We start from the raw sequence: 115,343 nt of genomic DNA on the forward strand, positions 1-115,343 counted from the left end.
CTCTTTTTCACCGCTGTTAGCGCCATCCTTTGTTCCGCTGCAAGCGCTTAACACCATGGACATACTAAGTACCAAACAGAAAGACGATGCAAGTACTTTTTTCCTTTTCATCGGTAATACCCCCTCTTGAAATCATTATCTTGGTTTGATATCTATTATTATCAGCGAATGCCGACTAGCTCACAACAAGGCAATAGGATTAAAACCATAGTGATTTTTAGATGATTCCCTTCTTAACCGAAACTAAAAAATCGGGAGTACTCCCGATTTATCAAGTGTTCCCTGCGAGTATGTTTATTCCACATTCAGCTCGACTAAGCGCCTGTACTCTTTAGGTGTAACTCCAAAATATTCTTTGAACAGCTTAGAGAAATGCTCGCTATTTTCATAACCGACGAGATTGGCAACTTGGTAAATTTTAAGCTGTTGGTCGAGCAGCATAAGCTTGGCTTGGTTCATCCTAACCTCAACCAGATAACTCCATATCGTTATCCCTGTGCTTTGCTTAAATAATACGGTCAAGTAAGATCTGCTCATTGGAATCAGATCCGCGAGCTCCTCCAAATTGATTTTTCTGCATAATGCTCATTAATATATTGTTTAACGGAGCCTACAACCTTTGCATTCTCTTGAACGGAGCTACCCTTAACCATTTCGAACAAATCCAATATGCCTCGCTCCAAACACATGACCGCACTCAACCGAAAATAAAATCGGGCATTCTCATGATGAAGCACCTTCGAATCGAAGCCAAGCTCGCTGTCCTTGATGGCTGTCAAGCCCGGCTGCCCCAGCTTCACTTCCGTTGCCACCATCTGAATCCATGTGAAAGACAGAGCTTCCAACAAATACATGGCTCCTCCGCTCCACTCCTCCATACTATGGAGCGTATCAGCTACAAGCAATGGGTATTTATTAAACTGGCGCGTTAAGATCAAATCTTTCCAACGGCTCATGAGAGCTTGTGATTCGTGAATTCGCTTAGCCATCACATGGTAAGCTCTATCCTTACGCCGTTGATCAACCTGTTGGCACGCGTGAACCAGCGATTGGCTCAGAGCCTCACGTTCAATCGGCTTTAGGATATAATCAGTGACTCCCAGTTGGATAGCTCGTTGAGCATATTGAAAATCGTCATAGCTGGAAATAATAATACATTGCATCCACGGGTATTTTTGCTCGAGCACCGGAATCATCGTCAAGCCGTCCATAATGGGCATACGAATGTCCGTTATGCAAATATCCGCATAGTTACTTTCCAGCCACTTAAGCCCTTCCGTCCCATTGGGGGCCTCACCGCAAACCAGCATAGTTTCATCCCCCAGCTGCTCTACCTTTGCAATAATGCCAGCGCGAATATGCTGCTCATCGTCAATAACTAATATACGCTTCATAGATGATCTCCCTTACTTCTGATGATCGCTTTTAATATATGGAAATACGATTTGTACATAAGCTCCACCCGAACTGTTATTACCTATCGTCAGCCCTGAATCTGCTGGATCATACAGGGTCGATAAGCGGTATTGAATATTCAGCAGACCTATTCTTTGAAAATCACTTAATTGAAAATTTTTTCTCCGCAGTTCTCCGGTTAAAGCCTCTAATCGATCCTCATCAAATCCTTTGCCATTATCGGATACGACCACTTCAACATAGCGATTTTCCACGTTACGAATTGAAATGGAAAGGCTAAGCGGCTGGCCTGTTGTTTCAAGCCCATGCTTAAGAGCATTTTCTGCCAAGGGTTGAAGAATTACCTTCAGGCATTCCGCATCTCGACAGGATTCATCCATCTCCAGATCATAAGTAAATTGTCCCCGGTAGCGGATGCGTATAATATGGAGGTACCGCCGCAAATGCCCGACCTCGTCACTTAGGGTAATCCCCACTTGCTTATTGTTGGCAATATATCGGAACATATGGGCAAGTGAAACGGTGATTTCCTCGATATCGTGGTGCTGGATCTGGGAAGCCATCGAGTTAATGATTTCAAGCGTGTTGTACAAGAAATGAGCATCTATCTGTGACTGCAGGGAAAATAAGACAGATTGCTGCTCGGCTAGTTTTGATTCCGCAAGACGTTTGATCTGATATTGCAAATCCTCCAGCATCGTATTATACGATTGCGCCAAATGGGTAATTTCGTCCTGCCCCTCAACAGGTACCGGTACATTAAACTTACCTAGACTGGTTTGTTTCATCGTCTGCTTTATTTTGGTCAGCCTGCGTGTGATAGAGAACGAGGCGATGACGATTAGAGTTACGGAGAGAATTAAACAGATAATCGTCGTAACCAGCATCATATTGCGAATCTTAAAGATACTTTGAGCAATCTCGTCATAATGTAAAATAATAACCGATTTCCAATCCGTATTGGCAACCGGATCATAGATAACAATTTCCTTGGTGTCGTCCAACACAAAAGCACCTTCAGAAGAATCCTTTATTTGCTCCGTCATATCCTGCTTGAGCGTTGATAAGAACAGGTCTCTGTTCGGATGAGCGACAATGGTTCCATTCGAATCCACGATAAGTCCCGTTCCGTTATCGCCCAAATGCATTTCATTCAATATGCTTTGGAGCAAATCGGGACGAATATCGATTTTTACATAGGTGGCACCTTTAAACCCAAACCGTTTAACGAGTGAAACGACCGGAATCGTAATAGGATTAAGTCTGGAATCCATGTAGCTTTGGCTTTCTTCTACACGATAGCTTGTATTTCCGACACTTGGAATTTCCTCAAACCATGGTTCGTTTTTCATTGAATAACCGATACGCTGTGCCCATTCAGGAGAAAAAAACGTTTGATTTTCATTTATATTATAGAGACTGATCGATACGATCTCCGGATGGACATTGGCGAAGGGCTGGAGGTGATCCTTCTGAATGATAGAGTAAGGCACGAGTGACTCCACTTTCTTGTTAATGCTTAGGTTCGTCCAAGTAGTCATCTCCTGGCTTGTTCCCAGCGTCATAAGGAATCGCTCATATTCTTGCAGGTAGCGGCCCAAATTCAAGTTAGCCTGCTTCAACACAAGCCCGCTCAGCCGGACTTCATCCCGTTCGATAACTGTCGTCACCTCTTTATTGACGAAGAAGCCTATCACTGCCGAATTGCACAGAATGATGGCAGCGAACACAGAAACCAGCTTCCATTTCAAGCTAGACCTCCAATTAGCTGTCCATCGTTGATATAACTGCAAGACATCTACCTCCTCCTGTCCAACGAATAGTTTAAATTATCATCGTTTCTTAGAAGTTTAGCAATAGCCGGCCTTGCAAAAGCTTGTCCTTTAAGCGTTCTCATGAGACAATTAGAAGAAGTCATCAGGTGTCGATTAGGAGGGGTATTATGGTACATGGTTATCAAGAGAAACGAGATCTGGAGCGTACGGCGGTAAAAATTTTCATCCAGATATATAACCAAAACCATGATAAAAAGCTTAGATTGCTATACCAGCGCGAGCGTCCGGATGCCGTGCTACAGGACTCCTACCACAGAAAAATGGGTGTGGAGATCACCCATTTATTTTATGATTCGGAAGAAGCCAAGATGCTGCTAGGCCGATCCAAGGAACGCGTCCACAGCCTTGAGGTCATTGAAATGTTAATCGAGGAATTAAACAAAAGGATCCAAACGAAGGAAATCAAAATAGATAAGTACTCCACCACTTACCCGATTGCGCTAATCATCCGAAATGCTTCCCGAGCCTTTGGAATGTCTGATATATTGCGTGCCAAGGAATTGATCTATAAACCGCAAGGAAAGTTCACCCATATATGGTTTATTTCTCGGGATGGAACGGATGAATGGTTGATGAAGGATTTGCATGAGCTTTAAGAGTTGGAGCGAATTTATTTTTGACTACGTAAATAAGCTCGTAAATAATGGGCACGATTACCAACGTGAGAAGTGTGGAGGTCGTAAGCCCTCCAATGACCACCACTGCCAGTCCTTTGGAAATTAACGTCCCTTTGGAAAAACCAAGCGCAAGCGGCATCAACGCTAAAACGGTCGCACCTGCCGTCATAATAATCGGCCTTAGTCTCGTTATTCCTGCTTCCACCAACGAATCATGAACATTATGCCCCTGCTCTATAAGCTGCTGAACACGGTCGATTAGCACAATGGCATTGGTAACGACGATACCAATCAACATTAGGAACCCTATCATCGATGTCACATTGAGTGATTCTCCAGTGACGAGAAGGCCTAACAAGCCCCCGATTGCTGCCAGTGGCAGGGAAAATAATATAGCAAACGGCGCGCTGGCATTGCCGAAAGCAAGCACCATAACCAGGTAGACAATAAAGATAGATGCTGCCATGGCTGCATACATTTGTGAGAAGCTGTTGTCGATATCATCGGCGACCCCCTTCACCTCGCGTCCTACACCAGGGGGAAGCTCCAGCTTGCCTAGCTCGACGGAAACTTTATTGCTTACGCCGCCTTTATCCTTGCTGTCGATTTTGGCAGTTACCTTCAACACCTGCTTTTGCGCTTCGCGACTTATCACAACCGGAGCATCGATTAGTTTGACCTTGGCGATTTCATTCAGTTGAATGGTTTGGCCTGTCTGTGATTTCATTAGCAGCGTTCCCAGCTTATCGACGGAATTTTTATACCTCGGGTCAAGCATGACCTTTGTCGTATAGGTTACATTATCAAATTTCAAGTCCCCCAGCTTTTCTTCATTGATCCAGTTATGCACATTTTCCAGCACTCCGGCGGTTGTAAATCCATAGATTCCGGCTTTGTTTTCATCGACTGTAACCTCTACTTCAGATTTGGACTTACTTAGACTGTCTGTAATATCATAAAGCTCAGGAAACTCTTTCATTTTCTCTCTGACCATTAACACGGCTTGCTGCAGGTAAAGCTGATCCTCTCCTTGCAGAGAGTAGGAGAAATCGACTCCACCGCCGCTACTGCCCCCGCTTAATAATTTACCTTTGACAGTAGCTCCTTTCGGAAGCAAATTGAGAATTTCGGCTTCGTATTTTTTAACGGCTTCATTAGCATTGGTTGTCTTGGCAACCTTGGTAAACATCGAAGTTCTATAAGCCGTTCGTTCACTGCTGAAGCTGTAGCCGACAAGCGCCTCATTGTAGATGAATAGAGGGCTGCCCTCTGCGTCCTTGGCCTCTCTGAGCATCGCTTCGATTTCCTTCGATTTGGCATTCATCGTCTCAATCGATGTTTCTCTCGGCATCTCAATTTGATAAAAAATTTGCCCGTCCGACTCGCCTTCCGGCATAAAGTCCATAGCAAGCTGCGGAACGATCAACACCATGGAAAGAACAAATACAAGAGCAGCCATGAGTAAAGTTTTGATTCGGTGCTTCAGCGACCAAATCAATGCTTTTTTGTATCGGCTCCCCATCCAGTCAGTCTTACTCTCATCATGCTGCGGTATTGCTCGGCTGTTCATTACCATGAGCTTCGCCAGCATCGGTATAACCGTCAATGCAACCAAGAGTGAGGACATCAAAGCACAAGCAAGCGTCAGCGCGAAGGGGCGAAATACTTCTCCGATCTCCCCACTGACGAAAGCGATCGGAGCGAAAACCCCGACTGTGGTTATGGTTGAAGAGGTAATGGCCGCAGAAACCTGCTGAGTTGCCAGCTTGATCACAGATTCATTGCGTTCATGTGCTTTTTGCAATTGGCTGTATATGTTTTCAATAACTACGATACTATCATCGACAACACGTCCGACCGCTATAGCTAAACCGCCTAATGTCATAATGTTAAGTGAAATACCCAACGGGTTCATGAACAACAAGGTGATGAGGATAGAGAGCGGAATCGAAACCAATACAATCAAGGTCATCCGCACATTTCGTAGAAACAGGAAAATCATGAGTGAGGCTAACAAGGCTCCCAGAATTCCTTCCTGGACCATGCCATGAACCGACTCTTTAATTAAGGTTGCACCATTGAGAACGATATGAAATTCCACTCCGGGCAGCTTCTGCTCCCATTCAGCGATCATACGGTCTACGGTGTTGGCGAACTCAACTTCATTCGCTCCTTTGGTTTTGTATAAAATCACGCCAATGGCCGGCTGGTCATTCACCCGGGCGATGAAGGTTGACTCGCTGATCGCTTCCACCTTGGCGAGCTGCTTGAGTAAAAGCGTCCCCCCTTGAGGTATCGATATTTTGAGATTATCGAGATTATACAGGGAGTTGAGCTGCCCTCGAACCCGGACCATATGCGTATTGCCATTAAAATCAACCAAGCCTGCAGGGGTGGAAACTAGAGCTGACTGAATCAAGCCTGTAACCTGAGACAGTGTGAGCCCGTAATTGTTGATGGCCCCAGCATCCAATTTGATAGTTAGCACGCTTTCTTGATTGCCAGCAGAATCCACATGATCCATCCCGTTAATGGATTCAAAGCCGGGAAGGATGATATCCTTATACATCTTATCCAGCTCATTCTGATTCATCCCATCGTTTCCGTATACGGCCATGTAATATACAGGGCTGGAGGCGAAGCCATCCGTGAGCACCTTAGGCTTTTCTGCGCTTTGAGGAAGACGGACGTTAGCAACAATGCTTTCCGCTTCTCTTTTAGCATCCTCCACTTTCTTACCTTGCTCAAATTCCAAAACAATGGTTGAGCTATTGTCCTGCGAGGTCGATGTCAGGCTTTTCAGACCTTGCAAGCCTGAAACAGCTTTCTCAATTGGCTTGGTGATTTGCTCCATAATATCCTTAGGCGGAGCCGTATATTGGGCAGTGATGTAAACTCGCGTAGATGAAATATCCGGCATCATCTCAACCTTCAATGTTGTTGCAGAATAACTGCCTCCCGCAAGCAGCAGCAGCATAATGATGATTATGCCTGCAATGTTTTTCATCGAAAAATTAGTTAACTTGCTCATCCTTTTTACTCCTCCGCAACCTGCTTTTTACTCCAGACACATGATGCAACTTATCATATCTGAAAAATCTGAGGATAAAGTGATGGAACCTCTTAATTTTTTCTGAAGATATGGCTACTTTTTTTTGTGCAGAAACATGAAGATGCCTATACCTATCAACACAAAGGCTCCTAGATAGGAATTCATTAAATGAAGTAGCTCGGAAAACCACTGCGGCTTTATGCTGAAAAGAAAGATCATTATGCCTCCGGCAATGAGCAGCAGCCCCGTTTTTTTCGAAGTGAATATTTGGCCCACTGGCTCGTCAAACCCATTATGGATATGCCCGTTATACGAGTCCCCTTGATAAAGGAACGCATTTCTGGCGTTAACTTTCTCCGTTGAATGCATGGTGTCAAAAAGGTTATAGAAATAAATAACGGGAAGCATCAATCCAAAAAAAGTTTGCACCGGATTCTCCGTATTTCTCTCGGAATTGAATGCAATAATCAAGCAAATATCTATAACAATAAGCATCATGATCTGCAGCCCTTTTTGCATCATACCCAAATACAAATGACCTGTACCAGGGATGAAAAATGCCAACAACCCGGCCATCAGCTTGCTTTTATACGCATAGGGAACAAAGGGTGGCGGGGGTAACGGGATGTTCATCTGGTTGAGGCGTTCTTCAATAAAAGGATCTGTATCGTGTATTTCTTGTCTTGTACTGGAATTGGGGTTACTAGTCTGGTGTTCATCCATGGCGATTTCCTCCTAAGGTTGGATTCATGATAAATAACTAAGTAATGAAGATAAATGAGCAAGCAGCTTACTGCTGATGGTCATTGACTTGATTACCGTTTCCTGCACACTAAAGCTAAATTGTCCAGCCCACTGACTGACGATCCGATGCAAGGTTCCGGAAGCAAAGATCATGTAGGTACCCGCGAATGCGATCATCCCGTGCATAATCTCCACCTTCCATGTGGAATAGCCTTTATGTTCTGTTGAAGTGGCTGGTGAAGACTGAATCGGTTCCATGCCGGCTGCTGCTGAGGAGATCGAGTGCATAACACGATCGGTGAAATCATCGGCGGGCTGCAGAATAGGCAGAATACCCAACAGTTCGTTGATCGTCCGTTCCAGCTCAAGCTTCTCAAGGCAAGCTGCACAGCAAGCCAAATGAGAATCCATCCATTGAAGCTCAAGCACCGTACAGCTGTTATTAAGGTAGCTAGTCAGCATCTCTTGGCTTGGGTGTTTTTTACGATTACTCATCTCTGTTCACCTCCAACCATTTTTCCTTTAGCATAATTTTTCCACGGTACAGCCGATTCTCCACTGCTTTTAGCGACAAGTTTGTAACCGTGGCGATTTCCTGATAAGACATTTGCTTATAGTGATACAGATACAGAATCAATCGATATTTCTCCGGCATACTCGAGAGCAAAGATTGTACAAGATACCTCTTCTCTTTCAATTCTGCCTGCTCTTCTGGCCCCTCCGAACGTTTGGCAAACCAACCCTTGACTTTATCCAGTACCGTTTCATTGATTTTCTGTCCCTTTGACCGCTGATAATCTTTCACCAGATTCACAGTTAGGCGATATAGCCACGTAGTAAATTTGGCATTGCCCTGGTAGCCGTCCAGAAATCGGTACAGCTTAATAAAAGCCTCCTGAGATAGATCCTCTGAGGTTTCGCGATGCTTCAACATGCGGTATATCAATGAAAAAATATAATTTTTATGCCGGTTCACAAGTATTCGATATGCATCCTGATTGCCTTGACGGACTTGTTCAACCAGCTGCTCATCCGTCCATTGCTCCATCGCTTCACCACCCAAATAATATCCAGGAAAACCGTACATACGCAAGCCTGAATGGTATAAATAAAGGGTCCCGTTTCCATACGAAGATCAGTCCGCTGCACCAGTTCCGCTTTTCTTAAAAGCAAGTTTTTTCCTACATGTTATATAAGACGAGAAACGGCGCTGGCCCCCTCAGAAAATGTAAAAGCATTTTTGGCTCAACCTCAAAATCGTTGCTTGACCCTCCTCCGAACATCAGCTTGCACAAAATCCTGCGAGCATGCAGTTATTTTCTACTGAAATTGCTGCTAAGAGGAAAAAAATGCGAAAGTACAGCAATTTTCATGCGAAACGATCCGCTTTCAACTAAGAATGAAAAAAAGATGCACATTAGCATGAATTCACGAAGACTGCGATAAAACGGTCAAAAGCCTGTATAGATGCAGGTTTTGGGAGCTGATCATGACTTTGAATCATGTCTTTTGCTCTGCCATTATCGTTCGTAAGGTCTTGTCAGCGCTGAGCTGATTACGAAGCCGAAATCGAATGACGACATGACCTCTTCAAGGGCAGATTTCAGTTTTAGCCACATCTTTAAGAAAAAAGTGTGCTCCATATCCCGGGAAACACGAAAAACCCGGCCAATGGCCAGGTCCTGGAATTTATATATTAAGCTTCAACCTCAACTCGATGGAGAACGTCCTTCCGTTATCCGTCTCATCCCACTGGGAAATTCTGAGTCAAATCAAGTTCAAAGGACTGATTACGATCACATTGCAATACTCCGTACCTCACCTCTAATTGAGCAACCTGGATAGAGGAACGGCGATCGGCATAGGTGCGAGACTGATCATTGTGATGTACCCGATCCGGATGAGTGAAGTAGAAAATGTAGGCGTTATCTCCCTGAACAACTACATCCGCATGCAGACCAATCGTTCGGTCATCCTCGCGGGTACCCGCTTCGCTTAAGATAGAGCCATTGCGCTCCCACTTCTCACCATCCTGCGAACGATAAACACCTTGCCCTCTCCACTCGTCGATGATCATCCAGTAGCTTCCCTTGAATTCAAACACATTCGGTCCTTCATGGGGATGGCTCGTTATGATGGGCCCAACCACACTCCATTCGTACAAATCATCGCTATCCGCAGCATAGGTGTGCGACTGATTATCCTCATCCTTGTACCACATCCGAAATCGTCCGTCAGGCAGCTTGTGAATACAAGCGTCAATCACCCGCTCCGAGCTTAGTCGGATCTCCGATTGGAAGGTCCACTGCAGCAAATCTGGACTCGTATAATGAAGCATCCGGCGCTTATGTCCATCCCAATCATAAGGAACTCCCTGTATATAGCTCACATACATGTGATACGTGCCAGCTTCGCAAATGATTTCCGGCGCCCAGAATGTATTGCGTCCCCATTCTATGTCCAGACCGGAAAGTGTCCCTCGGTACACCCAATTTCGGCCTCCGTCTGACGAAGAAGCTACACCCAAATCAGTCCCATGAACCCATGCGAACTTGGGGCCTTCTGCTGTTGCTCTACGATTGGTATAAATCATCCACCACTCTTGGGCCTGATGGTTCCATATTACAACAGGATCAGCGGCCCCATCGTATACAGGATCTCTAAATAATGGCGCATTCATTGGTTACACTCTCCTTGTTAACATCATCGTCTACCGTATAATGCCTTGTCGTCAGAATATGTAAGGCTCAATTCGTCCTCATTGTACATGTATTGCTCAAACGTCCGCAAGTATCTAATTCATCCCCGTTAGAGTCATGCCTCTTTCAGTATTTGGAGCTCCACCCAACAACAAAAAGTCCCCCACCCAGGAATCTCCCAGGTGAAGGACTTTGCTGATTCAACTCCTAGCTTCTTTAGTCGTTACTTTCCGTTGTCCCCCAAAACGGGCTGGCGCAGGCTCAATAATTGGAGCTTTCTCCCCCGTCTCCTGCATGCGTCGGATAAGACGCTGCTTCATAATATCAGCTGCCTCGCGATGCGAATCCAGGCCAATGAGATTCGTCAGCTCATAGGGATCGGACTTCAGATCATACAGATAAGTCTCCTGATAGCTGTCCGACCCTGCATCGGTGAAGCCGTCCTTCTCCGGTGCTGTTACGCCGTATTTCCACCGCTTCGTCCTAACCGCACGTCCTACCTGTGACTCGCTAATCTGCACGAATACCTCCTCCGGCCAAGGAGGCTTGTCCACGGTTAACAGCGATCGTCCCTGCATATCCGTAGGCACTGGAATTCCCGCCGCGTCCAGCAAAGTCGGCGGCAAATCAATCAAGCTCACGAGATTCTGCAGCTGGCGGCCTCCCTCGAAGCCGGGACCTGTAATCGCGGTCGGCACACGAATAGAAGCATCATGGCCCGAACGTTTATATTCCTCGTTCCTCGTCTTAAAGTGGCAGCCATGATCAGAGGTGAACAGCACGATTGTGTTTTCATCCAAATCGAGTGACTTCAAAGCATCCATCAATCGTCCCAATGCTTCATCCAGTCGCTTCACCATGCCGTAGTAGCCTGCTATGTGCTGATGGACCGTTCCTCCAAGAGCTGCCAAATCAGGAGGAAGCCAAGCTCCGGTATATTTTTCCCTATAGCCGTCAGGCGCAGGGTAGTCATCAAGATGGTTCTGATGATGCGGCTCCAAATAAGAAAGAAACAAATAAAACGGTTCTTCCTGATGCCCATCGATATATCGGATCGCAGCATCTGTAATTGCATCCACCCGGTATCCGGGGAGCTTCACAGGCTCATTGTCATTGTTATACATGACCGTACGATATGAATCGGAAGTGAACTCCAATACATCGGACGCCAGCCAATACTGATAGCCTCCGCGTTTCCCCTCAGGAACAGGCTCTTCCCCTGCCAAATGCCATTTGCCGATATAGCCGGTGCTGTAACCCTCTTCGTTAAAATAGTCCGCTATCGTCTTCGACTCTGCCGGAAGCGGAATTCCATTGACAAAACAACCCGTCGTTGTCGCATATTTGCCTGTCTGCAAGCAAGATCTCGCAGGCCCACACACGGGCTGGCATGTAAAGGAATGCGTAATATGCGTTCCATTAAGCGCCATTCGCTCAAAGTTAGGCATTAATTGCATTGGATTTCCGTGCAGACTGGATGTGTCCCAGCGCTGCTGATCCGTAAAAAATACAATCACATTAGGCCGTTTCTGCTGTTGCTGTTGAGTCTCCATAATCTAATATTGCTCCTCTCATCATCGCTTTTCTATACTATTTCTTCTAAACTTCTATAATCATCCTTCTAATCTTCTATAATCATGCTGCTATTCCTTAACGCCTCCAGCCGTCAGCCCCTCAACCATATACCGCTGCAAAAACATAAAAGCAATTAATAGCGGAAGGGTTGCGGTTACCGCAGCTGCAGTTGCACCGGACCAATTGTACGAATATTCACCTAAGTAGGTAAGCGATAATCCCGGACTCAATGTTCTTTTATCAATATCGCTAACCAAGGTCAGGCCGAATAAAAAGTCATCCCAAGCAATTAGAAACGTGTAGATGGCAACCGCCATAATGCCCGGCTTCGCTAGGGGCACGATAATCATAAAAAGCGTCTTAAAGCGCGATGCTCCATCAATCTCCGCAGCCTCCTCAAGCTCCTTCGAGATACCGTTGAAGAACGTTCGCATCAGCATGATGCAGAAGGGCAGCGCCGTCATGGTCGAAGCCAATACAAGCACGAACAAGGTGTTCAATAAATGCAGCGCTTGATATTGTGAATACAAGCCTATTACTAATGTGACTGTCGGAAACATCTGGGCGGACAAAAAGATCAGTGTAATCAAATTGCTCCCCCGAAATCGAAACCGCGATAAAGCATAACCTGCGAAAATCGCAACAAAGATGCATAAAACAGTTGCTCCTGACGCAACAATGAACGTATTTTTATAAAAGGTCAGAAACACGGAAGACTGTAAAATTTCCATATAACTGGACAAATTAAGATGAACAGGTACCCATTTAGGCGGAAGCTGCATCAAATCGCTGTTATTTTGCACAGAAGTAACAACAACCCAATAGATGGGGAATAAGAAAAAGAACAGTAGGACGAGAAGCAGAAGGTAGGTTAATCCTTCTCTTTTGAACAATAGATGTTTAACCGAATTCATTATGCGTTCCCTCCTAGTGGTCCGTGTTTCTATTCATAAAACGGGTATAAACAATGGAGAAGGTAAAGAGCATGATGAGCCAAATGACACCAATTGCCGAACCTTTTCCCAGCTCATATCTGGAGAATGCAGTTTCATAGGTGAGAATGGCTAAGGAAGAAGTGGCTCCTGCCGGTCCCCCTCCAGTCAGAGTAAAAAACAAAGTAAACATTTGGAAATTATTTACAATCATGATTAATGAAACACTTGTAATCACCGGCTTCAACAGCGGAAGCGTTACATGGAGAAACAGCTTCCATCCGCCTGCTCCATCGATTCTCGCTGCTTCATATAAGCTCGCCGAAATACTCTGTAAACCAGCCAGCAGCATGACAGCAACCAGCGGCATTTGTCGGAATACGGCCACTATAATGATGGAGGTTAAGGCCCAATCCATACTGCGCAGCCAGTTAATATTTTCATGAATAATCCCAAGCTTCGTGAGGCTATAGTTCAAAACCCCATAGTCTGACTGATAAATCCACATGAATATTAAAGCGGTTACGATCGTAGGTATAGCCCAAGGAATCATAACAATACTGCGGAAAAAAGCTCGCATTCGGATGTTTCTATTCAACAGCAGCGCCATAACAAGGCCTAACAGCAAATCAGAAATAACGGCTATAACCACATAGCTTAAAGTAATTTTGAGCGAGTGATAGAATTCAGCGGATTTCAGTACCGTTAAATAATTCCCAAAATCATTCCATTTCGGATCACTGCTAAGTAAGGAATAATCCGTAAAGCTCATATAGATGGATTTAACAAGCGGGCTGATAATCGTCAAGCCCAATAGAAGAATTGCAGGTAATAGCAGCAAAAAAGCAAATACAAGGTTTCGCTGTTCACGAGTAAGTCTAGCGTTCAAGTTCCTCACCCCATCTGTCGGATAGTGTAATGTCTCGGTATGAATAAGGAAAGGGACAGCAGACTGTCACTGTCCCTACGATTACAATGTTCATTTGTTGTCTCGGAGACGGTTACTTGTAAAGATCCTTGATTTTAGACATAACCGTAGTAATCGCTTCCTCTGGGCTCTTATTTCCCTCAGTTACAAGCACAATCATATCCGACGATTCTTTCATTGCATTATCAAATTTAGGATTTGCAGCTGGAAGCGGCGATGCTGTTTTCATCTGTTCATTAAATACTTTGGCATAATCATCCTCGTTCATTTCCGGTAAAGCGGCAATCGACTTGCGTGAAGACATGACGCCATTCGTTTTATGATAGATCTGCATAGCGTCTTTCGAAACGAGGTACTTAACCAATTCAGCCGCGGCTGTCTTCTGCTTACCTGCTTTAGTTATAATTAATTGATGCTCGGTAAATACCGTTTCACTGCGACCTGTCTTACCGATCGGTACAATTGAAACTCCCCATTCTTTATCAAAAGCTTCACCTTTTCCACTCATCGTGCGGAAGCTGCTGCGGCCGAAGTCCCCATCAATCAGGATTCCAAGCGTACCGTTCGCGAACATGCCGCGAAGATCCTTCATAGCCGCACCTTTGGGAGACACCTTGTTATTGATCATGTCTTTATAATAGGCCAGCGTATCCTTCAATGCCGAGCCTTGGTCATACACAACGGCTCCTTTATCATCAACAAACTTGCCGCCATAGGAAAGCGTCGTTCTTAGCAGCATGTTGCCTGTATAAGACTCTGTAGATGAGTTCTCGCCAATTCCATAAATCGGATTGCCCTTCTCATCCTTGCCTAATGCTGCGATTTTCTTGGCGTAGCTAATCAACTCATCATAGGTTTTGGGTGGCTTCTCAGGGTCCAAGCCGGCTTTCTTAAATAACGTTTTATTCCAAAACAAGGCATTCGGATGCGGCGCCCACGGCATTGCCATTACTTTACCGCTGTAAGTAACGCCTGCTTTACTTCCCGCTACAATGTCATCGACATACTCTTTGCCCAGCGCTTCCTCAAGCGATTCTGTAATATTCGCTCCTGCGAAGGCAGCCGTGAAATTCTGATTCGCCATAGTCACATCGGGCGGGGTACCACCTGCTGAATTTACGAGGACCTGGTCCTTGAATTGGGCAAAAGGAATTCCCAGCGACTTGACCTTAATCGTAGGATGCTTTTGTTCGAAATCAGCGATCAGCTTCGTATAAGCATCCTTGGTCGCATCCTCTACTGAGATCCAGTTCGCGAACGTAATCTCGACCGGTTTACCGTCTTTACTGCCTCCAGCATCTTTAACCGGTGCCGTATTCCCGCCTGTGCTGCAGCCTGTCATTGTAGCCATTAAGCTAACGGCCGCAGTCCCGATTATAATCTTGTTCATTTTTTTCATGTATCAACCCGCCTTTTCGTATCATATCTTCGGCAATTTTCTTTGCCCTTGGTTTTATTATAAAATCAATGAAAAACTATTTTTGGTCATTTGTTCAGATGTTTTGGTCTTTTATTCGTGAGAAAAACGCCTTGCGGCGTCCTTGGTGTACCATTTACGTTTGTGCGTTGTAGAGGGCATGGATGTGGGATTCCGGCCGCTGTTGAAATCGTGTTCCTTTGTCGAAAATTTATCCTTTTAATCCACCACCAGATTGCTTGAACTCCATCGGCGTCATTCCTGTAACCTTCTTGAAGACTTTGGTGAAATAGCTTCCGTCCGGATAACCTACCTGCTCAGCCATAGCCCCCATCTTAACCTCTCCTGCCCGAATAAGCTCCTTGGCTTTTTCTATACGGACTTGCGTCAGGAAGTCGTTAAAGCTGGTGCCCGTTTCCTTCTTAAACAATTCGCTTAAATAGGTCTTATTCAGATGGACCAGATCAGCCATATGCTGGAGTGAAAGCTCCTCAGAGAATGAGGCATAGATATAATCACAGGTTTTGCGAATCGCTTCGCTATATGTATGACGGTAAGCGCCTGCTTCCTCCAGCAGCTTCCCAATGCGCAGCAATAACCATTCTTTAACCTCATGGAAAGAAATCAGCTGGCTAATTTCCTGATGGGGTAAGCCGGTATCGAATGCAGCTTGTGCTTCATTCATCCCTTGGCTAAGCTTCCGCCGCAAATTTTGAAGCAGCAGAAACACGACTTCCAGGCAAAACATTTTTAATTCCTGCTCGGGAACATGCTTTTGGCGCCCCGTTTCTTCCATAAAGCCTTGCATGAATCGTTTGGCCAGCTCATAATCGCCTCTATCCAAGTAATGCGACCATTCCGAGAGCGCAGCGTTCAGCTCCTTATTATCCTTCTTGGTCGGCCTATCCTCTACATCTTCGTACCAAACAACACTTCTTCTTCCATAAAATTGCTTCCTGCTCAGTGCCTCATAAGCTTCTGAGTATTGTCTGCCCAGCAGCGCAAGATCATTATAGGTAAGGCTGATGCCAATAGAGACTGGCACGCCAATAAAATCATACAAATGATTGGATATCCGATGGGCATATCGAAGTGTCGCTTCCCGTGCGGATTTCCCGCCATGCCCCTGTGTATTTACCAATACGACGTATACTCCTTGCTCGAACAGCAAGCTGCAGCCGCCGTTAGCTTCATTCTGCAAGGTTTCATCCATTATGTTAAGCATCGCCATATCCAGCAGCTCTCTGCTTTTAATTCTAGCGGTTTGCAGCGTGTTCTTGTAATCATCAATACAGACGGCCATCAATGTAATATGCCTTTTGTTCAATGAGATCCTGAAGATGGACATTTTATTATCAAATTCTTGGATTGCTGTGGGTACACCTCTTAACAGCTCGGTAAAATACAAAGAACGCAGAGCATTTTGGTTTTCATTCAAGGTGCTTTTTAAAGAATCCACTTCCTGGTTTCGCTTTTTTTCGGTATCGATATCTCCCATTACTTTTACAACAGCTTCCTTCAAGCTTTCCACCGTAACCTCGGCTTTCAAAATGTACTCACTCGCACCAGCCTTCAATGCTTCCGATGCATAGTGAAATTCTCCGTAGGCACTTAAGATCAGTACTCGTATAGCGGGAAACTCGGATTTGAGCTGCTTAATCAATTCGATTCCGTCCATAATCGGCATTTTAATGTCCGTTATGACCAGATCTACCTGAGAAGCCCGGCACAGCTCCAAAGCTTCTTTGCCATTGCCACAAGCACCTGCGATATGCAGCGGTAATCCCGTTTTGAGCAGCAGGATATGAAACCATTTGCGGATCTGCACCTCATCGTCTACTACTACAACATTCATAAGGATATCAGCTCCTCAGTCTTTACAAATTTGGGAAGCTTAAGGATGACCTTCGTGCCTTCCCCTTCCTGCGAAAATACCTTTAATCCATATTCCTCACCAAAATGCAGCACTATCCGGTGGTTTACGTTACGCAACCCCATCCCGCTCCCCCTAGAGAGAATAGCTTCTGTTATATCCGCTGCTCCCCCCGTTTCTAGCTTCGTAATCCCAACCCCGTTATCTGTAATTTCAAACATCAAGCTCTCTTGCTCCTCCCAGCCCTTCACACTTATACAGCCTGTCCCTTCTTTAGGCTCGATTCCATGAAATATAGCATTCTCCACAATAGGCTGCAGAAGCAGCTTCAAGGTTTGGGCATGTGTAATCCTATCATCAATTTGGAATTCGACTTCAAGCTTCCCATCCTGCCTTGCTTTTTGAATATAGACGTAATTTCTCAGGTTATCGATTTCCTCACCGACAGATATATATTCATTCTCATCCGTTAACGTTCTCTTGAGCAGCTTTACAAGCGCTACGATAACCGAATCCACCTTTTCAGCCGTTTGGGTCAATAACATGTAACGAATTGAAGCCAATGTATTATATAAAAAATGCGTGTTGATTTGCGATTGCAGAGCCTGCAGCTCACTTCTCCGCTTCATTTCCTGCTCCGCTACAACCCGGTCGTGCAACTGCTCGATCCTCGAAACCATCCGGTTAAATTTGCGTCCCAGTTCCCCTATTTCATCGGTTCCCAGCACATCAGTCCGTTCCGACAAGTCTCCCATTTCTACCTTTTGCATGCTTCTATATAAACGTTTTATCGGAACTGAAAGACGGTTGGCAATAAAATAAGAGACAAGAATAGAAAGAAATAGAACAATTACAAATACAATGATAATTAATAGCTCGGCTCTATAAATATTGGCAAACAGCTTATCAAAAGGTGTATAGGCAATAATCGACCAGCCTGTGTTTTTAACATTATGGTAGGTTACGAGCATTCTTTTTCCATCAATCTCATCCTTAAAGCTACCCCGATCTCCATTCTTGGCTTGGTTATAATATTTGGTGTCCTTGATGTTCTGGTGCAGCAAAGACTTTTGAGTGGTCGAAATAATCGTTCCATTGGCATCTAACAGCATAAGCTGATCGTAGTCCTTCATAGCTTCCGCATACTGCTGGAATAAAAAGCTCTCATTAACATTGATCATAAGCAATCCTAGGGGAGCGCCGCTTTCAAAATCCTTCAGCACCCGAACAGCGGAAACAAAATGCTCTTCACTAACCGTTCGAGCCAGCTTAGGAGAAGGATCTGACACCCAGATGATACTGCCGTTTTGACGAAATGCCTCCTGATACCAATCTTCCTTCTTCAATTCATCTATCTCGACCCGCCCATCATAAAACGTGTGCAGCTCAAAGCCGTTCAAGCCTAGAATCGAGGTATAGTATTCCAACCAAGTGTAAGCGTATTTAAAATTAATAATCATTTTGGTTAAAAATTCTTTTTTGGCTCGTTCCTCATACGTTTTCTCAACTGAAGGCTGCATCAAAATTTTACGCAAATCCTCATTAGAAAAATAAATATTCGATATGGCTGTAAGATCCGACGCCATAATATCTAATTTCTCGGAAATGAGCCCTAACGTTTTGAGATTAGAGGTAATGGTCTGCTCCTCAATGGTTTGCTTGGAGATACTTAAGGATATATATCCAAATACCCCTAGAGGAATGACAATCAAGCACAGGAAAGAGATCAGCATTTTTTGTTGAAGGCTGCTCTTTTTTATAAACATCTCATATTCCATTCCGAAGCCAGCAGCCCCATAATATAAGTATCATAGTACTGCCCATCGCTAAAAGCATGCTTTCTTAGTTGTCCCTCTATACTAAAGCCTATTTTTTTATATAAGCCTATGGCTTGTTCATTAACTATGGAAACCGGATCATTTAACCATCGGTGTAGCTCCCTGATATCCTCATTCTCAAACGCTCGAAGAATTACTTGGTATTGATCCACGTCCATTCAGTCCTTTACCGTCATTTTCAATAACGATACCATTGTAACAAACTTATCCCATTTATGGGTACATAGCGTGAACTCTAACAAAGCTCACCGGATGGTTCTTTGCAATGGATTCCCCTACGTTTGTGCGTAATGGAGGGCGCTAATCATCCAAGAACTACAGAAAGCAGAAAAAGACCCACATCAACAGGATGTGGGTCTTAATTGAGTGCTCGTGAAGATACTCTTCTTTTTAATAAGTAGTATAAATTCCCCACAAGTAATCCTATATATAAATACATCAAACCTCCATATAATCCATAAATAACCACCCCCACGACCGCGCTAAGGATGCCGAAAATAACTTGATCCTTATATTTTGCAGGTGAAGTAGGCGGGTCTGTAAGCATAAAAAGTGCAAAGAAAAGAGACGCATTAATAAAAGGGGGCCGAAGTGCGTCAGTTGCGTCTCCGACATTAATCAACCCCATGATCAATAATAAGATGAAATACATTCCAAGAAATGAAAAAACCTGAGGGAATTTGTTCACACGGTTAGTTACTATATATCCCCCAATTAAAAGAAACACAATTGTCCATGCAGGGATATCCCCGAATGCGCCCCACCAGCTTTGTCCAGTTCGAAAAAAAAGGATGGACAGAAGCAGTCCGAAAGCCGCTGGATTGAAGATAGGTTTTTTCTTATAGACAAGTAAATGTTTGGATAAAATAGCTATAATGGAAGTGGCCGCAACCATATACCATGAGGTAGTTGTGCTTAAGATCAAAGCTATGATTAACCCTGTTATAATCGCACCATCCGGCAAAGTTCGCTTCCTTTTGGCAATACGGGAACAGAGGATATCAACGACTGTAGAAACCCCGACGGCAATGATGCCATTATTAATGCCGCTGATGTTCAGTGACCAAATCGTTGCTATTAATAGAAAGGCAACCATGGAAATTATGACATATCCCTTTGGTGTTTTGGTCCATTGGTTTACTCTCAATTTATATGCTCCCTACTCTATATATTTGCAAATCAGATGTAATCAGAATTCCCCTGAGATCCAGTTGTTCTATTATCGTTCTCCCGCGGTCCAAACCCAATAGGAAAGATGCCGTCGAGAAGGCGTCTGCCATCATGGCGTAAGGGGCTATGACGCTGCAACTGATCCATTCGTTAGGTGATTGCTTGCTTCTAGGGTCGATGATGTGATGCACGCCGTTTTTTAATGCGGACTTGCGCTCATAGCTGCCTGAGGTACATACGGCCTCATTCGAAATTTCAACCGTTTGTATAATTTGTTCTTTGTGCTCTGGATGCTGAATGCCAATACTCCACTTGCCACCTTTTTCATCTACTCCTCCAGCATATAGATCCCCGCCGGCATTGACGACGAAGCCTTCAAATTCTCTCAGCTCGTGTGCGGCCAAATCGATGGCAAATCCCTTAGCCACGCCTCCTAAATCAATCACCAGCGGCTTTTGCAAAAATAACGTACGCTCCTGTTCATTTAAGACGATATCTTGATAGGTAGCGGAAATAGACGAAGAACTTTGGATAGCTTTCCCAGTTAAATAATGCTGATTGAATCCGTGATCTTCCATCGCTTTCCCCACGGTAGGATCAAATATCCCATTCGTCCATTTGGCCACCTCCAAAGCAAACTTCAAAGGCTCAAATAAAAACGGACTAACCGGTATCGTAGTCTGTATTTGCCCGCATGCCTCCATCAGCTCACTGTCCAGACTGAAACGACTGCAGGCATGTTCGACTTTCCGAAATGCCTCAAAAGCACGATCGATAGCCGCTTCTGACTCATTCTTTGATTTCCGAGTGACAACCTGTATACTTACAACGGTATCCATAAATAATTTCGTTTTTTCCATGATTGCGGCCATCATGAGGTTTGTGCCTGGGATAGCGCATCTTGTATGGCATCTTTAAATGCTTGTGTACTATACGTTGCACCTGATACATTCTGAACTTGCGCACTTTGTTTTTGTACTACTTCTTGCGGCAACCCGACTACATCCTTTTTTGAATAGTGCATGGCAAAATTACTGAATTCAACATCCGTTATTTTATCGTTCTTAATGCTAACTGCTACCTGAATGGAGCCGCGCCGATTTTTTCCAGTTCCATAGAAAGTCCCATTTTTATATTGAGTTTTGGGTTGAATGCTGCCTGTCTGAATATTAGTTTGGCTATATTGCGGAGGTTGCTGATAAGATGCCTGAGTTTCAGTTGAGAATAATCCGGCGGCGTATATCGCTCCAATGGCTGTTGAACAAAGGACGACCCACTTTTTGTTCATCTTTGCCATATAAATCCCTCCAATGTTCGATAAATTTGTTCCCTGCAAGACATTTAAATTGTTATACCTACTTTACAACATGTAAGTGAAAACAAAATGAAATAGGCTATGCTTCAAAAGCAATTTCAAATACGCTACCTTTACCTTCTTCACTTGTTACATGAATAAATGCTTGATGACTGCGTAATATGTCTGCCGCGATCGATAGTCCCAATCCGGCTCCACCAAATTCACGTGACCTCGCTTTATCCACTCTATAGAACCTTTCGAAGATACGCGAAAGCTCATCCTTAGGTATCCCTATCCCGGTATCGGTAACCTGTAGGGTCGTTCTCGAATGAGTATCAACTCGATATTTAATAGTCACTTTTCCCCCTGGTGGCGTGTATTTGATCGCATTATCTAACAAAATATAAATCAATTGCCGTAATTGATCTGTATTCCCTTGAATTACTGATGTATTGGCATCGATAGTCGGCGGATCTATCTGTATATCAACTCCTTTTTTTAGAGCCAGCGGCAGCATGGCCTGATAGGTTTCATACGATATTTGACCTAAATCCACAGCTTCCAATTTGAAATTCCATTGTTTCGAGTCGCTGCGAGCCAAAGTCAATAATGACTCGACAAGACGAATCATACGTGTGACTTCATCCTTTAAACCATCCAACACATGCTGTTCGAACTCGGGCAGCGCTTCTTTGCACTCCTCCAACAGCTCTACGGAAGAATGAATTACGCTGAGTGGCGTCCTTAGCTCGTGGGAAGCATTGGTTGTGAACTCCACTTGTTGATGATACGATTTTTTTAGGGGGACCATAACTTTCCCTGCAAACAAATAAGCTAATCCGATAGCAATGGATAACAATATAATAGTGAAGAAAAACAGCATCAGCTTAATACTCCGCAACAACTCGATATCCCTTGTAATGTCGATAGCCATCCAATAAGTTCCGCCGGAGTTATTTAATTTGTTTGAGCTCACCAAATATACCTCAGTTTTTACTCCGTTCGTGATTTCGAAGCGTTCTCCCTGCTCTCCCTTCACTTCATTGTTTTGTGCCCATTTCAGAAGTTGATTGGACATTGCTGTATAAGCAGTTGGAGATGTGTAAGTCTTCCCATCCGGGTTAACCAATGCGATTAACTCATCCGATAGCAAAAAGACCCACTCCATTGTCTTCATTTCACGATCCGACGCTCTCTCTCGTCGTTCTCTTTTCATCTCCTCTACCCGATGCTCCCATTGGTGATTCATTTTATCTTTGACATTCACCAATCTCTCTAATTCATTTTTTTGCAACGTTTGCTGAAGAATCAGATAATAAATTACCGTAATTAGAATTATAATGACAGCAAGGATGCTACCAAAAAATATCGTCAGCTGTTTTCTTGTTCTCTCGAACATACTTCTCCCCCTTTTACATCCAAACGGTAGCCAAGCCCACGTACATTTTGAATGATTTTCTCTGGGAAAGGATCGTCCAATTTCTTTCGAAGCAATCTGATCGTGGCATCGACGGCGTTAAGTGTAATCTCTGCATCCAATCCCCATACCCGATCCATAAGTTGTTCCCTGCTCAATATTTGTCTTGGATGATTCGACATTAAAGCCAGTAATTGAAATTCGCGTCGGGAAAGTACAACAGGAACCCCGCTTCTAATAACCTCATAAGTGCTGTGGTCAATGACAAGCGTATCGCCGAATGATTTGGTATCCGCCTCCCAGTTAGTCTCTTTCCTACGATATAAGGCATTCAGACGTGCGATCAGCTCTTCGAAGGCAAAAGGCTTAACCAGGTAATCGTCTGCTCCTGCATTCAAGCCCTGTACTCTGTCGATTATTGAATCACGTGCGGTCAGCATTAGAATGGGAGTCCGATTCTTCTTCACTCGGATCTCTTTACACAGTTCAATTCCCGTTTTTCGAGGAATCATCCAATCCAAAATATAAATGTCAAAGGAAGATCTTTCTATGAAATCCAGTGCATCATCCGCATCTTGTGCCCATTCCACATGGTACATCTGTTTTTTTAACTTATATTGAATTAATTCCCCAAGCTTCTTGTCATCCTCAACTAACAATATATTCATGCTCCATCCGCCTCTTTTCATACCAACTATGAATTTTAGTCTGCCTCTGTAATCACACTGATTAGAAATTAAAAAAAGCAAGCTTGCTGGGCAAGGTCAGCTAGCCTGCTTTTTTACTATAAAAAAGCGTGAATCAAAAATAAAACACCAAATGCCAGTCCAAATCGCAAATGCCACTTTCGGTCCAGCCGCCTATATCTAAGCAAGCCCGAAACCGGTACTGGTAACAAAACTAACAGTGCAAGCACCCCGCTTATATTGTTGAAATCTAATTTAAAACCATACATAAAGACTGCAACCGTATGAAGCAAAATTAGAGCAATAGCGATAATAGCAATAGGTGTATGCCAACTTCTGGCGAATCGAAGTAAACCAACTATCCACTTTTTTAGAATACCTAATCGTCCCCATACACTCTGTTTGATTATTAATGCAAGAATATAATTAGCTAACACAAAGAACAAGGCTATTCGTGCATTCGATCCATAATTCTTAATGGTATGCTCGAAACTGCGGCTGTGTAGAGTCGCTGACGGAAGATGTATAAGACTCCAAAGTTGCCATAGCACGATTAGAGTAGAAACAATAATTGCGCCAATTACCCAAATTCGTTCTTTCTGAGGGATCCATGTTTGTTTTGTTATATTATCTTTCTGAATACGCATTTTTATTTCCCCTTCATTATTATAGGTATAATATACTCTATTTTTCTGAAAACTAAATGAAAATTAACAGATTACCAACAGAAAAAGTAGCCCCCATCCCCTTAACCTGTAACCGCACCATAGTACAGCTGCAAGCGGCTAAGCACATTCGATAAAGCATACGAAGTCCTGGTTCCGCTCTCCTCAGAAATCCCTTCTCCTGCTCAACGGAAATATAAATGTACCCGCCATCCTCCATCTGTTTAAACCCATGCAAAATACTATTCGCCATCAAAGGCCCATTAACACCTGCATAGACGCTATAAGCCAATTATTTCCTCATTCTCGAATTCTATTTTTTACCTTTTTGCAGGAATAGTCGAATAATTAACGAAACTTACATTAAAGTGCGTGTTCAATAGGGGGCTATTTGAACAACCTCTTAAAGAGGAGTCTAACCACAAAGAAAAAGGAATGTAGGGTGACTATGTTTAAAAATCGTTGGTTTAATCGAATGCTGCTCTCTTACCTTCCGATATTCCTAATTATGACCGTCTTATTAATGACACTATCCTTCTTATCCTTGAGCATGGTTTCCAAACGAATGACTTTGACAATAAATGAAGCATACACCAATTACGCTATGGATGTTGTTGATCAATCACTTCGGTCTATCGATCAGCTATTGTACAAAGAAATTGAAACCAATTCCAAGCTCAAACAATTTTTCTTCAATTCATTATGGGACAATACGTATTATACGATTCGCGAGCCTTCGCAAAAAATGGTTGAAATCATTACTACGATGCCTATGATTGACTCGATGTATTTATTTCGCATCCATGACCGTCGAATTTTGAGCCAGAACATGGAATCTCCTTTGGAAGAATTCGGGGACAAGGAATTTATTCAAAGCATGATCAACGAGAACTTTCCTGAGCGTTGGACATCAATAAGAACCTTCAAGGAGTTTGAAGGAGAGCAGAAAAGTAAATCTGTCGTTTCGCTCGTCAAACGAGTACCGCAAATATCAGGCGGCCAAGGAATGATTGTCGTTAATATAAACTTGGATGAGATTGAAAAGTTAATTAGCGGTATATCCAACTCGGAAACGGTATATTTTCAGTTATTTGATCAATTAGGGAAACCCCTGACCGGCGGCAGTACAGATCATACGCTGATGACAGAGCTGGACGAGGGTAAAGAATTAGCAAGAGTAAAGTCGTCTTACACGGGCTGGGAAGTCGGCAGTGGATTGAGGAATAGTGGGCCATTCGATTTCGTTAACAGTTTGTCCTATGTTGCGGTTTTAGCAGGTATTGGCGTGCTTCTTGCTGGAATCGGATGGATTATCATAGTGACGAGAAGGAATTATAAACCTATTGAATCGATTATGAACCGGGTTCAAGTTTATTCTAACCAAAAGCAGAAGAATGGCGGGACGGTTCATAAGAAAGCTAACGACGAATTTAAAATCATTGAATCAGCCATGGATCAAATGATAGAGCAATTTAACGAATACTCATTACAACAAGAGAAATTTCTAACAGTCAAAAGGCAGGATGATTTCCGTTATTTACTTCAACAATCACAAGCTTCGACAGTCAAAGATGGACGTCGCACACTAATCATTGAGCCCTATCAAGCCTGGAGAGGCGCTGCGGTAGTCATTATTGAGATCGATAAAGAGTTCAGGTTTAATCAAGCTTATTCCCATCAAGACAAATCGCTATTAAAATTTTCTTTGTTGAAGGCCACAAAGGAAATCGCAGAGGACCGCTCGTGTACCGTATGGGTGGAATGGCTTTCTGATAACAGGCTGGGATCTGTTTATTTCAGTAATGATGAAGAACAAGCGTTTCTTGAACAATGTGAACAAATGCAGAAGACACTGCGGGGCTGGGTATCAGATAACTTAAGCTTTACCGTTACCATAGCGCTAGGCCCATACGTAGCGGATGTCACCAACATCCAAGGCTCTTATGCTGCTGCCCATGAGGCATTAAATTATAAGGCAACACTTGGCTGTAACCGCATGATTAATCAAAATGAGATTTACGTGGAACACCAAGAAGAAGTTTACGATCATTTGCAGATGATCCGTTCCATTATTCAACTGTTTCGGCTAGGAGAAGAGGAATGGACAGAGAGGTTTTTAAGCCTGTTTGCTAAACTGCGCTTGGGGATGTTTTCGAATGACGAATTTAGAAGCTTAGCGGATTATGTGCACTATCAATTGCACAAAGAAATGTTAAAGCTGCCCGATGATTTCCGAGCGGTCTGGGAAGATGTTTATTTACCGGAATTAAAGGATCTGCTAGAAAGGTGCGAAACGTTCGATGAGCTTCAGACGGATCTTTATCGATTTCTGCAGATGGTTCAGACAGAGCTGAGCAGTTCGCGGGAGAGCGGCAGCAAGTATGCATTAATTCCCAAAGTTAGAGCATATATTGATCAACATTATGCTGACCCGGATTTATCGCTTGAACAGTTGGGTGAAATGTTTGGGGTAACTGCTAAGTATATAAGTCAAATTTTCAAAGAAGGCTCTGGTCAAAAGTTCGTCGATTATTTAGCTGACGTTCGAATAGAAAAGGCCAAGCTCCTATTGGAGCAAACGGATAAGACCCTACAGGAAATTGGGAATGAAGTCAGCTATGTCCATCTGTATTCATTCACCCGCGTGTTTAAAAAGGTTGTAGGTATGACACCGGGGGAGTACAGAAAGAACGCAGCAGGAAAAAGGTGCGTACAGAAAAAGGTGTGATTCGGGAGGCTATAGCCTCCTTTTTTTGTTGGTTGCAGAACAGGAAATATGCGCAGCAAATTTCTGCTGATAATCGAGGGCTTCCCCAAAAGTATTCGGAATTCACTTCAACGCTTCACGTCACATTTGGGGGACTATTTGGTTCATAAGACTTAAGCGGAAAAAGGTGCGGTCGGGAAATCATGTGGATTGACCATGTAAATCGGACTCGTGTACATTGATTAGCAAGCAGGAGAATTAACAAATATAAAATGGGAGGTGGCGATTAATCATTGGATAGAACTGAGCAACTTCAAACGACCCCGCTTATTAACAAACCGCTCAGGCCGGAAAAAGCAAGGGGTCGAAGGCTCCGTCAGAACATGCCGTTGTTGTTGATGTTTATACCGGTAGCTGCCTACTTTCTCATCTTTAAATATTTCCCTATGGCCGGCCTGGTGATCGCTTTTAAAAATTATAATTTTGCCGATGGCATATGGGGAAGCCCTTGGGTAGGGCTGTATCATTTCGACATGATGCTTAGCAGTCCTAAGACAGTTAATGTCATTAAGAACACACTGCTTCTTAGCTTACTAAACATTTTTGTCGGTTTTCCGTTCCCGATTATTTTGGCTATTATGCTCAATGAAATCCGAAAAGTGTGGTTCAAAAAAACCGTACAAACGCTTGTATATCTCCCCCATTTCTTGTCATGGGTCATCCTCGGGGGAATGGTCGTGACGATCTTTTCCCAACAGTCCGGTTTTTTAAACCATTGGATTGAACAGTGGACAGGAAGTCCTTATCCGTTTTTATATAAGGAATTATCTTGGTTATCCATTTTCTTAGGGTCCGGGGTATGGAAGGAAGCGGGTTGGAGCGCCATCATTTATTTGGCGGCCTTAACTTCCATCGATCCGTCTCTTTATGAGTCAGCCAGCTTAGACGGTGCCGGTAAATTTCGCAAAATTTGGCATATTACCCTCCCAGGCATCAGTAGCATCATAGTTCTCATGTTTATTCTATCGATAGGCAAGGTTATGGAAGTTGGATTCGATCATGTTTTTGTACTGCAAAATAAAGGTGTAATGAATATCTCCGATGTAATCAGCACTTATATATACCGCAACGGTTTATTAGGAGCGAAGTTCAGTGAAACGACCGCACTGGGATTGTTTGAATCCGTTGTTGGTCTGATTTTGGTGCTTGCTGCCAATCGAATCGCCAGAATATTCGGTCGTGGACTTTGGTAGTACAGGATGTGGGAGGACAGAAAGATGAAGGATTCAGCAGGAGAAAAACTGTTTTACATGTTCAACTACTGCGTGTTATTTGTTGTAGGATTAAGCTGTTTAATTCCCATCGTTTATACGTTATCTGTTTCCTTCAGCAATGCGGACGCGATTAGATCCGGTTTGGTTTCGCTATGGCCGATAGGCTTTTCCTTGGAATCCTACAAATCGCTTATTAGCGGAACTCCAGTAATTAGAGCTTTTGGAAACAGTATGATCATTACGGTTATTGGAGTCAGTTTGAGTATGGTATTTACTATTCTGGCTGCCTATCCGTTATCGAAAAAATATTTTTACTATACCCGTTTTTTCACGCTGGCGATTGTTTTTACAATGCTTTTTTCTGGAGGCATTATACCAACCTTTCTTCTAATGAAGGGCTTAGGGCTTATCAATTCCTATGGGTCTATCTGGCTGGTCGGTTTGGTGAGTGCCTACAATATGCTTGTACTGAAAAGCTTTCTGGAAAACATCCCGGCAGAAATTGAAGAAGCGGCCAAAATAGACGGTTGTGGGGAATTCGCGCTGTTAATACGGATTATTCTCCCCCTCTCGCTTCCGGTTATTGCGGCGTTAACCTTGTTCTACGGGGTGCATTACTGGAACCTGTTTATGACGGTATTAATTTATATTCAAAATGTGGAAATGCATAATTTAACAGTTATGGTGCAGCAGATGGTTAATAGCCAGTCACTGTTGATTGAAATGAATAAGCTGGACTCCAACGAAATGACGGATGTGACTCCTGAAGGAATTAAATCCGCGGGGATCATGGTAATGATTTTACCGATGATCTTGATTTACCCCTTGTTACAAAAATATTTTGTTAAAGGGGTTATGATAGGAGCAATAAAAGGTTAGCCCAATAACTAAGGAGGTTTTTCCATGAGTAAACGTACTGTAAATAATTGGCCGGTGTTGCTCACTTGCGGGCTTGCTCTCAGCGTTGTTGTAGCCGGATGCTCCCAAGGTAGTCCCGGTAACCAAAAGGAAGCTGAAGCGACAGGGACCAAAGCAGATAAGAAACGCGGGAAAATTACGGTATCCATCTATGACCAAGGTCAAATACCGGCTGAAGCAGGGAACTCGCAAAAAAACAGCTGGGCAACCTGGGTTAATGAGAAAGGACCTGTAGATGTTCAATACGTACCTATTACACGCAGAGAATCTACACAAATTTACAACACGTTGTTTGCTTCCGGAAGTGCTCCAGACTTAATTACTGAATATGACGATGCCTACCGCAACAGCTTGTATACGCAAAAGCAGCTGATGCCGCTTGATGATGTGATCGAGAAGTACAGTACGGAATATAAAAAGCTCATGCAGCAATACCCAATGCTGAAGAAGCTTGGAACAAAGCCGGACGGAAAGATATATGAGATCGGCCGAGTGCAGAAAATGGTCACAAACCATGTTATGTTCATCCGTACAGATTGGCTGAAAAAGCTGAATCTGGAAGTACCAAAGACGACGGAGGATTTGTACAAGGTGGCTAAAGCATTTGCAGAGCAAGACCCGGATGGGAACGGTAAAAAGGATACATTCGGAACGAGCCTTAGCTTCATGAGCGGTGATAATATTAGGGAAATGTTTGGCGATGTAGGTTGGGTAGTCAGCGATGGTCAAATCGTCCGTGACTGGGATCGTATTAAGGAGCATACCGTGTTCCGTAAAAAGTTATATGACGAAGGTCTCGTAGATAAAGATTTTCTGGCCGATAAGAACGGTGCTAAGGCGGAAAAAGATTGGGTGAACGGTAAGTTAGGCATTTTTGGTATTCAAAACGGCGTCAAAAGCACAGGCTACAAAGTGTTTACTACGTTCAAAAAGAACAATCCGGATGCAACCATTCTGCCGATAGAGCTGCCAAAAAGTCCCTTTGGCCAATTCAGCCCTTATCTTGAGCCTCCTGTCCGTATGGTTTCAGTAGTAAATGCCAAAGCGAAAGACCCTGAGGCTGTCATGAAATATGTTGATTTTATGATCACTCCATCAACGATGAATACGATTAAGTATGGTTTTGAGGGTGTTCATTCGAAGAAAGACAGCAGTGGCTGTTATCAGGCTATGGATGAAGAAAAAAGCAAGAAAGAAGTAACATGGAACCAATATTTCCAAGGGTTCTTCTCTACAATCATGGAAGGCGATTGTGCATCCTTCGAAAAAAGCCTCGACCTGAGCAAACCGGTGAACAAAGAGTTTGCAAGTTTGGTTCCCCTTGCAGAGAAGGCTTATTTATCCAAGGAACGGCCGATTCCTGATGTGACTTCCAAGTTTTACTGGCCATCGCTTCCCCAAGAAGTTAGTTCCGTTGAAACGAACTTAAGCGAAGCCATCAATGAACTGATGGTTAAGGCGATTGTCAGCGGCTCCTCCTACACCGTAGATCAAGCTATTCAGGAGGCGAAGTCGAATTGGGATAAAGGCGGCGGTAAGAAGGTCGAAGAATGGTATAAAAAGTGGTACGCAGACAATAAGAATTCTGCACTGCTAACCAAAGATCTGTACGAATAGTACGATTGGATAAGAATAAGGAGACATCAGTCGATGTCTCCTTCCATATCTCTAAGAATCATAATTTTATATAGGATATCCTCAACAAGGGGCAGTGATATATGCGCAATTCATTTACATTTACAGCTACAGGACAAGCGCTTATCAAACGTGATTTAAGGCCGTATATGGGCAATGACAGACTTGCCGAAGTGATTCAAAAAATCAAAAAGGCAGATTTCTCGTTCACCAATTTTGAAGGAACGATTAAAGGCAGCTTTGGTGGATGGCCGACCAAGAACAAAGCGATTGCCGCATCCGCCCCCCATGTTCTCGATTCATTGTCGGAAATGGGTTTCAATATGCTGTCTCTGTGTAATAATCATGCCTTTGATCTGGGACCTGGTGGTATTTTATCGACATTGGAACAGTCATCCAGCAAAGAGTTTCTGCATGCAGGTATAGGCACAAACCGCAGCGATGCGGCTAAGCCAAAATATAAGGAAACGAGCCTCGGCCGAGTCGCCCTTATAGCAGCCGATTGTGGACCTCAGCCTGATTACGCATACGCTTTGGATGGAAATGAACTGATTTCTTCGCGCCCAGGCAACAACCGCTTACTGGTGCAGCGTAATGGGGTCGGCCAGCTTGAAGCCCATCCGGAAGATACCGCACATCATCTCGCTATGATTGCCGAAGCGGCAGGTGAAGCGGATTTCGTAGTGGTCTATCTCCATAGTCACCATTGGGAACCAGTTATGGAGGAAACTCCAACGTGGATTCAACCCTACGCTAAAGCTTGTATCGATGCCGGCGCGAATTCGATCGTTTGTCACGGGACACCTCTATTACAAGGGGTGGAGATATATAAACAACGCCCAATTTTTTATGGTCTTGGCAATTTTGTTTTTCATACTTATCAACCTGCCCGTTGGATGGGACAGATCGGCATAAAAGCATGGCAAAGCGTTATTGCGACATGCAGCTTCGGCGAAGATGGGAATTTAACGGAAATGCAGTTCGAACCGATCCTTGTTGGAGGCAATCCCGATGAACTGACGAATGGGCGATATACACATCTGGATGCCCCCAGTCTGGCTGATGCGAAGCAGGGTGAAGAAATCCTTGGTCATTTGGCCCAACTGTCCCTACCCTTCCAGACGTCCATCTATATGGAACAAGGTGTAGGCAAAGCCGTTATTCATAACGGCTAGCCCTATTTATTCGGCAAGAAGCTCTGCATACCATTCCCATTCTTCCTCAGCTGCTCCAGCTTTTTTCACATCTTCTTTAAAATAGGCTGGATACGAAGCTCGAACTCAAACTCTTGCTCATCTAATCGGTACTGCTCCAATAGCTCCGGCCCGCAGGAGTTTGAGCCTATTCCGCTACCTTCCCGATTATGACAAACTCGCTCTTAGAAATTGTGGCTGACATCGAAGTCATCCATCTACCGAAAGTCAGTGAATGCGTTGAGTATGCGGGACCGGAAAGCTACCCAATACCCGAGAAACCAGCTTAATTTGAACGTTCTTGGCAATCAGAGAGGTACCACACCATCGGCTATTCAGTCTTTTATCGATTGTATGTTGGACGACCCGACCAGGAACCCTATGTTACTTTAGAAAGCTCTCACCATATTACGCAATATTGGATGCTGCTCATAGATCCATTGAGACAGGACTTCCTAGTAAAGTAACTGAATAATATTTTCAAATAGAGCTTTCAATGACCGCTGGTGAGTGGTTCCTGGAAGCTCTTTTATTTGGGGTGAGGAATTACGCTTATGAGCCAAAACCAGTGGTTGATGGTAGGGTACGTACGTAGGTTCCAGGAGCTAACTCGGCCTTCACTTCCTCGGTAAGAAAACTAACTGGAAAAGCTCCATCTATTATTGCATTCTTTGAGGAATATAGGCTAAGGGAAGGAATTAGATGGAGGATTTCAAGTTATTAGTGGAGATGAACCCACATCGCGTATCATTACATGGAGTTTTCCCGCTATTCATATGAAAGTTCATCTAAAAGGTTTGGCTAAGTTCATCCATCTATTCTATCAACAAGGCTTGCAATAACCGGAGCTTTTGACTAGAATCGAAGAAAACGCACTCAAAATAAAATCCATGCTTACGATGCAAGTTTCGCTAAAGTGAAACTCTTAGGAGGAAATATATGAAAACGTGGATTAAGCTTGTGCTTCAACTTGCTGTTCCGGTAGTGATCCTTATCATCTTATTTAAATTGGGATTATGGTATGGATTGGCTGGGGTCGCCGTGGTTGCAGGAATTATCATTTACTGGCTGCGAGGCAATTATTATGTGCTTCAAGCCAACATCCGTTACGGTAAAAAGGATTTAAGAGGCGCTCTTGACTATTACGGTCGAGCTTACAAAGCGAACCGCAATTCAGGCTTCGCTATCTCTCAAGCCTTTGTCCTGCTGAAGCTGGGAGAAATCGAGCAAGCAGAAAAGCTTCTTTCGCAAATCATGCAGCGCAAGATGTCCCGTAACAATGAAATGACTGCTAAGATTAACTACTCCATAGCCTTGTGGAAGCTGGGAAAGCACGCTGAAGCCGTTGCCATGCTGGAAGAAATCCTTCCCACCTTCAAGAATTCGATCGTTTACGGTAATCTGGGACTCTACTATCTTATGATGAACGACTTGGATAAAGCATTGGAATTCAATCTGGAAGCTTATGAATACACGGATTCGGATAAGACCATTCTCGATAATCTGGGCTTCAACTATTATTTGCTTGGACGCTACAGCGAGGCTAAAGAAATCTATGAAAAACTGATGCTGCTTAACCCCGCCTTTCCGGAAGCTTACTATTATTATGCTTTAACATTATCAGAGCTCGGCGACCAAGCTTCCGCTTTGAAGCTGATGGAACAAGGGCTTTCCTACGAGCCCTCTATGATCACGACTCTTACTCGCGATATGATCGAGGAGAAGCTGGAGGAATGGAGAGGCATTCCTCTTCCTGAGTAAGCTTCCTATAAACTCAGGAAGCTGGTGTGCTTTCAGCTCCTTCTATCAGCCTTCTTTCAGCCTTCGCTCAGCCCCTTCTTTTCAGCTCCTTTTCCCCCTTGGCCGCCTTTGATCAGGTATTCACAACCTTGCTCCCCCTATACTCCAAGCTTCATTCAGTATAGGGGGGATCTTCTCCCGTGAGCTTGAAGCATCATGAACCCTTTCATCGGTCAAACTACTCTCTACGTTAATGCTCCCACCCGCTCCTCACTCCTCTCGCGGAACGTCGTTCCGCTATTTGGCCTGTAACCCCTCGAAAACATGAATTCACGGAAGTACGATGCGTTATTTCCTCTACAATCGGCCTGAAATGCCCCATTTCAAGCAAATAAGTGATCGTCGTTCCGTTTCACTTGAATTTCACATATGCAAAGGCAAAATAGAGGATCTCTGTTCCTCTAGCCTGCCGAATGCGATAGATAAACTGCTTGGAGCTAACATAAAACTTGCCATCCGTCCACCAGTTAACCTCTTATCAGTCATTTGGAGAATGGCAAACACACGAACTTAATTAAGGAGTAAGGCTGCTCTCAAACCACTAACCACTAACCACTAACCACTAACCACTAACCACTAACCATCGTAACAAGAAAAGCCCTCCCAATTGCAATAGGAACTGCGCAATGAGTCAGTCCCTAAATATGAACAAACAAGCCTCCAACACCACTGTCAGTGGGAATAGAGGCTTGTTTATCTGTGGAATTAACTATTGAGAAAGCCCTTTCATTCGTATTATTACGAGTGAAATCTTGGGGCAATCCATCCTCTAGCTATTTTTGCGTTCCCTTTGCTCTCGCACTTGCTCTCGCCCTCGCACTTGCCCTTGCTCTTGCTCTTGCTCTTGCTCTTGCTCTCGCACTTGCCCTTGCACTTGCACTTGCACTTGCACTTGCCCTTGCTCTTGCTCTTGCTCTTGCTCTTGCTCTCGCCCTCGCACTTGCTCTTGCTCTTGCTCTTGCTCTTGCCCTCGCTCTCGCCCTCGCTCTTGTCCTTGCTCTTGTCCTTGCACTTGTCCTTGCTCTCGTTCTCGCCCCTCGCCCTTACCGCCCCTTCAAGACCAAGCTGCTCTCAAAGTAGCTGCGAATGGCATCCTTCTCGCTTTCCTGCAGCTGCTTCAGCGGTTGCCGAATATGAGCGGCTGCGAATACTCCCTGCAAGTAGCATATATATTTCTCTCCAGCGAATACGTCAAACTGAATGAGCTTCGCAATAATTTCATTCGCCGCTGCCTGAGGTCCCGCAAGAGCGGTCCATTCCCCGCGCTGCACCTTTTCGTACATATCCACAAACAGTGGAGCCATTACGTTAAATGTGCTTCCTATCGCTCCATCTGCCCCCATCAAGGCCCCAGCTGAGTATATTTCATCGTGACCGTTGTAGATCAAGAAATCCTGACCGCACAACGCCCGGATTTGCTGCATCTCGAACAAATTCAAAGACGTGAATTTAACGCCTAGACACTGAGGATGCTCCGACATTTTCTTGTAAAAATCCATAGACAAGCTAACCCCGGTTGCACCCGGAAAATGATAGATAATCATCGGCAGCTTCGTTGCCTTCATGACCTCCAAGTAATGCTCCTCAATTTCCCTCATCGTGATTTTATAGTAAAATGGCACCACCGCAGAAATCGCATCCGCTCCCGATGACTCCGCATGCTTAGCTAAATCGATCGCCTCCAGCGTACTGATGGCCCCTACATGTGCAATGACCGTCCCCCGGCCTGCGTTCGCCCGAACAACTGTTTCCAACAGCTGCTTTCTTTCTTCCTTCGTAAGAATGAAACCCTCTCCGGTGCTCCCGCCTACATAGAAGCCATGTACCCTCTGTCCTAGCAAATGCTCAACCAGACGCTCCAATGAGTCGTGATCTACGGAATGATCCTTGTTCATTGGCGTTAGAAGCGCCGGAAAAATACCTTTGAATTTGGTTGTGCTAATGTTCATCTCTGCTCTCTCCTTAAAGTCCGGCTAAAATTCTTTTAAAATTTCCTCTCTATCCCTATCTAGCCTTCATCCCTATTTAGCCTTCATCCCTACCTATCTTTTAATCCCTATCTAGCCTTCATCCCTACCTGCCCTTTAATCCCTATCTAGCCTTCATCCCTACCTATCCTTTAACGCTTCCCGCTGTCATGCCTTCAATCAGAAACTTTTGAATAATTGCAAATATGACGATGATTGGCAAAATAATGATGACGCCACTCGCAAGAATGCCTCCCCAGTTGGTCGCCCCCATGCTCTCCATCACCTCTGCGATACCTACTTGAACGGTTTTGGAGGTCAATGAATTAGTTAGAATAAGCGAGTACTGGTAATCATTCCAGCCCAGAATAAAGGAATATAAGCTGATCGCAACCAATCCCGGAAGAGCCAATGGAATAATCACCACAAACAATGTTTTCCATCTTGACGCACCATCAATAGCAGCAGCTTCTTCCAATTCAGCCGGAATCGTCCGAAAAAATCCGCTCATTATCCAAACGCCAACAGGAATAGTCATCGTTCCGTAGATCAGTACAAGAATCGTCTTGGTGTTCAATAAGGAGAACGCTGCAGCCATTTTATACCATGGAACCATGATTAAGGGTCCTTGAATCATTTGAGCCAATACGATCAGCACGATGACCAAGCGAATTCCTGGGACCTTGTATCTGGCCAATCCATAGCCGCTTATGCAGGAGATAGTACCCGTCAGCAATGCTGTAATAGTGCAAACCCAGATGGAATTAGCAAGCAGCTTCCCCAGCTGGATGCCTTTCTCGCCAAGCGCCCACGAATAATGCTCCAGAGTAAAAGAGGAAATCCACCATGTTTGCTTTGATGAAAAAATCGTCTCATTAGTCTTAAAGGTTGTATCCAGCAGCCACAAGAAAGGGAATAACGTGAAAATCATCAAAAGAACCAAGCATGCGTATTTAAACATTGTCTGAGAATAGGCTTCCTTCATTATGATTTCACCCCTTACATGTTTTCTTTGCCGAACAGCTTGGCGTAAACTACCACGATAATCAGTACAAGTACCATAGACAAGGTCGCTATAGCAGACCCTTTCCCTAAATCAAAATAAACAAATGCGTTCGTGTACAAATACGTTGGCAAAATACCCGTGCTGTAGCCGGGTCCCCCATTGGTCAAAATCCATATCATTTCAAACTTGGTCCATGAGGCAATGATCGAAACAAGTCCCGTTACATACATGATTGGCTTTAACAGCGGTAGAATTACATAAATAAACCGCTGCCAGGCTGTCGCCCCATCGATGTGAGCAGCCTCTTTTAGATCACTGGAAATCCCCTGCAGACCCGATAGAAGCATCAGTGTCACATAAGGGAATCCCTTCCATGTAGCCGTAAGCAAAAGCGCAGGCCACACCCAAAACTCACTGCCCAGCCATACAATATTCTCCTGTATAACATGCAGCACTTTCAAATAGTCGTTCGCAAGCCCATACTGTCCGTCATATATCCACTTCCATATAATCCCGATGATTACCACTGGAGAAACCCATGGCACCATCATCAAGCCTCTCCACAGACCACGGGCGCGCAGCTTTTGGTTCATAATCAGAGCGGCAGGTACGGCAATGACGAACTGGAGCAGCGTAGAACCTAGCACCCAAACCAAGCTATTATTGAATATTTGCCAAAAATGCTCGTCATTAAAAAGCAGCTGCGTATAATTATCCAGTCCGGCGAATGTGATACCCTGCTTTTTATTCATAAGAGAGTAGTTGTAAAAGCTGAGTCGGACCGTTTCCAACAGCGGATAAAATTGAAAGATAAGGATGTAGAGTACCACCGGCATCAGCAGCATGTAGCCAAAGCCATGCTCCTTCCAAAGCCTGCGTATTCCTCCACGGCCACGGCTAACCGACTTCTCCGTGCCTGGCGTCTTCCGTTCCAATGCAATATTCATCGAATCACTTCCTTTGTTCTTCGGAAGAACAATTATTTATTTTTCGCTTTGATCTTATCGATGTTTTCCTTAATGCTCTTGTAAGCTTCTTCCGTTGTGCTTTTGCCTGTGAGCAGCTTCGCCATGTTCTCTTGAACAATCACTTCCATCTCAGTCTGCCCCGGTATTGTAGCCATTGGAACTCCGGAGGTTGCCAGAATTTGATTGAAATCTTGAGTAACTCTTTTGTGTCCTTCAATTGCTTTCGGGTATATTTTCTCTGCTTTCTTTATAATTTCATCAAAATTACTTTTGGTTAGCGCACTGATATTCACCGTCGCCGCTTGCGTCGAGTTAAATTCGTTGGAGGACCATTCCTCGATTAGCCTCCATACAACCTCCTTATTTTTACTGCCCTTGAACATGCCCACTCCAACGCTGGATACGGGTGCTTTCGCTTTCGTGCCGGATGGACCTTGTGGATAAGGAATAGCACGCGCCAATTTCATAATTTCCGGATTAATGCTGTACACATTGGCAGAGAAGTAAGTACCTGCTGCGACAATGCCTACTTCCCCGTTGCTGAACGCCCGCCACATCTCAGGATAACCCCAAGTCAACTGGGCTTTGGGCCCGTAGGCTTCCAGCTTTTTAAAATGCTCCAACGTTTCGATATACTTTTTCTTCGAAGCATCGGAAGTATCATCCAAGATCAGGTCATTACTGTAAGCAGCTGTAAACGGTACTCGGAATGCAAACCTCGGCACGCCAAGCGGATAGCCGAAGCCGAATTTACCGTCCTTGGTCATTAGCTGCGCCGCTTTCTCCACATCGGCCCATGTTTTCAGCTCGTCAAGCTTCATACCGGCTTCATTAAGCATTTTTTCATTAACTAACAGGGTGAAGGAGTTAGCCAAGCTTGGAATCGAGTATACCTTGTCCCCCTGCTTACCATATTCCAAGGTACCCGGAAGGAAATCCTCCTTCTTCAGAGCGGTCCCCTTTTTCTCCAAGTAAGGCTTTAAATCCTCCAGTCCGTCCAGCTGGGCCAGATTCGTTATATCCTGAGTCATCGTAATGTCGGGCCAGTCATTGGAATTGATCATAACCGCCAGCTTCTTCTCCATATCCTGCCAAGACAGAAACATGTATTCGATGTTGACGTTCGGATATTTCTCCTTCATCCTTGTCTTGAACTGTTCGGCCAGCTCCTTCTCTGCCTCTGATGTGCCCGGATAAACAAAACGGATATCGGCCTTAACCGTTTTCCAATCCGTCTCTTTGGCCTGGGCTGCCGGCTCTGCTGCCTTCGGATTCTCCGTTTTACTAGCACCCGAACACCCGGCTAACGTCATGCCGCCCAATAAAGCGATACTCATGATACCTGCCATACTTTTTTTGTAATGAACCATGCCAACCCCTCCTGTAATATGTGTTTTGCTTGCTGATTACATCTTAACGGCAGAGCAACCATCGAACAATATGACGGATTCAAGGTTTGGTGGACTTTATCAAGGAGTCGTTAATTAGTCCTCTATCCCTTATTGAATCCATCGCCATGTCTTGTTACATTGTATTTATAAGTTCTCATACCACACTCACTTCCAAGTAAAGCAGGTGGAGCATGTTCGCTTTTAAAAGACTGCAGACGAAGCTGTTCGTTCTCATTGTAATGCTCGTTCTCATTCCCGTTGCCGGTCTTGGAGTATATTCTTACTTTATATCAACGAAGTCTCTAGAGGAACAAACCATCCAGAATCAATCGCAAACGATACAGCTGGTCGGCAACAACATTAAATCCATGCTCGATGATGCGAGAGATATTTCTGGCTATGTGACAACGAACGAAACCATCCAAACCCTGCTAAACCAGCCATACTCACTTTCCGTAACGAATTCTCAAAAAATTATGTTCGATTATTTATCCAATTTGAAGGTTGCCAAAAAGTATATTTCCTTCATGGTGATCTATGGCGAAAACGATTACATGTTTCGTGATTTTGCCGATTATTACCGACAGGTGGTCAGCTACAATGAATTGAAGGATTCCCCCGTTTATATGGTTACAGCTGCTCGGGATGGAGAGGCGCACCTGGAATATTCCAGCTCGCCCCTGTTCATTTATTCTCATAATTACAATGAGATCATGATGGGACGCCGTATCATCAGCTCCTATGACCCGGATAAAAAGCTCGGGATGCTGTTTATGGGCATCAAAAAAGACGCGATGCGCAACGCAATCAAAGATATTCAAATCAGCAAAACGACGAATCTGCTCCTGTTCGATGACAACTATCATCTGATCGCGAGCAAGCTCGATGAGAAGGAAATGGATGCTCAGCTTAACGATAACCTTGAACGGAAAAAGCAGCTCTCCACCTCCAAAGAAACATACATCTACACCATTGGCAGCAAGCAGTATTTGGCTTCCAGCGCACCGATAGAGCCTTATAATTGGTACATCGTCAGCTTGACACCGATTGAAGACATCCAGAAGCAGCATGGCATTGTGCTGAGAATTACATTGATCCTTTCCTTGTCGCTGCTGCTCATTGTCGTGATCATTTCAGCCTTATTATCCAGAAGCATCACTTCGCCGATCAAAAATTTACTGCGGTCAATGAACAACTTCAAACGAGGGGACTTCAATCAAAATGTAGAGGTCATCTCCCAGGATGAAATCGGACTCCTCACCCAAAAGTATAACGAAATGGTCATAGAGCTGAACGATCTCATCCAAAAAGTATATGTCAGCCAAACGAACCAAAAAATCATTGAGCTGCGGACTTTACAGACGCAAATCGAGCCCCATTTCTTATACAACACGCTCGATTTTATCTTTTTTAATTCCAAAATGAATGGCGACGATCAGACCGCGCAGGTTGTTCATGCGTTAAGCGAGCTATTTAGAATCTCGTTCAACCGAGGAAATGATTATTATAAGCTGGAGCACGAAATTAAACAGATCCAAGCCTATGTTCGTATCCAGCATGCTCGTTTTCCTAACCGGTTCACAGCAGAATTTGATATCGATCCGATGATCGAATGCTTTTATACGATGAAGCTGCTCTTACAGCCTATTGTGGAAAACGCGATCCTGCATGCTTTTGATAAAAAGCTGAACCGTCCCGGAATCCTGCGTATCACTGGAGTGATAGAGACGGATCATATCCGTCTGACGGTGGAAGATAACGGCTGCGGAATGGCTCCCGACCAAATCGAGAAATTGTTAACCATCCCCAAACACAGCACCGGCGGCTACGGGATTCGTAATGTGAACGAACGGCTGCAGATGATGTTCGGACCGGACTACGCTCTGCACATTAGCAGTGCTCCGAACGAGGGCACAATCGTCTCCCTTCGTCTTCCTTTAGTAGAATCTGAACAAAAATGGAGGTTACTGTATGAAAATCATGGTCATTGATGACGAACCTATTGTTTCCCGTGGGCTGCGCGCCCTTGTTCGTTGGGAGGACCACGGCTTTGAATGGCTTCCTCCCGCCGAGAACGGAGAGGAAGCATTGGAGCTCATGCAGCACAATTTGCCCGATATGATTCTGCTCGATTGTAAAATGCCGCATATGAATGGCATCGAGCTATTGACTGAAGTCAATCGAAGAAAATGGCCTGTTAAATCGATCTTCCTGAGCGGTCATAATGAGTTTCAATACGCTCAACAGGCGATCCAGCTGGGTGCATCCGATTATTTGTTGAAGCCTCCGAATATGGATGAGCTGCTGAACGTAGTACTCCGCGTGAAGAAAGAACGAGAGGATGAACAAAGGCTGGGCCAGCAGCTGAAGGAGAACCTGCCTCTCATTCGTGACCGCTTCTTGAGGGGATTGCTGGAAGGCGCCCGAATGAACAAGGCCATTTTCGAGGAAAAAACTAGCTATTTGAAGCTCCCTATCGTCCAAGCTCCTTTCGTGCTCGGGATTATTCAGGTGGAGGAGGATCCAGAGCATGCAAAGCTCTACAGCTATGAAGATCAGCAGCTTATCAACTTCGCTATTCTGAATATCGCTGAAGAAACCCTTAACCGATGGGAGAAGAAATGCTTGTTTCATGAATCCGGTCTGCGGTTTGTTTTTATCGGCAATATTCAGCGGGAAGAAGAAGCAGCCCTGCTTCGCGGGGATTTTACACAGCTAATTGAGAACCTGAGGCTAACCTTAAAGTATCATGCCACAATTGGCCTTTCTCCCCTAAATGAAGATATGCTGCATGACGGAAAAAGAGCTTTCAATCAGGCGAAAACAGCTCTGGAATACAGATACTACACAGGTCCAAATGAGGTTATTGCGCTTGAAGATCTGGAGTGGGAGCGGGATGCCGACGCTCATTCATCTAAGCCTAAGGAGGCTGCTGCACCTTTTGAAGATGAACGGCTGTTCATGGCTCTGAAGGTAGGCAATGTAAGCGAACTGATTCAATGGATCAATAATTTCTTGATCTATCTCAAAGAAACGGACTTTCCTGTGCAGACCACCAAAACCTTAAGCCTGCAGTCCATGATCTCTGCATCCCTGGTGCTGACAGGGCTGCATCCCAAGCTGCAGATGGATCAGCTGCTGACAACCGAGGATATTCAAGCCATTATGACAGTTACCAGTCTGGATGAGCTTGGTTTACTGCTAAGGTTTTTTTTGGAAAAGCTTATCCACACCACCATTGAGCTCAGAAAAACGGGGAAAAATATCGTAGTCGAACATGCTAAACAATATATCGAAGGACATTTCCACGAGAATATTACATTGGACTCGATAGCTAAGACTGTGTATGTGTCTCCCGTCTATTTAAGCTTTCTATTCAAGCAGGTGGAAGCCATTAATTTAACCGAATACTTAACAGAGGTTCGCTTGGAAGCGGCTAAGAAGCTGTTAACCTCCTCCTCCTTGAGGACCTACGAGATTGCGAACCAAGTGGGTTATCAGGATGAGAAATATTTCAGCCGAATATTTAAAAAGAAGCTAGGGCTTTCTCCCACAGAATATCGGAATCAAGGGGGGCAGTAGCCCAGCACAGCTGATTCAGTGATCATACACGATGCCCAACAAAGCCGCACAAAAAGTAAATCATAACTTTTGTGCGGCCTGCTTCTGTTTCAAGACACCTTAACCGAAAAAACACTGTATGTTTATGGAATATATGGAACATAATAACCAAAAACATAGGGTGGTGTGTAGTTTGTGTAAATCTATTAGTATGCTTGCCGATGTATCGCAAGTTACCGAGCAATTCAAAATTGACAATGTATTAGCCTATTTATCCAACCGTTATGAAATCAGTCCTACTCAATCCGTTTCTGCCATTGTAGTTCGCGATAACTCTCGTCAGCTGGATGAGTTTCGCTGGGGGCTCATGCCCTTCTGGGGGAAAAATTCCGTCTGTATGGACAGCCGATCCATCACAGATAAGAAGATTTACAAGCTCATTCTTAAGAAACAGCGGTGTGTCATTCCATGCAGCGGTTTTTATGTAACGAAAACAGAGAAAAAGGAAACCCAGTGGATCAAATTTACTATGAATACAGGTACTTTCGGAATTGCAGGCTTATATGATGTTTGGCGTTCTTCCTTCGATGGCGAGGAGCTGCGTACCTGCACGATGCTGATGACCGAAGCTAACTCTCTTGTAGCTCCATATCAAGAGCAGATGCCTTCTATACTGGAGCCGGATGAAGTAGACCAATGGCTGCAGCCGGAGTCGAAGAACCCCTTCACTCTAAGCAAGCTGCTTCGCCCTATGGACAGCTTAAGGATGAGAGCTTACACACTCGCTTCAGCGGAGGATAAATACGAAGCGCCATCCGACTTCGATTATCCTCATCCCGAGCTGGTATAAGCTAAAGGCTAACCAACAGGATTTTTATGGCAAAGCACCAGTGATATCGAATGAGACGGCCATGTCCATGTACCCTTCCCTTAATAATCCATAGAATTAAAAAAAAGTGCTCACTTGACCCACAAGTTGAGCACATTTTTCGTTTATACAAGCGGAACCGACCAGCTTGCCTTGTCGATCCAGCTCCGATCGGAAAATTCGCGGCCGCGCACGACGACTTCCTTGCTATAGACCTGCACGTACATTCCCTGGGCAGAGTTGTTATCCTGAGTATTGCGTGTTTTCCCAACCGAAGCGTTATTAAACCAATGAAACGAATTTTGTGTATTATAGTGATCCTCTCCAATGAAGCTGCGGTGCGTATGGCCGGAGAGGACGAATACGTTCCGGTAGGGCTTGAGAATAGCCCGGAAATCTTTGGCTCTTACGAGTGAGTGTGACCCACCATCATTACCTGGGGCTGGTAGCGGCTGATGTATGAACACAAGCGCTGTCTTCCCATCCTCGTGCTGCTTCATCGTTTTTTCAAACCAAGCCATTTGCTCATCCGAATACCAAGCTCCCTCCCCATATTCCGGCTTATCGCCGACATACGCTTCCTGAGAAAGCAGAATTAAATGAACATCCCCCACCCACAAGTCCAAATACGGCTTCTCCTTATATCCAAAAAACTTCATAAACCGTTCCCGCGCCATACTATCTGTTTTGCCATTCGGCATCGTTTCCTTAGCGAAGTCACCCTTCTTATCAAGCCATATATCATAATAATCATGATTGCCCATATTTGCGTAGATCGGCGGTAATCTATACTTATTTAGTATAGAGCGCAGCAACTTGTAGTCGGTGTCTCTGCCAATGTCAGTTAAGTCCCCGCCCAATATAATCATATCGACTGGAGATTCAAAATCACTAACATCCTTTAGTGCAAAATGCAGCTTATCTGTCATCATGGAAATTCCATCCGAGATATGCAGATCGCTTAACAGGAAAAAAGAGAACAACAGCTCATTAGCGGTATCTTCAGATAAAGCGGAGGTTGGAGGCTGCTCGTTCGCCTTTGTTGGCTTTACATCTTCTAATGCATCTATCTGATTGTCGTTTTTTAAGGCATGCGCCAGAAAGGCACCGCCACCTGAGAGTACAGCAATAAATGCGACCATCTTTTTAATAAAATGTCTTCTGGATAACATGGTAAAACCAACCCCCGCCCCTATATAAACCTGCTTAACTAAACTATTTCTTATTTACTAATGATAAACGAAAGATGCGTAAACATGAACAGTTTTTTGACTGGAAAATAAAGATTGGCTCATCTCTTCTACAAATAGGCTTAAGCCTAACTGAAATTGATATTTTATTATTAATTCCTTAACCCTATTCTCCATTAATCTCCAAAAACAGTGGTTTCAGACACTGGTATTTCGACAGACTTCACCTTGCAGTTGAAGTAAACTATTGGGGTACATACTTCAGGAGGTGCATGGTTTGATTAACAACGTAATTAAAACTAAAGCGATGGGGTTCATTAATCAAGAGATTGAAAGGTTGCTTACAGAATTAGAAAGGGGACTTATCAGCAAGGATGAAGCGATTGGCGGCTTAAATACCGTATATAATATCGCCTCTGGCATAGAGGATGTTAAGTATATGCAAACCATTTGCAAAATAATCGCCTATATTAGGTCCAAAAATTATTACTTTAAAATAAAAAGCATGTATTCGAAAAATTATTTTGATGGAACGCACGAACCGAGCCTGCCTGCTCTATCTGCTTTATAAGCAAGCCAGAGTAAAAGCAGTAAAATATGCCATAGCTTATTACTTTATATTCAACGCGCAAAAAAGCTAAGTCAGTTCCGCATAGCGGATGTCTGACTTAGCTTTTTTCCTGCCTCTTATTGTGAGTACATTTTCCACACCCACTCGCTATCATTCACAAATTTCTTCTTTACCCGCGCCAGCAGCATCACATCCTGCTTCTCTGTGCTGGCCTCCATTACCCTCTGCTGCCAAGTTACCAGCATTTGAAGTCTTTTACTCCCAATGTTTATGTAATCTATTGCTTTTCCTTCATCCGCTGAAATGAATACATAGACCCAATCCCCTTCTGCCAGAGTGCCGTGATACGATGTGCCGCGATGGTCTTCAAGCCACTTGCTAACAGTCGAAGAGAGACGACTGTCACCAAGCTGCAGATGCTCATAGTGAACTGCGTATGTGGGCTCATACGGTTCATACAAGGAATCAGTCCGCTTGCTTTCCTTAACTGCGAGCTGCTCCAAAGCCTCCTTGGCTTTCTTCGTCTGATCTCCGTCCGGGTAGCGCAGCTCTACCTGCTCAAGCCATTGTTTATCTTGGGTATGAGCATATAACAGCAGCAGCGCATCGTCCGCGAGTTCAGACTCAGGAAAGCTATCGATCAGCTGTTTGGCGTAATCCGCAGCCTTCTCATTCAACCGGGATATCGGCAAATAATACGATACCTCCTCCCCATAGTGCGTCAGCTTGCTATAGCTAAGTGCTAGTGAATACAGCGTCTTGGCTGCCGTCTGTTTACTAGCCTCCTGAAGATCAATGGATTCAAACTGATCGATCGCCTGTATCAAGTGATTAAACCGACCGATATAACGATCCAATGGTTCATAATAGTCCATTTCTTTAATATGACCGAACCAAAAGAAGCTTTGACGTGTCTCCCGCCATAGATGGTTGTAATACAACAGCGGCTCCTTGTAAATCATCGCCGCCAAAGCATACTGCCGATCCGATTTCTCAACGCCTACCGCTTGCTCGGCCTCTTCCGCCAGCTTAGCAGCACGCTCCGTCAATTGAAGCTGGGCGCTAATTCGTTCCCAGAAGGGATATCGCTCCTCCGGATAAATTACCTCCGCTTTATCTGCTCGATTAACGGCGAAAGCCTCCGCAAAAATATCTTTTCCTCCATATGTATGGATAAAAGCATGCAGCGAAAGCGAAGCTTCCCGATACTTCCTCGCTCGGATGTATTCAACCGCCTGCGAATAGTCAATCCACGGCTTCATCCAAGACGGAAGCCGGTCCGTATCGACAGCCACAAGAGCATCTGGAGACATTTCTACATCAAGTACAAAGAGCAGCATCCCTCTTGCATCGTAATTAAGATCCCGATCCCCTAAATGAACAGCTTCATTCAGCCAATAAAGCGCATTTCCACCATCTCCCGCCAGCTGATAACAGCGTGCCAGACGATAAGCAGCATCATCAGCCGCCGGATGCTTGGGGTACTGCTTCAGAAACTCAAGCCACTGAGCGGCAGCTTGCACAGGCTGTGCATAATCATTTCCGTCTGAGCTGTACCACTGCTCATCCAGACCATAGAAGTAGGGTTTCCCGCGAATCATTTCGTAGAGTTGAATCCCCGCAGCTAGCTCTCCGGCAGGGTACATGTCCGCCAGCACCTTCTCCACTCTTCCGTTCAAGGGTTGCGTGAAACCGCCGCTAGTCCCGCTCTGGTAAAGCCGTTCCGCTGCAGCCCGGTCGCCATGATGAAGCACAAGCTGCTGATCGATCAATTGCTCAACAGACACATCTTCAGTTGCAGCTGCCAGCTGCTTCAACCACTCTGCGGTCTCAGCATCATAGACTGGGATACTAACCACGGAATTAAGCACCGATAGCCTCTGAGTCGGTGTAAGCTCGTGCTTATCGTAAATATGTATCAATTGGGCCCAGCTCTGGGCATAAACCATATAATCGATAATTCCGTCGTATGGTGGCTGGCCCTTATAAAAATTCAACCACGACATAAGCTGGCTATCGTCAAGCCAGCCCTTGTACTTCATTAGTCCCAGCAGCACTTGAGCACCACGACGATCCGCCAAACCTAGCCTCTGTTGCAGCATATCCCTCTGATCGTCCTGCAAAGCCTCTTGAACGAAACGAACATAAAGTTCGTTTTCATACATTTCTATCGGATAGTCCTGGGTCCAATCCAGAAGCGCATTCAGCAGCTGAGGGTCTTTCCAAGACAGCGATGCTTCAGCCCAGAACCTCCAATCAGACGACAAACGGGTAGGCTGCTCTAATCGATTAGTTTCCGCTCCTAACGGCTTCAAGGATAATTGCTTTAGAACGAGGGGGATTAGCTGTTCTTTTCCCGCTGCTAATTGTTCCAGAAGATCAGAAGGAATGGAATGATTGCTCTCGTATGCCTGCTTTGCCTCATTTACAGTTCGAGCTAATTGTTGCGACCCATTGGAAGCCTCGGTTATTTCCATCCCATAAGCACGTTCACTCAGATGAACTGCATCAGTCCAGGAAATAACGGAAACCGCTGCTGCGACCGTTACCGTCCATATCCACAAGCGGGGAGCTATCTTTATTTTCTTTATGTTCTTCATGTTTTTCATGTTCTTCACCTTCTCATCTTCATTTCCAATTCCATATTGAATAAGACGATGAGCGGCTGGTAAAAGTTTCTATTAGTCCTACAACGTTTGGCCATTGTCTACAGTAATGATCTGACCAGTCATCGATTCTTGCTCCAAAACCGAGCAGATAAGCTTAGCAATATCATCGGGAGTCGAAATACGCTGAAGCAGCAGATTATCGGTTAACCGATTCATTTGATCTTCCTTCCCTTCCCACCATCTTGTCGCTACAGCTCCAGGCGCAACGCTGCAAACCCTGATCTCCGGCGCCAAAGCACGTGCCAACGATTTTGTAAGACCATGCACGGCCGCTTTGGATACAGCATAAGGAAGTGAGGAGCCTGACCCTGATAACCCAGCTATGCTGCCGACGTTGACAATGGCCCCTTGCTTATTCTTCTTCATCCAGGGAGCAACGGCTCGGGCACAGTAAAACATACCTTTGACATTAACAGCATAAAGCTCATCCCATACCTCATCCGTTGCTGCTTCCAGGTCGTCAAGTGGAATGTGCCGGGTGATGCTGGCATTATTCACAAGCAGATCAATTGGCCCGAATTGTTCTACTATTCTATGGACCATTTCCTTCACTTCACTATCCTGAGACACATCGGCTCTTATGGCAAATGCACTTCCGCCCTCGTTAATGATCCATTCCACCGTTTCGTCGGCATCGGTCTTGGAGCGTGAATAGTTCACTGCAACGGCTGCGCCCCGTTTAGCTAGTGCGATACATGTTGCTCTGCCAATCCCTGTCCCGCCGCCAGTGACGAGAGCCACTTTATTTTTTAGATCCATGAGAGTCACTCCTTATCCGTTTGATACTTTTAGTTTATGTCACCATATCAATTCTGTATAATTGAATAAACTAATCGATTAATTCAAAAATATTGAACTATAGTTCGGAGCTGAGAGGTTAGATGGATCTTAAAACATTAAAAACATTCCAAATGATAGTGACTTACGGAAGCTTTATCCGTGCTGCCGAGGAAATGAATTATGCTCAATCCACTGTTACCATGCAAATTCAAAAGCTGGAGTCTGATCTGGGCGTTCAATTGATCGAGCGCGGGAAAAAAATTCAGCTAACAGAAGCCGGCAGACTTTTTCATGAAAGAAGCTTGCATATTGTAAAGGATTTGGAGCAACTACAAACCACGATGTCGGATATACAGCTTGGTGAAGCAGGGAATATTCGTCTAGGGGTAACGGAGCCTAACGCGAGTTTTCGATTACCTATTATTTTGGCAAGCTTTCTATCTCAGTACCCAAAAATTCGTATAGCTGTAGACATTGCTAACACCCCCGCCTTGAGTGAGCGTCTTCTTCGTGGGGAGCTTGACTTGGCTCTTTGTTCGGCACCGGAGATAGAATCGGATCTTTATTTTGAACCCTTATTTACAGAGAAATTTGTCGTTTTGATGCCTGATCAACATCCGCTGTCCTCTAAACCATATCTTCAAGCAGAGGATATTCGAGGACATCGTTTGCTCATTACAGCAGCAAGCTGTCCTTACCGTAAAAGGCTTGAGATTGTATTGCGTGAATCAGGCAAAGCCCCATTAGAGACTATGGAAATTGGCAGCATGACCGCTTTAAAATATTATGTTCAAAGTGGTCTTGGCATCGCCCTTATTCCCGAGATTAGCTTGAATCCAGCTCCCGCAGGCACTGTGATACGGACTTTGAACAGTAATGCCACTGACATGCCTTGCGGTATCCTCTGCAAATCTTCAGAATATCCATTGGGGCTAGCAGGCACAAAGCTCTATCAATTTCTCAAGCAAGAGCTGCTCGGATAGCCGCATGATGGTTCTTTCGTTTCATTCGTTTTCGTATGATACCGACTGAAGAGGAACCTGGATCCTCTATTTTTGTTTGCACACGTTACCATTCGAATTGAGCGGAACTACGATCACTTATTCGTTAGGAAATCCTTTAAATTGGCATATTTATGACCAAATAACGCATCGTCGTTCCTCTTCCCATCCAAATAAGCTGGTTTAGGCAAATTAACGCATCGTTGTTCCTCTTCCCATCCAAATTAGCTGGTTTTAGGCAACATATCGCGTTCACCCTTATAATGAGATAGCAGCTGTGATCCCAAACAATTAATTTATAAGAGGAGCTTCCCCAAAAACTCATTTTCGTAAATTTCAGTCTCCATTTCTCCGCAATATTAAGTTGAAAAAGAACCTTCAACCCCACTTTGTAGCGAGTTTGAAGATCCTTCGATGCATACAAAGGGATTCACTCTATTACGTCGTTTCCCTTTGAGGGGCAGCTCCTCATTAGTCATCAATTTAATTCGTATACCTTTACTTTTTCTTCAAGATATTTGTTGCTTCCTCACGAAAATTCTTTGCGTCTTGCTCAGGAGTCGTTTTCTCATAAAATATTTCATCCGAAATATTCTTAAATGATTACTAATAAGCTCCAATCCGTCCATCTTAGGCATTCTAATATCGGTTATGACAATATATCCGGACGTAATCGAAGAATATCTTCATAAGCCATTAGCCCATCCGGCGCAGAGCCGGTAAAATGAAGGTTCTGCTCCTCCCACGGAATCAAACCTGCAATGCCCTCTCTAATCATTCTTTCGTCATCAACCAGAAATACTTTAAACCCGCTCACGGGAACACCTCTCTTACATTTAAAATATAGATTGCAAAAACAAGAAAGTGCCCTCAGGTCTGAAGGCACTCATTCTATTTCTCTTCACTACTATACAGGCACTTTGTTAGACCCGACCGCCAGCCGGCTATCCCTTATCATTTGGAATGATGCTGGAACTATATAGGAATTGGCTATCGAGTCCAAATCCGTGACCCCTCCCCTTTGTACAGGTACAGATATTTATTCTGCTGCAGTCGCAATATAATCTATAATTTGCACAAAGGCCTTACTGGCGTCTGCCCCCTCATCTGGAACCTTACTTTTTATGAAAAATGCTTGACAGACATGATACGGTTTTGTATTATTCCGTTAAATCACATTGAATTACTATGTATTTATGCATTGTCCTATTTCTATATGGAGGTGAGCCGCTATGAAGACTGTTCTATCCAATCTGTTTCCATTTCGGACCAAAGGCACTCCCCCTGAGCAGCAGCCTGTACTAAAGGATGGGGAGTTAAACGGCATTTGGGGTGCCAACCGGGCACTTAATGACTCTTCCACAGCACTTGAGCAATTTGTTAAAGGCAATCTGCTGCACACGGAAGCCGTCTCGCTAGCCGTTCAGCACATCGTTCAAGCAACAACTACACAAACTCAACGAACCGAGGAAAGCCTTGAGCATACGGAGAAGCTAGGTATCCTCCTAGATGCCTCCTTGCAAGATGTAGCTGCTGCTAACGCATCCGTCGGGATAACTACTTTATCCTCTCGCTTAGGAGTCGAATCTATCCAAACCGTACAGCTGGAAGCAGCCAAAAGCATTGAGATCACCTCAAATTTAATAGAAGTGATGGGAGATTTACAGACGAAATCGAAGCAAATAGCCGAAGCTATCGATATGATTTCATCCGTAGCTGCCAACATTCAGCTTCTTGCTTTAAATGCTTCTATAGAAGCTGCTCATGCGGGAGAGCATGGCAAAGGATTTGCGGTAGTCGCTCAAGAAATTAGGAATTTAGCTACGGAAAGCAATGCCGGCGGGCATCAGATGAGGAAGGTGCTCGAAGAAATTCGCAAGCAAATTGAAGCATGCTCCTCCATTGTTAAGAAGACGGCTCTTTCCTCACAAACCGTTCATCAAGCAGCCGAAACAGCAGCGGAAACGTTCAGAGGCATTGATCGTGGACTTGAGGAAGTCAACGGTTACATGGGTCAAGTCAATCATTCTTTATCTCAAGCAAATGAAGCGAAGGTCAGTTTATGGAATCAAGTTGTGACGATTACGGCTTTGTCTCAAGAATCGCTTGGCTCTGCCCTAAAGGTAGCCGACTTATCGGAGAGTCAGGCATCCTCGGTACTGTCCTTGGCTGGAGCCGCGCAAGATCTTCAATCCGCTTCCAAGGAGATCGATACGAATATATCCTCCATTAGTCAGAGACTTCATCTGCAGGTGAATGCTTCATCAGCCTCTTCATTGCGAATTGGCATCATGCCGAATTTGACGCACGCTCCCGCTCTGTTAAGCAAGCATCTTCACTTTCTGGAGGAAACGTTTCACGAAGCCGTTGATACCCGTATCTTCTCAGCAGGGCCCGCGTTGACGCAAGCTCTCATTTCTGGACAGATTGATATTGGATATGTCGGTCCCGGTCCTATCCTCAACGCCTTTGTCGAGCAAAAGGGGGTCCGAATATTAGCTGGCGTATGCCAGGGCGGAGCTGCTCTCTTGGTGGGAGAACATACAGACATCCGCACCGCCGGACAGCTCCACGGAAAAACCATTGCCGTGCCCCAATTCGGAAACGGTCAGCATATTTTACTGCGCCACCTGTTCCGGGAAAACAGCCTGCGGGACGTATTCAGAGGAGGCAGCGTACGTGTTATCCAAGCGAAGCCCTCAGCCATTCAGGAGCTTCTCAAGAAGCGCGAAATCGATGGAGCTTTGGTCCCGGAACCATGGGTGAGCGTATTATTGCGCAGCGCAAATGCACGCATACTGCTCGATTGGGATCAGCTCTTTGTCAAAGGACGTTATCCCAACACCATCGTTGCCGTTAATGAAACGTTCCTTGAGCAGCATCCCGATAAGGTTCGCCAGTTTGTTAAGACTCATCGCGAGGCTGTGCAGCAAATCCGTCAAGGCAGTCCCGACGGCTACCGCGCTGTCATAGCAGAGCTTCAGCAGTTAACCGGAGTTTCCATGTCCACAGAGCTGTTGGCGTCGGCCTTCAATCGAATTATATGGAATGATCAGATCGATCCCGATTCTCTGAAACCCTTTGCCGAACTGACCGAACGCGAAGGCTTCCTCCAAGATAGCGCGCGCATTCAAGGGGTATTGGTTGGTTAATATATAGATTTTCTAAAGAATGTGAAGAAGCCTTCTCAACCACATCAATGAAGTGGGAATGAAGGCTTCTTTTCTGTCTAAAATATCGTTACATAAAATAACATTATTTTGTAAATTATATATTATCAGGTATGTATTGGTGTTTTGTATTTTTCTGATTCGAGGTGACGGTCAATGAGATTTGCGAAATGGTTCGGAAAGCCAAAGTACCAATCAACTCAGAAACAAGATAATCCGAAGCAGCAGCAAGTATCCATAAGTGAGAATTTAGCTGAGAATCTGGCCGTTATTCATAGCATCTTTACGAAAACCCCTGATCTTATTGTAAGACAAATTACAATCAAACAAACAGGGGACTCAGCTGCACTTGTTTATTTAGACGGTCTTGCAGATAAAAACTCTATTAATAACAACGTCCTTCGGCCGCTTCAATTCGATTCAGGAAGCAGCACAAGCACAAGCTTTGGCTTTGCGGTTACTGTCGGACACTTGGAAGCACTGTACGAGTGGTCGCAGATTGAGCTTGCCATTCTGCAAGCCAGCAGTATCCTATTTATCGATGGACGATCAGAAGTGTATGCCTTAAACACGGAAGGATGGCCCCAGCGGGCTATTGAAGATCCCCAGATAGAGGCTTCTTTAAAAGGAGCCCATCAAGGTTTTGTTGAAACAGGAAGCCAGAATATCGCTTTAATCCGCCGCTATATCCCGAACCGCGAATTAAAAACCTTGGAATTGAAGATCGGACGCAGGGGACAAACCAAGGCATCCATTATGTACTTGGAGGATGTTGCGAACCAAGAGGTGCTCGCAGAGCTTGAAGACCGCCTCAGCCAACTTGACGTCGACGTCATTATTAACACAGGAGAATTAGCAGAGCTTATTGAGGATAATCCCTACTCTCCTTTTCCGCAATTCATACTGACAGAACGGCCGGATACCGCTGCTTCGCAAATTATTCAGGGACGATTCGCAGTTGTTGTAGACCGTTCCCCAAGCGTATTAATTGCACCTGTAACCTTCACCTCTTTCTTTCAAAGTGTTGACGATTATAGTACGCGTTGGTCGATCGCCACTTTCATACGCTTGCTGCGTTTATTTGCGTTTTTCTCAGCTATCTTTTTACCAGCCTTCTATATTGCTGTCATTTCTTATAATTTCGAGATCATCCCTATCAAGCTACTGCTCTCGATTGGAGAGTTCAGAGGACGTGTACCGTTCCCTCCATTCGTTGAAGCGATTCTCATGGAGGTAACTCTCGAAATGATGAGGGAGGCAGGGGTTCGCTTGCCCGCTCCTGTCGGACAAACGGTAGGTATTGTTGGCGGCATTGTTATCGGACAAGCGATTGTTCAAGCGGGACTTATAAGTAATACGATGGTTATCGTCGTAGCTTTCACTGCCATTTCTTCATTCGTGCTGCCTAATTATGATATGGTAGCTGCCGTCCGTCTATTACGATTCGTCATGATGCTGGCAGCTTCACTGTTTGGAATAGTCGGTATCATCATTGGTTTGATGACTCTAATCGGTCATCTCATAGCACTTGAATCACTTGGTACGCCGTATGGAAGTCCATTCGCACCGGTACGGTACTCAGACTGGAAGGATACCTTCGTACGATTACCTCTATGGACAATGATAAAGCGTCCTTTAAGCGCAAGGGCCGTTCAATTGAAGAGACAAGGCTCAAACCGTCCAGAGGGTGATGGCAAATGAAAAAATATGCTTTTAATGAATTATCGCTTATGCAATATATTTTCCTCAATACTGGCATTCAAATTAGTGTCACCTTCTTGTCGCTGCCAAGAAAGTTGGCCGAGCATGCCGGGACTGACGGCTGGATTTCACTCATTCTGGGCTGGATCCTAAGTCTAACGGCAAGCTTAATCTTAATTCAAGTTATGAAAAGGTATCCTGATGATACTCTGCTTGATTTATTAACACATCTATCTGGCAAATGGATCGGCAGATTGGCTGCCATTCTGCTTACGCTCTACTTTTTGTTTTTCGGTTACGAGGGGATCATCAGGGCGATTCTGGTAATAAAAATTTGGGTGCTTCCGCAAACTCCAAACTATCTCATCATGATATTACTGCTGATTCCTACGTTCCTGATCGCACGTAACGGATTCACGATATTAGGCAGATATGGAGAGCTTGTCATTCTTATGTCCCTGTGGATTCCATTTATTTATTTAGCCCCAATTAAAGAAGCTCATTGGCTTTATCTGCTTCCTGTGCTTAAAGAAGGCTGGACGCCTATATTTTCAGCTCTGCCTGCAACCATTTATTCCTTTGTGGGCTTTGCGAGCACGTTTATTTTATATCCGTTTTTACGCAATAAGAGCAGAGCTTCTCTAGGAGTAGTTGTTTTTAACACATTGACTTTGTTAACCTACTTGTTCATTACTTCAGTCTGCTTCGTTTATTTCAGTCCAGACGAAATAAGCCAATACAACGAGCCGGTAATTACTTATCTGAAAGCAATTGAGTTCCGGTTCATCGAACGGTTCGAAATTTTATTTGTCACCTTCTATTTGTTTATTTTTTCTCTCTCCTGGATCCCGGCCTTCTCCATAAGCGTTTTTTGTACAAATTGGCTGGTTGGCAAAAAGGATTCTGGAAGCCCAATGCTATTGTTGTGTGGAATCCTCATTATTACAACCTATTTCTTCATGCCATCCTACCGTCAGAGCGAGTTGATGAGTTCCGTTCTCTCCAGGGCTGGATTGGGTGTCGAATATATATTTCCTGCTTGTTTGCTCGTATCTATATGGATCCATGATCGTTTTCTGAGGAGAAAGGCCTTATGAGCAAAGGACTGCTATATGTTGGGTTTATCGTCATGATTATTATCTGTTTGACTGGTTGCAGCGATCGGTTAGATATGGAAGATGCCAGCTTTCCCCTAGCGCTTGGTCTGGACATTGATGCCAATGATAAATTTCATATCTACGTAACCAATCCTGTATTCAGCAAAAACGTCAAAAAGAAAAGCCATGAAATCAGCGAGCCTGCACATACACTTCGTCAATCGCGAGTCCAGCAGGATGCCCACTCGCCAGGTGTATTCCAGGGAAGGAAATTTCAGGTCATTCTTGTCGGCAAACGCATGCTGCAGCATAAAGACTGGTTTCGAATGCTGGATGTTATTTTCCGTGATTCAAGAAATACAGTTACGGACAGAGTCATTGCCTTCGATGGGCCTGTATCGGAAATTATATACTTAAATCCCGATGATCAGCCGTATCTCCCGTTATTACTGAGAGGCATGGTTGATACGAAAAGCGAGCGCTCAGAAACAGTCAAAACAACCGCACAGGAGCTGCATCGCGACATTTATGAAAAAGGGATAACCCCTTCCATATCCGAGGTCAAATTGGATGAAAACAAAAATATCCAGCTCAATGGAGCAACCTTGCTCGATCATAGAGGGAAATATTCCGCTACACTTGAGACTCAAGAAACCGTTCTGCTAAATATATTGCAAAACAAAACTAGTAAGTCAGTCAACTTAACCTTACCCATTCCAGGCATTACTAAGAAAGGCCCCTTTGATAGAGACAAGGTCAGTTTTAACGCCGAAAAAATAAAAACGAAAATAAAAACCTCTTACAAGCAAGACAAATTTCGGTTTGACGTAAATATTCAAATGGATGTTGTTTTGACCGAGATCTTATTTCCTGTCAGTGTCCGAAATAAAGGAGTGGATCTGGAGAAAATGATTGGTGAGCAGGTACAGAAAGAAACTAATGCTCTCATACGCAAAATACAGAGCCATAAAATTGATCCTGTAGGATTCGGATTGTACGCGCGAGCTTATCAATACAAGCACTATAAGGAAGCAGAAGATCACTGGGGCCAGGAGCTCGCTAACGCAGACATTCAAGTTTCCGTGAATGTATCCATTCTAGGAATGGGTCCCGTGAAGTAACCATCCAAAGGGTGATAATAATTGAAAAAATATGCCTTTAATGAGATTACTTTCATGCAGTTTATTATCATCCAATTCGGGGTTCAAGTAAGTTTCGGATTGCTGTCCCTGCCCAAGGAACTAGCCGAAAGAGCGGGTACGGATAGCTTGATTACGATCATCATAGCCTGGGCTCTTTCTATAATAGCCAGTATAATGATTATTCAAATCATGAAGAGACATCCCGATGGCACCCTATTTGATCTGCTATCCCGATACGTCGGTAAATGGGCAGGTAAAGCAGCGGCTCTGATATTTACCGCATGGTTCCTTACGTATGGATACGTAGGAGGAGTCAGGACCATCTTGTACATAAAAAGCTGGCTGCTGCCTCAAACTCCCGTCTTCATGATCATGCTGCTGCTGCTCATCCCCACTTATCTCATAGCGCGTAATGGACTCCGTATTTTGGGGAGATACGTTGAGCTTATTTTTATCATTTCCTTGTGGATTCCATTTGCCTACTTGCTCCCGCTTAAAGATGCACATATTCTTAACCTGTTTCCCCTGGTCAAAGAAGGCTGGACGCCTATCCTAACTGCACTAAGAGTCACCTTTCTATCCTTTGGAGGTCTGGAAACCGCGTTTATCATGTATCCTTTTTTGAAAAACAAGCAGATGGCTACCACTGCGGTAATCATTTCTAACACCCTGGCCATGCTAGTGCTGTTATTCATTACCTTTGTCTGTTTCGTCTTTTTCAGCCCAGATGAAATTTTACAATATAATGAACCGGTAGTTAATGTATTGAAAACCATTGAATTCAAGTTTATAGAACGAATTGAAATCTTATTTATCGCCTTCTACTTATTTATTTTTTCATTATGCTGGATTTCCACTACCTATATGTCCGTATTTTGCACAAGCTGGTTGGTTGGAAAACAGGACCATCGCAGCCATCTGCGGGTGCTATGTCTAGGTACCGCCGTACTGACCTTTTTCTACCTGCCTACCTTTAACCAAAGCGACCAGTTTGAAAAATATTTAGGTCTGGCTGCAATCGCTATCGACTATGTATTCCCGGCTTGTTTACTGCTTTATTTATGGATGCACCATCAATTTCAGTGGAGGAAGCGCTAATGAACAAGCGGCTGCTGTGTGCTTTACTGTTCGTCTTTGTTGCTCTTACGACCTCTGGCTGCGAGGACAGGCTGGATATGGAGGATGCTGTCTTCCCGCTTGGGATTGGCATAGATTTGGATAAAGACAACGAGCTGTTGCTCTATGATGTCCACCCTGTTTTCAGTAAAAATGTCAAGAAAAAGAGCCAGGAAGTTGAAGTAAAGCCTACCACGCTTCGTCAAGCCAGAGCCAAAATAGATGCCTATTCAGCGGGTTCCTTTCAAGCCAGAAAAGTACAGATCTTGCTGATCAGCAGAAAAGTATTGCAGCAGGACGGCTGGTTCCCTATGCTGGATGTTTACTTTCGTGATCCGAGAAATCCGTTAACTCCCCGAATCATCAGCTATAACGGGCCTCTATCTGATTTGGTATTCTTAAACCCGGATAACGAGCCCATCCTTCCGCTGCTGCTGCGCGGAATGGTTGATACGAAGAGTTCACGGTCGGAAACGGTGAGCACTACCGTACAAGAGCTGCATTGGCAAATGTATGAGAGAGGCATTACTCCCTGTATTTCTGAGGTCACATTGGGGAGCAATCAGGACATCAAGCTTCACGGTACAACCTTACTTAATCATAAGGGTAAATACGCATTTTCCATTAGCTCCGAAGATAGCGTTCTGCTGGCCATCCTGCAAAAAAATTCCAAAACCATCAGCATGACGCTTGTTATCCCTTCTGAATCCAAACAAGCTCCGTTCGATACGAACCGAGTAAGCTTTAACGCAAGCAAAGTAAAAACTAAAATAAAGCCCTCCTACAAGCAGGATAAATTTCATTTCGATATTCAAATCGAGATGCCTGTTGTTTTGACTGAGCTGTTATTCCCCTTTGATTTACAAGCTAATGAATCACAGCTGGAAGAAAAAATGGCTAAACAAGCCAAGAAAAGATTTGAGCTTCTCATTAAACAAATCCAAAAACATAAGGTTGATCCATTGGGGCTTGGCCGTTACGCACGGGCTTATGAATACGACCATTTCAAGAAAGTGGAGGATCGTTGGGGAGAAGAGCTGGCCAAAGCGGAGATTAAAGTATCGGTCAAAATAAATATAGAAGCCTCAGGACCGGTGAAATGAATGGTTTATGGTGGCGGTGGCGACGCTCTCGACCGTCCGCCATGCAACGCCGCAACGCGCGCCCAGGATTCGCGCGCGTTGGAAAGCCGCCTTAACGTACATTTTCCTAACTAACCTACTGGTACTTCTAGCATTCGATGGACCTGAGGTTAGTTATGCATCAAAGCTTGTAGGACCTCGACTAGCGTATTCTGCCTGTAGCAAGGCTCTCGGCCAATACCTGCAAATCATGTCCCTTGATGGATCTTTCTACCAACTCAGGTAGCCTGTCGGGTGAGCAGCCAAAGCTAGGGATGCCGAACTGAGCCAGCTTCTGGGCAAGCTGGTTATCATAAGAAGGAACGCCATTATCGGAAAGGGCCAGCAGACAAATCACTTTGACTCCGGATTGCTGCAAAGCCTCCATTCTGCGAATGAGTGCAGATTGGTTTCCACCTTCATATAGATCTGAAATTAATATAAAAAGCGTCTTTTTCGGTTCCATTATATACTGCTCGCAATATGCGACAGACTTATTAATATCCGTGCCGCCTCCGAGCTGAATCCCGAACAGCATATCGACCGGATCATTGGCGCACTGCTCGCTCAAGTCCACTACTTCCGTGTCGAACACGACCACCCGAGTATCTAAGGAAGGTAAGCTGGCAAATATGGAGCCTACTACAGAGGCATAAATGACCGAATCGGCCATCGAGCCGCTCTGATCGATATCGAGAATGACCGTCCATTCCTTACTCCGTCTTGCTCTATCGTAAAAGTATACCCGTTCTGGAATGAGCTTACCTAACCCTTTATCATAATGCTTTAGATTTTTGCGTATCGTTGTTTTCCAATCCATACCGCTGAGTGACGGCAATGGCGAGTGCTGTCTTCGATTAAGCGCCCCTGTTACCGCACGGCGAATATCCTGCTCCAGCCGCTTGACGATATCATCAACGACAGCTTTCACCAGTTGCCGCGCCGTATCCTTGGTCTTCTCGGGAATTCGGCCCTTTAATGCCATTAGCGTTGCGACCATCCGGATATCAGGCTTGATCTGAGCGAGCGTTTCCGGCTCGAATAGCAGCTGCTTCAGCCCTTTTCGTTCGATAGCATCTGACTGAATGACCGAAACCACATCCGTTGGAAAGAAGCTGCGTATATCCACAAGCCACTTAGCAAGCTTCGGGGAGGAGCTGCCTAACCCTGCCGAGCGGCGGCCCCCGGCTGCCTCTCCCTCTAACCCCGAGCCCCCGGACGTGCCGTCATAAATGGCTGCAAGCGCTTCGTCCATAATTTTATCATCGTCATCTAACAGCCCTCCTCCAGACCCTCCAGAAGAATATTCATTCAGCTTCTGCTCCACATCGCTTCCAAGCACAAGGCGCCATCGCTTCATCTGCTCTCTATCACTCATAGTCTACAAGTCTCCAAAGTCAAAATCGTTAAGTTCATTCAGCTTCCCTCTTTCCTCTTCGCTCAGCGGCTCTTGCAGCAGCTCCCCCGTTACCTGAATAGACATTCCCCAGAATTCGCCGAGCAATTCCGTTATCGACGTCTTCTCTCTTGCTTCAAATAAGCCGAAGGCTCTACGCAGAAACACAAGTGACCGCTTAAACTGGCTGCTGTCCAGAGATTGGATATAGGCGTCGAGCTGCCGCCATAAATCCGCCCGTGATAACAGAGCATACCTGTTCCTCATCGATAGGCCTTCGAACCAGCCAGCTCCCAAATCCGCCGGTATGCCTGGTGAAAGGCGTCGCGATACCTCACGTGCGCATTGCTCCTGTGTGATTTGATTCCGCTCCAGTAGAATCGCAAATGCAAAGCCGGACAGCTTAGCGTTCCGATCATCATGAGCAGCTAGCAGTGTTAGCTGCTTAAGCCATTGCTGGTCATCCACGATCTCGAAATGTTCTTGAGACACAGCATGCATTTCATTCATGGCAGCTACGAGCTCATGAGCCGCTTCATCGTTGCATAGGGCTGCATCCACCAGCAGCAAGGAGCCCCTCAGGAACAGCTGCTGGACGAGAGGGACCAGCGTGGTTGTATCGGCCCTTCTTACATCGCCATAGCGGATGATGAGCGAAAGCTCTCTTGCCGCTGCCGCGATGTGGACGAAATTAGCGGCTTCCGTTGTTATGCGCTGCAGCATTTGCCGTGCTTCCTCCAACATCTCCGGCAGCTCGCATTCACAAGCGATATGAATGATGTGAGAAGCTTGCTTAAGATCCTTGCACTGCTCCAGCATTTCCTTCAGTACAAATGCGCTTGCCCATTCAACCGTTTCGCCCTTAAGAGTTGATTCTACCATCTGGATTTCCGCTTCAGGACTCCACTGAAGCACCCAATGCTCAGCCCAGGTGGCAGCGTCTTGGCTCAGCCGCTTCTTCTGCGCAAATCCGATTTGCAGCAGCTTCAGCCGATGCAGGAAGGTAGAACGATGCAAATCCAGGTAAGCAGCTTCAGCCGACTTGACCCTCCGATTTTCGCGCAAATCCAGCTCCAAATCCTGACTGACTAAGGATTTATACTTTTCCAGCTTCAGCTTCTTCAAGTGGCGGTTCAAGTCGTCTTGAATCGGAGTTTGACTGACTCCCTCCGGGAGCTCTCCAATAGCAATCCCGATATCAACTTGAGCAAGAGCTTCGGCAATCGGCGAGAGCTCTCCTAAGCCCAAAGTGACAACTGCTGCATCCCTCAAATCCTTCCATGTTGGCAGGCTTCCGTCCTTAAGTGAAGCAAGGGCCTCCGCCAAGCGCACCCCTTCGATTACTGAGGCGGTCGAGCGGTACGTGCCGGTGTTCCTTAACTCCTTCACTACTCGGGACAAATAAAGAGAGGGCAACCGTTCCACATCCCCCTTTTGCAAGCACTGCCATAGCAGTTCAAAATAAGCAGGAGCCGGATTCCCCGCCCCATACCCGGAATGGGTCGATAATTTATAATACGAATAGGGCATAAGCGTAAGTTTAGTTGAGGACCTCGGGAGTGCAGCTACCTCCTTATCCGTCAATCCGGGAAACGTCAGATGAAGCGCTGAAGCATGATGAGCTCCGGTTACAACGACAATTCTATCCTGAGGACCGCAAGCCTGGAGAGCCTGCAGAATGCTTCGTCGCATAAAAGCTTCACGTATCGAGTTATACGCCGCAGCCAGCGGATCTGCCGACCATTCATCCTGCTCCTGAAGCTGCCGCATTTGTTTGGAATACTCCCATATAGCGCTTCGGTAAGCGTCAGGGGTCGTATTATGCTCGAAATGTCGTTCCCAATAGCTTTCATAATCAGGCTCACCCGCTAACTCGGCAATCCGTTCATACATCCAGTGCTGCTGCCTGTAAAATTCATGGCGCTTGCCTTGCCGACTACCCTGATCTATCCGATCTTTCTCCTCTTTATCTTCTTCTGGATGATCTGGCTCTGCCCGCACTTTCTCACGTTCCTTAAACATTTGAACAGATATATCCGAAGGCAAATCGATAAACTGCGCCACCGCTCCATGCTTCGCCGCCCACAGGAAAGCCTGATACTCCGGAGAATAGGAGGCAAAAGGAAACAGGAGCGTCCTAATAGGCAGCGCATCTGTATAAGCCAATAGCGCGATTGGAGGTACGACTCCCTTCCCTGCAACCTGCCCAATAAGGGGAGTCGCATCAGCTGGTCCCTCCACCAAGACCATTTTGGGCTGAATCCGATCCAAATAGGCATTTAATTGATAAGCGCCGGTCGGGGACAAATGGCGAATGCCAAATATGTGAACCCTATCGTCCCCGCTGCTCAATCGTTCATCTCTCGGCACGCATGATACAGGCTTCTCCATTCCGATCCCCGCTTTTTCATCACGTTTTCCAAATATTCCTTCCAAACGATTTGATCCTTTTCATCATCCTTCACAATAGCCCCCTGCAATCCGGCAGCGAGATCCTCGTCTTGGATTTGGCCGCTTCCAAAGCTGGCGGCTAAAGCCATACTGTTGGTAAGCAAGGAGATCGCTTCAGCCGTTGAAATCACACTGCTTGGAGGCTTAATCTTCTCCTTGCTGTCAAGAGTCATACCGCGGCGCAGCTCTCTGAAAATGGTAACAACCTTGCGTATAGCCTCCTCTTCAGGCAACGCCGCCTTCAATTCGTAGCTCGCTGCGATTTCCTGCACCCGCTTGCGGACGATGCTTACCTCTGTCTCCAGCTCAGAAGGAGCAGGTAGCACAATGATGTTAAACCGCCGCTTTAAGGCAGCCGACATGTCATTCACCCCGCGGTCCCTCGTATTGGCAGTCGCAATAATGGAAAAGCCTTTGGCGGCAGCTACCTCTTTGCCAAGCTCTGGAATCGAGATTGTCTTCTCGGACAGGATTGAGATCAGCGCATCCTGCACCTCCGAGGCGCAGCGGGAAATTTCTTCAAAGCGGGCGATTCCTCCGCCTTCCATAGCACGATATATAGGGCTTTTCAGCAGCGCTGCATCCGAAGGCCCATTAGCCAGCAGCATCGCATAGTTCCAGGAGTAGCGGATCTGCTCCTCACTGGTTCCTGCTGTACCTTGAATCACCTTGGAGGAGTCGCCATGGATGGCAGCTGTCAAATTCTCGGACAGCCATGACTTAGCCGTTCCCGGCTCTCCTATCAAGAGCAGCGCACGGTCGGTCAGCAGCGTAGCAATCGCGATTTCCACTAATCGGGAGTTGCCTATGTATTTCGGAGTAATCGGTGTACTACCGGCTGCTCCTCCTGTGATGAACGTTAAGACGGCCCTTGGGGACAGCTGCCATCCGGCAGGCCTCGGACCCGTATCCGTTTCTTTTAAGGCATGCAGCTCACTCTCATACAATCGTTCAGCCGGAAGCCTCATAACAGTTTGCTTTTCATCCATTCGATCCATCCCACTCCTTTGTTATCTTTGGATTCATCCTGCACGTTAGCTTTAACGCTTTCCACAACCTCAATCATTTGCTGTTTCACGCTCTCATAAGTCAGCTTTTCCGCAAACTTCTCAAGCCTTTCCGTATATTGGGCAGGCAGGAGGCGCATCAGAGACAGCCAATCGCGGTCCAAGTAATAGATCTGACGAGCCACAGCCCCCTCCAGTGATTGTAAGAGCAATTCAGGCGTTTCCTTATGCCTTAATTTATACAGCGCAAAGAGAATCGAAGCAGTCCGCGGCTTCATCATTTGAGGGGCAACCTTCCATTTATCCACCAAATAAGAAGTCACCTTACGGTCCTGTTCATCAGCAAGCCGGCAAACAAGCTCCTCCTCGTTAATGTCTACGAATACATGCACCCAGCGGGAATCCCAATGTATATCTGCTGCTTCTGTATGAATCCCACCCCTTCTATGCATCAGCGGCTGTGTCCGATTATACATAACTCGCAGCAGCTCTTTGGCTGCGAAATGATCCTTATTCCGAACCTGCAGCGCATACTCCTCATACACGGCATCAGGCGGTAAATCCCTTAAAGCCGCTTGGAAGCTGTAAGCAATCAAACGTTGGTCCGGTTGATGGTGTAAATTACGCAGGAAAGCATTCGCTTCCGGTCGATCGGCATGGAGCAGCAGCTTTGCCGCATGTTCCCGAATAGCATCGGTTTCCTTTTGATTGAAGAAATGGTTGGATATTACGCTTATTAAAAAGTGTGTAACCTGCTCTGTTCTTCTACCCTCCATGCCATTTACGACGGTTGCTAAACGCTCCACCGTTTGTTCATCGAGTGAGCCTGTCGTCGCCTTGGTGACTAGCTCATCTGCATAGAGAAGCAGCCGTGCCGTAAGACGATCGTCCAGGCAAGCCTGAATAGGCTCCAAAGCAATGCTGTACTCTTTTCCTACTAATGCATTCATGAGAGCGTCTATCGCCTTATCGGATGGAAGCTTAGCCAGTGCGAACAAAGCGGCTCTCCGCACTTCTTTCTTTTTATCTCTAGAAAGCTCTACCAGCCTGCCTTCAAACTCAGGATAGCCGCTCCATATATCTATTGCAGCTAACTTGACTTCCGTAGAACCGGCTTCTATCGCGCGCAGAAAAAGCTCCCGATACTCCATACCGCCAATTCGATGAATCAGCAGCAACATTCGAGCATCCGCTTTCCCTCCGTTTAATTGGAGCTGTTTCAGCAAAATAGGCAGCGCCGGAGCACCGATATAAGGAATGACCGCTTCAGCCATATAATCAGCAATCTCTGCATAGGTGTCCTCCAGGCCTAAGACAGCCGGGATATGCGTACGCATATCGTGAAACAGCCCCTCCTCATTGGCTTGACGAACGATCTCCAGCCTCCCAGGTCCCCGTTGTGTTAACGCTTCGATTAACGGCCTAAGCTTCCTGTAAGGTACGCTCGTCATCCCAAGAGATCCGGACGGCCCAAACCGCTTCAATTCTCCTTTGATCTCAGAAGTCCCCTGCGTATACAAAATAGAATGAAGCAGCGTCCCCAGCTCAAGCAGCTTAACCGAGGAGCTTTCGGCACTTGCTTCCACGACTTGCTGAATGGCTTCTGATAAACGCCGGAAGACCGGTGCGCTCTCTCCAAGCTTCTGCAGCTGCGGCAGGAGCTTGCTTAATCGAAAATCACCTGCTGCTACACCGCTTCCGGCAATAAATAATCGCCGAACCTCCTGATGTACTTCATATAGAATAGCTATGCTCATAACCTAACTCCTCACTTCACCGACTAATAAATAAACCGTATGATTTCGCGTTTCGTAACCAAGCTGAGCGGCTGCGCAATTAGCCGTCCACTGGATAACTCATGCTCAAACAGAACCAGCATCGCTTGGTTTGCTGCCAGCTCCGGAGTTAACAATGGCAGCAGGTGCGTTGTAGCATGAGCTAAGTAAGCTGTATCCTGGAGAACGATCTGCTTCCCCTGCGCATCCAGCAGCCCATAGCTGTCATCCTCCCCTACTACTATTTCGCTATAACGAAGAAGAACTACGGGATGCTTATCTGACAACGGATTTTTCAATTGATTTTTTACGAGCTTGATCACCTCGGTAAAAGAGCTCCGGCTATAAGAGTGGATTCTCTCGAGGTCCTCGGCTTGCATAGACCGCAGCGGCCCATCATCCCAGCGCACCCGCGGATTCAGCTCACCCGGATAGATGAACAGCTCGCTGGCCTTTACAATATCAAAAACAGAATCCTCTTCCTTCATATACTTCGCAGCCTTTACAGGCCTATAATGGCGTGTGACATACAAGCTGCCGCTGCTCAGATCCATCCACAGGCCTTCGTCGACATATTCACTGCGTGCAGCGTACAGATTGGAACGAAATGCAAGCTGGGCCAATTCTACATGGGCTTGCACACGCCCATAATCACGCAGCTCGGATAGCTGCCAAGCATGCCCAATGGATTCCTCCAGCCCGGATTCAGAATCCATCGCAAGCTCAGGATTCTGCTTACGAGAAGTCAAATAATCCCTGCTCTTTCTAAGTAAGGCATGCAAATACGTTAGCTGATCCATGGCTTCCGTATACAAGCTCTCGCTGTCCTTGTTCTCCTTAATTAATAAGATCAGCTCCCGCAGCTCATTCTGAAGGCCTGGTACATAGAAATTGCCCAGCTGCTTGGCTTGATCGTCCATCATCTTCAGCACTTTACTATCGATCCCGGCAACTCCGTTTTGAACTAGCTGCCGGATTAATTTGTCCAACAGCTCAACTCCTTCGAGCTGGGCATTTATTTTTTTCGCCAATGCCGCTTTATTCGTCTTCCGCTTGGGAACTGCCGCTTCATCGCTGCCGACGCCGATGGCTTCCTTCTTTTTTTCCTCCCGCTTGTCGGCCTTATCTCTTTTCTCCGCAATCTCTTGAGGTATCGCTTCAACACTGAAGGTTTGACCTGCAGCAGAAGCATACAGCAATCCTAAAATATGCTTGCAAGGGAATTGCCGACTCGGGCAGGTGCAGCGATACACCGGGCTTTCAGGTTTCAAATAATCGACTGAGCAGCGATACGGCTCTTTACCGCTCCCTTGGCAATCTCCGAACAGCAGTGTCTTATCCTCTGTGCGGCATCGTTTCGTAATTTTATTCTTCTTAACTAAGTCACGACCGTTCTTCACGGCAGCTGCGTTCAACGCTAATGAATCTACATAAGCTTCGTTTATCGTTATCATTGGAGACCTCACATTAGGAATGAATATTAGACAACTACATTTACAGATATTTCCTTCTTTTTGAACGTGGAGTGCATGAATAAATTTATATGCAAGCTTCTCTTCGTCTATGAAAAAGCAAATTTCACTAGTCGAAAAACAAAGGAAATATGGAAAGTTTTGGCGAATAGGTTCAGGCAGATCATACTAAGGAGAGATAACATTGTTAACCAGTCTGATAAAAAAAATCATCATTTTCTGTTTGATTCTCATTTTAGTGATACCCGTTACTCCTGCTTCATCCGTTTGGGCAGAATCCATTGTGAAGGATCCTGAATTAGCAATAGCAATCTGGAAGGAGCTTAAAAAATCTGCAGCAGGCGAGGAACTGAAGCTAGAGGATTTGCAGAAGTTAAAGTCGCTGTACCCTAAAAATACAGATGTCAAAATCACCAATCTGCAAGGACTTGAGCATGCTGTCAACATGCAAAGCATGTTTCTGACCAGTCAGGCCATTACGGATATAAAACCAATAAGGGAGCTAAAGAATCTGACGTTTCTAGCAATTAGCGGTAATCAAATCACAGACCTTACTCCCTTGAGCAGCCTAAGCCGTCTGCAGAAACTAGTCATTGATAATAATCAGATTCAGAGCCTGGAACCGCTTGAGAAGCTCCCCCAGTTAACCGACCTTCTAGCCAGCGGCAATGAGATCTCCGATTTAAGTCCAGTGAACAGATTACAGGTGAAATGGCTTATATTAAGCAATAACCAAATTCAAAATTTGGAACCATTAAGAAACCATCCCACACTGGAGAATTTGTATCTGAATGATAATCAAATCCAAGACATAGAGGTTCTTGAAACTCTACCGAATTTAAAAACGATTTCTTTGAAGAATAACCCGCTGACTGAGCAAGCGGGACAAATTCTTCATAAATTGCAACAAAGAGGAGTAAATGTTGAGGATTTAGATAAGAAGAAGCAGCAACAGGTCGAGGGTATTAAGGTTTCGCTGAACGCAGAGCCTGTTGCATTCGATATTGCCCCTTTTATCAAGGATGGAAACACATTAGTGCCGTTTCGCCCTATTTTTGAAAAGCTCGGATTGAAGATCAATTGGAATGAGGACACCAAGACTATCACTGGGGAAAAAGAAGGCATCACCATCCGATTAACAATTGATCAGCCTATTGCGGAGGTTAACGGTTTGCCCATACAGCTTCCCATCGCGCCAACCCTTGTATCAGGCAGCACCTTCGTGCCTTTGCGATTCGTTGCCGAGGCTGTTGAGAGCACAGTCGAATGGGATGCTGTCCGTCAAATGGCTATCATTAGAAGTAAACAGGATTTCATTTCCTCAGATGGCACTTTTCAGGTATCCGTTTATGGAAAGTGGACTCCTTACACTTCTTCAACCCAATCTTCTGTTAAAATGGATATTCGTGAATTTAATTGGAACACTTTTGCCGTAAGCGCCATCCCTAAACAAGAACTGCCGCAAGGTATAAATTTAGATCAATTTTATAAAAATATAAAGACTCAGATACTTGCCGATTCCGAGTCGAAAACCTATCTAGTAGAAGAAAAAGAAGAGATTTTCCAAAGCTATCCAGCTAAGCGCTTTGTCTACCATAGAACCGAAGAAGGCTGGAAAAACTTCGTGTACACGATCCTTTTCTTCGAAGCCAATGGAAGCTATTTCCGGATTACCACTGGTGCTAATGAAGAAATTTTGAAAAATGCTCAAGTAGAGTTACAAGGAATCGTCGAAAGCTTCAAATTTATTAAGAATTAATAGTTTCATTAGAGAATGGTTGGATAGGATAGTCCTCTGCATATTGTAGTTTGGACTATTCTGTTACTCCCAATCGAACAACCCTCTGCCGTATTGTCTTCTAAGTGGTTGGGACAAATAGTAGCAAAGTGGATGGTTACTCTGGATCCATAGCCTGTTATATTATGATTGTGAAAAAAAGAACACCATGGGGTGAATGATAATGTCTTTGTTGATCTATTATATTTTAATTGCAACTATAATGTTTATAGCTTTGGTTTCAACCATTCTTGTTGGCGTCTCCAAAACAAATAAAGAAGGCAATCCTAACTACGATTCCAAAACAAGAAGCAATTGGTCCAGGCTCTCATGGATCTACATTATCGTTATTTTTCTAGGTTATGTAGCCTTTATTGTGTACATTACAAAATCCAATAGTTGAATAAACCACAAACAACGCTCCGCCTGAACCCAGGCAAGCGTTTTTTTCATCCATACCTCCATTTCCTCCACTTAGAGTCTCATTCACCCGTATCCCCTACCTTATATCAACCACTTTCTATTAACAGGTTAATCTCCAATACCCTTTTGGGTTCACCTTCCGTATATGGGCTAGTTCACCTATATCTCAAAAAGATGATATACTGACTAAGATTTATTCATACTAATAGTGAGTGGTGGTAGCATCCATGTGGAAGCCAGACAGATCCATCAAACAACCCATCTATCAGCAGATTACGGATTATATGGAGCACAGAATTTCTTTCGGAGAATTTCCGCCAGGAAGCGTTCTCCCTTCGGAAAGAAAATTAGCAGATCTGCTAGGAGTAAACCGCAGTACAATTGTACAAGCTTATGAGGAGCTGCGCGCATCCGGTTTAGTGGAGAGCGCCAAAGGAAGCGGAACAAGGGTCAGCATGCATAAATGGGGCATTACGCCTAAGCAAACACCGAACTGGAAGCAATATGCAGAAGGGGGCACTTTCTTACCGAATCTCCCTTTCATACGCCGTATTCGGGAAGAGCTTCGCAATCGTGAATCCATTATCGACTTTGCTAGCGGAGAGCTGTCCCCCGACTTATTTCCAAATGCAATTATTCGTGATCTGCTGCAAAACAAGCCTTTTCAAGAGCATCTCGGCTATGAGGATCCGCAGGGCTTCTCCCCTCTGAGGTCAAGCTTGGTCTCGTTTCTTGAGCAGCATCTACATATACATGCGACGGATTCTTCTATTTTGATCACTTCGGGATCTCAACAATCGTTGTTTTTAATTACGCAATGTTTGCTAAGCCCAGGAGATGCAGTCGCTATTGAAGATCCATCCTATTGTTATTCATTGCCTATGTTTCAGTCCGCGGGGCTTCGTTTATTTCGTTTACCCGTTGATGAGCACGGCATAAATCCGGAAGATATCCTTACGTTATACCGGCGGCACCGGATACGCATGATATTCGTAAACCCGAATTTTCAAAACCCAACAGGAAGCACCCTTACCTTGGAGCGCAGAGTAAGATTATTAGAGATAGCCTCTGAGCTCGGAGTTCCGATTGTAGAAGACGATCCGTTTACTTTAACAGCATTGGATGGGAATCCTCCTCCCACTTTGAAATCGCTCGATACGACCGGCAATGTCTTATATATCGGTTCTCTATCCAAAATCGCAGCCTCGGGCTTACGAATCGGTTGGCTCATTGCTCCGCAAGCTGTTGTTAGCCGATTAACGGACGCCAGACAGCAAATGGATTTTGGCTTGAGCAGCATTCCTCAATGGGTCGCAACCCAATTTATTGAAGAAGGGCATTTTGAAAATCAAATTATTAAGTTACGAGAGGCATTACTTGAAAAAAGAAATGAAATGATTCGAGGCTTACAGCAGCTAATTCAGGAGAATGTGAGCTTCACGCCTCCGCAAGGAGGATTAAATATGTGGTGTAAAATCAACGGCAGCGTGGATGACTTTAAATTGCTCGATGAGGCGATAAAGAAAGGGGTTATTTTTGTACCCGGGAGCGTATACGGATCGGATCACGGTTATATTCGCTTATGCTTTGCAAGACCACAATTGGACGAGATTATGCCGGGTCTGAACCTTCTGAAGGAAGCTTTGCAGCTCCCTTGTCTGGTTCGCAGCAGCCGAATTCCTGCAGCATTTACTTAATATAAAGTTATGCCAACACCTGATTATTTTGCAGCTCTTCGATATAGCTGTCCAAATTTACATTTCGACCCGTCAAGCGGGAATGCTCTGCAGCAAAAGCCATGATATGCCCTCTCGCCGATACCGATGCTGAGGTTTTCCCGTCAAGCTCTTTGCTTTGAACCTGTCTAATAAAATCCCTCATCGTCAGATAGTCCGCTCCACCATGGCCGCCTTCGAATCGCTCTGGACGGATGATTTCCTTGCGTCCAGAAAAATAATTGATCTCAATTTCGTTGTTCTCATGATGACCTCTAATTTCGCCAGCGGTTCCCATAAATTTAAATGTACGCGTATTTTCAGCGGTAAACGCTGACATCGTGAAGGATACCGTTACCTCATTGTCAAAATACATATTGACGACTTGATGATCGACCACATTATTATCGCAGTGAAAGACGCATCTACCGTAAGGTCCTTCTTGTATGGCTTTCATCCGAGCCTCAAGCGTAGGAATCGGGGATACCACCATCGGGAAGCTGTTCGTTTTCTCGTTATGGTAGTGCTTGATAGCCGAGTATGGACACTCATGCTCTACCGCGCAGCCGTCTGTACATCGCTCCGTCGAGCCAGCAGGTGCATTCTCCGGACGGAAGTAGCTCAGCTTGCCATAGGACGACACCTCCAAGCATTTCCCTCCGATAAACCACTGAAGCATATCCATATCGTGGCAGCTTTTTTGCAGGATCATCGAGCTGGTCTCATCCGAGTTACGCCAATTCCCCCTCACAAAGCTGTGCGCCTGATGCCAGAAGCCAACATTTTCTGTCCACTGCACGCTCATGACCTTTCCAATGACTCCTTTATCCAGCACTTCCTTCAAAGCACTATAGTAGGTATCATAACGGGAAACGTGACACACCGATAATATTTGCTGCTTCTTCTCCGCTTCCTCAGCCAACCGTATCGTTTCCAGCGGCTCCGGAGACATCGGCTTTTCAAGCAAAATATGATACCCCTGCTCCAAAGCCTTCATGGCTGGCTCGAAATGCTGTCGATCCTGTGTACAGATCAATAGTACTTCGCATAGCTGGGGCTGCTGAAGCATTTCCTCCCATGAGGTGAACTGCATTTCCGTTGGTATGCTATGCAGGCGGGCAAACAAGGCTCTTCGTTCTTCATCGGGCTCGGCAACCGCTATAAATTGGATTTCATCCGGTCTCTTTAATGCATAAGAGGCATACGCATACATACCTCTCCGTCCCGCTCCAAGCAAAGCCGCTTTAATCATCAAGAACACTCCTTTATTAAAGTAGTTGAAAAATAATCTAAATTTGATCGATTTATTTCATTTTAGTATCAAAGGGAACCCGAAATCTCGTCTTTTCTGAATTCAACCAAAATAAAATGATCAATAATTTTCAATTATGTGATTGATTTTAATCATAAATGTTTCATTTCTAATCGTCAATCTATTATTTTATTGACTTATAAGGACGGCTATGAGCTTGACATCCGACATTATATTCTTTTAAATGTAAAGAGAGTATCTATGAAAAATTTCGATCAAAGGATTGAATAAATGAGAACCAGACATGAACAAATCATGCAGCTACTTAAAACGAATTCTATGATGAAAATAAATGACCTTTGCGAGCAACTCAATGTTTCCCAAGCTACGATCCGCAGAGATCTAACGGAGCTGCGCGAGCAAGGTGTGGAACGTGTAGGAGGCGCTGCTTTTTATAAACAAGCATCTTTTGCATCAAACGATAGCTTAACCGTTGATTCCAGCAATCAAGTCGGATGTATCATTTCGGTCTCGCATAAACATATGCGTCCTTATTTTTTATCCATCCTTGAAGGGATTGAGAAGGGTCTGGCCAACCACGGCTATTCGCTCGCTTTTATGCATAACCTGGATGATATTCAGAACGAAGCTATTCTCGATAGCCTGCTTAAGGAAAGCAAAATTAAGGGAATGATCGTTGTAGAGGGAATTAAGTCTGAAATATATGCTCGAATTAAAAAACAATTCCCAACCATCGTCGGGATTGATATTTCTGACCATACAGTTCCTGTAATCGCATATGATCGGATCAATGCAGCCAAATCGGCTGTACAGCATCTTATTGACCAAGGTCATCAAGCCATCGGTTTTATTGGAGGTGCCGGACTTACTGGAGATTTGGAGCGAGAAAAAAGATACCGGGGATATAAATATGCCCTGCAGGAAGCAGGGCTTGAGCTTGATTCAGAGTGGATCATCAATGCAGGCTGGGATGTAAATGTGAGCTACAGTCGCATGCTGGAGCTGCTTGACAGCAGCAGCCATCGACCCACGGCCATATTCGCGGCCAGCGATTTGCTGGCGATCTCCGCTATGCGGGCGGTGACTGAGAAAGGGCTGCGCATCCCGGAGGATATCGCTTTTATCGGCTTGGATAATATTGAAATTTCCCAATATACCACGCCCCCGCTATCCTCCGTTCACATCCCCAAATACGAGATTGGCATGGCCGCTGCCAAAACATTAGTAGATTATTTAGAAGCAGCCTATACGCTTCCATTTAAGATGCTTATGCCTTACGAAGTTATAGTTCGGGAATCTTCTATTCATTTGAAGAAATAACTAACTTGCCCCCTTTCGTATCCCAACTGTTTAGTGCAAAATAGCACCGTGAGCCAGCAGATCATTTTGCAGCGTTGCCACTGAAAGCTCTCCGGGGGCTAGCCGAAGCTTCACAGAGAGCGCTGCCGCTGTCCCCGCAGCTTCACCCAAAGCAATAGAAATAGACATCACTCGAAGCGAGCTGAACGCCTCGTGGGTCGCGGAGATGCATCTGCCCGCAACAAGCAGGTTCGACACTTTATCCGGCAGCAAGCAGCGGTACGGAATATCGTAGGATGTCCCTTTGTTCAAGTGGACGATATGGGTTCCATTCCCCTGCGGATCATGAATATCGATCATATAATGGGCTTGAGCTACGACATCGTCGAATTGTTTCAAGCCGAGCACATCCTGCTCTGTAAGTGTATAAGCTCCTTTGATCCGGCGGCTTTCCCTAACTCCCGCTTGGCAAGCTACACGCTGCAGATAGCTGTTTTTAAAGCCCGGCATACAATCTCTGAAAAACCGCAGCGCCTCTTCGACCTGATACCTTCCTTCGATCTCGGCGCGCGTCAAATCCTCCACATTGGTCCCGTTAACCTGCTGAATACGGGCCATGTTCAAATAAACCACATCCGGCCTACCGGGAAGCGTCCAGCCGATGGCAATATCCTTGCGTGGGACATTGAATAAGTAGCCTTCCAACTTGGCCTTGGTGACCCTCTCCTCCTGACTCTCGAAGATCATATGGTTCATTCCGCTAATATGACGATTGAACGGCGCTCCCTCGATGGGCTCCACCTCCTTGACCAATTGGTCAGCGTTTACACCGCCCAAAGCGAACATTAACGATACCGGCTGCATGAGGCCATCGCGGGGTCTTCCGATTTCATATGAAACGCCCGCACGTGCACTGACATCCCCATCTCCCGTTGCATCTACGAACGCTTTGGCGCGAATGGCCTGACGGCCGGATTTGCTTTCAACAATGATAGCCTCCAGTCGGTCTCCCTGCATCACTACGTCCGTTACCAGCGTGTGCAGCCGCAGCTCGACACCTGCATCTATCAATGTTTTCATATAATAAAATGCTAATGCATCAGGGTCGAACGGCTCGTAATTATCCGTCTTCAGCAGCGCTCCCTTAAGGTACAACGCCTCCCTTAACTGCTGATAGATCCCGCCGATGATCAATCTCTCTCCGTCATGGAATCCGCTGGCAAAGCCTGCAACCAGACTATTCGTGCCAACGCCTCCAAGAAATCCATAACGTTCGATTAATAGCGTGGTGGCCCCGCTTCTTGCTGAAGCCAATGCAGCCGCAAAGCCGGAAGGCCCCCCACCTGCTACAACCACATCCACCTCACGGACAACCTCGATTTGATGCTGCGGAAATAAAATATTCATACTGTTTCTCTCCTCCTCTTGGATATTATTAGATATTTGGATATTAAATGCACTCAACCCTTTAAGCCCGTATTAGCAATCCCTTCAACAAACCATTTTTGAAAAAAAGCGACCACCGCAATTAAAGGGATCAAAGCGGAGACGGAAGCAGCCATCATCAGCGTATAATCAGTACCATTTTCATCAACGAAATTAGTAAGTCCGATAGGCAATGTGTAGAGATCCTTATCACGAAGAAATATCAGCGGATTCTCATAATCATTCCAATGCCAAGTGAAGGTTAGGATCAGCAAAGCAACCATCGCCGGTTTAGCCAAAGGCAGGCAGATCTGCCAATACATTCTCCAATATCCTGCACCGTCCACCTTGGCCGCCTCCAGAAGCTCGCCGGGAATCGTAATAAAAAACTGGCGCATCAAAAACGTTCCAAACACCGTAAACATGCCGGGCAAAATAATGGACAGATGCGTATTGACCAAGCCCAGATGATCGAAAACAATAAACCGCGGAACCAGTAATACCTGGGAAGGAATGATCATTGTAGCCAGATATAGCAAAAATAACTGATCTCGGCCTTTAAAATTCAGCTTAGCGAATGCAAAGCCCGCCAAGGAGCTGGTGATCAGCGATCCCGCCACAGTCAGGAGAGTAATCTTCGCCGTATTCCAGTAATACAAAAGAAATTGGTATTTACCGCCCCACACGGTCGTATAGTTATCCATGTTCCAGCTGCGCGGAACCCATTCAATCGGATATTTGAATATATCCGCCGGAATTTTGAAGGATGCCGATAGCATCCATAGAAAGGGCGAGACAATCCCAACAGCCAGAACCAGCATCACTATAGTGACACCGAGCTTTGTAATTTTCTGAATAACCGTCTTTTGCTTCCTAAGCACCGTCCTGTCGGGTATCCTTGCTAATTTGCCGCTTATTTCACTCATTATGCTGTGTGCTCCTTTATAAAAATTTAAAAATGCTGTTGCCATTTTTTCTGGCCTCTCCATTGAATGAGGGTGACTATAAAAATGATGATGAACAAAAGCCAGGAAAGCGCCGCCGCATACCCCATTTTGTAATACTGAAACGCTTGCAGATAAATATGGTACGAAATGACCATCGTAGAATTCAACGGCCCACCGTGGGTCATGACGTTAACAACTGCAAACACCTGAAAAGTAGAAATAATCAGCGTTATGGCAATCAAGAAGCTGGTAGGCTTAAGCATGGGAATGGTGATTTTCCAAAACTGGAGGAGTTTATTGGCACCATCGATTGCAGAAGCTTCGAACAGATCCTTGGATATTCCCTGCAAGCCGGCCATATAAAGCACCAGTGTATAACCGATATAAGTCCATGCGACTAATATAATGATAGCGATCAGCGCCCAATCCGGACTCGTCAGCCAACCAGGCGGATGCTCGATCCCGAGCGTACGCAGGAAGCCGTTAATCGGACCCTTGCTCGGATTATAAAGCACGCTCCAAACAATCGAAATGACAACCAAGCTGCTGACATACGGCAGGAAAAACAAGGTTCTCAGCAGGCTTTTCAAGTAAACGTACTGATTCAGGATGACAGCTATCGTCAAGCCAACGGCCATGGAAGCAGGGACAGTGAGCATTGTAAATAAAAAGTTATTTTTGAGCGCGGCAATAAGGTACTCATCCCCCCACATCTTCGCTATGTTGCTTGCACCAGCGAAGGATAAGCCCGCCAAGCCCTTCAAATAATCCCAGTCCGTAAAAATCAAAAAAAAGCTGAATACAAGCGGAAGCACGATAAACACAGCCACTCCCAGCAAATTGGGCAAAATAAACAAATATCCGGCCACATTCTCTCTCAGGAGCTGTTTCCCCATCTTCGATTTCACAATCTGTCACCTCTTCAAGTGTTGTTTAACCTAGATATTAACGGCTAGGCTGGCAAATAAAAACGGAGTATTTATGGCAAAGTCAGGTGTATTTATACACGGGCTTCTTCCCTTAACAAAAAAAAAACACTTAAACTCCAATTGGAATTCAAGTGTTTTCCGGCTTTATTTTTTGGCTGCTTGGATAGCTTGATCAGCCCGTGTTTTGATGGTTTGCATCGTTTTATCGATCGGCTGGACATTCATGAAATATTTTTCCGACTCTTCGGTCAAAATTTTCGTTAATTCCGCGTAAGCTGTTGATTCCACTTGGGCAGGGAATACATATTCCGTCTTCAAGATCTTCTTAAGAGATTCAACATCCATTAACGCGGCAGCATCACCTACGAACAATTCCACCACTTTATCCATATCAGCTTTCTTGTTAGTCGGGATTCTCCCACCAGCAATCATGGCCGTATTTCCTTCGCTTAGGTACCACGCAATGAATTTCATTGCATCTTCCTTATGGGCGCTCTTGCTGTTAATCGACATCAGATCGTTAAATCCGGCTATATTTACTTTTCCGCCCGATTCGAGCTGAGGATTGGATGCGAATGCAACTTTAAAATCACGCGGGAAGTTTTTGGTATCCTTCACATATCGAATCAGGTGCGTTCCGCCCAGAATCATATTTGCTTTACCCGTGAACAATTCACTGTGGGTAGCAAGCTTATTGGATACCGTTTCTGCCCAGCTCACCATGTTTCCTTTGTCGTACAGCTGCTTTTGAAGCTCCAATCCCTTTTGCAGCGATGGACTGTCGAAGTTCGATGATCCCTTGTCGTTATAATACGAGTCTTTGGGCTTGGCTAAGGTTAATGTAATCTTGGGCAAAATTTCTCCGGGAGCCTGGATAAAGCTGCCCTTGGCCTCCCCTTTGGTCAGCCTGCCTGCCAATTTGACATAATCGTCCCAAGTCCATTGATCGGGCAGCTTTTCACCTGCGGACGTTAAGGCTGTTTGATTGATCATCACCATAGAGAGCTGTTTCATAGCCGGCAAATAGAAGGTCGTATTGTTCGACTTGATGATATTGCTGCTTCCTATGATTTCATCAACCTTAAACCCATTCTTGGCAATCAGATCATCCAATGGAGCAGTCATTCCTGCATTCATTCTACGGTTGTAATAGGTTTCTCCATAGCTGATGAAGATGTCCGGGGCATCCGTCTTACTAATCAAAGCCGTATCCAGCTTGGTATTACCGCTGTCGTCATTCACATAACGAATGTATTCGACTTGAAGCTCCGGATTGGCTTTGTTCCAATTAGTGACTACATCCTTGGGCCCGCTCTCTTCAGGCACGCCCCCCCAGATCGTCAGCTTAACCGGTGTCTTCTTTGTTCCCGCTACATCTGAAGAGCTGCTCGCCTTCTCCGAACCGCTGCCGGAGCATCCGCTGAATGCAAGTAATGCAGCTAGTGCTGCGAGCGGTATTCCCTTTCTAATCTTATTCAATTTTAACCCCTCCATCTCATTTTCCTGAAGCTGTTAACATAATAACAATCAGGGGCATGTATCTAAAGAGTGGATTCCTGCATAAATCCGTCTTATTTTTATTTGTTAAAATACTTCCTTTTGTACTCCTGCGGATAAATACCTTCTACCTTTTTAAACAATTTGCCGAAATAGTTGGGATCCGTATACCCGATAGCCTCCGAAACCTCATAGATTTTCATGGCAGGATCTCTAAGCAGCTCTCTGGCCTTCTTCATCCGATGACGAATAATAAAGTCCATTAATGTCTCTCCTGTTTCTTTTTTAAACAGCACACTCAAATAAGCTTCAGTAAATCCGATCACTTTGGCTAAGTCAGACAGCTTGATGGTTGACGTATATTGCTCTTGAATGATTTTGACCACTGCCTGTATTTCAGGTCTCCATTGTTGATTCGAGCATTCCTTCATATACTGAACGTACATCGGGACCCAACCCAGAAACCATCGGTACATATCATCCAATGTTTCAACCGCTCTTACTGCATGAAAGGGATACCGTCCTTTGTAGGGCGGCATGGAGTAAATATCTCCGCCAAGCTCGTGCAGAGACTGCGAAAAAAGATGGATCAGCTTGATCCACTGCTCCTTCAAATCGTCCGGATGCCATTTTCTCTCCCGATCCATCCGTTCGTACAGCTGCTTCACAGCACCGAGCAATGCCTCTTCGTTTCGCTGCTCTATCATCCGCATCCATTCCTCGTTGGGAATGATCGTCTGAATTTCTACGCTCCGCGTATATTGAGCCTGTCGGTAATGAACAATTTGCCCAAGCCCTGTATAGAAGTAATACTGCAGAGCTTTATCGGCTTCCAGATAAGCCGCATGAATCTGATAAACATCTTCGAACGTATTGGAAACTCCGCAGCAGACCGACAGCTTTAAATATTTATAAATGCAATGCTTGATTTCATCCAGAATCGACTCGGAGTAACGATGGAGAAACAAGGTGAATTTGCCATTCTCTAGTTCAATGAGCTCTCCTTCAGCCTCATTCTTCAACAATTCCAGTATGATGTTAGCAACCGAATAGCTGAGCAGCTTTTCGCTTTTGAACTTATCCTCGTCTAAAACCTGTTCATATTGATTAATTTGAATATTTACGATGTGATAACTGCCTGGAACCCTATATCCGAATTCTTGAAAAACCTCATCGATTTCCTTATTGGAGCATTGCTTGGTTATAATCTCGCGGAATCTTTTTTCCCTCGCTTCCTTCTTAAAGACGTTCAGCTTCGTGCTGATTTGCCGGGCTTGGTCCAAACCCTTTCTTTCCTCCCCGATCTGCCGTTTCACAGTCAACAGCTTTTCTATCAACTCCTGCGGCTCCATCGTCAGCTTTAACACATAATCAAGTGCTCCGATTTGAAGCGCCTTCCGCACATAATCGAAATCGTCGTGATTGGATAAAATAAAACTGCGGATATGAGGGTATTTATCCTTCACCTGCTGAAGTAAGGTTAGACCATCCATTTCGGGCATACAAATATCCGTCAATATGATATCGCAGGTGTTATTGTCCAGCAGGTTCATGGCCTCCAGTCCGTTACTCGCCTCTCCTATTAACTCAAACCCTTGTTCCTCCCAAGAAACAAATGTCTTTAGCCCTACTCTTACCAAAAACTCGTCATCCACGATCAGTACCCGAATCATGTTGAATATCCCCCTTCAAGAAAGGTATCCGCACCGTTACAACGACACCCTCCGTCTCCCCACTTTCAATCGTTAAGCCAAAGGCTTCGCCAAAATGCATTTGTAATCGATCATTGATATTATTCAAGCCAATTCCGCTAAATTTGGACGAGGTAAGCTGCTTATCTGCAACCGATTCTGACGATGGCCTCTGATGGATGCCTAACCCATTATCCTTAACGACAATTAGTAAATCCCGGTGTTCTATATACGCTTCGATCGTAATGCTTAGAGGTGACCGATTTCCATGGATGATGCTGTTCTCCACAAGCGGCTGCAAAGTAAATTTCAGAAGCTTAGCCTCAAGCAGTACCTCGGGAACGCGGATATCCAAAGAAACTTCATTGTTAAAACGAACGTTTTGTAAATTGACATAGCTCTGCAAAAAATCCAGCTCTTCTTTCAATATGGTGACTTCTCTGTCATTGTTCATGGCATAGCTCAACAGCTTGCCTAAGGAAGTAATCATTTGGCTAACATGCTCCGCACCCGAGAGGCGGGCCGTCCATTTAATCGAATTTAACGTATTGAACAGAAAATGGGGCTTTACCTGGGCTTGAAGTGCCTGAAACCGCGCCTCTTCTTTTCTTTGCTGCTCTTCCGAAAGACGTTCAATCAGCTTGCGTAGATTAAGAACCATCGCATTAAATTTGTGGCTAAGCGTAGCAATCTCGTCGTTCCCTCTTATATCCGCTATAGAAGCGAAATCCCCGTTGCCCACCTTAACCATGGACCGGTGAAGAATCTTTATCGGCTTGATCACTTTAAACATAACCAGAATAAACAGGATACAGAAAAATAAAAACAGCAGTGTTAACCATAAAATCGATTTATTCCGCAGAGCTTGAAGCTGGCCTGTAAATTGCTTTTGCGGGGTAACGCTGACCAGCTCCCACCCCAGCTGCTTCACCATGCTTTGATTGATGAGATAGCCTGCTCTTGTAGTCGTATCAGGATTTAAAGAGTTCAGGGATAATTGATTGAACAATTCCATGCTACCTAGCATCAGATTATGGTTTTGCATAAGAAACAACTGGTTTGGAGTCATTTGAGCTGATTTATTAACATCTTCATGAGTATCAATCTCGGGCAATACCGCTTGAATAGGCACACCGATAAAAACGATGCCATAGCCTTTACCAGTATCACTTTTAATCAGTCTGGTCATTATAAACAGCTGTGTATTTTGGGGCACATAATCATTTTCAATATTATTCGTGTAGGCAAGCTGCCAAATCGGGGTACCTGTCGCCGTCTGAGTCTGCTGAAACCATGGTTCCTTTTGAAACTCCTGGTAGGATTTCGCTGCATTTCGGCTTGTCCAGGTTGAATACATATGACCTTTGAAGTCGAATACGGCAACATAAGCCTCGTTTTCCAGCAGAAAATCACGGATGTTCGTTATTTTCTTATTAACACCCAAATATTTCTGAAAGGTTGGATAGTCATTAATTTCGATATCGCGATCGTTCCTGATCAAATCCAGAATATCTGGATCATTCACGATCAAATGAGAGGCTTTAACAATACGCTCCGCCGTGGTATTCATTCTCTCTGTTGTTTTCCCAAGAACTTCCGCATTCGTCTGGTTGATCTCAGAGACCAACAGCTCCTTCGAAACTTCATAGTAAACCATAACAGTTATCAATATCGGCAGCATAATAAAAACAACAAAGGAAAGCAGCAGCTTATAGCGTATACTCGACAGAAGCAAAGGAAGCCTCCATTTCATGATTCATCATCCTTACTATTAAAAATAGCAACTGCATAACAGTCGCCATTAAAAGAGTCACAAGCAAACAGAAAATCCTCATCGATTTACCTTCGTAATCTGTATATGATACACCAAAGCACCGCATAAAAACACAGGTGGATTTCGTGCTTTTTCTGGACTAATTTGTGATATGCGAACAACCGCACAGCTTACGCAATGCGGTCAAGCAAAACTGATTTTATGGTTTTATCCGCTGATTACAGTTTAACGCCCCAGCCATCCTCCATCCACTGCCAGCAAGTGGCCATGAACGTAATTGGATGCCTCTGACGCCAGGTACACCACCGTTCCTTTAAAATCATCAGGGTTTCCCCAGCGTTCCGCCGGAATCCGATTCAGTATTTGAGTGCTGCGGACAGGATCATTGATTAGCGCCGTATTCATATCCGTAGCAATGTAGCCGGGAACAATTGCATTTACGTTCACATGATGCTTGGCCCATTCATTTGCCAGAGCTTTGGTCAGCTGGGCTACGCCACCCTTGGCGGCAGCATAGGCCGGAACGGTAATTCCACCTTGGTACGACAGTAAGGAGGCGGTATTAATGATCTTTCCTTTGCCTCTTGGAACCATATAACGCCCGGCTTCCTGGCATAAGAGCCAAACCACCTTCAAATTAATTTGCAGCACATCATCCCAATCAGATTCCAAGAAGTCAACCGAAGGTGATCGGCGTTGAATTCCGGCATTATTGACCAATATATCGATGGTTCCGAACTGATCCACCACATTCGGTATGGCGGCCTTCACTTGCGCTGTATTTTCTAAGTCACATGGAATAATCGCGCATTTTCTTCCAAGGCCTTCAATCTGCTCCTTCAGCTCCAATTGGTCGGGTGATCTTTGAAGTAAAGCAATATCTGCACCTGCTTCTGCAAGCGCCATAGCCATGGAGCGCCCGATTCCTCGCGTTGCCCCTGATATAGCAGCTACCTTGCCTTCCAGATCAAATAAATGATGTCCCATATTTCCAGTCTCCTTTTATTAGGGATGAAAGAGCATTTGCACTCGTTCCCTTAATAATACATGAACGTAGTTCAACTAGTTAATCCTTTATTTAATCCACTGACTTGGTGAACAGCCAAAATATTTTTTGAAGGCCCGTGAAAAGGAATACAGATCGGAATAGCCTACTGAGAGAGCAATCTCTGTAATGGATAAGGAGGCTTCACTTAACATGGCAGCGGCCTTGTCCATTCTCATACGTAGTACGTATTGCTGAGGTGAAGCTCCCATCTCCCTTGTGAATAACGATGTGAAATGGGAGCGGTGCACCCCGGCTGTCGCGGCTAGCTCCACGATACTTAGAGGTTCAGAGAAATGCAGCCGCAAGTAGGCCCCCGCCGTTTTCACCCAGCTTTTACGCTGCCTTTCCTTGGCATGGAGGGGCTCTTCTGGAGGCTCCATCAAGCTTGCAAAAAGCTGCAGCAGCCGAACTTGCCTTTGAATTGGCTCTGACTGATCCGTTAGCAGCAAATCGATTAAAGTCCTCAGCTGGTGTGTCGTTGAACGATTCATTCGATTTCTCGTGTAGGGTGTATTCCTATTAATGCCCATGCAGGACAGCAGCTCAGGAACCTGTCTCCCGTCCAGCGTCAGCCAAATCATTTCGAGCGATTCAGAAGCAGGCTGGATCCCATAGACATAAGAAATGCCAGGCAGCAGACAAAATATATCGTGTTTGTGCAGCAGCACCTGTCTTCCCTCGTATTCCAATTTGAGCTTGCCCTTTAGAATAAAATGAAAGCCAAAGCAATCAATCACTTTGGGGCCGATGACATAATTAGGCTTCGCTCTATTCCCGCCCGCTCGCACCAACCACAGCTCACCTGCCCGCTCCAAGGCATTAGGCACATTCAACCAAATATCAGCAAACTCATTCGCATACTCCTGCATGCCTTCCTTACCCCCGATTAAATAGGACTGCCATCAAAACACAACATAATGCCAAATACATTCCATCATTCCTGTATCCTATCAGCTCAGATATACTGGGATCATAAAAGTAATTTTATTCTACCACGACTATGATAGGAGTAAAACAATATGAGTAAACCCAACATTCTGCTGATCACTAGCGATCAACAGCACTGGAACACAATAGGCGCATTTCAGTCCGAGGTATCTACGCCAAATCTGGACCGGCTTGTAAGGGAAGGTACTACCTTCACACGAGCCTATTGCCCCAATCCAACCTGCACGCCAACCCGCGCATCCATCATTACAGGAATGTATCCGAGTCAGCATGGAGCTTGGACACTCGGTACCAAGCTTCTCGAGGATCGTCACACTATCGGCGAGGATTTCAGCAATGCCGGTTACCGTACATCACTTGTCGGCAAAGCGCATTTTCAGCCGCTGAAAAGCACGGAAGCCTACCCTTCCTTGGAATCATATCCTATACTGCAGGATTTAGAGTTCTGGAAAACACATCATGGCCCATTCTATGGCTTTGACCATGTAGAGCTGGCGCGCAACCATACTAATGAGGCTCACGTTGGGCAGCACTATGCTCTATGGATGGAGGAGAAGGGCTGTACCAATTGGCGAGATTACTATGTGGCCCCGACCGGTACAATGGATCCATCCCTGTTGCATAAATGGCCCATCCCAGAGGAGTTCCATTACAATACATGGATTGCGGAGCGTACAGGGGCGCTTCTGGAGCAGTATAAGCAAGAGGATGCCCCTTTCTTTCTGTGGTCAAGCTTTTTCGATCCGCATCCTGACTATCTGGTGCCTGAGCCGTGGGATACGATGTATGATCCTGAGCAGCTAACGATACCCGTTGTGACGCCTGGCGAGCATGATCAGAATCCCCCCCATTTTGGAATGACACAGCAGGATGATCCAGATTTTAACCATTTGAAGGAATCGGGCTTTGGTATCCATGGGTATCATTCTCACACGAAGCTTTCTGAATATGACCGTAAACAGATTGTGGCGACCTATTATGGGATGATCAGTATGATGGACAAATATATCGGCAGTATTCTGGATAAACTCGAAGATCTCGGGCTAGCCGACAATACTATCGTTGTCTTTACTACCGACCATGGCCATTTCTTCGGCCAACACGGCCTACAATATAAAGGAGGATTCCACTATGAGGATTTGATAAAAGTCCCATTTATCGTCCGCTATCCAGGACAAGTACCAGCAGGTCATCAGTCTGAGGCCATTCAGTCGCTTGTCGATCTGGCCCCTACCTTCCTTAGCTTCGCCGGATTGGATGTCCCTTACTCCATGAGCGGGATAGATCAGAGCAAGGTATGGCGAGGGCTTGATTCGCAAGCCAGAGATCATGCCCTATGCGAATTCCGGCATGAGAAGACGACCATTCACCAAAAAACCTATATCGATAAACGTTACAAAATAACCGTGTATTATAATCAAACCTATGGTGAAATTTTTGATTTACAGGAGGATCCTGGAGAAATTAATAACCTGTGGGATGCTCCAGCCTCAGCCAGCTTGAAGACAGAGCTGCTGCTGAAGTATGCATGGGCGGAGCTTGGGAAAGAGCCCTTGGCTATGCCGAGAATATGGCATGCTTGAGAATATGAAGAAGACCAGAGGACAGCTGTCCTCTGGTCTTTCTTCGTAAGTAGTTAATCGGAGCTTCAGGAAGAAATAAGTATAGTAGAATTAGGCGGTTCCCTCCATATGAAATATATGGTAATATTAATGCGAACGATTGTTCTGTATAAAAAATGGATATTAAATTATTTATTTAACCGAATAAACGGGCTCATCCTCAAAATCAGTGCTTGCCCCCTCCTCCGATCATCTGCCTGTACAATATCCTGCAATTATGCAGTTATTTTCTGCGGAATTTGCTGGTTGAGAGGAAAAAACTACGAAAGTACAGCAATTTTCACTTATAACGATCCGGGTTCAGCTAATAATGAAAAAGAGATGCACATTTGGCATGAATTCACGAAGACTGCGATAAATCGGCCCAATACCTGTATAGATGCAGGTTTTCGGGTTTGGCCATGGCTTCGAATAATGTTTTTCGCCCCCATTGCCCTTCAAAAGGTCTTGCCAAACGCTGAGCTAAGAAGGGAGCCAAAATCGAATGTCTTCGTCAAGCGCTGATATCGGTTTTGAGCCCATAAACGAGTCAGAAATGTTAAATGATGAAAGGATGGTGTAGGAACGGTGACTGAACGGTATTCAGAAATAGACGCGGTGATCGAATATATTCATCAAAGCATCTATGAACCGCTTTTGCTTGCCCGATTAGCCAGATATGCGGGCTATAGTCCGTACCATTTCAGCCGCATTTTCAAAGAAAGAATCGGTCTTTCACCTCTATATTATGTGTCTTCCCTTCGATTGCAAAAGGCAAAAGACTTGCTGCTGCGCACAAATCTCACGGTTCGCGATATCGGATTAGAGATCGGACAACAGAGTCTGGGAACCTTCACCACCCGATTTACCGAACGGGTAGGCGTGACACCATCCGACTTTCGGAACTCTACGCTGCAAGCCGACAATCACCTGCATTCTTTACAGAAGCTTAGCGATTGGCGCAAGTTGCAGCCTGCCTCGCATCAATACTCAAGAATAGAGGGAACCATCCAAGCAGAGATTCCTTTTGAGGGTGTCATTCTGATAGGCTTGTTTGCCAAGCCTATCCCTGAAGGACTTCCTCTTTACGGAACGCTGCTTTCTTCTTTGGGGGATTTTTGTTTTACAGGCGTTAAGCCTGGCACCTATTACTTGATGGGTACATCAGTCTCGTGGGGGACGCTGGCTGTGGACTTTCTGCTTCCACACACAACCCTACGCACCCGAACGAAGGAGCCCATCATAGTCGGACCCTATTCCTCAGTCCTGCATCGGCAAGTTATGCTCCACGTTCCTCGCATAGATGATCCTCCAATCCTGATTTCCCTGCCCGTGCTGATGAAGAAGTTCCTCAATGAGATTGCCCAGCATAGCAATCGATAAGAAACCATAACCAATACTGCATGCTAGAATAGGGGGGATCTTAGAATCATTCATAAAAGCGGAATCCTAGTTGACAAAGAAAGGAGAATTCGTTAAGAACCTAGCCACACCGTGCATCGATCACCAAGATCAGGATGTATAGCTTGATCGGCAATTTAACTAACAAAGGAGCCATCACTATGGGAATAGTTCTGTTAGATCTAACAATGTCATGGAGGGATTTTATCACTGGGCCGGATGATAACGTAGAGTGGCTCCAAAGCATGATACTGGGCGAAGAAACCAACGATCAGCACATGGGCGAAGCACAAGACCAAGGCGGCCAGCAAGGGCCGATGAGACAGAACGGAGGGATCAGGCGATGAGTACCGGAGGTTTGTCTCAGGAGCGGCTCGGCCGCATGCACGACGTCATGGCCGGTTATGTCGAGCGCGGCGAAGTGCCTGGCCTTGTTACGTTAGTCAGCCGAAGCGGTGAGGTTCATGTCGATGCGATCGGAATGCAGGCGATCGGCGGCAGCGACCCGATGCGCCGAGACACCATCTTCCGCATCGCTTCGATGACCAAGCCGATCACCGCTGCGGCAGCGATGATCTTGGTCGAAGAATGCAAGCTGCGGCTGGATGATCCGGTCGATCGGCTGCTTCCCGAGCTGGCCAACCGCAGGGTCTTGAAACGGCTCGATGGGCCACTCGACGACACCATGCCCGCCAATCGGCAGATCACCTTGCGCGATCTGCTGACCTTTCGCTTGGGAATCGGGGCTATAATGGCTCCCCCCGACCAGTACCCGATTCAGAAGGCGATAGCGGAAGCAGGCCTCGCCCCTGGGCCGAACCCGCCTCAGCAATCGCCTGATGAATGGATGAAGCGCCTCGGCAATCTGCCGCTGATTCATCAGCCGGGCGAGGTGTGGATGTACCATACCGGCTCCGACATTCTGGGCGTGCTGATCGCACGTGCTGCTAACCAGACGCTGGAGGAGTTCTTCAGCGAACGCATCTTCGAGCCGCTCGGAATGAAGGACACCGGGTTTCACGTACCGGCCGAGAAACTGAAAAGGCTGCCGCCAAGCTACATGACCCAGCGTGTAACCGGAGCACTCACGCTCCATGACGATCCCAATGACAGCCGATGGGGTCACCCGCCCGCCTTTCAATCCGGCGGAGGTGGGCTCGTCTCGACTCTAGACGACTATCTGGCCTTCTGTCAGATGATGCTGGGCAAAGGCCGGTACGGCCGCGAACGTATCTTGTCTAGGCCGTCGGTCGAGCTCATGACCACCGACCATCTGACACCTGAGCAGAAAGCGGAGGCAAGCATCTTCTTCGACGACAAAAGCAGCTGGGGGTTCGGCGTTGGAATCACTACGCGGCGCGACAGTCTAGCAACGGTTCCTGGACGGTTCGGCTGGGATGGCGGTGTAGGCACATCAGCGTACTCGGATCCCAAGGAAGACATGGTCGGGATTCTGATGACCCAGCGCCTTATGGATTCTCCCCTTCCTCCCAATGTCTTTGTCGATTTCTGGACCTCTGCTTACCAGTCCGTCGATGATTGAGGCATCACATATAACGATACTGCTACTTGCAAACTCACCCAAGTTTGTGCATTCGGGGATTCGAGTACTGTCCTCATGCACCATTACTGTGGCCGGAAGTAATTCGCTTGCAGGGCAAAACAGCAGTTCAAGGTATTATCCTTGAGCTGCTGTTCTAGTTTCGGCATCAGAGTTGCTGTTTAGTATCATTGCCTGCGCTTTGCTCTATACATCAGCTGCCCTTTTCTTAGGCATACCCTCTGCTCGTAAGATTACCGAGTTATCTTATCCAAGCAATATTTCTGTATCACTTCCGCAACAGCATCCTCAAGATGTGTTTTGGCTATATACTGCGCATGCGCTTTGAGCTCAGGATGTGCATTCCCGACGGCTACTCCCAACCCGGCTGTGCGTATCATTTCTAAGTCGTTTAAATTGTCACCGATCGCGATCACTTCCTGCATTTCGATTCCGAGCCGGTTAACAAGCATTTTTAAAGCCTGCCCTTTGGACACCGACCGGGGCAGCACCTCCAAATATGTCGGCTCTGAACGCACCAATTCGCAGTACACTCCCATTAAAGGTTTTAACTTTTCCATTATTTGGTAAAAATTGCAATTTTCTTTTATTATCAATATTTTATTGACATCGCTCTGCCTCAAGAAATCCGGGGTATCCCAGCTATGACATTGCACCCTATCCTTGCTCATATATTCCTCGATAGGCTGCGTAATTTCTTTGACCCATATCTTCCTGTCAGCGTAAAAAATCATATCATGCGGTTGATCCTCAATCAATTGAAGACATCTGTCAATTACATCTTGCCTAAGACTGGCTTCAAAATAACATTGCTCCGTGTCAAAATCGACGATCTTACCGCCGTTGTATAAGATGACCGGATGATGAATATCCAACTCCATCGCATATGGGTACGCAGCCTCTTCTACCCGGCCGGTTGCAAGCGTAACGATCCCACCCTGCTGTTGAAAAGCGTTGATCATTTCCTTGTTCCGCTCACTGATCTTTTGCTGCAAATCCACCAGCGTCCCGTCAATATCGGTGACGACCATGCGGTAGCGTTGTTCGGACGGCATTATTTCAATTCAATCCTTTCCAGAGCGAGCGGTAACCTAGATGCAAGATAGATTGTACCCGGCTGAGAGCCTGTAACATATAACATGCTTTCCGAGGCTTGCGCAATCCGGTTCCACTCATCCCGAAACCGTTCGTATTCCGTGTCATTATTTGTTATTAATAACCAGTCTGGCGACAGCAGCCTCAGCAGCTGCTCGTTCCATCCATCTGCCATGCCGTGATGGCCAACCTTAAAACCGCAAGGCCGCAGCTGCTCGCGATCCATAATTCGTTCCCAGTTCGACAGCAGTGCATCCCCTCCGAATAAAAACAGCTGACGGCCATCTGTCTCTTCAAACAGCCAAACGCTGCTGTCCCGGTTCGATGATGCATCAAAGGCTACCAGCAGCTCCTCTTGTAACTCCGCCTCCAAGTGAGAAGAACACAACTGTTGAAGATTACCGTAGGCTGGCAAATCACTTATATGCAAAGGATCTAGATGCCGCAGCACAAATTGACCAAACCTCCAGGAAGCAGTCTCCCCAAAAGGCTGACGCAAAGAAACCACTGTTTTTTGCAGGATAAGCAGCTCCCATAATTGATTGTAATCATTTAACATTCGAGCGGTTTGAATGGCTTGCGGATGCTGCATTTCGCTCAAATCAAGCGCTAGCTGCGGATAAGGCAGAACGGACTCCACTATAGGAATATGCTCCGCCACCTCAAGCAAGCCTGTCAGATGATCAGGATGAAGATGGGTTAGAATCATCAAGTCGATCTGCTTCCAGCCTCTTTCCTGCGCGAAACGATACGGCCTAACGGACTCATGGAAGAATTGGTCCCCTCCGTCGATAAGAACAACAGCGACTCCATCGTCCGTAGGAATTTCCAGAAAAAAAGCGTCCCCCCGCCCAACATTCAGCGCATACAATACAGGTCTCATGATTGCTCACCAATTAACATGTGTATTTTCTTTTTGTCCAGAACAAGGTCGACTTGCCCTTCCAAATATCCGCGAACGCTGGGACTGGAATCATCAATGATCCACTGCATAGAACCGGCCTCTGCCCAATATCTGATCATTCGTCCAAGAAAGCTGCTCCTTGTAATGACCCCGCTCCATACATTGTCGCTGGTTCCATGGCTGCCTTCCCCGGGTAAAACAGAAATGCATTCCGGTCTTATAACCAGTGTCACCTTATCGCCTTGTTTTGCCGAATAACCGGTTTTATCCACTCTGATCACCATATCAGCACATTTGACAATAAAATCCTGAGCCTCGACTCCAACCACTTCACCGTCCAGAAAGTTCGCCACGCCTACAAAATCGGCTACAAACTTATTATTAGGCTTGAAGTAAACTTCCCATGGAGTACCAACTTGATAGATGGTCCCTTTGTTAAACACAGCGATTCGGTCCGACAACGACAGAGCCTCATCCTGGTCATGAGTTACGAAAATAGCGGTTATACCGGCTCGCTGCTGCATCTCTCTGATATCGTTCCTTACTTCGACGCGCATTTTGGCATCCAGATTGCTTAAAGGCTCATCCATCAGCAAAATGTTTTGTCCTATGATCAACGCCCTTGCGAACGCGACCCGCTGCTGTTGTCCCCCGCTCATCTGCTTCGGATACCTGTGCTCCATCCCCTGCAATCCGAACATATCGAGCATCGTTTCGACTTTTTCCTTTATCTCATTTGGAGGCATCCTTTTCAGCTTCAAGCCGTAGGCAATATTCTCAAAAACGGTCATGTGGGGAAAAAGCGCATATTCTTGAAACACGAGCGGAGTGTTTCTTTTGTACACCGGCGTGCCGTTCACTTTATTCCCTTCGATGTAAATGGATCCCGAGTCAGGCTCGTGGAAACCGGCTATCAGCCTCATCAGCGTCGTTTTGCCACATCCGCTTGGTCCGAGCAGCGTAGTAAAGCTGCCTTTTTGTATGTCCAGTGATACATTATTGATCGCCTTGAAAGCTCCGAACTGCTTCGTTACATTTTCAATTTTGATAATCGATTTCTCTGCGCTCATCATTTGCCTCCGTTATAACCCAATGGATTTATCCTTTTCTTTCATAAAAAGCCGGGCTATGGCCAATACAGCGAATGCGATGGAAATAAGGACAACCGTAAACGCCGATGCGCTGCCCCAAGCGCCATTCTGCACAAGGCCTAGAATAGATACAGTCCCGACCGAAGTACCTGCCGAATAAATAAATATGATGACGCTTAAGCAAGTCACCGATCGTAAGAATGAAAGTACAAGTCCCGAAAGAAAAGGTCCTCTAAGCAGGGGAAGCAGGATGTTCTTGAAGGTTCTAAAATTGCCGGCACCCATATTAAGCGATGCCTCCTCCAGAGAGCTTCCAATCTGCTGCAGTCCTGCAAGACTGGCGCTATAACAGGTCGGCAAATTCCAGAACATCAATGCAAGTATCATAATGGTGGAAGTCCCCGTGAGCACAAGCGGCCCTTCGTTAAAAGCAACAGCGAAACCGAGTCCCAGAAATACCCCAGGAACAGCTCCAGGTAAAATAGCCAGAAAATCCAGAAGACGATTGATCCCGATCTGCCTTCTTTGCACGATATATGCCAACGGTAACGAAAACAACGCAGCTGCAATTGAGGAAATAAGAGCGAACTTGATGCTGTTGAACATTTCCTTTCCCTTAGCGAACACATAGTTCATATTGTTCAGAGTGAACGACCAGTCATATCCCCATGTTTTCGTAAACGCACCATAGAACAGCACCCCATAGACTGCTAAAATAACAATCGTAACGAACAAACAGAAGGAGAACAAACCCCATTTTATATATAAAGGGACAGGATACGGCTCTAAGGATGTTTCTTTACCGGTGACGGTTACATAGGAGCGTTGTCCTACCCAATTTCTGTTCAGGATAAACAGGCCAAGCGCCGGAACTAGTAAAGCCGTTGACAGCATCGCTGCCGAAGGCAAATCGAATAATCCGGCCATCTGCATATAAGCCTCTGTAGGAAGAAGCGAATAATTTCCTCCGATAATCATCGGGTTGCCGAAATCAGCCAGCACATTCATGGCGGCAATTAGTGCCCCACCTGCAATCCCTGGCCTGCATAGCGGAAAAAACACATCCTTAAACACTTGCCAGCGCGTTGCGCCCAAGTTATAGGCGGCATACTCCAGGTTCGTTGGGCCTGCTTTCAGAACCCCGTTAATAACAGCATAAGCATACGGAAAAAATGTAATCGTCTGAACAAGCCATAACCCGTGCCAGCCGTAAATATCGATATTAACATGCAGCACATGCTTGGAAATGATCCCCTGCCTGCCGAATAAAAGAATGTACGACAGTGCTACGATAAAAGGAGGAGAGACGACCGGCAAAAGGGTAATAAAGCGGAAAAGTCCTTTGAGCGGAATATTCAGCCTTGTAATGGCGTATGCAAAAAGAAAAGCGACTACAGTGCAGGAAATGGTTGAAATCAGCGTCATGAATAAGCTGTTTAACGCTGCATGATACCAACGTGAATTGCTGAACAGGTTTAAGTAATCATTCCATCGCGGGAAGCTAATCACTTTTATGATAGGCCAGCATACAAAATAAACGGTGATGATGATAATCGCTACTATAAGGATAGCCAGAAGCGGCTCATGCTTTAATCGTTTCATATCGGCCCATGCTTCTTTAACAGCACGTGAGGTCAAGGCAGGTCACACCTTTCCATTGCTAAGTTTGCCTGTGCGGTACGAGAGGTGCTTTCCCCGCACAGACAAGTCAGCAATAAGCTTTCTTTGGTGGTAGGTCTTGCTATTTTTTGCCGGTCATTTCAGTGAACTTCTTAACAACGTCCGCTTTCATTTGGGAAGCCTTATCTCTATCATATTTCACTAGCTTAACATCCTCGATTTTGATCATACCTTCTGGAGGCGCAACGTCTTTTCTAACGGAATAACGGTTCGATAATTTCGTATTCATCTCTCCGACCGGCTTGGTTAACAGCCAGTCAATGAACTTCTTCGCATTTTCAGTGTTAGCTCCACCTTTTACAATACCTGCTCCACCGATTTCAAAAGCGGTTTGCTCTGGAACGATAACTTTGATCGGATAGCCTTGTTTAGCGGATTTAACGATGTCATGCGACCAAGACATTCCAGCCACAAATTCTCCTGTAGCGGTAAGATTAATGCCATCTCCAGCAGCAGGGGTGTAATGATGAACATTGTCATTGAGCTTTTTCAAGTAATCCCAGCCTTTTTCCTCGCCCAATCTGAACAGCTGATCTGCTACAAAAATGTATCCTCCTCCAGCCGTTGCCGGATTGGACGTTATGAATAAGCCCTTATAAGCTGGATCAAGCAGATCATCCCATGTTTTCGGTTCTTTGATGCCTTTCGGTTCAAACTCTTTAGTGAATCTGTCCTTATTCAGCACGATGCCAAGCACACCCATGTACCATCCTTGCCAGAAGCCTTTCGGATCATTAAACTGGGCATCAAGCTCTTTGGCGTTCGGTGAAGAATATTTCTCAAGTAAGCCTTGGGATGCTAGGGGTTCATAAAATTCAACAGAACCGCCCACAAATACATCCGCTTTGGGAGAAGCTTTTTCAGCCTGAATTCGTGTGCTTGCCTCTCCGGCTCCGCTTAAACGTAGGTATTCGATTTCAATGCCGGTGTCTTCTTTAAACTTTTTTTGAATTTGCACAATATCATCTTCATTCAGAGCGGCGTACACGGTCAGCTTTTTGGATGCTGAGGGGGTATCTTTGGGTGCTTCTTTGCTAACCGTATCCGCTGCTTTCGGAGCAGAAGCCGTGGTCTGACTTCCCCCGTTTGTTCCACTTGTTCCGCATCCGGTCAACGCTACAATACTGACGAGCATTAAGGCAGTTACTGAACCAATCCATTTTTTTAACACGGTTTGTTCCTCCTTGTTTTTGCCCAAAGGGCTTTGGGTTGAAAATGCCGGATAGCTTAATTCATCTGGATAATGTTGTCTGCAGCGCCTTGCAAGATTGCCTTACGACCAGTCTGGCCTTGATTAATTCGGACTCTGGTGTCATTTGTTTGTCAGAGATCATTTGCAGCAGCAGTTCGGCCGCTTTAGTCCCCATTTCCGTACGAGGCTGCTCCATTGTCGTCAATTGGATCCAGTGCAGCTCCGCGTATTCCAAATTATCGAAGCCTATGACAGATATCTGTTCCGGAACAGCAATGTTCTGCTGTGCCAGCCATTCGAGAGCCCCGATGCCAAGCAAATCATTCCCAGCGAACACGGCGGTTACCTTCGGACTTCTCTCAAATAACCTGCTCATGGCCTCCCGGCCGCTATCTATATTTCTTCCTCCGCTCATAACAATGTTGCTGTCATCAGAGAGAAGGCTGTGCTTCCACATGGTATCTCTGTAACCAAGCAATCTTTGAATCCCGGTAAAAGAGCTCTCCGGCATCCCGATAAAACCGATTTGCCTGTGGCCCAGCTCGATTAAATATTTAACCGCCTCAGTTGCCGCCTCATAATGATCAACATCAACATAGGGAGCCGATATTCCCGGGGGCGTTCTTCTCCGTAAAAACACGACGGGCATATCCAGACCGGAAATCAGCTCCTTGAATGTATCGTCCAGGAAATCAGGAGTAATAATAAGCCCATCAAACTGTCGTTCAATAGCGTTGGACAGAAACTGTTTCTCCTTCACAGGGTCGCGGTTCGTATTCCCGTAAACAACTTGATACCCTTGCTTGGAAAAAGTCTCCTCCACTGCATTGGCCAGACCGGCGAAAAACGGGTCCGATATTTCCGGGATCATTAAACCGATCGTATACGTTTTTTTGTTGATCAAACCTCTCGCAATCGCATTGGGCCGATAATTTAAAGCTCGGATCGCCTCCATCACCTGCAGTTTTGTTTCTTCGCGAACATCGGGATGATTATTCATCGCCCTTGAAACTGTAGATACAGATACTCCTAAATGCTTAGCCACGTCTTTTATATTTGCCACAAGCACACCTCATTCTCAAACGTTTCCGGAAACGTTCCCTATGTTACAATACGATGTTTTAACTTTCAATCCGTTATGCGAATGTTTACACAATCTCAAGAAATCTGCCATTTTATCGTTAAAATCTTAATAATATTTTTAAAAACAACCGATTTTACGGCTCAAAAATAGAGTTCAAGTATCAAACGTTACCGGAAACGTTTGATATTTGAACTCTATTTTATACGAGTACGCGCATCTGAATACTCATATTTAAATCTGTTTCAGTTAGTTCAGAAGCTCCGCAAGCCGGATCTCTTCACCCGACTCCCTCGCGCGCGGAAGTCATTGTTCCTCTATCGCCTGGGGAGCACCAAAAAGAGTGGAGTAATGGAAGTGCTAGTTCCTTTATCTCTCTGTTTTTGTGCACAACACCCCCATTCTACCCAAATAAAGGAAGTCCGGCTTCCGCTATCGCCATGAATTGGAGGCTTCAGCTTGAATAAAGGAACTCTGTTCCGCACACCGCTCAATCCCCTCATTTATGTGCGTATCTGTTTGGCAAAACAACCAACTAATTTCAACAAAAATTTGTCGAAACTATAAACCTTTTCTCGACTCCATTCGTCAAATAATTTGGTATAATTAACGCTACCAATGAACGGTTGAAGGAAGGTTTATTAGAATGGCAACACGTATTTTGACAGACAGAAAACGGCAGTTGATCATCGGCGTGGCTTTTAGCGGCATGATCAGCATTGCACTTACTAACCTTATAGTGACAGGAAGTGTCCTTCCACTGCCTAATTTTCAACCCAAGAAGATCACATCAGAAGCACATGTAGAGCCCCCATCTGCAGCAACACCCGAACAAGCTGTGTTGACGGACGTTCATCCTTCTTCTCTCTCAGCTCAACCGAAGCTTATCTCCGAAGCCAAACCTGCTCGTGCAGATTCACCGGCTGCAGCTGCCAAACGTGTGGCGCTTACTTTTGACGACGGGCCCGATGCCAATTACACACCCAAAATTTTAGACATCCTTAAAAAAAATGACATTAAAGCCACCTTCTTTGTAGTCGGCAACCAAGTCAGCCTTCATCCAGATGTTCTCAAACGAATCAATCAAGAGGGGCATACCATCGGTAACCATACTTGGGATCATGCGGATTTGTCCAAGCTCCCTACCAAAAGAGTTATCCAAGAATTTAAAGATACAGATGATATAATCGAAAAAACGATAGGTGTTATACCCGACTTGATTCGTGCTCCCTATGGTGCTGTATCCGTTACGCAAAAGAAAGAGCTGGAGCAAGCCGGACGCCCTTTGGTCGATTGGAATGTTGATCCCCGCGATTGGGCGGGTACTTCCTCATCCAGCATTTTGGAAAATATTAAGCTGCACACGAAGCCCGGCCATATAATTCTGCTGCATAGCTTTGGCGGCAAGCGCGGAAACTTGGACAACACCGTTGAAGCTCTCCCTAACATCATCGCTTTTTTAAAGAGCGAAGGCTATCAGATGGTCACTATACCCGAACTAAACCGATCTCGTTAAATTTTTCTATATTTTACCATATAATTCACCTTATTCCTTTTCAAGTAACGCACAAGAATGTAAGCTATGTATAGAAGAGTGCAGGTCGAAATGCCTCATTAGGGAAATTGAACCTTCCTTGAGAGCAGATCGTCAAATAATTGAGGTGGCAGTGTTGGAATCCAAGGTGAATTTTGATTACTTGAAATATTTATCCAAAAGCTCAGACAAGAAAGCAATCTTGGAAGAACTAATGACAGCATATGGTAAGGATGTGTGGAATTACGCTTTCAGTATTACCCGTAAATGGGATCAGGCCGATGATATCACACAGGAAGTTTTTATTAAGGTATACCGCAATTTATATACATTTCGTAATGAATCCTCTGTGAAAACATGGATTTTAACCATTACTCGCAATATGACCTTGGACTATCGGCGCTCCGCGTTTTACCGCAAAGTGAGCTTGATGAGTTTTATTACACCCTCAGGTGAGCAAACTTCAACCGAGCAGACGGTTATCGATAAGCTGGCTGTAAACGACTTGTGGAAGATGGTGCTGCAGCTGCCTATCAAATACCGTGAGATTCTACTGCTCTACGCACATTACCAGCTTTCAATGAAAGAGATCGCACACATATTAGGCGTCACTGAAGGAACCGTAAAATCGAGATTATTTCATGCCCGCAAAAAAATTTCAAAATTAAAGGAGAATCAAAGCAATGGAGCCGACTAACGACGAGTTGCTAAAGGGCTTGGCCGATGGACCGCTTACCCAACACGGATTCTCCGATAAATTGAAGAAACGTATTGGAGCCAATGTGGAAATACAAGTCGATAAACAAAAGAAATGGATGCCTTGGATCGGTGGCATTTGCACCTCTCTTGTGTTGGCAGCCTTGTTCTTGACCGTCGATTGGCAGGGATCCGTCAGCCAAGATACGGCTGGTGTACCGGGTGGTGAAACTATTCTACGTGAGGTGCCAGCCTCGACAGTACTTTCAAATGATAATGATATATTCCGAGTTCATTCTGCGATGCTTATTGGCTTGCGCAAGGATCATCTCCCAGCAGGCGATAACCCTGAATATAGCACTTACCGAACCCTACTGCTGGCTGAGGATCAAGGGAAACTAAGCAAAGTCGCCGAGGGTGATGGGATATTGATGCCTTATAAAACGGATTTTACAAAAATCACCCCTCAAAGTCAGGTAAGCTCTAACGAGGAGTATCGAATGCTTAAGTCCTCCTTGACATCAGATGTGAATAAATCCATGGCTCTGACGCTCAAACCAGCCAAGCCCTTGAGGTTCTCAGAAAAGCTGCTCTTTGCTGGTAACCGCTACTTGTCCATATCTCAAACCAGTCGCCAAAAACAGCAAGGTAAAGAGGTACAATCTGAATATGTGTGGGTTAAGGATCTGCAGGATTTAAGCCAAACCAAGCCCCAAAGTGCGCTAGCTCCTGCGCGGGACCCGCACGTTTCCCTGAGCAAGCTGTACGCTGACCCTGTTCAATCTTCGTGGAAGACAGATAATAACATAGATACTCAAGTACTGGACTCCACTGCGCTCTCTGCGCGCCCATTGATTGAAGATGGCGAAAGCTGGGCAATTGTTCGGAATCAGGGGGAATGGGTTCCCAAGCTAGCCTCTTACAGCAGCTCTGTAGAGCAGGGTGTGAACCAGTACCAGCTTCGGGAAGTGCCGCTTAAGCTCCCTACTTCGGTAGTTTCCTATGACCGGCTTACTGTCGAATGGAAAGATATTCTGAAGGTACACCCGGATGCTAAAGATGCTTTTTCTTCGCCAAATGATGAAATGGTTGGTGTGGTATCCGATCGGGAAATTGTCGTATACCCATTGGAAGGTCAGTTAATTCCGATGCCGCTGTTGTCTGTAAGTCTGACTCCAGACGAGTCCGTCGTCATGATCCAATGGGCGGTTGACGAACCATTTATTGAAGCGTGGAAGAAAAAAGGCAGACAGCTGCTTGGGAAGTAAATCGCTCAGGAAAATATCGGCTTAAAAAACAACCTTCAATCCCATAAAACAGGGATAAAAGGTTGTTTTTCTGCACACTTTAAGTTTCGGCCTCACAGGATTACCCTACTGGATTTCGCATTTCGATAACTATCATTCCTCTGATCTTTTTTCAATAGTTAGTCCTTTTACATGCTTGCGATTCATCAATTTGCGCATTTTCCTGTTTTGTTTGGTTTCAAATATAATATCCAAATCGTAATTGTCCGGGTACAATTCCTTGCTTTCAATCTGAAGCACCAGTCGCTTTTTCTTTATTTTCATTTTCTGCTTTTGGATCATCACTCCGATGTTACCCATGGAATCCTCGGTCTCACAAACAATACCGCTGCGGCCTAAGTAGGCAGCGAACACACGGTCACCGAGCTGAAAGCTTTCAGTAACAGGCTCAGGTTTCATGGTACCAGCTTCAGCCTCCTCCTTATGCGTACGATGTCTAGGCAATATACGAGTTTCTTCTTGCTGAACCATGCTCCTGCCAGTGCTCTCAAGCGGTGCCTGCTCTGTTATCGTAATTTCCTGAGGCAGCATATACGGGATACCGCTAGCTGTAATTTCACGGGAGCGGTGAATAATTTCCGCTGGTATTCCTAGCTTCAAGGCAATCAAGAAGGCGTAGCTTTGACCCGCTTCCCCTATCCGCAGGCGGTAGAGGGGCTGGAGCGTTTGCGCATCGAATTCCATCCGTGCGTTTTCAAAGCCTGGGGCTGCCGCGGCAAAATTTTTGATCTCCGTAAAATGGGTTGTCGCCACTACAGTAGCTTCCCTTCTGTGCAGCTCTTCCAGAATGGCAACAGACAATCCAACGCCTTCCCCAGGGTCCGTCCCTGAAGCCATTTCATCAATCAGCACAAGTGTGGAGCTGTCAGCTATCTGTAAAATATCGATAACATTTCGAATATGCGCAGAAAACGTACTGAGCGCATGTTCAATGCTTTGCCCATCGCCTATATCCACAGCAACGTTGGTGTATACCGAAAACAAACTACCTTCCTGCACAGGAACAAGTAGGCCTGACTGTACCATGACGGTTAGCAAACCGACCGTTTTTAATGCCAGTGTTTTTCCTCCTGTATTCGGCCCTGTAATAATAAGCGATTTGTACTTTTTGCCGATTGCAAAATGGAGGGGAACCATTTGATTGCCAAGTAAAGGATGCTTCGCTTCCCGTAGTTCGATAATTCCTTCCTCGTTTAATTTAACATTGGAACCTCCAATAGCTAATGCATATTTAGCTTTGGCAAACAGAAAATCATAGGTACCCACGGTTTCCACATTGACTTGGAATTGTTGTGCGGATTCTTCAGCAAGAGCTGTCAAATCGCTCAGCACCTTCGTTTCTTCCCGCGCTTCCTCGGCTCTGAGACTTGAGAGTTCATACTGAAAACTCATAATTTCATCCGGCTCGATAAATACCGTTTGCCCGCTTGCCGACTCATCCAGGACCGTACCCTTTACAAGCTTTCGATGCTCTTTCTTGATTGGGAGCACATACCGCCCGCTTCGTGTACTGATTATATTCTCCTGCAGGATGGAACGATGTTTGCTCATCAGGGAATCCAGCTTACTCTTTAGCCGTTCTTCAAATACGGATATCCGCTTACGAACTTTTAGCAGCTCCTTGCTCGCTATGTCGGTCACTTGCCCGTTTCGAATGCACCGGTTGATTTCCGACTTCAGCTTATCCATTTCATACATGGAAGCTGCATAGGTGCTAATATGAGGCGCTACATCCAATTTGGCTGCCATGTATCTCATTAACTGAGCGCAGCTGGTAAGAAATTGATGGATATGCAAGAAATCTTTTTCACTGAACACATAACCTGTACCCAGAAGTGTTAGTATATTTTCGATTCCTTCTAGCGAAGGAACCGGAACACTGGCGCCATGTCGAATTAAGGATTTGGCTTCCGCCGTTTCATCCAGTTTTTTCCTCATTAATTTGCCCGAAGTCATCGGCAACATCTGTTCGATCTGCCTTTTGCCCAAGTATGAAATCGCGTACCCCATCAGAATTTCTTTGACTTTGCCGTATTCCAGTCGCTGTAGTGCTTTCTCGTTCATCTTTTATCTCTCCTTATAAAAAAATAGAAAAAGGGCGAAGAATGAACTTACGTCATTCTCCGCCCTTTTTAAATACACCTAAAAAAAGCCCCAGAAAACAAAAAAACCGCGCTGAACTCAGCACGGATCCGGGCGCAATGATAGGAATACACCTAAGGCATTGTATGATATCCGTTGTTCTTAACTAATTCCGAGGCTACCTTTAGGCCATAACAAATAAACATCGCTGAACCAGCAATTTGTCCATGGATTAGTGATACCTCAATATGGAATTTTTTAGTTAAGAACGGCCACCGACATCAAAATCTCTCCCTTAGTTAAAGATAACCTTACTATAGCTTACATGCGAATAAGATGTCAATTCTGTAATATCTGCCGACTAATTGAAATGCACATCCTTAGAGGAGCCGTATCTTGCACACAACTGGACATTTTTATTATGGCTCTAGTTTTCTATTGCACATTTATCGCGCTAAGGATTATACTTTCTCCGTCACAGGAATGTGCAATAAACCGTCCCTTGCTGCCGATCAAAGAAAAAAAGCTGCTCATTATGGGCAGCTTTTGAATGCTTGGAGAATATCTTTTCAGCTTACACATCTTCTTATAGATCTTCTTGCACTTCTACTGGAGCCTTCACTTACAAAACCACTATACCTGTTCCCTCGCTGCAGCCCAGCGGGCACTGTTAAGAACCAGCTGTCTATAGGCTTCCGGTCTGAATGATGTTGCGTTATGCCCAGGCTGTAAATAAATAACCTTGCCCAAACCATAATCTTGTTCCCAGCCTGCCGGGTACCGCTCCCCTTCATATTCAAATTCCAGGAACACGGTTTTCTTCGTAAACGGATCGAATTCGAACATGTAAGGCTCTTCATCAACGGTAAAGTCCTCAACGTTAGTTAGCAATGGATGTCCTTCAGATGCCCCGTAATAATTTAGTGACTGATATTTGGGATGATGAGTGAATTTAGCTCCAACCATCTGCAGAAGCTCATAGCTGCGTTGTATGGAAATACCGCTGTGAAGAACGATTAAGCTACCGCCCCCCGCTACGAATTTCAGCAGCCCTGCTGTTTGCCCGGAAGTCAGATCCCGTTTCCAGCAATCGGTGTAAGAAATGCACACCTTGTATTCACTTGATTCCAATTCTGCAAATGCCTGATAATCCTCCGTGCTTATAAGCTCAAACTCATCCTTTAGAATGGCTTCCAGCTCTAAACTAACCGGCTCCAGAGGATGATACATGGCCGCTTCTCCATCCCCTACCAATAGCATTTTTATTTTATCCGATATTGACAATTGAAGGTCCCCTTTCATTTGGCTTACCAAGGCAGTTCTTTCCCTGTATCGGCTTCAATATAAATCGGCTGTTCACGAATCTGATCTTTAAATTCAGCGATTCTGTGCAGAATGTTAGCAGCTGCTTCTTCAGGAGTATATGTGCCTTGGTCATTCCATACGCCCTGCATATAGGTCTTAACCCAACCCGGATGCAGCAGCAGAACCCGACCGCCCTGCTTGCGAATTTTATTATGGATGATCGATGACCCCATATTCAATGCAGCTTTAGCCATACAATACCCGAACCAAGCTTCTCTATGGCTGTTCTGAATGCTGCCTGCTTCTGAAGAGATATTCACAATCAGCTTGCCGCCGTTCATAACAGGCTGAATCAATAAGTTCGATAAACGGATGGCACCAACGGCTGTTACATTATAAACACGCTGAATGTCATCAAAATCAATAGAGTCTTCCACAGTTTGTTTCGTATCGCCAAGAATGGCTGCATTGTTGATCAAAAGATCCAGCTTATCGGTCTTGCTCTGAATGAAGTCTGCGAATTCCTTAACACTTACATCTCTGCTCACATCGAGTAGGGATGCATGAAGCTGCCCTGGAAATTGCTCCGCAAGCTGACTCAGAGATTCATTGTCCTTGGTAATGCCTCCTGCAAATACGATATATCCTTCCTGTAGAAGCCGCTTCACCAGCTCCAAGCCTATTCCTCTGTCCGTACCGGAAACGCATGCTGTCCTTTTGGCTGCCATTATTGTCACTCCTCCTCGATTAGAGCTTTGACCCCGGCGTTTCGATAGCTGCTCACCCAAGCAAGCGGTTCATCCTGATTGGTAATATTGGAACGAGCTAGGGGTTGTTTCCTCCCAATTATGCCATTTATGATGTTCATTCCCTGAAATAAGCAATACCTTAATACGGTTATCCAGCATGCCTTCCAGCCTCCTTGAATACCTGTTATTAGAGCAAGTATAACGCAAGGAAGGGCATTGCTGCCCCTCTTTTTTTCAATAAATCCCTATTTATTTGCCGGTTTTTCCATATTGCGAGCTGAATTCCTCGATTACTTTATCGCCGCCCGCTTTTCTCCACTGGTCAATCGCTTGCTTCCAGCCAGCTTCATCCAGCTTACCCAGAATAAATTTAGTTCTGGCGTCATCGATAATAGGCTTTAATTCACTGCCTTTGGTAGTTTGCGTTTCGGAAACAAGCGGATTCGTCGGGTTGCCCACAGCGATAGACTCGTTTTCCTTGATCATTTTTCCATACTTCTCCATGAGCGGTGTTTCTTTTCCTGTCGTTTTGGCTGTATACTTGGCCACCTGCAATTGGAGATAGCTGGAGCCAACCTCTGTGTCCTGCAGCTTTTGATCGATAAATACCGGCTTGCTCTCTTCTAGCTTATAATGTCTTCCCTCAATACCCCAACCCAGTAAATCCAGCATCTTCTGATCGGACAGCTTATCGTAGAATCCAAGGATTTGCTTCAGCTCCGCCTCTGTCTTCACACTTGATTTTGGGAACATAAACACACTATTATAGCCTAATCCACCTGGTGTCCGTTCTCCTTTCGGCCCTGTGATACGGCTTACCACATCTACATCCGCTCCCGGGAATGTCTTGGTAAGCGATGCCTGATAGCTAGCTCCATCAATCAAGTTCGAGATTACTGCCCCAGCTTTGCCTTGGTTAATATCATCCTTCTTCTGCTGAGTGTTCAGCACAGGGAAATCCTGCTTGATCAGCTTCTCATCGTACAGTCGTTTATAAAATTTCATGGCTTCATAGTATTCCGGCGACAAGAAATCCGGGCTCATCTTACCATCCTTCACTTCCCAGCCATTCGGAGCACCCATATAGGCTGCAATCACTCCGAAGCCATCCATCGCTTTCTCCTCCGTCAAGCCCACAGTGTCCTGCTTTCCATTCTTGTCCGGATCATTTAAAGTAAAAGCTTTAAACACATTATAAAGATCATCAATAGTTTTGGGTTGGCTAAGACCGACGTTTTTCAGCCAATCGCTGCGGAAAATAATCCCGTAGGTCGTTAAGTCGCGAGCTCGATACAAACCGTATATTTTGCCGTCCACCTTAATATTATCAAATACGGATTTATTCATCTTGGATAAGTTGGGGTAGTCGCTCAGATAGGGGCCAACCTCCCAGAACACACCCGCACGTACGGCGCTCAAAATATTGGAATCCTTATTGTTCTGAACGAGCAGCGCCTTCGGCAACTCACCGGATGCAATCGTTACGTTGACCTTTTCCTTGTAAGATGAATTCGGTACCCAGGATATATCAATCTTGCTGTTCGTATATTCTTCGATTTTCTTCTGTACATCGCTGTCCGCTTTAGGCGGCTCGGCATACATTAATGTCATGATGCTAAGCTTCAACGGTTGTTTAGTCTCTGGGGCACTACTATTTCCAGTGCCTCCTGCCGCAGGACTTTTATCGCTTCCGCAGCCAGCAAGCAGTGCAGCAGCGCCTACCATGATCCCCATCGTCGCAATTCCCGCTTTTCTCATTCCCGCTTTTCTTGTCATTGTGATATTGCCTCCCCTTATTATCATATTATATGAACGCTTCCCAGTCATAGTAGAATGAGAGCCATTTCAACCTTTTACTGAGCCGAGCATGACTCCTTTTGCAAAATGCTTCTGCAGAAAAGGGTATACAATCAGAATCGGCACTGTTGATATAACAATTACTGCCATTTTAATAATTTGTGACGGCGGAGCAATATAGTTCTGATCAAACTGGGTCGAATCGCCAATCCCGCCTTGAGATAAGATAACTATCTGCCTCAGCCAGACTTGGATAGGCCACATTTTGGAATCGTTGATATACAAGATCGCGCTGAAAAAAGTATTCCAATGCCCTACTGCATAAAACAAGGCGAACGTTGCTAATACAGGTGCTGATAAGGGCAGTACAATCCTAAAAAGCAGGCCTACATCGCTGCAGCCGTCAATTTTGGCCGCTTCCTCAAGCCCTTCCGGCAGCTGCCGGAAAAAGCTGACCACCACAATCAGATTGAAAGCACTGATGGCATTAGGGATGAGCAGCGACCAATAGCTGTTAAGCATTCCCATTGCTTTTACAACAAGAAAGGTTGGAAGAATGCCTCCATTAAACAACATAGTGAATACAATAAGCATCATAAACAGCTTTCTACCGTCAAAATCCTGCCTCGATAATGGGTAGGCCAACAATGATGTGAACAGAAGATTAATAAATGTCCCCACCACAGTAATTCCTATAGTTACGAATAAGCTGTTAACAATTGTGCTCGTAGAAAAAATGTAGTGGTACCCCTCCAACGAGAAGGAAGTTGGGAATAATATAAAGCCGCGTCTGAGCACCTCTTCGGGTTCTGCAAAGGAAACCGACACGATGTAAATAAACGGAATCAGTGTAGCCAAAGCGAATAGTGTTAAAAATGTATAATTAAAGCCATCAAAAATACGGCTGCCTAATCCTTTGTTGACCATGAATCACCCTTCCCTTCTTAATAAGGTGGTTAAAAAAGCTAAACTCACATTTAATACAGGCCGCTTTCACCGAATTTTTTGGCCATCCTGTTAGCGCCAACCACCAGCACCAATCCGATCACCGATTTGAACAATCCGACTGCCGTACTGTAGCTGAATTGGCCTTGCTGAATACCGACATTGTACACATACGTATCGAACACCTCGCCTACCTCGCGGTTCATGGAGTTCAGCATCAGGAAGATTTGCTCAAAGCCGGTATCCAGGAAGGAACCAAGCCTCAGAATAAATAGGATCACGATGACACTGCGTATGGCCGGAAGCGTGATGTGCCACAGTTGTCGAAACCGGTTGGCTCCATCAATTCTTGCCGCCTCATACAATTGCGGATCAACCCCGGCTAACGCTGCAAGGAAGATAATCGTTCCCCATCCGGTTTCCTTCCAAACTACCTGTGAGATGACCATAGTTCGTAGCCACTCGCTTGAGATCAGAAATTCCACCTTGGGAAAGCCCATAGCGGCAATCACATCGTTGACAATTCCGCCTTCGGTTGTAAAAAACATATAGGAAATACCGACCACCACCACCCAAGATACAAAATGGGGAATGTATACAATCGTTTGGATGGTTCGTTTAAATACTTCCTTACGAATTTCATTCAATAGTAAGGCTAGTATTATGGGTAGCGGGAAAAAGAATACTAAATTATAAACAGCCATTATGATTGTGTTCGTGAACAGCATCGCGAAGGAAGCGTCGAAGAAAAATCGCTCGAAATGCTTAAGCCCAACCCATTTGCTATGCAGCATGCCCAGTGCCGGCTGGTAGTCCTGAAAGGAGATCAGCAGCCCCCACATAGGAAAATATCGAAAAATTATAAAGTAAAGCATGCCCGGAATTGCCATCAGATACAGCCACCTGTTTTTCATCAGACGGTTTAACCTTCGGCGGGCATTGCTCCTTGTAACCGTATCCGTCTTTAACGGTTTAGAAGTCAGTTCCACCATTCATCGTCCTCCTTGATTATGTCGATAGCGTCAGCATACCGAAGCCAGAGGTTGCGTTCAATAATCAACAGCGTTCCACTTGCTCTTGTCGGCGATACTACAGGCGCAGCAAGCATTCATAATCACTAGCGTCCCCTGCAATAATCATTGGAAGCAGGCTGTTAGCATCCACATTTGGACATATAACTTTCACGAAAGCTCAAGAAGAATCCCGTTTAAGGAGTGTAGGGAGCTGAACAATTCAATCCCTGCTTCTGCATCCGGGGTTCAAAATAATAGCGGAAGTGATTGTTCCGTTAGCTCCCAAAAAAGCAAAAAAACGAAGAAATACAGGAACCATTCGTTCCGTTATCTCTTCGCTTTTTATGTAAGCTGCCCTCATTATCCCTTACAGCAGAACTGCAACTTCCGTTATCACCTCAAATTTGACGAGGCAGGATACCTCATCTTCAAGCTTTAGCTCAATGAGGAACTTATCTTTCTTATCGGTTAAACAGCCCCTACTGCTCTTTCTGTTTCTGCTCCCTGTATTGACCCGGAGTCATTCCCTCCAGCTTGCGGAACTGACGAATGAAATTCTGCGCATTCGTATATTGCAGGCGTTCAGCAACTTCCGTGATTTTCATTTCCGTTCCACTAAGCCAGCTCTTCGCCATGTCGTGACGGTATCCGGACAAATAATCGCTGAAATTCAGTCCGGTTTCCTTACGAAACATCCTGCGAATATAATGTGTGCTGTAATTCATCCGCAGCGCACACTGCTCAAGCGTCAGGTCGCTATCATAATGCTCATGGATCAAATCCATCACGGAGCGAGAGATGCTTTTGCCTGATGATTCATGCCGCTTACGGGTTAGCTCCATCATAGGATGAATAATCTGCGTTTTAAACCAACCTTCGATTTCTTGCGGTGTCTTTAGGCTGAACAGCTGCTCATACTCGTTGCGGCGATCCTGAGAGAACAGTTCTCCTGTATCCCCCATATCATAGATAACCCGAGCCAAATCCGTTAGCAGCATAGCAAAGGATATACGATAAAGGTTAGGGTCGGTTTCCACTCGAAGCACTTCTTGAATAAACTGCTGGAGCAGCTCACCAGCCTTGTCCTTGTCCAGAAAAGCAATCGCCTGTGTAAGCTCTGACACCAGATGATGCGGGTAATAATGACGGGACGCTTGCTGCGGCTTCAGATCATCCAAATGCAGTATCGCTTTTTCACCAAGGCGAATCCTGTATTGCAGAGCTTCTTTGGCTTCAAGAAACGCTTGAGGTGTTGTGTACATATACTCATAAGGCCGGCTGATTCCGATGCTGACTTTAAGCCCCAGAAATTCATCCGCAGCCCTCTGCACCGATTCAGCAAGAGCGCTCAATTCGCTTAACAGGTCCCTATGAATCTCCACATTACTGCCGACCAATGTCACGTGATAATTGCCGATTGGCATAGCATGAATCCGCTGTGGTGGCGGGATCAGCTCGGAAGCGATATTGTTGATGGCAAACAATAGCAGATCTTGCTCATTAGGATTGTACCGTGTTTGGTCTAAGGTATCGATTTGCAGCACCATTACGGCGTATCGATGCCAAGCAGGAATATGATATTGAGTTGTTTTTTCATTCAACTCAGCGCGATGCATCTCGCCTTGAAACAGCTTCAGCATGAAGTAATCAACGAGCTGGCCGGATTGAATTTTCATCTGACCTTCCAGCTGCTCTTTGGTTTGATGCAGGGAAGCGAACTGCGTTCCAATCCATTGCAGCTCATCCTTAACCGCTGCTCCCGTGCCGGACGGTTTACTGTGACGCATCGTAAACTCCATCAGACTGCGCACAGGAAAGGACATCCGCTTCGAGCCCCAATAAGAAAGCAACCCGGTAAACAGCAGTAAAAGCAGACATGCCGTTAAAGTAGCCCATCCAATCGATGCGGATTCCTTCTTCGCTTCCTCTAATGGAATAACCGACACATAGGTCCAATTATTGTATCGTGATTGATTGTAAATCAAGCTGTAATTTTTGCCTTGCATTGTACTGTTGAAATAGCCCTGCATATTCTCTGATTTTTGCAATTCCATCGACCAAGGCTCAGACAGGACGCTTTGACCGATCCTATTCGAATTGCTGTGGATGATGATATTCATCTTGTCATCTATAATCATCGTTTCCCGCGTCGAAAAGCCTCCCGTCAGCAGCTTGGCCAACTCCGTATTGGACACACGCACGGATAAATAGCCCTTTTGCTCGGAGGCCGCTGACGGAATTGTTTTCACCAGCTTAATGCCTGCAAAGGATTGATCCATATCCGGTAACCATCGGGAATTATAGACAGAATTCAAGGTACCGGCTTCTTTCACCTTATCCGTCCCAAAATAAAAGCCGCCGTCTCGGATATACCATTGGTTCTGAAGACTATGCAGCTCCACAGACTTAACGCCCAGCTCGTAGGTTTGTACGCCCAGAAGACCTCTTATGAGCAATTCGATGTCCTGAAAATCTTCAATTTCCATACGCTTCGCCACGGAATTCACAACAAGTGGTGTTTCGGCATAACGCGAGGACACCTGGTCTATTACTTTAAGGATTTGCTCGACCCTGTTTTGGGACTGCTGCAAGATGAAAACGTTTGCTTCGTTAACCTTGGTTTGGACCGTAGAAGTCGATTGGAAGAAGGAATAGATGCCAAGAAACAGAAGTGGAATCGTACTAACCAATGTGGTAAACATCATTAACTTAATGAAAAAAGAGTATCGCGGGGGCATAACATCCTCCATAAGGCGGGTATAGTGCTTCCCATTGTATCATATGCTTTCGCTTTTGAGGACAATTCTTTTGCGAGAAATTTCCAGTATATTCTCCAAGCCTACAAAAAAAAGAAACCCGCCAGCAGGGCGGATTTCTTGCCTTTGGCGGGTGTTTTTCCGGATATTTTGCTACCTATCTCATCGGTAAAGACGCCCAAGTGCTTTCAAGCCATTGATCAAAATCAGCACCCTTTTCACCTTCATATGAATCATACATATCGAGTCTCATCTTTTTCAGCTTCTCCTTAAACTCTTCAAACGTATGACCAACAGGCAAACTCTTCTTAATTCTAATCAAAATTTTAGTCACACCTTTAAACAGCTCGCCTTTATTCTTCGACGGTAATTGAACCTCTTCGCCAAATGCCCTGAGCTTATGAAATGCTGCTTCTTGCACTTTATACACAGTATCGTTCATCAATCTAGTCGTTAGTAAATCGATGACTTGTTTGTTTTTCCACTCGCCTAGCTCTTCAACAGCATCTAGACGCTCTCTCCAATTAGACGAACGATTAGCTGATTTTTTCAATTCCTCATAATTGGGAGGCAACTCACTATTTATTTCTTTATTATTCAAGCTATTCAATCTCCTTCTATTTCAAAATGCTTTTGACTACTCCGGATCTACTAGTAGCATAGAGAACAACCATACCATAGGAATAGCATTTACTCCAAATATTCTTTTAAAACATACGAACTTCCACTTCTCTAGAGAGGCTTGTGAACAAACGATCTGCTATATCTAGTTTCAGCTCCAAAAATCCATCAAGTAAAAGGAAATAATGCTCATTCGATCTAAAACAATGAAAGTGCTTCGCTAAAGTGATAAAATGTTTCTGTATAAACAGAAAGGCGGAGAAGCTATGGTACATGCGTTCATCATCGAGCCCAATACGTATAACGCCTTCGAGAACGAGGCTGCACAGCTTGAGCAATGCAAAGAATGGGGCTTACTTTCAGAGAAAGCAATCAAAACAAAAGCTTTTTTTTACAAGAGAAATGGTATGAATCTAGCCTGCAGCATTATTGGTTTTGTGGATAAAATAACTGCGGTCATCGAATTTGATAACAATCAACGACATTGCATCCACCCTTCGTACCTAAAGGAAATGCAGGCAGCCAATTACGGTCAGAAGCTTAATGCTGCAACCGAAGAATCAGTAGGGACGGAGAGCTCAGAGATCGTAGAGGGGATAGAGAGCCTAGAGCTTGAACCATCGCAGGAAGCCGCTCCTCCTGTAGCAGAAGTTCCGATCGAAGAGCCTAACATAGAAAAAGCTAACATCGAAGAACCTAAAGCTGAGGAGCCTAAAGCCGAAGAGCCTAAAGCCGAGGAGCCACCGAAGGGCAAAGCCAAAAAGGAAAAAGCACCCAAGCTTCAGCTTCCTGAAGAAAAGGTGAAAATGATCGCTACCGTAACCGAATTTACAACGGTACCTAACAATTTCTCTGATAATGAGGATGAAGTCGTCATCTACGAGGCAGTTTCCATCACAGACCCGGAAATGGAAATCGGTTCAGCCTGGTCCAGCCACAGTGCCACCCTTAAAAAAATGGAGCTGGAAATCGGAGATACGATCACGTTTGAAGGTAAGATAGTAGCTAAGAAGCTCACTAAACATCCAGTGCCTTACAAGATCAACAATCCATCGAAGCTGCAAAAAGAACAAGCCTGATAAGTAAAAAAACCTGAGGCTATGCCTCAGGTTTTTGTCTTATCCCATAGTTCGTGTGTTAGGAGAGACAGGTATCGGATTACGGCGGCTGTTGAAGTCGTGTTCATTTGAATGAAAAGCTTGCAGCGGTGGGAACACGCCCTTCAAAGTGGTGGACGCTATTGCTCCTCCCCCATACCCATACCCATACCCATACCCTTTTTATCGACTCTGAGATTGACGTGCATCCTTACTTCTTAACCGGTACTCAAAGCCATCCATTCACTTTACTGCAAGCTTCCGTACCGTAAGGATGCTTCGCTCTGGCATGAAGTGACGGTACATACAACGGAAGAAACAATTCCGAAATGATTTCGAATTTTATACATGAATTAGGTGCCCGCGGTTAGGAAGAGCGGTTATAAAAGGTTACTTTTCTGAAGGCACGGATATGGAGTCAGTGACTACTGTCGGGAGGGAACATCATTAACCCTTTCATCAATCGAGCTACTATTTTGGGGACCACACACTCACACTCATTCAATCTCAATCTCTCTAAATCTCACTATTTCTCACTCCCTCTCTCGCTTACCGGAACGTCATTCCGCTATTTGCCTTACCTCCCATCGGATTCATGATTTCACGGAAATACGATGCGTTATTCCACCTCAAACCTGCCCAAATGCTCCATTTTGATGCGAATAAAGCATCGTAGTTCCGTTCCACTTGAATGATCACGTGTGCATGGCAAAATAGCGTATCCACGTTCCCCTCACTCGCTCCCCTGCCCATTTAGAGGAACAGAAGAAAACGGATCACAATAGAGATACAGGGTAAGCTTCGCTCACCCCAACCGTTAAAGAAAGGGAGGGTACGCCTATGGCATACTCTCCCTTTTGTTGTGCAAAGCTTATTTCTTCTGAACAGCGCGCTGCTCTTTGAAAATTTCATAAATATCCTTGGTCAGGATAATTTTGTCCTTGTCTTTGGCGTAGAAGCTTTTATACCAATCATCGACCTGCTTGCCGCCGGCCTTCTCCCATGCTGCAAGTGCATCCTGCTTGGCTTGTTCCGCGCTGTAGTTAGGCGTTAGTATGGCCTTCACCCAAATATCACCTTCACCTACACCTACCTGCTTCGTCGTGTTGGTCAAAATAAGCTGAAGCTCCTTCGGCAGCTGAGGCATTTGTTCAGCATGGGTTGGACCTGCAACCGGAAGGTCAAAATTCACAAAGGTTGAGTTCATTTCAAACATCTTCTTCACTTGATCCTGAGCCGGATCTTGGGCATCCAGCTTTTCTGTGCCAAAATAACATTTGCCCGCTAATGTTGGCGATGCCAGCATCGCAAAATCTCCTGCACCAAAATTAAATTCGGTTTTCCATTTATCCAGATCAGTAACCAGCGGACATTTGCCTGGCTCCGACTTGCTGTGTACACCTTCGAATCCATAATACATCGTTTTCATAAATTTCTCGGATGAAGCAAAATCAACGTATTTCATGACCGCTTCCGGATCTTTAGCTTGAGCGTTTACAACCCCCGTCATTTGGACAGGATTGACAAAGATCGAATTAAATTGCCCTACGGGCGTCTTCGGATATGGAATCACCGTAATTTCGGCATTCGGAACATTTTTTTTCAAATTTAAATAATAGTCGTTATAGAAAACAAAGGGGACATTGAACTGCTCCATGTAAATTCCAATTTTACCGTTCAAGAAATCCTGCTTCGCCTTGGAGCCATTTTTATCGTTCAAATAGTCTTTATCCACTAAGCCTTCACTATAAAGCTGTTTCTTAAACTGCGTAACCGCTTTAATATTATCCCAGCCGTGTATCAGCTCGTTGTTTTGCACGATGAAGCCCGGATAGGTTACGCCGAACATTTCGTCCAGAACAGCACCTGAGCTATAAGACATAGCGATACCATAGGTATCCTTCTTGCCGTTTCCGTCCGGATCCTGCTCTGTGAAGGCTTTGGCTACCTGATACAGCTCCTCCGTTGTTTTCGGGATTTCCAGATTCAGCTTCTTTAGCCAGTCGGTACGGATGAACAAACCTCTTTGTGGAATTGTCTCATTAATACGTCCGAACTGGTACAGCTTGCCATCGGCTCCCGTCCCTGCTTTCTTCAGCGCCGGATATTTCAGCAGAAGTGCCTTATACTCGGTACTGTACTTATCAATCATATCGTCAATTGGACGAAGCTGCTTCTGGTCGATTAAAGGATTTTTAATTTGCGGGGCATATTCCAGAATCAAATCAGGCGCTCCCCCGCCGGCAAATAATGTATTGAGCTTCTGCTCCGACTGCGTCCGAGGAACAGGAATAAATTTGACATCAACCGGCCCTGCTTCATTAATCCATTTTGTAATTTTATTATTTTCAATCGTACCCTCGCTGGAAGGAATATTTCCACGATCATAGATCGTTGCTGTAAGTGCCCCCCGCTTTGCGGATTTTAGTGCCTCTGCTCCTGTTCCTGCTTTTGCTCCAGCTTCAGTGCTCGCCTCTTTGGGGGCCGAACAGCCAACTGCTGCTGTGATGAGTGCGGCTGTTGCCAGCATCGGGAATAGTACCCTTTTCATTGAGTAAGACATTGCTTTCCCCTCTCTTCTACTGTTTATCATACCATTTTTTCATTTCATTTCAGATGCTTCAAACTTCATTTCGCCGAAATAGTGATTTTCCATCACCTCCTGCTAGAATAACCTTCTACCCTTTTACAGCTCCAAGCATAACTCCCTTGACAAAAAACCTTTGCACAAATGGATACACAACTAGCATCGGAATCATCATGAGCACTATTGCCGCTGCCTTCACTCCTTCGGCAACCAGCTGGACCATGTCCTCAGGAGAACGCATTTCGTTGAGCAGTTGCTGATTCTGCACCATTTGCTGCACCAGTACTGTCATGTTGTATTTGTCCGTCGAGCTAATATACAGCAGTACACTCATGAAATAATTCCAGTAGGATACTCCATAAAATAGAGTCAGAGTCGCCAGCACAGGCATAGAAAGCGGAAGCACGATTTGCAGCAAAAGCCGCCATTCACCGCAGCCGTCCATTCGAGCAGCCTCCTCCAATTCCTCCGGTATGTTCTCAAAATAAGTGCGCATAATGAGCATATTGTAGGTGCTGACCAAAGCAGGAAGCCAGAGTGCTCCGTAAGTATCAATCAGTCCTAAGCCTTTAATCACTAAGAAGGTGGGGATGATCCCTCCGTTAAACAGCATCGTAAACACCATGGCCAATGTAAAAAAACGGCGCGCATAAAAGAATCGTTTGGCAAGCGGGTAGGCGGCTAATATCGTTGTCAGCATACTCAGCACGACCCCGACGCTCGTGATAACCACACTGTTTGAGAACGATTGAACTATTTTAGTCCCCTTGAATACCTCTACGTATGTGTCCCATGTGAAATCAACCGGCCATAACCCGACCTCGCCGGAGGCAATGGCACGAGCCCCGCTCAGGGACAGGGAACCCACATGGATTAAAGGCAGCAGACAAGATAAAGCGATAACGGACAGCACGATATAATTAATCAAGTAAAAGAGCTTTTCACTTCTCGTTGACTTCATGAATGAATCCTCCTACCAAAGTCCTTGTTGAAATTTGCGGGCAATCGCATTTGCAGACAGCACTAAAACAAACGATACTACCGATTCGAACAGCCCCATCGCCGAGGTCAAGCTGAATTGTCCTTGCTGTACACCAACGCGATACACATAGGTGCTAATAACTTCGGACACACTGCTGACTACATTATTTTGCAGGTTGAATACCGGATCGAATCCCACATCCATCACTTTTCCAATCGCCAGTATAATTAGCAGTACGATTGTAGTCTGAATACCAGGAAGCGTTACATGCCAAATCTGCTTCAGCTTGCCAGCGCCATCGATAGCAGCCGCTTCATACAAGCTTGGATCTATGGAACTGAGCGCAGCCAAGTAAATAATCGCATTGAAGCCCATTTCCTTCCACACGCCCGAGGCCACGAATACGGCAATC

General features: G+C 45.3%; 96 protein-coding genes (2 of these 96 cut by a window edge). 31 read left to right on the plus strand and 65 right to left on the minus strand.

Annotation, left to right across the window (positions count from 1 at the left end; all coding sequences use genetic code 11):
- From GC093_RS00240 to GC093_RS00255, 4 genes are all read right to left on the minus strand, one after another.
- Nucleotides 1-111, minus strand: partial view of an extracellular solute-binding protein gene (locus GC093_RS00240; protein WP_171649834.1) — the beginning only. Its footprint begins 1,560 nt before the window's first position; 111 of the gene's 1,671 nt are visible here — the first part of the coding sequence; the start codon lies at nt 109-111; its stop codon lies off the left edge, out of view.
- Nucleotides 112-294: 183 nt separating this feature from the next.
- Nucleotides 295-537, minus strand: coding sequence for a helix-turn-helix transcriptional regulator (locus GC093_RS00245; protein WP_171649835.1), 243 nt, complete (start codon nt 535-537; stop codon nt 295-297).
- A gap of 5 nt (nt 538-542) precedes the next feature.
- Nucleotides 543-1,394 (minus strand): response regulator, encoded by an 852-nt coding sequence (locus GC093_RS00250; protein WP_171649836.1) that lies wholly within the window; start codon nt 1,392-1,394, stop codon nt 543-545.
- 12 nt (nt 1,395-1,406) lie between these two features.
- On the minus strand, nt 1,407-3,209 hold the full coding sequence (locus GC093_RS00255) for a sensor histidine kinase (protein WP_171649837.1): 1,803 nt from the start codon (nt 3,207-3,209) through the stop codon (nt 1,407-1,409).
- Between the two features lie 149 nt (nt 3,210-3,358).
- Here GC093_RS00255 and GC093_RS00260 point away from each other — a divergent pair, with 149 nt between their 5' ends.
- Entirely contained in the window at nt 3,359-3,847 is a 489-nt protein-coding gene (locus GC093_RS00260; protein WP_171649838.1) for a hypothetical protein, read from the plus strand.
- Here the strand turns inward: GC093_RS00260 and GC093_RS00265 are convergent.
- From GC093_RS00265 to GC093_RS00355, 19 genes are all read right to left on the minus strand, one after another.
- Nucleotides 3,792-6,899 carry an efflux RND transporter permease subunit gene (locus GC093_RS00265; RefSeq protein ID WP_171649839.1) on the minus strand — a complete coding sequence of 1,036 codons (3,108 nt, stop codon included), beginning with the start codon at nt 6,897-6,899 and terminating at the stop codon, nt 3,792-3,794. The two genes, GC093_RS00260 and GC093_RS00265, sit on opposite strands and share 56 nt — an antisense overlap.
- Nucleotides 6,900-7,013: 114 nt before the next feature.
- Nucleotides 7,014-7,643, minus strand: coding sequence for a TM2 domain-containing protein (locus GC093_RS00270; protein WP_171649840.1), 630 nt, complete (start codon nt 7,641-7,643; stop codon nt 7,014-7,016).
- 24 nt (nt 7,644-7,667) lie between these two features.
- Nucleotides 7,668-8,159 carry a hypothetical protein gene (locus GC093_RS00275; protein ID WP_171649841.1) on the minus strand — a complete coding sequence of 164 codons (492 nt, stop codon included), beginning with the start codon at nt 8,157-8,159 and terminating at the stop codon, nt 7,668-7,670.
- Nucleotides 8,152-8,712, minus strand: a complete 561-nt coding sequence (locus GC093_RS00280) for an RNA polymerase sigma factor (RefSeq protein WP_171649959.1) — start codon at nt 8,710-8,712, stop codon at nt 8,152-8,154. The genes GC093_RS00275 and GC093_RS00280 overlap by 8 nt, the downstream gene beginning before the upstream one ends.
- Before the next feature lie 696 nt (nt 8,713-9,408).
- Nucleotides 9,409-10,344, minus strand: coding sequence for a glycoside hydrolase family protein (locus tag GC093_RS00285; RefSeq protein ID WP_171649842.1), 936 nt, complete (start codon nt 10,342-10,344; stop codon nt 9,409-9,411).
- Between the two features lie 219 nt (nt 10,345-10,563).
- On the minus strand, nt 10,564-11,916 hold the full coding sequence (locus tag GC093_RS00290; protein ID WP_171649843.1) for a sulfatase family protein: 1,353 nt from the start codon (nt 11,914-11,916) through the stop codon (nt 10,564-10,566).
- Between the two features lie 90 nt (nt 11,917-12,006).
- A complete protein-coding gene (locus tag GC093_RS00295; protein ID WP_171649844.1) occupies nt 12,007-12,852 on the minus strand; it encodes a carbohydrate ABC transporter permease in 846 nt (281 codons plus the stop codon).
- A 13-nt stretch (nt 12,853-12,865) separates the two neighbouring features.
- Nucleotides 12,866-13,759: a carbohydrate ABC transporter permease gene (locus GC093_RS00300; protein ID WP_171649845.1), complete on the minus strand. Its 894-nt coding sequence runs from the start codon at nt 13,757-13,759 to the stop codon at nt 12,866-12,868.
- Nucleotides 13,760-13,871: 112 nt separating this feature from the next.
- Nucleotides 13,872-15,197: an ABC transporter substrate-binding protein gene (locus GC093_RS00305; RefSeq protein ID WP_171649846.1), complete on the minus strand. Its 1,326-nt coding sequence runs from the start codon at nt 15,195-15,197 to the stop codon at nt 13,872-13,874.
- 229 nt (nt 15,198-15,426) lie between these two features.
- Nucleotides 15,427-17,070, minus strand: a complete 1,644-nt coding sequence (locus GC093_RS00310) for a response regulator transcription factor (protein ID WP_171649847.1) — start codon at nt 17,068-17,070, stop codon at nt 15,427-15,429.
- Complete coding sequence (locus tag GC093_RS00315) at nt 17,067-18,854, minus strand: cache domain-containing sensor histidine kinase (RefSeq protein ID WP_171649848.1); 1,788 nt, start codon at nt 18,852-18,854, stop codon at nt 17,067-17,069. Before GC093_RS00315 ends, GC093_RS00310 begins: the two co-directional genes overlap by 4 nt.
- Nucleotides 18,845-19,078: a GNAT family N-acetyltransferase gene (locus GC093_RS00320; RefSeq protein WP_171649849.1), complete on the minus strand. Its 234-nt coding sequence runs from the start codon at nt 19,076-19,078 to the stop codon at nt 18,845-18,847. Before GC093_RS00320 ends, GC093_RS00315 begins: the two co-directional genes overlap by 10 nt.
- Nucleotides 19,079-19,284: 206 nt before the next feature.
- A complete protein-coding gene (locus tag GC093_RS00325) occupies nt 19,285-20,073 on the minus strand; it encodes an RnfABCDGE type electron transport complex subunit D (protein ID WP_171649850.1) in 789 nt (262 codons plus the stop codon).
- A 1-nt stretch (nt 20,074) separates the two neighbouring features.
- On the minus strand, nt 20,075-20,956 hold the full coding sequence (locus GC093_RS00330) for an FAD:protein FMN transferase (protein ID WP_171649851.1): 882 nt from the start codon (nt 20,954-20,956) through the stop codon (nt 20,075-20,077).
- 11 nt (nt 20,957-20,967) lie between these two features.
- Nucleotides 20,968-21,393, minus strand: a complete 426-nt coding sequence (locus tag GC093_RS00335) for an FMN-binding protein (RefSeq protein WP_171649852.1) — start codon at nt 21,391-21,393, stop codon at nt 20,968-20,970.
- 97 nt (nt 21,394-21,490) lie between these two features.
- Nucleotides 21,491-22,792, minus strand: a complete 1,302-nt coding sequence (locus GC093_RS00340) for a sensor histidine kinase (protein ID WP_171649853.1) — start codon at nt 22,790-22,792, stop codon at nt 21,491-21,493.
- The gene (locus GC093_RS00345; RefSeq protein WP_171649854.1) at nt 22,765-23,478 is read right to left on the minus strand and encodes a response regulator transcription factor; all 714 of its coding nucleotides are present in this window, start codon (nt 23,476-23,478) and stop codon (nt 22,765-22,767) included. The genes GC093_RS00340 and GC093_RS00345 overlap by 28 nt, the downstream gene beginning before the upstream one ends.
- Before the next feature lie 116 nt (nt 23,479-23,594).
- Nucleotides 23,595-24,143: a hypothetical protein gene (locus tag GC093_RS00350; protein ID WP_171649855.1), complete on the minus strand. Its 549-nt coding sequence runs from the start codon at nt 24,141-24,143 to the stop codon at nt 23,595-23,597.
- 52 nt (nt 24,144-24,195) lie between these two features.
- Nucleotides 24,196-24,453 carry a hypothetical protein gene (locus GC093_RS00355; RefSeq protein WP_171649856.1) on the minus strand — a complete coding sequence of 86 codons (258 nt, stop codon included), beginning with the start codon at nt 24,451-24,453 and terminating at the stop codon, nt 24,196-24,198.
- Between the two features lie 156 nt (nt 24,454-24,609).
- On the opposite strand from GC093_RS00355, the gene GC093_RS00360 reads away from it, so the two are divergent.
- From GC093_RS00360 to GC093_RS00380, 5 genes are all read left to right on the plus strand, one after another.
- Complete coding sequence (locus GC093_RS00360) at nt 24,610-26,889, plus strand: helix-turn-helix domain-containing protein (protein WP_171649857.1); 2,280 nt, start codon at nt 24,610-24,612, stop codon at nt 26,887-26,889.
- A gap of 362 nt (nt 26,890-27,251) precedes the next feature.
- Nucleotides 27,252-28,121 carry an ABC transporter permease gene (locus tag GC093_RS00365; protein ID WP_171649960.1) on the plus strand — a complete coding sequence of 290 codons (870 nt, stop codon included), beginning with the start codon at nt 27,252-27,254 and terminating at the stop codon, nt 28,119-28,121.
- 24 nt (nt 28,122-28,145) lie between these two features.
- Entirely contained in the window at nt 28,146-29,021 is an 876-nt protein-coding gene (locus GC093_RS00370; RefSeq protein WP_171649858.1) for a carbohydrate ABC transporter permease, read from the plus strand.
- A gap of 24 nt (nt 29,022-29,045) precedes the next feature.
- The gene (locus GC093_RS00375; protein WP_171649859.1) at nt 29,046-30,677 is read left to right on the plus strand and encodes an extracellular solute-binding protein; all 1,632 of its coding nucleotides are present in this window, start codon (nt 29,046-29,048) and stop codon (nt 30,675-30,677) included.
- Nucleotides 30,678-30,778: 101 nt separating this feature from the next.
- The gene (locus GC093_RS00380) at nt 30,779-31,870 is read left to right on the plus strand and encodes a CapA family protein (RefSeq protein ID WP_171649860.1); all 1,092 of its coding nucleotides are present in this window, start codon (nt 30,779-30,781) and stop codon (nt 31,868-31,870) included.
- A 65-nt stretch (nt 31,871-31,935) separates the two neighbouring features.
- On the opposite strand, the gene GC093_RS36755 is transcribed toward GC093_RS00380, so the two are convergent.
- Complete coding sequence (locus tag GC093_RS36755; protein ID WP_171649961.1) at nt 31,936-32,040, minus strand: hypothetical protein; 105 nt, start codon at nt 32,038-32,040, stop codon at nt 31,936-31,938.
- 787 nt (nt 32,041-32,827) lie between these two features.
- Here GC093_RS36755 and GC093_RS00390 point away from each other — a divergent pair.
- A complete protein-coding gene (locus GC093_RS00390) occupies nt 32,828-33,649 on the plus strand; it encodes a tetratricopeptide repeat protein (RefSeq protein WP_171649861.1) in 822 nt (273 codons plus the stop codon).
- A gap of 808 nt (nt 33,650-34,457) precedes the next feature.
- On the opposite strand, the gene GC093_RS00395 is transcribed toward GC093_RS00390, so the two are convergent.
- The 5 genes from GC093_RS00395 to GC093_RS00415 all read right to left on the minus strand — a co-directional run bounded on the left by GC093_RS00395 (nt 34,458) and on the right by GC093_RS00415 (nt 38,999).
- A complete protein-coding gene (locus tag GC093_RS00395) occupies nt 34,458-34,700 on the minus strand; it encodes a hypothetical protein (RefSeq protein ID WP_171649862.1) in 243 nt (80 codons plus the stop codon).
- A gap of 31 nt (nt 34,701-34,731) precedes the next feature.
- Nucleotides 34,732-35,637, minus strand: coding sequence for an N-acetylneuraminate lyase (locus GC093_RS00400; protein WP_171649863.1), 906 nt, complete (start codon nt 35,635-35,637; stop codon nt 34,732-34,734).
- Nucleotides 35,638-35,800: 163 nt separating this feature from the next.
- Entirely contained in the window at nt 35,801-36,640 is an 840-nt protein-coding gene (locus GC093_RS00405; protein ID WP_171649864.1) for a carbohydrate ABC transporter permease, read from the minus strand.
- Nucleotides 36,641-36,654: 14 nt separating this feature from the next.
- Entirely contained in the window at nt 36,655-37,608 is a 954-nt protein-coding gene (locus GC093_RS00410; RefSeq protein WP_171649865.1) for a carbohydrate ABC transporter permease, read from the minus strand.
- A 32-nt stretch (nt 37,609-37,640) separates the two neighbouring features.
- Nucleotides 37,641-38,999: an ABC transporter substrate-binding protein gene (locus GC093_RS00415; protein WP_171649866.1), complete on the minus strand. Its 1,359-nt coding sequence runs from the start codon at nt 38,997-38,999 to the stop codon at nt 37,641-37,643.
- Nucleotides 39,000-39,211: 212 nt separating this feature from the next.
- On the opposite strand from GC093_RS00415, the gene GC093_RS00420 reads away from it, so the two are divergent.
- From GC093_RS00420 to GC093_RS00430, 3 genes are all read left to right on the plus strand, one after another.
- Nucleotides 39,212-41,011 (plus strand): sensor histidine kinase, encoded by a 1,800-nt coding sequence (locus tag GC093_RS00420; protein ID WP_171649867.1) that lies wholly within the window; start codon nt 39,212-39,214, stop codon nt 41,009-41,011.
- A complete protein-coding gene (locus tag GC093_RS00425; protein WP_171649868.1) occupies nt 40,992-42,602 on the plus strand; it encodes a response regulator in 1,611 nt (536 codons plus the stop codon). Before GC093_RS00420 ends, GC093_RS00425 begins: the two co-directional genes overlap by 20 nt.
- A 172-nt stretch (nt 42,603-42,774) precedes the next feature.
- Nucleotides 42,775-43,431 carry an SOS response-associated peptidase gene (locus GC093_RS00430; protein ID WP_171649869.1) on the plus strand — a complete coding sequence of 219 codons (657 nt, stop codon included), beginning with the start codon at nt 42,775-42,777 and terminating at the stop codon, nt 43,429-43,431.
- A 143-nt stretch (nt 43,432-43,574) separates the two neighbouring features.
- Here the strand turns inward: GC093_RS00430 and GC093_RS00435 are convergent, their stop codons facing one another.
- Nucleotides 43,575-44,621 (minus strand): metallophosphoesterase family protein, encoded by a 1,047-nt coding sequence (locus GC093_RS00435; protein WP_171649870.1) that lies wholly within the window; start codon nt 44,619-44,621, stop codon nt 43,575-43,577.
- Between the two features lie 295 nt (nt 44,622-44,916).
- Here GC093_RS00435 and GC093_RS00440 point away from each other — a divergent pair, with 295 nt between their 5' ends.
- Nucleotides 44,917-45,210 carry a hypothetical protein gene (locus GC093_RS00440; RefSeq protein WP_171649871.1) on the plus strand — a complete coding sequence of 98 codons (294 nt, stop codon included), beginning with the start codon at nt 44,917-44,919 and terminating at the stop codon, nt 45,208-45,210.
- A gap of 116 nt (nt 45,211-45,326) precedes the next feature.
- On the opposite strand, the gene GC093_RS00445 is transcribed toward GC093_RS00440, so the two are convergent.
- Nucleotides 45,327-47,810, minus strand: a complete 2,484-nt coding sequence (locus GC093_RS00445) for a hypothetical protein (protein WP_216624434.1) — start codon at nt 47,808-47,810, stop codon at nt 45,327-45,329.
- An 87-nt stretch (nt 47,811-47,897) separates the two neighbouring features.
- The gene (locus tag GC093_RS00450; RefSeq protein ID WP_171649873.1) at nt 47,898-48,638 is read right to left on the minus strand and encodes an SDR family NAD(P)-dependent oxidoreductase; all 741 of its coding nucleotides are present in this window, start codon (nt 48,636-48,638) and stop codon (nt 47,898-47,900) included.
- A gap of 122 nt (nt 48,639-48,760) precedes the next feature.
- Between GC093_RS00450 and GC093_RS00455 the strand changes: the two genes are divergently transcribed.
- Entirely contained in the window at nt 48,761-49,642 is an 882-nt protein-coding gene (locus tag GC093_RS00455) for a LysR family transcriptional regulator (RefSeq protein ID WP_171649874.1), read from the plus strand.
- Nucleotides 49,643-50,309: 667 nt separating this feature from the next.
- Here GC093_RS00455 and GC093_RS00460 read toward each other — a convergent pair.
- Nucleotides 50,310-50,477, minus strand: coding sequence for a response regulator (locus tag GC093_RS00460; protein WP_171649875.1), 168 nt, complete (start codon nt 50,475-50,477; stop codon nt 50,310-50,312).
- A gap of 415 nt (nt 50,478-50,892) precedes the next feature.
- Here GC093_RS00460 and GC093_RS00465 point away from each other — a divergent pair, with 415 nt between their 5' ends.
- From GC093_RS00465 to GC093_RS00490, 6 genes are all read left to right on the plus strand, one after another.
- Nucleotides 50,893-52,812 carry an aliphatic sulfonate ABC transporter substrate-binding protein gene (locus GC093_RS00465; RefSeq protein WP_171649876.1) on the plus strand — a complete coding sequence of 640 codons (1,920 nt, stop codon included), beginning with the start codon at nt 50,893-50,895 and terminating at the stop codon, nt 52,810-52,812.
- A 174-nt stretch (nt 52,813-52,986) separates the two neighbouring features.
- Nucleotides 52,987-54,531 (plus strand): spore germination protein, encoded by a 1,545-nt coding sequence (locus tag GC093_RS00470; protein ID WP_171649877.1) that lies wholly within the window; start codon nt 52,987-52,989, stop codon nt 54,529-54,531.
- Nucleotides 54,528-55,628, plus strand: a complete 1,101-nt coding sequence (locus tag GC093_RS00475) for a GerAB/ArcD/ProY family transporter (RefSeq protein WP_171649878.1) — start codon at nt 54,528-54,530, stop codon at nt 55,626-55,628. Before GC093_RS00470 ends, GC093_RS00475 begins: the two co-directional genes overlap by 4 nt.
- On the plus strand, nt 55,625-56,749 hold the full coding sequence (locus tag GC093_RS00480; RefSeq protein WP_171649879.1) for a Ger(x)C family spore germination protein: 1,125 nt from the start codon (nt 55,625-55,627) through the stop codon (nt 56,747-56,749). The genes GC093_RS00475 and GC093_RS00480 overlap by 4 nt, the downstream gene beginning before the upstream one ends.
- A gap of 21 nt (nt 56,750-56,770) precedes the next feature.
- Entirely contained in the window at nt 56,771-57,868 is a 1,098-nt protein-coding gene (locus GC093_RS00485; RefSeq protein WP_171649880.1) for a GerAB/ArcD/ProY family transporter, read from the plus strand.
- The gene (locus GC093_RS00490) at nt 57,868-58,989 is read left to right on the plus strand and encodes a Ger(x)C family spore germination protein (protein WP_171649881.1); all 1,122 of its coding nucleotides are present in this window, start codon (nt 57,868-57,870) and stop codon (nt 58,987-58,989) included. Before GC093_RS00485 ends, GC093_RS00490 begins: the two co-directional genes overlap by 1 nt.
- A 181-nt stretch (nt 58,990-59,170) precedes the next feature.
- Here GC093_RS00490 and GC093_RS00495 read toward each other — a convergent pair whose 3' ends face one another.
- From GC093_RS00495 to GC093_RS00515, 5 genes are read right to left on the minus strand one after another with little or no spacing between them, the layout of a single operon-like run.
- Nucleotides 59,171-60,385, minus strand: a complete 1,215-nt coding sequence (locus GC093_RS00495) for a VWA domain-containing protein (protein ID WP_171649882.1) — start codon at nt 60,383-60,385, stop codon at nt 59,171-59,173.
- A gap of 3 nt (nt 60,386-60,388) precedes the next feature.
- Nucleotides 60,389-62,794 carry a DUF5682 family protein gene (locus GC093_RS00500; RefSeq protein WP_171649962.1) on the minus strand — a complete coding sequence of 802 codons (2,406 nt, stop codon included), beginning with the start codon at nt 62,792-62,794 and terminating at the stop codon, nt 60,389-60,391.
- Entirely contained in the window at nt 62,752-63,843 is a 1,092-nt protein-coding gene (locus tag GC093_RS00505; protein WP_171649883.1) for an AAA family ATPase, read from the minus strand. Before GC093_RS00505 ends, GC093_RS00500 begins: the two co-directional genes overlap by 43 nt.
- Nucleotides 63,819-65,618, minus strand: a complete 1,800-nt coding sequence (locus tag GC093_RS00510; protein WP_171649884.1) for a HEAT repeat domain-containing protein — start codon at nt 65,616-65,618, stop codon at nt 63,819-63,821. Before GC093_RS00510 ends, GC093_RS00505 begins: the two co-directional genes overlap by 25 nt.
- 23 nt (nt 65,619-65,641) lie before the next feature.
- Nucleotides 65,642-67,090, minus strand: a complete 1,449-nt coding sequence (locus GC093_RS00515; RefSeq protein ID WP_171649885.1) for an SWIM zinc finger family protein — start codon at nt 67,088-67,090, stop codon at nt 65,642-65,644.
- Nucleotides 67,091-67,292: 202 nt separating this feature from the next.
- Here GC093_RS00515 and GC093_RS00520 point away from each other — a divergent pair, with 202 nt between their 5' ends.
- The 3 genes from GC093_RS00520 (at nt 67,293) to pdxR (ending at nt 71,005) form a co-directional block, all read left to right on the plus strand.
- The gene (locus GC093_RS00520) at nt 67,293-68,867 is read left to right on the plus strand and encodes a stalk domain-containing protein (protein WP_171649886.1); all 1,575 of its coding nucleotides are present in this window, start codon (nt 67,293-67,295) and stop codon (nt 68,865-68,867) included.
- Nucleotides 68,868-69,069: 202 nt separating this feature from the next.
- Entirely contained in the window at nt 69,070-69,288 is a 219-nt protein-coding gene (locus tag GC093_RS00525) for a hypothetical protein (protein WP_171649887.1), read from the plus strand.
- Between the two features lie 247 nt (nt 69,289-69,535).
- On the plus strand, nt 69,536-71,005 hold the full coding sequence (gene pdxR / locus GC093_RS00530) for a MocR-like pyridoxine biosynthesis transcription factor PdxR (protein ID WP_171649888.1): 1,470 nt from the start codon (nt 69,536-69,538) through the stop codon (nt 71,003-71,005).
- Between the two features lie 7 nt (nt 71,006-71,012).
- Here pdxR and GC093_RS00535 read toward each other — a convergent pair whose 3' ends face one another.
- Entirely contained in the window at nt 71,013-72,275 is a 1,263-nt protein-coding gene (locus GC093_RS00535; RefSeq protein ID WP_171649889.1) for a Gfo/Idh/MocA family protein, read from the minus strand.
- A gap of 291 nt (nt 72,276-72,566) precedes the next feature.
- Between GC093_RS00535 and GC093_RS00540 the strand changes: the two genes are divergently transcribed.
- Nucleotides 72,567-73,616, plus strand: a complete 1,050-nt coding sequence (locus tag GC093_RS00540) for a substrate-binding domain-containing protein (RefSeq protein WP_246313203.1) — start codon at nt 72,567-72,569, stop codon at nt 73,614-73,616.
- Nucleotides 73,617-73,646: 30 nt separating this feature from the next.
- Here the strand turns inward: GC093_RS00540 and GC093_RS00545 are convergent, their stop codons facing one another.
- The 8 genes from GC093_RS00545 to GC093_RS00580 form a co-directional block, all read right to left on the minus strand.
- Entirely contained in the window at nt 73,647-75,002 is a 1,356-nt protein-coding gene (locus GC093_RS00545; RefSeq protein WP_171649890.1) for an FAD-dependent oxidoreductase, read from the minus strand.
- 53 nt (nt 75,003-75,055) lie between these two features.
- Nucleotides 75,056-75,946: a carbohydrate ABC transporter permease gene (locus tag GC093_RS00550; RefSeq protein WP_171649892.1), complete on the minus strand. Its 891-nt coding sequence runs from the start codon at nt 75,944-75,946 to the stop codon at nt 75,056-75,058.
- Nucleotides 75,947-75,972: 26 nt separating this feature from the next.
- Complete coding sequence (locus GC093_RS00555) at nt 75,973-76,875, minus strand: carbohydrate ABC transporter permease (protein WP_171649894.1); 903 nt, start codon at nt 76,873-76,875, stop codon at nt 75,973-75,975.
- Nucleotides 76,876-77,040: 165 nt separating this feature from the next.
- The gene (locus GC093_RS00560) at nt 77,041-78,375 is read right to left on the minus strand and encodes an ABC transporter substrate-binding protein (RefSeq protein WP_171649895.1); all 1,335 of its coding nucleotides are present in this window, start codon (nt 78,373-78,375) and stop codon (nt 77,041-77,043) included.
- Between the two features lie 98 nt (nt 78,376-78,473).
- On the minus strand, nt 78,474-80,066 hold the full coding sequence (locus GC093_RS00565; RefSeq protein ID WP_171649896.1) for a response regulator: 1,593 nt from the start codon (nt 80,064-80,066) through the stop codon (nt 78,474-78,476).
- Entirely contained in the window at nt 80,041-81,837 is a 1,797-nt protein-coding gene (locus tag GC093_RS00570; RefSeq protein WP_171649897.1) for a sensor histidine kinase, read from the minus strand. The genes GC093_RS00565 and GC093_RS00570 overlap by 26 nt, the downstream gene beginning before the upstream one ends.
- 246 nt (nt 81,838-82,083) lie before the next feature.
- Nucleotides 82,084-82,845, minus strand: a complete 762-nt coding sequence (locus GC093_RS00575) for an SDR family oxidoreductase (RefSeq protein WP_171649898.1) — start codon at nt 82,843-82,845, stop codon at nt 82,084-82,086.
- Nucleotides 82,846-82,932: 87 nt separating this feature from the next.
- Nucleotides 82,933-83,775, minus strand: a complete 843-nt coding sequence (locus tag GC093_RS00580) for an AraC family transcriptional regulator (RefSeq protein ID WP_171649899.1) — start codon at nt 83,773-83,775, stop codon at nt 82,933-82,935.
- Nucleotides 83,776-83,925: 150 nt separating this feature from the next.
- On the opposite strand from GC093_RS00580, the gene GC093_RS00585 reads away from it, so the two are divergent.
- From GC093_RS00585 to GC093_RS00600, 4 genes are all read left to right on the plus strand, one after another.
- A complete protein-coding gene (locus tag GC093_RS00585) occupies nt 83,926-85,437 on the plus strand; it encodes a sulfatase family protein (protein WP_171649900.1) in 1,512 nt (503 codons plus the stop codon).
- Nucleotides 85,438-86,043: 606 nt separating this feature from the next.
- A complete protein-coding gene (locus GC093_RS00590; protein ID WP_171649901.1) occupies nt 86,044-86,838 on the plus strand; it encodes a helix-turn-helix transcriptional regulator in 795 nt (264 codons plus the stop codon).
- Nucleotides 86,839-87,017: 179 nt separating this feature from the next.
- A complete protein-coding gene (locus tag GC093_RS00595) occupies nt 87,018-87,203 on the plus strand; it encodes a hypothetical protein (protein WP_171649902.1) in 186 nt (61 codons plus the stop codon).
- On the plus strand, nt 87,200-88,399 hold the full coding sequence (locus GC093_RS00600; RefSeq protein WP_171649903.1) for a serine hydrolase domain-containing protein: 1,200 nt from the start codon (nt 87,200-87,202) through the stop codon (nt 88,397-88,399). Before GC093_RS00595 ends, GC093_RS00600 begins: the two co-directional genes overlap by 4 nt.
- A gap of 251 nt (nt 88,400-88,650) precedes the next feature.
- Here the strand turns inward: GC093_RS00600 and GC093_RS00605 are convergent, their stop codons facing one another.
- From GC093_RS00605 to GC093_RS00630, 6 genes are all read right to left on the minus strand, one after another.
- Nucleotides 88,651-89,472 carry a Cof-type HAD-IIB family hydrolase gene (locus tag GC093_RS00605; RefSeq protein ID WP_171649904.1) on the minus strand — a complete coding sequence of 274 codons (822 nt, stop codon included), beginning with the start codon at nt 89,470-89,472 and terminating at the stop codon, nt 88,651-88,653.
- Nucleotides 89,472-90,395 (minus strand): MBL fold metallo-hydrolase, encoded by a 924-nt coding sequence (locus tag GC093_RS00610; protein WP_171649905.1) that lies wholly within the window; start codon nt 90,393-90,395, stop codon nt 89,472-89,474. Before GC093_RS00610 ends, GC093_RS00605 begins: the two co-directional genes overlap by 1 nt.
- The gene (locus tag GC093_RS00615) at nt 90,392-91,486 is read right to left on the minus strand and encodes an ABC transporter ATP-binding protein (RefSeq protein ID WP_171649906.1); all 1,095 of its coding nucleotides are present in this window, start codon (nt 91,484-91,486) and stop codon (nt 90,392-90,394) included. The genes GC093_RS00610 and GC093_RS00615 overlap by 4 nt, the downstream gene beginning before the upstream one ends.
- Nucleotides 91,487-91,498: 12 nt before the next feature.
- Nucleotides 91,499-93,145, minus strand: a complete 1,647-nt coding sequence (locus GC093_RS00620; RefSeq protein WP_171649907.1) for an ABC transporter permease — start codon at nt 93,143-93,145, stop codon at nt 91,499-91,501.
- Between the two features lie 103 nt (nt 93,146-93,248).
- On the minus strand, nt 93,249-94,358 hold the full coding sequence (locus tag GC093_RS00625) for an ABC transporter substrate-binding protein (protein WP_171649908.1): 1,110 nt from the start codon (nt 94,356-94,358) through the stop codon (nt 93,249-93,251).
- A gap of 61 nt (nt 94,359-94,419) precedes the next feature.
- Nucleotides 94,420-95,442, minus strand: a complete 1,023-nt coding sequence (locus GC093_RS00630; RefSeq protein ID WP_171649909.1) for a LacI family DNA-binding transcriptional regulator — start codon at nt 95,440-95,442, stop codon at nt 94,420-94,422.
- Between the two features lie 664 nt (nt 95,443-96,106).
- Here GC093_RS00630 and GC093_RS00635 point away from each other — a divergent pair.
- From GC093_RS00635 to GC093_RS00645, 3 genes are all read left to right on the plus strand, one after another.
- The gene (locus GC093_RS00635; protein ID WP_171649910.1) at nt 96,107-96,976 is read left to right on the plus strand and encodes a polysaccharide deacetylase family protein; all 870 of its coding nucleotides are present in this window, start codon (nt 96,107-96,109) and stop codon (nt 96,974-96,976) included.
- Between the two features lie 154 nt (nt 96,977-97,130).
- Nucleotides 97,131-97,691, plus strand: coding sequence for an RNA polymerase sigma factor (locus GC093_RS00640; protein ID WP_171649964.1), 561 nt, complete (start codon nt 97,131-97,133; stop codon nt 97,689-97,691).
- A complete protein-coding gene (locus GC093_RS00645; RefSeq protein WP_171649911.1) occupies nt 97,678-98,958 on the plus strand; it encodes a hypothetical protein in 1,281 nt (426 codons plus the stop codon). The genes GC093_RS00640 and GC093_RS00645 overlap by 14 nt, the downstream gene beginning before the upstream one ends.
- 132 nt (nt 98,959-99,090) lie before the next feature.
- On the opposite strand, the gene GC093_RS00650 is transcribed toward GC093_RS00645, so the two are convergent.
- The 8 genes from GC093_RS00650 to GC093_RS00685 all read right to left on the minus strand — a co-directional run bounded on the left by GC093_RS00650 (nt 99,091) and on the right by GC093_RS00685 (nt 110,245).
- Nucleotides 99,091-101,061 carry an endonuclease MutS2 gene (locus tag GC093_RS00650; RefSeq protein ID WP_171649912.1) on the minus strand — a complete coding sequence of 657 codons (1,971 nt, stop codon included), beginning with the start codon at nt 101,059-101,061 and terminating at the stop codon, nt 99,091-99,093.
- Between the two features lie 651 nt (nt 101,062-101,712).
- The gene (locus GC093_RS00655) at nt 101,713-102,363 is read right to left on the minus strand and encodes a ThuA domain-containing protein (RefSeq protein ID WP_246313205.1); all 651 of its coding nucleotides are present in this window, start codon (nt 102,361-102,363) and stop codon (nt 101,713-101,715) included.
- A 23-nt stretch (nt 102,364-102,386) separates the two neighbouring features.
- Entirely contained in the window at nt 102,387-103,112 is a 726-nt protein-coding gene (locus GC093_RS00660) for an SDR family NAD(P)-dependent oxidoreductase (protein ID WP_171649913.1), read from the minus strand.
- 270 nt (nt 103,113-103,382) lie between these two features.
- Nucleotides 103,383-104,909 (minus strand): extracellular solute-binding protein, encoded by a 1,527-nt coding sequence (locus GC093_RS00665; RefSeq protein ID WP_171649914.1) that lies wholly within the window; start codon nt 104,907-104,909, stop codon nt 103,383-103,385.
- 69 nt (nt 104,910-104,978) lie between these two features.
- Nucleotides 104,979-105,857: a carbohydrate ABC transporter permease gene (locus tag GC093_RS00670; protein WP_171649915.1), complete on the minus strand. Its 879-nt coding sequence runs from the start codon at nt 105,855-105,857 to the stop codon at nt 104,979-104,981.
- Nucleotides 105,858-105,907: 50 nt separating this feature from the next.
- A complete protein-coding gene (locus GC093_RS00675) occupies nt 105,908-106,789 on the minus strand; it encodes an ABC transporter permease (RefSeq protein WP_246313241.1) in 882 nt (293 codons plus the stop codon).
- A 578-nt stretch (nt 106,790-107,367) separates the two neighbouring features.
- Entirely contained in the window at nt 107,368-109,593 is a 2,226-nt protein-coding gene (locus tag GC093_RS00680) for a helix-turn-helix domain-containing protein (protein ID WP_171649916.1), read from the minus strand.
- A gap of 208 nt (nt 109,594-109,801) precedes the next feature.
- Nucleotides 109,802-110,245, minus strand: a complete 444-nt coding sequence (locus tag GC093_RS00685) for a HEAT repeat domain-containing protein (protein WP_171649917.1) — start codon at nt 110,243-110,245, stop codon at nt 109,802-109,804.
- Nucleotides 110,246-110,531: 286 nt separating this feature from the next.
- Between GC093_RS00685 and GC093_RS00690 the strand changes: the two genes are divergently transcribed.
- Both GC093_RS00690 and GC093_RS00695 read left to right on the plus strand, forming a co-directional pair.
- Nucleotides 110,532-111,344 carry a hypothetical protein gene (locus GC093_RS00690; protein ID WP_171649967.1) on the plus strand — a complete coding sequence of 271 codons (813 nt, stop codon included), beginning with the start codon at nt 110,532-110,534 and terminating at the stop codon, nt 111,342-111,344.
- A gap of 107 nt (nt 111,345-111,451) precedes the next feature.
- Nucleotides 111,452-111,634 carry a hypothetical protein gene (locus GC093_RS00695; protein WP_171649918.1) on the plus strand — a complete coding sequence of 61 codons (183 nt, stop codon included), beginning with the start codon at nt 111,452-111,454 and terminating at the stop codon, nt 111,632-111,634.
- A 277-nt stretch (nt 111,635-111,911) separates the two neighbouring features.
- On the opposite strand, the gene GC093_RS00700 is transcribed toward GC093_RS00695, so the two are convergent.
- The 4 genes from GC093_RS00700 to GC093_RS00715 all read right to left on the minus strand — a co-directional run.
- A complete protein-coding gene (locus tag GC093_RS00700) occupies nt 111,912-112,088 on the minus strand; it encodes a hypothetical protein (protein ID WP_216624436.1) in 177 nt (58 codons plus the stop codon).
- Between the two features lie 145 nt (nt 112,089-112,233).
- Entirely contained in the window at nt 112,234-113,913 is a 1,680-nt protein-coding gene (locus GC093_RS00705) for an extracellular solute-binding protein (protein ID WP_171649920.1), read from the minus strand.
- A 127-nt stretch (nt 113,914-114,040) separates the two neighbouring features.
- A complete protein-coding gene (locus GC093_RS00710) occupies nt 114,041-114,910 on the minus strand; it encodes a carbohydrate ABC transporter permease (protein ID WP_171649921.1) in 870 nt (289 codons plus the stop codon).
- A gap of 12 nt (nt 114,911-114,922) precedes the next feature.
- Nucleotides 114,923-115,343, minus strand: partial view of an ABC transporter permease gene (locus GC093_RS00715; RefSeq protein ID WP_171649968.1) — the final stretch only. 434 nt of this gene lie beyond the right edge of the window; only the last 421 of its 855 coding nucleotides appear in the window; its start codon lies beyond the right edge, outside the window; it ends in the stop codon at nt 114,923-114,925.

It is taken from the genome of Paenibacillus foliorum, assembly GCF_013141765.1.
GTDB classification, from domain to species: domain Bacteria; phylum Bacillota; class Bacilli; order Paenibacillales; family NBRC-103111; genus Paenibacillus_S; species Paenibacillus_S foliorum.

Excerpts from the sequence above, each read along its gene's own strand:
- GC093_RS00570 (WP_171649897.1), bottom strand. The coding sequence starts at position 81,837 with ATGAAATGGAGGCTTCCTTTGCTTCTGTCGAGTATACGCTATAAGCTG.
- GC093_RS00295 (WP_171649844.1), bottom strand. The coding sequence starts at position 12,852 with ATGAATTCGGTTAAACATCTATTGTTCAAAAGAGAAGGATTAACCTAC.
- GC093_RS00470 (WP_171649877.1), top strand. The coding sequence starts at position 52,987 with ATGAGATTTGCGAAATGGTTCGGAAAGCCAAAGTACCAATCAACTCAG.
- GC093_RS00410 (WP_171649865.1), bottom strand. The coding sequence starts at position 37,608 with ATGAATATTGCATTGGAACGGAAGACGCCAGGCACGGAGAAGTCGGTT.
- GC093_RS00510 (WP_171649884.1), bottom strand. The coding sequence starts at position 65,618 with ATGAGCATAGCTATTCTATATGAAGTACATCAGGAGGTTCGGCGATTA.
- GC093_RS00710 (WP_171649921.1), bottom strand. The coding sequence starts at position 114,910 with ATGAAGTCAACGAGAAGTGAAAAGCTCTTTTACTTGATTAATTATATC.
- GC093_RS00285 (WP_171649842.1), bottom strand. The coding sequence starts at position 10,344 with ATGAATGCGCCATTATTTAGAGATCCTGTATACGATGGGGCCGCTGAT.
- GC093_RS00365 (WP_171649960.1), top strand. The coding sequence starts at position 27,252 with ATGCCGTTGTTGTTGATGTTTATACCGGTAGCTGCCTACTTTCTCATC.
- GC093_RS00310 (WP_171649847.1), bottom strand. The coding sequence starts at position 17,070 with ATGAATGTTGTAGTAGTAGACGATGAGGTGCAGATCCGCAAATGGTTT.
- GC093_RS00375 (WP_171649859.1), top strand. The coding sequence starts at position 29,046 with ATGAGTAAACGTACTGTAAATAATTGGCCGGTGTTGCTCACTTGCGGG.
- GC093_RS00450 (WP_171649873.1), bottom strand. The coding sequence starts at position 48,638 with ATGGATCTAAAAAATAAAGTGGCTCTCGTCACTGGCGGCGGGACAGGG.
- GC093_RS00445 (WP_216624434.1), bottom strand. The coding sequence starts at position 47,810 with ATGAAGAACATAAAGAAAATAAAGATAGCTCCCCGCTTGTGGATATGG.
- GC093_RS00545 (WP_171649890.1), bottom strand. The coding sequence starts at position 75,002 with ATGAATATTTTATTTCCGCAGCATCAAATCGAGGTTGTCCGTGAGGTG.
- GC093_RS00415 (WP_171649866.1), bottom strand. The coding sequence starts at position 38,999 with ATGGTTCATTACAAAAAAAGTATGGCAGGTATCATGAGTATCGCTTTA.
- GC093_RS00595 (WP_171649902.1), top strand. The coding sequence starts at position 87,018 with ATGGGAATAGTTCTGTTAGATCTAACAATGTCATGGAGGGATTTTATC.
- GC093_RS00350 (WP_171649855.1), bottom strand. The coding sequence starts at position 24,143 with ATGCGTATTCAGAAAGATAATATAACAAAACAAACATGGATCCCTCAG.
- GC093_RS00405 (WP_171649864.1), bottom strand. The coding sequence starts at position 36,640 with ATGAAGGAAGCCTATTCTCAGACAATGTTTAAATACGCATGCTTGGTT.
- GC093_RS00660 (WP_171649913.1), bottom strand. The coding sequence starts at position 103,112 with ATGGCAGCCAAAAGGACAGCATGCGTTTCCGGTACGGACAGAGGAATA.
- GC093_RS00265 (WP_171649839.1), bottom strand. The coding sequence starts at position 6,899 with ATGAGCAAGTTAACTAATTTTTCGATGAAAAACATTGCAGGCATAATC.
- GC093_RS00565 (WP_171649896.1), bottom strand. The coding sequence starts at position 80,066 with ATGATTCGGGTACTGATCGTGGATGACGAGTTTTTGGTAAGAGTAGGG.
- GC093_RS00305 (WP_171649846.1), bottom strand. The coding sequence starts at position 15,197 with ATGAAAAAAATGAACAAGATTATAATCGGGACTGCGGCCGTTAGCTTA.
- GC093_RS00635 (WP_171649910.1), top strand. The coding sequence starts at position 96,107 with ATGGCAACACGTATTTTGACAGACAGAAAACGGCAGTTGATCATCGGC.
- GC093_RS00260 (WP_171649838.1), top strand. The coding sequence starts at position 3,359 with ATGGTACATGGTTATCAAGAGAAACGAGATCTGGAGCGTACGGCGGTA.
- GC093_RS00465 (WP_171649876.1), top strand. The coding sequence starts at position 50,893 with ATGAAGACTGTTCTATCCAATCTGTTTCCATTTCGGACCAAAGGCACT.
- GC093_RS00585 (WP_171649900.1), top strand. The coding sequence starts at position 83,926 with ATGAGTAAACCCAACATTCTGCTGATCACTAGCGATCAACAGCACTGG.
- GC093_RS00675 (WP_246313241.1), bottom strand. The coding sequence starts at position 106,789 with ATGAAAAACAGGTGGCTGTATCTGATGGCAATTCCGGGCATGCTTTAC.
- GC093_RS00250 (WP_171649836.1), bottom strand. The coding sequence starts at position 1,394 with ATGAAGCGTATATTAGTTATTGACGATGAGCAGCATATTCGCGCTGGC.
- GC093_RS00665 (WP_171649914.1), bottom strand. The coding sequence starts at position 104,909 with ATGACAAGAAAAGCGGGAATGAGAAAAGCGGGAATTGCGACGATGGGG.
- GC093_RS00605 (WP_171649904.1), bottom strand. The coding sequence starts at position 89,472 with ATGCCGTCCGAACAACGCTACCGCATGGTCGTCACCGATATTGACGGG.
- GC093_RS00505 (WP_171649883.1), bottom strand. The coding sequence starts at position 63,843 with ATGGATGAAAAGCAAACTGTTATGAGGCTTCCGGCTGAACGATTGTAT.
- GC093_RS00495 (WP_171649882.1), bottom strand. The coding sequence starts at position 60,385 with ATGAGTGATAGAGAGCAGATGAAGCGATGGCGCCTTGTGCTTGGAAGC.
- GC093_RS00475 (WP_171649878.1), top strand. The coding sequence starts at position 54,528 with ATGAAAAAATATGCTTTTAATGAATTATCGCTTATGCAATATATTTTC.
- GC093_RS00435 (WP_171649870.1), bottom strand. The coding sequence starts at position 44,621 with ATGTTATCCAGAAGACATTTTATTAAAAAGATGGTCGCATTTATTGCT.
- GC093_RS00330 (WP_171649851.1), bottom strand. The coding sequence starts at position 20,956 with ATGGAAAAAACGAAATTATTTATGGATACCGTTGTAAGTATACAGGTT.
- GC093_RS00705 (WP_171649920.1), bottom strand. The coding sequence starts at position 113,913 with ATGAAAAGGGTACTATTCCCGATGCTGGCAACAGCCGCACTCATCACA.
- GC093_RS00455 (WP_171649874.1), top strand. The coding sequence starts at position 48,761 with ATGGATCTTAAAACATTAAAAACATTCCAAATGATAGTGACTTACGGA.
- GC093_RS00425 (WP_171649868.1), top strand. The coding sequence starts at position 40,992 with ATGAAAATCATGGTCATTGATGACGAACCTATTGTTTCCCGTGGGCTG.
- GC093_RS00490 (WP_171649881.1), top strand. The coding sequence starts at position 57,868 with ATGAACAAGCGGCTGCTGTGTGCTTTACTGTTCGTCTTTGTTGCTCTT.
- pdxR (WP_171649888.1), top strand. The coding sequence starts at position 69,536 with ATGTGGAAGCCAGACAGATCCATCAAACAACCCATCTATCAGCAGATT.
- GC093_RS00670 (WP_171649915.1), bottom strand. The coding sequence starts at position 105,857 with ATGGTCAACAAAGGATTAGGCAGCCGTATTTTTGATGGCTTTAATTAT.
- GC093_RS00370 (WP_171649858.1), top strand. The coding sequence starts at position 28,146 with ATGAAGGATTCAGCAGGAGAAAAACTGTTTTACATGTTCAACTACTGC.
- GC093_RS00550 (WP_171649892.1), bottom strand. The coding sequence starts at position 75,946 with ATGAGTGAAATAAGCGGCAAATTAGCAAGGATACCCGACAGGACGGTG.
- GC093_RS00400 (WP_171649863.1), bottom strand. The coding sequence starts at position 35,637 with ATGAACATTAGCACAACCAAATTCAAAGGTATTTTTCCGGCGCTTCTA.
- GC093_RS00645 (WP_171649911.1), top strand. The coding sequence starts at position 97,678 with ATGGAGCCGACTAACGACGAGTTGCTAAAGGGCTTGGCCGATGGACCG.
- GC093_RS00380 (WP_171649860.1), top strand. The coding sequence starts at position 30,779 with ATGCGCAATTCATTTACATTTACAGCTACAGGACAAGCGCTTATCAAA.
- GC093_RS00600 (WP_171649903.1), top strand. The coding sequence starts at position 87,200 with ATGAGTACCGGAGGTTTGTCTCAGGAGCGGCTCGGCCGCATGCACGAC.
- GC093_RS00540 (WP_246313203.1), top strand. The coding sequence starts at position 72,567 with ATGAGAACCAGACATGAACAAATCATGCAGCTACTTAAAACGAATTCT.
- GC093_RS00610 (WP_171649905.1), bottom strand. The coding sequence starts at position 90,395 with ATGAGACCTGTATTGTATGCGCTGAATGTTGGGCGGGGGGACGCTTTT.
- GC093_RS00500 (WP_171649962.1), bottom strand. The coding sequence starts at position 62,794 with ATGGAGAAGCCTGTATCATGCGTGCCGAGAGATGAACGATTGAGCAGC.
- GC093_RS00315 (WP_171649848.1), bottom strand. The coding sequence starts at position 18,854 with ATGTTTATAAAAAAGAGCAGCCTTCAACAAAAAATGCTGATCTCTTTC.
- GC093_RS00580 (WP_171649899.1), bottom strand. The coding sequence starts at position 83,775 with ATGCAGGAGTATGCGAATGAGTTTGCTGATATTTGGTTGAATGTGCCT.
- GC093_RS00335 (WP_171649852.1), bottom strand. The coding sequence starts at position 21,393 with ATGGCAAAGATGAACAAAAAGTGGGTCGTCCTTTGTTCAACAGCCATT.
- GC093_RS00270 (WP_171649840.1), bottom strand. The coding sequence starts at position 7,643 with ATGGATGAACACCAGACTAGTAACCCCAATTCCAGTACAAGACAAGAA.
- GC093_RS00690 (WP_171649967.1), top strand. The coding sequence starts at position 110,532 with ATGGTACATGCGTTCATCATCGAGCCCAATACGTATAACGCCTTCGAG.
- GC093_RS00290 (WP_171649843.1), bottom strand. The coding sequence starts at position 11,916 with ATGGAGACTCAACAGCAACAGCAGAAACGGCCTAATGTGATTGTATTT.
- GC093_RS00245 (WP_171649835.1), bottom strand. The coding sequence starts at position 537 with ATGAGCAGATCTTACTTGACCGTATTATTTAAGCAAAGCACAGGGATA.
- GC093_RS00615 (WP_171649906.1), bottom strand. The coding sequence starts at position 91,486 with ATGAGCGCAGAGAAATCGATTATCAAAATTGAAAATGTAACGAAGCAG.
- GC093_RS00480 (WP_171649879.1), top strand. The coding sequence starts at position 55,625 with ATGAGCAAAGGACTGCTATATGTTGGGTTTATCGTCATGATTATTATC.
- GC093_RS00650 (WP_171649912.1), bottom strand. The coding sequence starts at position 101,061 with ATGAACGAGAAAGCACTACAGCGACTGGAATACGGCAAAGTCAAAGAA.
- GC093_RS00420 (WP_171649867.1), top strand. The coding sequence starts at position 39,212 with ATGTTCGCTTTTAAAAGACTGCAGACGAAGCTGTTCGTTCTCATTGTA.
- GC093_RS00360 (WP_171649857.1), top strand. The coding sequence starts at position 24,610 with ATGTTTAAAAATCGTTGGTTTAATCGAATGCTGCTCTCTTACCTTCCG.
- GC093_RS00575 (WP_171649898.1), bottom strand. The coding sequence starts at position 82,845 with ATGGGACATCATTTATTTGATCTGGAAGGCAAGGTAGCTGCTATATCA.
- GC093_RS00515 (WP_171649885.1), bottom strand. The coding sequence starts at position 67,090 with ATGATAACGATAAACGAAGCTTATGTAGATTCATTAGCGTTGAACGCA.
- GC093_RS00345 (WP_171649854.1), bottom strand. The coding sequence starts at position 23,478 with ATGAATATATTGTTAGTTGAGGATGACAAGAAGCTTGGGGAATTAATT.
- GC093_RS00525 (WP_171649887.1), top strand. The coding sequence starts at position 69,070 with ATGTCTTTGTTGATCTATTATATTTTAATTGCAACTATAATGTTTATA.
- GC093_RS00340 (WP_171649853.1), bottom strand. The coding sequence starts at position 22,792 with ATGTTCGAGAGAACAAGAAAACAGCTGACGATATTTTTTGGTAGCATC.
- GC093_RS00390 (WP_171649861.1), top strand. The coding sequence starts at position 32,828 with ATGAAAACGTGGATTAAGCTTGTGCTTCAACTTGCTGTTCCGGTAGTG.
- GC093_RS00680 (WP_171649916.1), bottom strand. The coding sequence starts at position 109,593 with ATGATGTTTACCACATTGGTTAGTACGATTCCACTTCTGTTTCTTGGC.
- GC093_RS00275 (WP_171649841.1), bottom strand. The coding sequence starts at position 8,159 with ATGAGTAATCGTAAAAAACACCCAAGCCAAGAGATGCTGACTAGCTAC.
- GC093_RS00280 (WP_171649959.1), bottom strand. The coding sequence starts at position 8,712 with ATGGAGCAATGGACGGATGAGCAGCTGGTTGAACAAGTCCGTCAAGGC.
- GC093_RS00535 (WP_171649889.1), bottom strand. The coding sequence starts at position 72,275 with ATGATTAAAGCGGCTTTGCTTGGAGCGGGACGGAGAGGTATGTATGCG.